The sequence below is a fragment of the Rossellomorea sp. FM04394 genome, assembly GCF_041889765.1.
Classification (GTDB): Bacteria; Bacillota; Bacilli; order Bacillales; family Bacillaceae_B; genus Rossellomorea; species Rossellomorea aquimaris_B.
Genome location: NZ_CP168654.1, coordinates 3,922,206 through 4,020,000 on the forward strand (window position 1 = coordinate 3,922,206; position 97,795 = coordinate 4,020,000).

The following is a 97,795-nucleotide window of genomic DNA, read 5'->3' on the forward strand; positions in this document are numbered from 1 at the left end:
TATTCGTCACTAGAATATGATCAAGAACCTGAGAGTTCCCTTGATAAATATACGTGTATCGTTCCTCTGCAGGGAGCTTTTCCATCAGATTGGTCAACACGTCCCCTTCCAGTGTATTGATCGGGGCAGAGAATTCGAAGTCGTTCAAGTCACCAAGGACCACAACATTTGCATCTTCGACCTTTTCGTTCACATCATTTACAAAATCATTCAGTACCTCGGCTTGTTTCAGTCGCTGTACCTCACTGCCAAGCACAACCGGATGATCTGCACCGAATAAAGCTCCGTCTCCACCTTTGGAGTTAAAGTGGTTTGCTACGACGATGACCTTTTCACCGTTAAACATAAATTCGGCTGCCAAGGCTTTACGCGAATCATCAAATGCTTCGTTTGTTGGATCGATGCGTCCCGGGTTATGAGTAAGTCCATCTTCATTTACACCCACGGAAGTCACCGCATCCCCGGCCTCTTTATCAGTCAGTTGGACACGCTCCGGATTGTAGATGAAACCAACACGGATGTTTCCACCAGGCTGCCCGCCATCAGTTTTATCGACAGGAGCGATATCGGTGAATTCATAAGTCGGTCCTCCGGCTTCTTCAATGGCCTTGATGATCGTTTCGTATGATGCACTTGCATCCGTCGTACCATCATCTGTTGGTCCATTATTATCCTGAACCTCGACCAGGCCAATGATATCCGGCGTTTTCATATTCGAAACAATTGAGTCAGCAATCTTCTCAACTTTACTTTCTTCGATTCCGGCATAGAAGTTTTCAATATTATAAGAAGCGATCGTTAGATCTTCTGCTTCCGGAGTGATCGACGTTACTTCCTGCGTTGTTCCTCCATCAACTACAGTAGGGAAAGTTCCTGTTGGACGGATCTTAAAGTTGCTATAATCATAGCTTACGTTTCCGGTGACGGAACCATCCAGCATATCACCTGTTTTCACATTGATATTCATTCCATCCACGTCGATCAGCATGCGCTCAGGATTATAATCTTCAGGAGAAATCAATACTCCCTCCGCTCTTGTGCGAAGCTGATCTTCGCTTGTATTCACAACTACAGGGAGTTCATCATATTTCACCGGACCTGTAATCGTGGCATCCGGGATCTCAATCAGCATTCCTTCAAGACTTTCATAAAAGTCCAGTCCGTCTGTTTCCGGATCAAATGATTTCATTTCATCATCTTCAATGATTTCTGTCGGCGGTACGCGGTCTACACCCATCACGATTGCTGCAGGTACTGTATTGTCTGATGATTCTACAGTAACGGCTGATGCCGTGATTTGAGTTGTGAGAAGATCTTTGGCATCTGAATATCCATCTTCTCTCCACTCTTTTACTTGTCCGGCCACGTTTACCTTGTCCCCGACTTTTACAGAATTGCCTTTCGCATAAACATAGATCCCTTCAGAAGTCGCCAGACTATCGTCCGGTGTCTCTTCCTGCATATAAAAGGCATTGGATCCGGCCTTCGCCGTCACAATTCCTTGAACGTTAGAGACAGTCATGTTTTCGTAAGGAGAGGCATGGGAATCCCCTTGAATATCATGAATGCTTAAACCATCAGCTGATTTAAGGATTTTATAAGAAAAAGTGGAAACTTCGCTTGTGCTGCCATCTTTTACAACAACTGCTTTAATCGTTGCATCTGCAGTAAGTTCGATCGGTGTTGTATATTCAGGACTGGAAGCTGTCGGGTCCGTCCCGTCCATTGTGTAATGAATCGCTCCATCTTCCGTTGCCGTTTGAAGTGTGACCTTCGTTCCTTCCACAACAGATCCTGAAGCCGGATCAGCCGTTACGGAGAAGGCCGTTTCAATGACATCTGACGTGTTACGCGGGACCAGTTTATATTCGTCAAAGTTATAGTCCACCACGCCGCGAAGGATTTCGTACGTTTTGCCAATTTCAAGCATCGTACTATCAGTTGGTTTGATGACGAACTCACCGGAGCTGTCTGTCGCCGTGAAGTTACCGTTGCTGTCTTTCGATTCCACGGTCACATCCGTAAATTCAACATACATCCCTTCGTGTTCTTCACCATATTCTGCTGAGAGATCTGTAGAAATTAGGGAGGCAGGTGAAGGAACCCCCTTGTCTTCTTCTGTAATTTCAACGTTTGGAGCAGTCGCTTCGATTTGCTGCATACCATAATAATCGCCAAGTTTTCCCTCAGCTACTACTTCATCACCCGGCTCGGCAGTAAGTCCGCTGGCACGGACGATGACACCTGCAGTACCATCCTGGATGAACAGGTTCGTTTGTCCGCCTGCTTCAAAGGATGCTGTCGCAATACCTTGTACTTTAACAACCGTGCCTTTAGGGGCTGTGCGTGCTTCAGCGATGGTGGATAGTTCAATAGGGGTTGGTTCAGGAGCCGGTTCATCTGATAGATGCGTACCGAGATTACTGAATACATCCTTGCCTAAATTCGTCCATTCTGCAGATGGATCGAAGGCATCGGTTACGTCTGTATCTCCTGTCGTCACGGAGTCATTGCGAGTAATTGAGACATCAGCTGCAAAACTGACCTTTACACCTGTCTGACCGATAGAATCAATAATGTTATCATTCTTTTTTAAGGTAATCGGATCGTCACCGTTAAAATTAATCACGTAACTATCCACAATATCAGCTTGGGCAAGAATTTCAGCATCTGCATCTTTATGGGCAATCACGAAAACTTCTCCTGCATCAAGTGTTCCGGATAACGGTAAAATCTTATCGGTGGTCACCGCACCATTGCTATGTAATTCTAAGGAGTAATTCGATAAATCAATTGCTTCACCTGTACCGTTATAAAGTTCAATTGCTTTATTGTAACTGGATCCTTCGATATATTCAGAAATGATTAAGTCCTGAAACGCCTCGTCTGCAGCGGATACGTGCTGAGATAGAGGAGGTGCAAACATGCTTAAGGCCATACTTGAGGCAACTGTTACACTTAACAATTGACGCTTCATTGTTTTCCCGTTCATTTTCTTCCCCCTGTTCGTAGTTTAGTAAAGTGGTAGATTCGCCACATCTACCAGTATACAACAGGATTTGTCATAATAGTGTAAAAATAGGGTAAATTAACTGAAATTTGTTACCGCTTACATTACTATTAAGTAAATTTGAACTATAAAAATTGACAAAGTCCGGTTCTGGAGCGGATGAACAGCTCTTGAACCGGACTTATGATTATTTATTAGTTAAATGGTGGTATTTCCGCTTTTTACAGGTACACTCCCACCCCTGGACCAAAAGGGATACCTAATAAAGCAAATGTCAGGAGTAATACAATCCAAACAGATAAGAAAGCAATCGTATAAGGGAGCATGAGTGATATCAAGGTTCCAAGACCCGCCTTTTTATCATATTCCTTCATAAAGGCAAGGATCACAATGATATACGGGTTCATCGGAGTGATGATGTTCGTCGATGAATCAGCAATCCGATAGGCAGCTTGTACGAACGCCGGGTTGTATCCAAGCGTCGCAAACATCGGGATAAAGATCGGTGCCTCCAATGCCCACTGAGCGGATCCACTGAAGATTAATAGATTCAATAATGCCGTCAACAGGACAAAACCGATGATGGCTGCGAGCCCTGTCATATTGATCGATTCCAGGAAGTTCGCTCCGCTGACCGCTACCCATGTCCCAAGATTCGTCCAATCAAAGTAAGCGATGAACTGTGCCGCCGCAAAAATCAGTACGATATAACCTCCCATGTCTTTCATGGCTTCTGTCATATATTTCGGTACGTCCCTGCTTGATTGAATTTTCTTCACGGTCACCCCGTAAGCAACCCCGATCACGATAAAGAAGAATAGCGTAATGGGAATGATACCGGATAAGAAGGTAGACGGAATCAGTCCACCATCTTCATTTCGCATCGGAGAGTTAGGCCATGCAATCGAAACGACTAACAGGACGATGAATGCTAATCCTGCGAGGGTTGCATTTCGAAGTCCCTTTCCTTCCAAAGGACTTTCTTCTTCTAATGTTTTGTCTACTTTCCCTTTGTATGTTCCTAAACGCGGTTCCACAATTTTTTCGGTTACGAGAGCTCCCACAACCGTAAGAAGAGCAACAGATGCAATCATGAAGTACCAGTTATCCACCGGTGTCACCGTCACTTCAAATGCTTTGGCAGCTTCTGTTGATATCCCTGCGAGTAGCGCATCGGTTCCGGTAATGATAAAGTTTGCCGTAAATCCTGCCCCTACTCCGGAGAATCCGGCAGCAAGTCCCGCCAGAGGATGTCTTCCCACCGTATAGAAAATCATGGCGGCAAGTGGAGGAATGATAACGAAGGCTGCGTCTGACGCCAGGTTCCCCATGATCCCTACCATAATGACAGCGTATGTAATCAATCCTTTTGGAGCGTTTAAAACTGTTTTCTTGATTGCCGTCTCTAGCAGTCCTACCTTTTCCGCAAGACCGATCCCGAGCATCATCGCCAGTACGAGGCCGAGTGGAGCGAAGCCGGTAAAGTTATCGAGCATGGAGGTCAGGATGTATTGAAGTCCCTCTCCAGAAACAAGGCTTTTGATCGCCAATTCTTCTCCATTTTTCGGGTGGATCACCGTCACACCCAGACTTGAAATGAACCAGGAAAACAAGATAATAAAGAAAGATAAGTACACAAACAACATGAATGGGTCAGGGAGTTTATTCCCTACCTTTTCAATCCCACCTAAAATTCGAAGGTATCCCTTCTCCTTTTGAGGTGTATTCGGCTCTAAATTAGGGTTTGTCATGAGGTCACTCCTTCAAGATATTGTTTTAAGGAATAATTCCTTTTTACTTCCGTTAATAAGTATTTCGATACTATTTGCATAAATCCTCTTTATTTTTTAATATTTATGAGAAAATTTTAAATTTACGGATTACTGCTTTAGACAAAAAAAATCCCCTGCTTGAACAGGGGATTTCATGTTCTCATTATTTAAGCTGGAAACGATACAACTTTCTCGGCCTGCCTCTCCCGCCGCTTTGTTCTTCCCCGCTGATTTCCACAATTCCGATCCGTTCCATTTCAGTAAGGATTCTGCGCCCGTTCCGTTCGGTGCTTTTTAACCAGCGGGACAGATCCTGGGACGTGATCTCCTCTTTGTCATAGTGACGGGATAGAGAAAGGATTTTTGAAACGATGGCCGAACTTACCGTAGCCTCTTTAAAGACTTCCTTCCATTCATTCCCCCAGTTGTTGAGAGAATAGGTAATGGACTCCGATGATGGAAGGATTTCGGTTACCGACTTATCTTCATTTACACTTACAACAATGGAGGATTCATGTTTCCTTGCATGCTGAAAAGCAAGACGCACATGGTGTTCAGCTTCCAGGACCGTGACCCCGAAACCGATCCCCACACGAATATCCAGCTCGGTATGGGCCTTTACTTCCAGAGTCAAGGTAGAAAAAATCGACTCCTTCTCATGAAGATCGAGCTCCCCTCTCGTAGTATAAACGAAGAATAATCCGTCCCCTAATTGCACCATGGAGCCATTGATCTTCTGGGCAATATCCAGGAGGTTCCGTTTTAAATCCAACTCTTGATGTTTCATTTTATAAGAGAAGTGTGACTCGTCCAGTGTCTGGGTGGAATAGATGACTTCGATTCCCACGATGGCAATCTGGGATTTCCGATATTTTCGGGATTGGGCCCTCTCTAACAAAAATTGCAAAATCATTCGAATGGATAAATTCGTCGGCACGACACGGTAACAAGGGATGCCTGCTTCCGCGAGACGTTTTTGGACACTTTGAATACACGTGATCGCCGTTTCAATTTCACCTTTTTTGTAAAGGGAACGGTGATAGTCCACAAGTTCATCGGGACTTCGATATCCTTCATATGGATAGCTTGAAATCATCAGCTGATCAAAGGAGTGGAATTGGACGGCTGTTTCAATTTCCTCCTTTGAAATCGTATCGATACTGATTTTATTCAATAGAGTCCGTTCTTTCATTTGTGCTTCCAGCAAGGCCCCGAAAAAGCTGGAGCCATGAAGGGGAGGAAAGCTTCCTTCCTTTTCCGTGATCCATCCTTTTTCAAGGGCGTAGTAGAAAGGGGATTGTCCTGAAAAGAACCATTGATCAACTAAGCCGCGGTTCTTATCAAGAATCCCTTCAATCTCGTCCACCCCATGATAGGGGAAATTTATGAGCTCGATATTGTCAAAATTAGCAGCCACATGATTGATCCGTTGTATCGAATCATCCGGGCCGATGACACCAATTTTTATCATCAACGATTATTCACCTGCTTCTTGCTGCAACACTTCAGCTAGAATCTCTACTCCTGCATGCAAGTCTTCTAGAGAGCTATACTCCTTCGGGTGATGGCTGATCCCTTTTTCACAAGGAATGAATACTAAAGCGGATGGCCATTTCACTGCCATGTTCATGACATCATGCCCTGCCCCGCTGTCCATTTCAAACGTTTTGTATCCCAGAGTTTCCCCCGCCCGCTTGACTCTGGCTGTCAGCTCTTCATCCAATAGAATAGAAGGATTATCTACAAGAGTTTCTATGTTGATTGTAACATTAAATTCATTCTCTAAGCTTCGGCACTTTTCAATTATTTTATCTGCCATGGTTCTCTTTAGGTCATCGTCGACGGAACGGATATCGATCCCTGCTTCTGCTTGGCCCGGAATGACGTTCATGACGTTCGGTCTTACGTTCATCGTGCTGACGGTTGCCACGAGTGGTTTTTGTGACTGATTTGAAAGCTTTTCCGCCTCTTGGGAAACGAACGTTATAAGGGGTGCAAGAGCCGCCAGAGCGTCCTTTCGTTTCCCCATTGGAGTCGTCCCCGTATGGCCCGCCATCCCTTCCACCTTCACCTTCAATCGGATGGGGCAGGCCACACCCCGGACGATCCCGAATTGAGCGCCGTGATCTTCAATCTGGGTCCCCTGTTCAATATGCAGTTCGATGAAAGAGAGAATTTCGTCCTTGGTGCGTTCAGCTTTTTCAATGGATGACCAGTCTAACCCCGTTGATTCCACTGCGTCTTTAATGCTGACCCCGTGGCGGTCCCTTACGTTTTCTATTGATTTATCAAGAATCCCTGCCACACTTTTGCTTCCCAGTGTAGAAACACCGAATCGGGCTGATTCTTCTGAAGCAAAGCACACTACTTCAATCGGGTTATGAGGTTTAAAACCACGTTCTTTTAAAGCTTTCACGGCTCCAAGGCTGCAGAGTACGCCCGCTGCCCCGTCGTATCCACCTCCATTTTCAACCGTATCGAGATGAGATCCAGTCATGACAACATGATCGGTCTTCCCTCCCCACCTGGCAAAAAGGTTTCCAGCCTGATCCCTGCGTACGGATAACCCCAACGTTTCTGCTACATCCCTAAACACACTCATGGAGGCAGTCTCTTCCTCGGAATATCCTAATCTCGTAAATCCATCGGGCTGTTCCATCGTTTCAACCAGATTTAAAGCTTCTAGAGTTGTACTCAACCATTCTTTCAACTCGTAACCTCCTCTTTTTGTCGGGATAATTTCAAAATAAGACGTGCGAAGGCATCCACCGCCACTTTTAATACTCCTTCATCAAAATCAAATTGTTGATGATGATGTCCGTTTTCCAATGAGGTTCCAAATACCATGAAGGTTGCGCTGCCACCCTGATTTTGGACTTCATTTATCATATAGGTCACATCCTCTGAAGCCTTTAACGGTATATCATCGAGAATTTCAGATATAAATGGACTTTCTTCTCCCACTTCCTTTAACCACTGAATCCATTCAGGGTTACATGCAGCTTCAACCGTCTTGCCAACCACATCGATACCGGTTTCCACACCATAAAGGTCTCCCGATGCTTGAAGGATCCGCAGGGCTTCTTTCAGCATGTACTGATTGATGGCAGTCGTTTCCCCCCTTGTTTCCATTTCGAGATGAGCTTCATCGGCTATGATGTTTCGGCCTCCACCCCCTTGAAGCTTCCCGACATTGACCCTGGTCGCCCCTTCAGAGTGTCGCGGGATATTATAGAGGTGAAGGCTTGCAGCGGCAGCAGCCAATAAGGCATTCTTCCCTTTTTCAGGCTCGAGACCCGCGTGTGCAGTCTTTCCTTTATAAGTGACGTTTATTTTGGAGGAAGCGAGAAATGAATGAGTCGTAGCGTACACTCGTCCAAGCTTCGTATCCCGGATTCCGATATGTCCGCTTGCAAAATAATCGACATGCTCAAGCCAGCCTTTTTTCACCATGGCCTTTGCTCCCCGCCCACCCTCTTCAGCAGGCTGGAAGAGGAGAGTGAACCTTCCGCTTAGCTTATCTTTGTAAGCTGACAGGAAATTGGCCACTCCCAATCCGATGGCAGCATGACCGTCATGACCGCAGGCATGCATGACGCCTTCATTTTGGGAACGAAAGCCTTCTCTCATTGGCAGGTGGTGATCAGGATCATTCGCTTCTTTTATGGGCAGGGCATCGATATCGAATCGGAACGCCATATGAGGACCGGGCTTTCCTGTATCGAAAGTGGCAGCCAATCCTGTATGACCTCCTTTCATTTTGTCGAGCCAGCTCTTTTCTACGCCTTCTTTTATGGCACGTTCTTCTTGTTTGGTTAAATAGTTGGGTGAGGGAACCCCCATTCGTTCCGTGGACTCCAGTGCATCTTTCCCAAGGTGAACGGTGAAGCCGAGGTTGATTAATTCTTTTCCTATCAGGTAGGTGGTGGCATATTCAGTGAATCCAAGTTCCGGATTCTGATGAAAGGTCCGTCTGAAGGCAGTAAGAGACGGTGATATTACATTGATAAAATGTTCAACACTTCTCATCTTTAAAGACTCCTTTTTTCAAGCTTTTTCAAGGCATCCAGTGCAAGCTGGGCCATCACTTCAACCCCTTTAGGCAATGCACTTTCATTTAATTTAAATCTCGGATCATGGAGTGGGAATTGCTGTTCTGTATCCTTCACAGATGTTCCCAGCCAGTAGAAGGCACCTGGATATTTCTTCAGAAAACGGGAGAAATCCTCTCCTCCAAGAGACGGTGAGACCACTGGTGCAGCTTCTTCCCCAAGTACTTTTTGGGCAGAGTTACGCACTTCATCCGCCCATTGAGGTGTGTTGACCGTCGCGGGATATCCATCTAAATAGTCGATCGTCATATGAGCCCCGAAGCTTTTTCCGACACCCTCAATGATGGAGTGGAAACGACCTTTCACCATTTCTTTCACTTCCGGCTTGAAGGTTCGAATGGTCCCCTCAAGCTTGACTTCATCGGCAATAACATTGTAACGGTAGCCTCCTTCGATTTTTCCGATGGTGAGGACGGCTGAATCAATGGGATCCGTATTTCGGCTCACGATCGTTTGAAGCTGGGTGATGAGGTTGTTGGCAATAATGATGGCGTCATTGGACTGATGAGGCATGCTCGCATGTCCGCCGGAACCTTTGACGGTAATCTTGAAGCGGTCTGAAGCTCCCATGATTTCATAAGGTCGCACACCGACTTCCCCGACAGGCAGATCCGGCCACACATGCTGTCCGAAAATGAGGTCCGGAGTATATTCATTGAATACTCCATCGTCCATCATTTGCTGAGAACCTCCTACAGGGGCATTCTCCTCCGCCGGTTGGAAGACAAGAAGGATCGTTCCTGCTATTTCCTCCTTCAGTTGATTCAGTACTTTTCCTGCACCAACAAGCATGGCAGTATGGGCATCGTGACCACAGGCATGCATGGTGTTTTGAATGGTGGATTTGTAGGCTAGATCATTTTCCTCCTGGATCGGCAGTGCATCGATATCGGCTCTCAGCGCAACCGTGCCCCCAGGTTTTTCTCCTTTAATGATGCCAAGCACTCCAGTTTTGGCATAGCCCGTTTTAAAAGGGATGCCTGCCTCGGACAATTTTTTCTGAATCGTTTTCGATGTTTCGAATTCCTCTCCGCTCACCTCAGGATGTCGGTGGAGGTGTCTGCGTAATTCAATGACTTCATTCTCTACTGATTGGACAAGCTGCTTTAACTTCATGAAAAATCTCCTTTTTCGGTCGATTGATTATTTAAGGAAAAGTTCCTTAATAATACCGTTAATAGATATATTCGATATAAAGTTGAAAAATCCTATGTGGATGAGGAAGTTTTTTATAAAGAATAGGGACGGACCTCCGCATTTTGCGAAAAGCCCGTCCCTATCGTATTTTTCTATTTTTGCTTTGAGTTGTAGGTCCGTCCCTCAACTTAGTCCTTCAACTAATTTACCAAATGTAGGTCTAAGGACCTGATTCCAAATATAACCATGAAATATCTTGCCATGATTCATTTATGTATGTAATATATATATTGCATATTGTAATATATATATTGCATTCAACTTAATAAGGGAGGTTCTATGAACAATAAGGTGAAAGTAGCAAGGATTGAGAAGAATATGACTCAAGAGGAGTTATCCAAACAAATTAAGGTTACAAGACAAACGATTGGACTCATTGAAAAGGGAAAATATAACCCCAGCCTTCAACTGTGCATATCAATCGCTAAAGCATTAGATAAAACATTGGATGAATTATTTTGGGAGGAGGAACAACATTAATGAAATCCTGGCTATCGATTTTCTTACCAAAGGATGAATATAAGGAGAAAAGAGTATTGTATTTCCTTGCCGAGTCCGCCGTCATTTTACTAGCAATATCATTCATTTTTTTAGCCGTAAAACGCTTCTATCCTATTAACCAAATAAGTGATGAGATCGTTGTGGCATCCCTGTCCGGCTTAGTGGTTATATATACCATTATCCGTTATATGGTTTCTGGCATTGAATATTCAAATGTATTTAACAAGACCGAATATAAAAAAGAAGTAAGAAGTATTGTTTTTCAATCATTAAAGTTTGCAATAATATTTTGCGTCATTTATTTACTCTTTACGGGAATCCCCGAAGCCAATGAAGGTTGGGTAGACCTATTAGGGTTATCTTTCCTTATCTGGACGTTTATGTTCTTATTAAATTATTTCTCTCTTAAACATTCATATAAAAAGAATTGTGAATTAGAGGAAGATAATAAATGGTAGTAATTGAGTTACACTCTCTAAGAGGTATAAAGTTTTAACACACCTCTTAGAGAGTAATGAACCAAGCTTATTTACACTTTATTCCATACCATGCCAGACTTGCGGCAAAACCGATGACTCCACCTTTGATGGCATTTTTCCCGACTACTTTTGCAAGTTCGATTGCCACTTGCTGCCAAGCTTTTCGTTCAATCAGCTTCCATAATCCACCACTGATGAAGCCTATACCCGTCGCATCAATAATCTTGTCTCCGACGCATTCTGACCAAGAACTTCTCTGTATAGTCATCTTTTTATCATTCTTAAATTCTGCAGGTGCAGGAACTCCAATTAAATCTGCTTCTGTTAACTCTTCTCCATTAACAAGTTTAACGAAGGCTGCAATCGAAGCCACATTCTCTTCTCCAAATTTTTCAGCAATTAAATGCTCGTCCATTATGTAGGTTCCATCTTGTAAACTAGTAGCTTCTTCAAAGAGATATTGCATATCATCTGCCAATCTATCAATATCCGCTTCTTGTTCTATAAAAGAATTCGTTGTAACTAATTTTGAAGATACCACTCCAGCTGCGGATGCACTTGTAAAAGTGGCTGAAATCCCCCCTGCTAATACAACCGTGGATAAAGCACCCATTAAATACTTTCTTGTTTTCATTTTTGTCCTCTCCCTTGTAATTATCTTTAACACAAGGAAGATATTAACATATCCTTCTTGCAAAAAGGTTCGTTTTACTGAAAACAGTAATTTTTGACTAATATTGTAATCTATCATTACTTTATTACTATTAACACATAGTTACTAATATTTTTGAGGGACGGACCTCTAAAATGATTAAAAGTACGATGTCATCACTTCCTTTTTTCAAGTTGACATCCTAGATGTCCGTCCCTCTTCCATTTTCCACTCCCACCCTTTACACTTAAAGAAAATATTATGATAAAGGATGGTTGGATGAGTGGTTTTGTTGAAAGGGTCGTACCTTATTTCTTGAGTGAAGATCCATTTGTTCAGAGATATGCGATAGAAATGCTGGAGGGGACTTATTTAGGTGATGGGAATACCGCCAAAACAATCATTGCAGATAATCTATGCCGCCATTTATCAACAATGGCCATCCCCAAGATAGAAGGTTTAATTGAAGCCGGGTATGAAGATGGGCTGCTTTGTTTAGAGGAATCACTATATGTCAATTGCGTCATGAATGGCATCCAACATCCTAAACTTCCAGAATGGAGACACTTTCTGGAGATAATGGAACTTGAAATGTTGAATGAGCCACCTGCTCTAATAACGCAACCCGTCATAAACGACGAAAAAGTAGGGCGCAATGACCCTTGCCCATGCGGCAGCGGAAAGAAATATAAAAAGTGCTGCCTATAAAATGAGGGACGGACCTCCGCATTCTGCGGAAGCCCGTCCCTTTCACATTCTTATACTAAATTTCCTGATTGGAGGACCGTCCCTCTAATCCAATTGGAGGTCCGTCCCCCTACTCCACTCTACTCCATCCACTCAGGCTTACCAAAGCCTTTGAATTCTTCGTCGATCACTTTTTCGAATCCGTCTGCTTCTACGACTGCTTTGATGTCTTTCGCCAATTGTGAATCAAGGTGCTTCGTATTTACAACCACTCGGTTACGATACTGATCAGGCATGTTCTCCAGCTGAAGTGCATCAAGTAAGTCCATCTTGGCAGCCAGGGCGTAGTTCCCTGGAACCGCTGATAAGTCTACACTTTCTACAGCCCGTGGAAGCTGAGCCGCTTCAATCGGTTTGAACTGCAAATTTTTCACGTTTTCCGCAATGTCTTTTTCTGATACAGTCAACGGATCCGTGTCAGGCTTTAAGGTAATCAATTTCGCATCTTCTAAAATCTGAAATGCGCGTGCTGCGTTCGTCGGGTCGTTTGGAATGGCAATGGCGCTGCCTTCTTTGATATCTTCAATCGAATCAAACTTATCCGAGTAGATTCCCATCGGAGCGGTAGGTACGACAATCACTTCGGATAATTCCATGTTATGCTGTTTCGCAAAGGTTTCCATGTAGATTTTATGCTGGAAAAGGTTCGCATCCAGATCTCCCTGGGCCAGTGCATTGTTCGGCTGGATGTAATCACTGAACTCCTTCACTTCAACCGTGTATCCTTTTTCTTCAAGACCGGGCTTGATCGCTTTTGTCACCATATCACTGTATGGTCCGGATGTCGCTCCGATGGTCACTTCTTTTTTATCTTCCGAGCTTGCCTCGTCCCCTCCGCAAGCTGCAAGAATGATCATCGTTACCGTTAATGCCACTAATAAAATCCACTTTTTCACTTGTTGTTCCCCCTAGAGTAGTTATCGTTTATCGACTAATCGTGCAAACACATCACCCGTATACTGGATGAGTTGAACCAAACAAATTAAAATGACGACGGTCGTGATCATCACGGTATTGTCATATCGGTAGTAACCAAAGCGAATCGCCAGGTCCCCGACTCCGCCTCCACCGACGATGCCGGCCATGGCTGAATAGGCAACTAAACTGATCGTTGTAATCGTGATCGCCTGAATCACCGCTGGACGGGCTTCCGGTAACAGCACGTCCTTGATGATCATCCAAGGGCTTGCCCCCACTGAAACCGAAGCTTCAATGACACCTTTATCAATTTCACGCAATGATGTTTCTACCATTCTCGCAAAAAACGGAATTCCCGCAACAGAGAGTGATACCGATGCTGCCGTCGGTCCAATCGTGGTACCGGTCAATAGTTTGGTTAATGGTAATAGTGCGACCAATAAAATGATGAACGGAACCGACCGCACCATATTGACGACAAACCCAACGACCTTTTTGATCAAACTATTTTGCAAAAATAAGCCTTTGTCTGTTACGAAAAGAAGGATCCCGAGGGGCAATCCCACTAAAATCGCAACTCCAAGTGAAATCCCCACCATATACACCGTTTCAAAAAAAGCTTTATTCAATTCTGGTAAAATCGCAGTCAATGAATCAGGCAGCATTCTCAAGCACCTCCAAGCTTTGCGTCTTCAGCGTGATGAACCGGATCGCGGCTTCGATTTCTTCATGGGACCCGATCAGTTCCATGATGAATATCCCCAGGGGAACTTCCTGGATATATTCGATCTTGCCGTGAAGGATGTTGCCTCTCACTTTGTATTTCTGGAACACTTCTGAAACGACGCTTTCCTCTGCGATCGACCCTTTGAATTGGATTTTGATCAGCTTACCTTTCCTTGATTCCACAAGGTGTGGCGGGAGTTCAAATTGAAGAATCGTTTCGATGAATTGCTTCGTTAAAGGCTGCTTAGGTTCTGCAAACAAGTCGTATACCGGACCTTCCTCCACGATTTTCCCATCCTGCATCACGGCCATCCGGTCGCAGATTTCCTTCACCACTTCCATTTCGTGGGTGATGAGCACGATCGTCAACCCTAGTTCTTTATTAATCTTTTTTAAGAGTTGCAAGATTGATTTGGTCGTATTCGGATCCAGTGCCGATGTCGCTTCGTCGCAAAGTAAAACCGATGGGTTGTTCGCCAGGGCCCTTGCAATCCCGACTCTTTGCTTTTGTCCTCCGCTGAGCTGGGCCGGATAAGCGTCCGCTTTGTCCGATAGACCGACCATCTCCAGGAGCTCAACGACTCTGGGTTTGATGTTCCCTTTCGGTACACGTGCCGCTTTCAAGGCAAAAGCCAGATTGTCAAACACCGTTTTTGATTTGATCAGGTGAAAATGTTGAAAGATCATGCTCGTTTTCTGGCGGGCTAACCTTAGTTGTTTGGAGGTGAGCTTCGTAAAATCCTGTCCATCAATGATGATTTCACCCGATGTCGGGGTTTCAAGTAGATTCAAGCAGCGAATGAGTGAGCTCTTACCCGCTCCGCTGTATCCGACGATCCCGAAGATTTCACCCTTTTCAATTGTTACTGAAACGTTATCGACACCGACCACGGTTTGCTTTTTTGTTTTGTAGGTTTTAACTAGATTTCGAATCTCGATCAATGTGCACACCCCTTTTTTTATCCAATAAAAAAATGCCTCTTTCAACTGAAAGAAGCATCGCCTGTTTATCTCGACTTATCTCTCAGAATGAAATCATTCTGCAGGAATTAGCACCGTTCCAATACTGGAGGTTGCCGGACGTCGTAGGGCCTGATCCCTCGGTCACTCTGGATAATTGAAAGTATGTAATTTTCTAATTTTTTAATCTTATAGAGGATAATACTGGGTATGTGAATGGAAGTCAATAGGGAATTTTGCAGTTGTTCTTATGTAAGCGTTATTTATATTGATGCACTGGGATAGGGATTTTTTTAGGGGGAGCGGATATGGGTTTAATCTGGGGGGTCATCCGTTTTTTTACAGTCGATAATAAAAGAGCGAAAGTCGATAATAAACCTTCTCTCATCCTAACAATCCATATATTTCACATGAAATTCAGATCAAATCCTTCCTAACACCATCTCAAAGACTCAAAAACCATATATACTATCCAAAAACCTTCCCTTCCACCCCTAAATCGGACAAATCTCCATTACCAATAGAAAAAGGCACTGCCTTCTAGAGCAGCACCCCGATCATTTGTCATAACAACTCGCACCAACTTGTAATCTCTCAATCAACCAAATTAAAACGTCCACTCCTTAATCCCCGTCAACACATCCAACTCCCTCAACCTCTGCTCACAATAAGACGAATTCCCTTTCAAGTATGTATCAACATACGCCGGATGACACATAATCTCAAGCGTCTCACCTTCCTCACTGCTGTCCAATATCCTCTTTAATCCTTCAACCGACACTCCGTCACCATAAAAGTCCATCGAGAAACGGTCGGTTAACACATTCATTCCATCAAATCCATCACAGGGCACATTCCGGACCGGAACCCCAAAGCGCTCCGACAACCTCTTCACCACAGGGATCAAAGGCCGAAAGCTATGAACATGGTGATGACTGTCAATATGGGAAAGGGGCAAGCCGAATGATAGAAATTTATCCACCTGAGCCTCCCACTCCATCTCAACCTCATCCACATTGATTTCTTTTTCTTCAAAAATCCTGCTGGTGTAACGGAAATAGCCCCTCTCATCCAGCAGAGATGATACTCCACCTGAAACCGGTCTTCCGCATGTCAGCGTTAAATGGATCCCAACCTGTAATTCCGGATAAAGACGTGCTAATTCCACCGCGTGCAAAGTCCCCGGCATATTGACCAGCATCGTTGTTGAGTTGACGATTCCAAACCGGTGACTATCAACGATTCCGTAGTTCACCCCCCGGCATAAACCAAAATCATCTGCGTTGACGATCACATTCCTCATAATCCCCCATCCCCTTTTCTCTAATAGGTTCTTTCTACAAGAAAGCTCGCTTTATCTCCCCTGAAAATCGCTTTGGAAAATTCGATCACCGATCCATCCTCTACATAAGCCGTCGTCTCAATCATAAAGCAAGGCGTCCCCTCTGGTACCTCAAGCTTTTCTGCCACTCGTTCATCTGCTAAAAATAATTCAATCGTTTCGACGGTCTTTTTAATTTTTATCTCAAACTGTGTTTCCAGGAGCTTGTAAAGTGATCTTTCACATTCGTCTTTATCCAGCCCGGGCGTCTTGTACCAGGGCAGATAGGCCACCTCATATTGCAGGGGCAGCCCGTCTGAATAACGAATTCTCTCTAACCGATTGACGGGATCTCCGTTCTTCAACTCCAGCGCTTTTTCCACTGTTGATTCTGCCGGGATGACATTCATGCTCAGTACCTTGATCTTAGGTTTTTTACCTTGTAATCGCAGTTGCTCTGTGTAATTGTCGATCGTCGATGACAGGATCTGACTGACTTTCTGTTCTGCGACAAAGGTTCCTCTTCCTTGCTCGCGATACACGTATCCTTCAAGTGTCAGCTGTTGGAGCGCCGTCCGGATCGTCGTACGGCTGACGTTGAACTTTTCGCAAAACTCCGCCTCTGTCGGCAGTTTAGTATTCGGTGCGTATTCTTTATTTTTAATCATGTGGATGATTTCTTCTTTTACATGCGAATGCAGGGCCTTTGCTTCTTGTGTCTCTTTCATTTTGTTTCTCCCTTCCACTTTCTTCCTATATTTGTTATAACACATCCACGTTCAATTCTCTATTCCTATTCATTTTATCATAAAAATAATTTGTTATTACAATTAAATAAAAAACAGTCATATAATTTATATTTGTCATTACAATATATAGACGAGCGAAAATTTGTATGATACATTATAAAAAACAGAAATCGCTTTCAAAATGAAGGGAGATCGACAGAATGTCATTAAAGGTGGTCATAATCGGAGGCGGATCAAGCTATACACCAGAAATTATCGAGGGATTCATCCATCGGTACGAATCTTTTCCTATCACGAACATCACGCTTGTAGATATCGAAGCAGGAAAGGAGAAGCTTGAAATCATCGGGCAGCTTGCTCGTCGAATGATCCAAAAAGCAGGTGTGCCGATTGAATTGGAATGGACTCTTAACCGGCGCACTGCCTTGATCGGCGCTGACTTTGTGACAACACAAATCAGGGTGGGCGGCCTCTTAGCCAGGGAAAAAGATGAACGTATTCCGTTAAGTCATGGCGTCATCGGTCAGGAAACCAATGGAGCAGGCGGTATATTCAAGGCCTTGCGTACCATTCCGGTCCTGATGGAAATTTGTCATGACATCCAGCAGATTTGTCCCCATGCATGGCTCATTAATTTCACCAACCCTGCAGGCATTGTAACAGAAGCCCTGCTTAAATACAGCCCTCACAAAAAAGTCATCGGGGTATGTAACATCCCTATCAATATGAAAAACAGTGTGGCTGAGATGATGAATTGTACTGCAAATGAAGTACAAATTGAGTTTGTAGGGATGAATCATTTTGTATTTGGAAAAAGGGTTTGGGTCAACGCTCAGGATGTCACAGATCAGGTTCTGCAAAAACTGATCCATCAAGAAGTGGATTACTCACCGGCCAACATCGTCTCCCTCGGATGGTCGAAGGAATTTATACAGGCCATCGGCATGCTTCCCAATCCTTATCATCAATACTACTTCCGACGGGACTCTGTGTTGGAAAAGGACCTTCAAGCTTATAGAGAAAACGGTACACGGGCAGAGGTTGTTCGAAAAGTTGAAAAAGAGCTTTTCTTACAATATATGAAAGAAGAGTTGAACGAAAAACCAAAAGAATTGGAAAATCGAGGAGGTGCCTACTACAGTGATGCTGCCTGCAGCCTCATGACGAGCATTTACAACAACTCAGGGGACATCCAAACCGTCAACACACTGAACAATGGATCCATACCTGACCTGCCAAACGACGCTGTCATCGAAATAAACGCCGTCATTACGAGGGACGGACCTCGGCCAATCGCCATCGGACCGCTTCCACCCTCAGTCAAAGGGATCATCCAACAGATGAAAGCGTTCGAAGAGCTCGTCATTCAGGCAGCAATGTCAGGTGAGTACAATCATGTCTTTCAGGCCATGGTGATGAATCCGCTAGTAGAGAACGAAGGGGTAGCAAGACAACTAGTCGATGAATTATTGGAAGCTCACAAAGAGTTTTTACCGCAATTCAATTAATCTAGTAAATGGGGGAAAGAGAAATGAGTAAAGTAATGGGGTTTATGGAAAGCAAGTTTATGCCGATTGCAGGACGAATCGGGTCACAACGGCATCTCGTCGCCATCCGTGATGGATTCGTTTCGATCATGCCACTGATCATCGTCGGATCTTTGGCTGTCTTATTAAATAATCTGCCGATCGATGCCTTTCAAAATTTTATGGCCTCTGTGTTCGGCGAAAGCTGGAAATCCGTCGGGGGCAATATGTGGAATGGATCATTTGCCATCCTCGGACTGCTGGTCGCTGCATCCATCAGTTATCATTTAGCCAAGTCTTATCATATCGATGGGTTATCTGCAGCATTGGTATCGATCGCTTCACTCATCATCCTCACGCCGGTAACAGAAGACTGGGGGATTTCCTACGCGTGGACCGGAGCACAAGGGATATTCGTCGCCGTCATCACGTCCCTCCTTGTCACAGAATTATTCAAAGTGTTGATTCGTTCTAAGTTTACGATCAGTATGCCGGACGGTGTACCTGAAGGGGTCGTGAAATCATTTAAAGCCCTGATCCCGGCTACGATCATCTTGATTCTTGTTGGTCTTATTCAAGCTCTCTTAACTTCCTTTGCAGAAAAAAGCATCTTTGAAATCGTGTTCACTGTGGTTCAGGAACCACTGCAAGCTGTATCCAACTCACTGCCATCAGCCATAGTTGTAGCCTTCTTAAATCATTTCCTTTGGTTCTTCGGCTTACACGGCACAAACATTTTAGGTCCGATCATCGAACCGATCTATCTACCGTTAATTGAGAAAAATCAGCAGCTCTTTGCAGACGGGATGAGTGCCTTCGACGTTCCTTACATTGTGACTAAACCATTCTTCGATGCGTACGTGTACATGGGTGGATCCGGTACGACGATCGCCTTGATCATCGCCATCTTCCTTGTAGTGAAAACGAAGCATTATCGCACAGTAGGAAAATTATCTGCAGCGCCTGGGGTTTTCAATATCAATGAGCCGGTCATCTTTGGGTTGCCGATTGTGTTGAACCCGCTTATGTTTATCCCGTTTTTACTGGTACCTGTCGTATTGACGGTCACATCTTACCTGGCACTGAGCTTAGGAATCGTACCTAAAACCGTCGCGATTGTTCCTTGGACGACACCACCGATCATCAGTGGCTACCTGGTAACGGGGGGATCCTGGAGTGGAATCGTGCTTCAACTCGTGAACCTGACGATCGCCACACTCATGTACATTCCATTCCTGCTCGCATCTGAACGTGCCCAATTAAAGAAAACAACTGAAACGAGTGATAAAATCGCATGAATGCAAATCTGACTTTAGAAGAGATATCTTTTCATATCATATTACATGCTGGAAACGCACGGTCTTCCGCCATGGAAGCCCTCCAAGCCGCCAAGAAGAAACAATTCGAAACAGCAGAGAAAAAAATGGCTGAAGCAGAGAAAGAAGTACATCAAGCTCACCACTATCAAACGCAGTTACTTCAAAAAGAAGCAAGTGGTGAAAACCAGAATCCTACGATTCTATTGATTCACGCCCAGGATCATCTCATGAATGCCATCACCGTGAAAGAACTGGCACAGGAAATCATCGAAATCCATCAAAACAAGTAAGGAGTGCTTCATATGAATATCATGCTGGTATGCTCGGCAGGCATGTCAACGAGTATGTTAGTCCAAAAAATGAGGAAGGCCGCTGAAGAAAAAGGCCTTGAAGCCACGATTAATGCTACATCCGAAGCTGACTTAAGCAATCATTTAGATAAACTGGACGTCATCCTGATCGGACCTCAAGTCCGCTATCTATCTTCTAAAATCATTGAAAAGGCAGAGCCTTATCAGATTAAGGTGGATGTCATCGATGGGATGCACTATGGGATGATGAATGGTGCGAAGGTATTGGAGCAGGCTGAAGGGCTGTTGGGGTAATAATCGTTTCATGATTGAGAGTGACCTGTAACAGGTTACTCTTTTTCATATTGAGGAACATGAAGAAAGTGCCCTCCTTTACAGGAGGACACTTCCAATCGATTACATCACTTCATAATCCGTCACATTACGCTCTACCACCCGGGCTCCCTCAACACTCACGAATGCCCCGTTTGAACTTCCGAATACATTGGTTGCGATCAGGTTATCCATCGCTGCTTTCACCGCCACAGTATCGATCGGCTCGATGGGATCATTGATGGATAGTTTAGCTGGCTTCCCCGTTTCAGTTTGGAATTCCAATTCTAATACTTTTGCCATCCTGTCTCCTCCTTTCTATTAAGTTATTGTTCATCATTATTCGTTAATATCAAAGCTTTGTACCTTCTCGATGTTATACAATCCTTTTGAAGAAAGACTAGCCAGCGATAAAGCCGCACTGTTCATCTCATCCGCTGTTGCCAGTGCATTGATGTAGCTGTACGATTTGTACACAAACTTAGGATTCCCTTTCTCGTCCAAGCCATCATTGTAAGCAAGTCTTATCCTCGTCGATTTCAAATCCGCAGTTGCCATGTGCCTCACCTCCCTTCACCCTTTATATAGGGGATAGGGAAAGGAAGGGACACCCCGTGTGTAAAAAAAGAGGGACGGACCTCCATTCCTAGTACCAGCTCCTAGGAATAGAGGTCCGTCCCTCGTTCTTAATAAAGTTTTCCTTGCCTGTATAGAACCGTGCATAGTTTCATGACGGAGTGGATGTAGCAGTTTTGGCGTAATGGGAATGGGTCGCCGAAGAATAGGGGCAGGACGGTGTCCAGGGTTGATTTCATTTTGTCGTAGAGGAGGTTGAATACTTCTTCCTCAGTATAGAATTGGGTTTCCCGTCCTTGCAGCCATTCGAAGTAGGAGACGATGACCCCGCCGGCATTCGCGAGGATATCGGGGATGATGATGACGCCCTGATCACTTAAATACGTATCCGCTTCTGTCGTAATCGGGGCATTGGCTCCTTCCACGATGATTCTTGCTTTCACTTTTTCCACATTGTCCTTGCGAACCTGATCCTCTAATGCCGCTAACACCAGAACGTCTACGTCTAAAAACAGAACCTCATCACGGTCACGGATTTCAGCATTCACACCGATTTCCTTCAACTGTTCTTTCCCGGTCGGCAGATCTCCTCTATTCTTCATCGTAAACTCGACCAGAGCCGGGATATCCAGCCCATCCGAGTTGAACAGCGTGACATTCCGGTCACTCACCGCCACCACTTTATTCTGTAAATGGGTGGATTGATGGGCTTCAAGCGCCGCCACCGAGCCGACATTCCCGAACCCTTGCACAGCAATCGTCAACGCACGATCTTCAAAATCAAGGGCCGTTTTCGCAAAGACATTATCCGTCTTCGTCAATAGACTCTTCTGATCCCTCACAAAATCATGAACAAGATAACGGAATGTAAAGTAAACGCCTTTTCCAGTCGCCTCTCTCCGTCCCAACGATCCGCCGTTCACAACACTCTTCCCCGTAAAGCTCCCTCTATAAGGCATTCCCGGCCGGATGCTCTTATACTCCGCCATCATCCAGTCCATTTCACGTTCCCCCGATCCCATATCAGGGGCAGGGATATCTTTATCGGGCCCGAGGACATCGCTGAAATATTGGACATACTTTCTCGAAATCAGATGAAGCTCCTTCTCGGAATACTCCCGGGGATTCAGGATGATCCCGCCCTTTCCCCCACCGAATGGCACATCATGAAGGGCATTCTTCAACGTCATCAAAGAAGCCAGATTCACGACTTCTTCCTCATTCACCGTCTCGTGAAAACGGATCCCTCCCTTATACGGCCCCAGGGCATTATTATGCTGAACGCGGAATGCAGGGATACGGACCACCTTTTCGTCTTCAAGGGGAATCCTCAAGTACGACTTATGTACATGATTGGGCGTCGATAGAATCGAAGTCAGAGACGTAAACGCTTTCTTCCTCGTCTCACCTTTTACTTCCGGTAAAAAAGATCCGTCCTCTAATAGTGCATCCAATGACTTTTGAACAATATCTCTCGTTTGGCTGATCAAATCGGGTCCCTCCTATAAATGTAAGAAAATAGTGGCATCTACTATATTGTTACCCTTCCATTCCTGGTTAAAAACGACTATTCATAAACTCCCATATCGAATCTCTCCCGACATCAAAAAGACCGCACCCTATCCAAAAGGTGCGGTCTTCAACAGATGGTATTCAATAACTGCTTTTTCTGATCACAAGATCGGATGAAACAAACACTTGATGCGTCACCTTCTGCTTTTGCTCCAATCTTTTCATCATGAAGTCAACAGCCGTTTCCCCCATGATTTCGGTTTGGACTTTGACAGAACTAAGTGGCGGATATACATACTTGGCGACGCTGATATCATTGACGCCGATGATATTCACCCGGTCGGGTACATTGATCCCCTCTTCATGAAGGGCACGCAGGGCACCGATGGCAAGGGAATCATTGCCGCAGAAGAAGGCCGTCGGCAGATTTACACCGTGTTCCGCGATGGCCTTTTTCATTAAATCGAAGCCGTCGTCAACGGTAAAGGAACCGACATACATGGCGGATTCTGACAGCATCCCTTTTTCACCGAGATAAGTCTTGAAGGTAGCCTCCCTGGAATCTGGAATGTATGCTCCTCCATTTTCTTTAAACGTCTCCCGGCCCCCGATATAGCCAATTTCGGAGTGTCCTTTTTCGATAAAATAATTCAACACTTTTTTCGTGGCAATGGAGAAATCAGTGAGTACAGAATCAAAATCCTCACCCTCTGGACTGAAGTCGACGAATACGATGTTCTCCGTTATACTGTGGAGCTCCTGTACCTGTTTCGGACTGAACTTCCCGATCGCTACCACGCCATCGTATTCTTCTTTCTTCATTTCCTCGAAATCATTTTGAAAGTACTTCACCAGATTCAGCCCGTATTGCTGACAGCGCTGCTCGGCACCAAGGCGGATCGACATATAATACAGATCGTCCAATTCCTCTTTTTCCGTGTACCAGTTAAAAATCGCGATGCTGGATTCCACTGATTTCCGCGGTGATTTCTTTTTCTTATATTCCAATTCCTCGGCAATTTCAAAGATCTTTTGTTTTGTCTTATCTGGTACAGATAAACTTTTGTCGTAATTCAGTACCCTTGAAACCGTCGAGATCGAGACACCCGCCTTTAACGCAATATCTTTAATCGTTGCCATTTTTAAATCTACCCCTGTTCGTTTAATACATGAAAACTATACGTCGTGGAAGCTTTGTATACTTCCCCTTTTTTGACCATGACAGATGGGAAATGAGGGTGGTTCACGGCATCCGGGTACCCTTGCGTTTCAAGGCAAAGTCCGAGATGCTCGCGCCCCTTAACACCGCCTGTCAAGAGATCGCCAGTCAAATGATTCCCCGTATATAGGACGACCGCTTCCTGATCCGTTTCCACCGTCATCGCTCTGCCGCTTTCTTCGTGGGAGAGGACGATTGGGTCATTCTTTTTATTTAAAACAAAGGCATGGTCATACCCTTCTTTCGGTCCGGACTTCATTCCTTCCCCAATCGTTTGGCCTTCACTGAAATCAAAGCCTGTCCCCTCTGTAGGAATCAACTTTCCTGTCGGCACTTTATCCCCGGAAAGCTCGAGGATCCGATCTGCCTCCATTTCCAATCTGTGAGACAGAATATCTTCTTTGTAAGCACCGCTCAAGTTGAAGTAACTGTGGCTCGTCATGTTGATGGGAGTGTCACCATCCGGTTCTGCCTCATACTGAATGAGAAGTTCATTGCCGTTCGTCAGAGTATAGGTTACATCCACCTTGACGTTTCCTGGATACCCCTCTTCTCCGTCACGACTCAAATAGGATAGGCGGACACTGACTTCTTCCTTTTCAACGGACACTTCCTCGACCGCCCATATCACTCTGTTAAACCCTATTTTACCACCATGCAAGTGGTTGCCGCTATCATTAGGGGTCAGTTCAACTTTTTTTCCCTCGGAGGAGTAGCCTGCCTGCCCGATCCTGCCGGCCACCCTTCCTATCAGAGCACCGTAATAATGCACGTGCTGAACGTATTGCTCTAACGTATCAAATCCAAGGACGACATTCTCAAGTACCCCATTCTTGTCCGGGGTCAGGATTTTCGTAATGGCCCCTCCGAACGTCATAAACGTCATTTCCATTCCGGCATCATTTCTTAACGTGTAGGAGTCAACCGCTTCTCCGTCTATTTCGCCAAAGGGCTTTTTGATTACATCCATATTCATCCTCAATCCTTTTCTCCGTTCATGATCTCCGCTACAACTCGTTTATCACGCAGTCATAAGGCTGTAAAACCACTTCACCAAACGCTTCCTCATACCCATTGTGGTTAATGATTATCTGATACGTTTTAGCATCGACTGTTCTCGTGACAACCTCGACACCTGGATTTGTTTCCAGCGTTTCAATGCCTGTGTCATCTGTAATTTTTCTTGCAAGCACGTCCATGATTTCTTTTTCGATTCCCGCACCGATATAGTACGCTTTCCCTGTGCCGAATTCATTTTCGGTGACACAGGCATACTCATTGTAAAATGTGTCATCGTAGCGATAAAGGGATTTGGCCGTAATCGGATTCACCAAATCGCGCCAGTATTCAGCTATCGTCGTACGACCTGACTCCGTTGATACGACAGGAACAGCTTGCCCTTCATGAAGCGATTCGGATTCTTCCACTTCAATGCCAAGCAACGGGGACAGTCCCCCAGGAATTATTTGTCCGAATACCAGATTATTATCTTTATCCTTCACACCGGCACGGTACGACACGATGACCGTCCCTCCATTCCTGGTGAACGCTTCAAGTCTCTCCGTCAATTCGGCATCCATCAGCTGCGGAACCGGTACAAGCACCACCTTGTATTGTGAGAAATCCTGATCGTATTTCAACACATCGATCATCGTGTTTTGTTTATGGAAAGGTTCATACAAACGAAGAACTTCTTCCGTAAAATCGATACTCGGATTCTGCTGCTGGATCCGCCATGACCATACATTATCGAAATCGTATAGAAGAGCGACATCCGCCTTCACAGGTGAATCAAAGAGTGTCTGATATTCCTTGACTTCACTGAAAAATTGCTTCACTTCATTGAATTTACGCGTCGTCCGGTTATTGGCATCAAGGATTCCAAGACAATACTGCTCGGCTCCGCGATTCATTCCACGCCAGCGGAAGAACAACATATTGGAACATCCGTGTGCAAAGGCGTGCCATGCCCATGCCTTCGCCTGATTCGGTCTCGGTAAATAACCGATTACGTCATGGCCCTGGGCTCCCATTAATTCTTCAACGATCCAGAAATTTTGTTTCTTTAATCCTCTTACAAAATCGAGTGTCATGGAAAGATGGGCCGGAGAAATCGGTTCCTTCAATCCTCCCCACACCGGATAATTGTCGTAGGAAACAAAATCGAGATCTCTCGAAAATTCATTATGATCAAACCATTTCCCGAAGAAACCGCCTGGCAGGTTCGTGGTCACGGTTTGGTGAGCGCCTTTCAAGCGTCTTGCAAGCTCCACATGTCTAAGGGCAAAGCCGCCTAAAGAAGCTGAACGAAAACGGGACCAATCCAGCATCATGGCCGGGTTATGAACCGTGATCGTTTGTTTGGGTACGGGGATCTCTGAAAAATCATTATACGTCTGCCCCCAGAAAATCGTCCCCCAGCGCTCGTTCAATTCATCGATTGACGCATATTTCTCCTGAAGGAACGCCTGAAAACCACGCTCACAGCTGGAGCAGTAACACATATCACTATCTTCATGGCCAAATTCATTGTCGATTTGCCATGACACGATGGCTTCTTCGTCACGGTAATGAGTGATGAGTTTTTCAGCGATTCGCAGGGAATATGTTTGGTACGTTTCAGAGTTATAGCAATACTGCCTTCTGCCCCCGAACGACTTTTTCACTCCATTGATATCTTCAATGAAAATATCGGGATGTTTGGCAGCAAGCCACGCAGGAAACGTCGCTGTCGGTGTTCCGAACATCACCTTCATATCGTACGCCTTCACCTTTTCAATAACATGATCAAAAAAGGAAAAGTCAAAACTGCCTTCTTCTTTCTCCATCAAGTGCCAGGCGAACTCGCCGATCCTGACCATATTGACGCCCATGTCTTTCATCCTTGAAAGGTCTTCATCTATTAAATCGATATCCCAATGTTCCGGGTAGTAATCTACGCCTAAATACATATCTATCACCTGTTTTGTTTAGTATAGAGAAAATAAGAAACCGGGTCGTTCAATGGTTTCTTATTTCACTTGGAGATTTATTTCTTTTTCATCGTATTTATTTGATAGGTCTGATGGTACTTATCCAATAGTATCTGATAATTTTCGGAAAATTGATCATGAAATAGCAAGAGTGGGGCATATATTTGATTTCGCTGGTATAATTGTGATTTCGCTGATAAAATCAAGATTTCGCCGTTATATCCGAGATTTCGCCGTTAAAATCAAAATTCCGCTGATATATCTCAGATTTCGCCGTTAAAATCAAATTTTCGCCGATATATCTGAAATACCGGACCGATATGTTCAATTTCCGCCTCAAAAAGTGTTCAAACCGGATCATAAGTCTCGAAACAGAATCTTAATACCATAGAATGGATGCTTTTTTACAACTTCCACCTCAACACTTCTCATTTTAGCGCGCAAAAAGTCATTTCAATCCCAAATTTCCACAACTTCAACCCTGTTCATCATGAAAAGCAGCCATATCCGATCAAACCAGCGCTAATCCACCACAAAGTTTTTAACAAAAACCGTCCACAAATCTAACAAACGCCTTCTGTCCATTTTCATCCCTCTTAAATACACCCGCATCTTCAAGCACACGGGAAAATTTCTTCCCTAATTCTTCTCTGACGATGCCACGAACATTGTCATGTGTCACTTTCCCATGATAACGGTCCTTCAGTTCTTCCACCCAAGGTTTATGGTAGTCTGCCACCTGATGGGCTTCACCCAGCAGGGACTTTTCCACTTCTTGAAGCTCATCTTTCAAGCGGGCAGGCAGTACGGCCAGACCCATCACTTCGATCAAGCCGATGTTTTCTTTCTTGATATGGTGGACATCTTCATGAGGATGGAATATGCCCATTGGTTGTTCATCATTCGTTCGATTGTTCCTTAGAACGAGATCCATTTCATACTTCCCGTCACGCATCCGGGCGATGGGTGTAATCGTATTATGAGGTGTGTCCCCGGTAAAGGCCAGGATCTCCGCTTCAGGGTCGCTGTACCCTCTCCATCCTGATAAAATATCCTCCGCTGCATCCAGCAGAGCTTCCATGCTTCCGCTATTCAAGCGGATCACCGACATCGGCCACTTCACGATCGCCGCTTCCACTTCTGGATGACGGCTCATTGAAAAGGTATATTCTTTTTCCGCTTTCGCCATGGCAAAGTCATACCGTCCACCCTGATAGTGATCGTGAGAAAGGATCGATCCACCGACAATCGGAAGGTCTGCATTCGAGCCGGCAAAATAATGAGGGAACTGATCGACAAAATGAAGCAGTCGTTCGAATCCGCCACGATTGATTTCCATCGGACGATGGGTTTCCGACAATACGATGCAGTGTTCGTTGTAATAGACATAAGGTGAATACTGAAGCATCCAGTCTTCATCCGCAAGGTTCAGGCGGATCACCCGGTGATTTGCCCGGGCAGGATGACCGATTCTCCCCTCATATCCTTCATTCTCGACACATAGTAAACACTGTGGATACGTCTGATCCTTTTTCGGCATGGACTTTTCCAGGGCGATTTGCTTTGGATCTTTTTCCGGCTTGGATAGATTGATCGTAATATCGAGTTCACCGTATTCAGTATCCACTTTGTAGCTGATGTTTTGATTGATCCGTTTTGTCTGGATGTAATTGCTGTCCTGACTGAGCTGGTAAAAGTAATCGGTTGCCTGTTTGGGATCTTCTTTATAATGTTGGGTAAACGTTTGATTGATGACAGATGGACGTGCCACCAAACAGTCCATCACACTGGCCGTGAACATTTCTTTATGATCAAACAGATCTTCGATGATTCCATTTTCCACTGCATAAACCGTCAATGTTTCAAGCAGGTCGGGAATGGTGATACCGTCAAGTGATTCTGTTTCTTCAGCTTTATACTCTTCCTTTTTTAAAAGGGCAAGGATCCGGTTCCGGGCATAGATTTCATCCTCTTTTCCGATCAGTTCAGCCTCTAACGCTTTTTGTATAATCGCATCAATGGTCAAGAAAATGCTCATCCTCGTTCACTCTCCCTTTCTGTCGTTGTATCCATACGGATGGGTTTCGTGCCACTCCCAGGCATCCCCGATCATTCTCGTTATCGAGGTACGGGATGGGCTCCAGCCCAGCAGATCTTTCGCTTTTTCAGAAGAAGCGATCAGTTTGCTCGGGTCACCAGCCCTTCTTTTTCCGATTCTCTCGGGGATCGGATGGCCGGTCACTTCCCTTGCAGCGTGAATCATTTCTTTCACCGAAAACCCCTGGCTGCTTCCCAGGTTGAAGATATTACTTTGCCCGGTGCGCTTCAGGTAATCAAGAGCAAGGATATGGGCTTCGATCAAATCATCGACATGAATGTAATCACGGATACATGTTCCATCAGGAGTGTCATAGTCATCTCCAAAAATCGTGATGAATTCACGTTGTTCCAGGGCCACCTGTAGGATGATAGGAATCAAATGAGTCTCGGGAGTATGATCCTCACCGATTTCCCCGCGGGCACCCGCCACATTGAAATAACGGAGGGAAACAAATTTGATTCCATAGGCTTCATCGCACCATCTCATCATTTTTTCCATGGCAAGCTTCGTTTCGCCGTACGCGTTTGTCGGTAACGTCGGCATCTTCTCGGTGATCGGCACCTGTTCCGGCTCTCCGTACGTGGCAGCCGTTGATGAAAATACGATATGCTTCACACCGAATTCGTTCATCACCTCAAGGGTCACCTGAGTACCATATACATTGTTATCAAAGTACTTTAATGGATTCTCCATCGACTCGCCGACAAGAGAATTTGCGGCAAAATGGATCACCCCATCTATTTTTTCCTTTTCAAACACAGATCGCAGAAAGTCTTTATCCCTGATGTCTCCATTGTAGAAGACCGCGTCCTCATGAACCGCTCCTCTGTGACCTGTTTCCAAATTATCCACAACGATGGTTCTGTATCCTCGCTCCACAAGCTGAAATACCGCATGAGAACCAACATAACCTGCACCGCCCAGCACTAACACGTTCATACGATCACCTCTTTGTCTAATTCTGTTGCACCATTACCGATACTTGCTACATAGAAGGTTGCTGCATACCCTATGTCATCCTTATATTTCTCGCCTACTCCGTCAATGAAACTCTCCACATAATCCTTTTCCACAATCGCAATTGCGCAGCCGCCGAAGCCTGCTCCGGTCATCCTCGCCCCGACTACGCCCTCTTCATTCCATGCTGCTTCCACAAGGGCATCCAGCTCTTTTCCCGTCACCTCATAATCGTCACGGAGCGAAACATGGGATTCATTCATCAACTTCCCGAATTCACGAAGCTGTCCGTTTTGTAAAAATTGAAGAGCTTTAAGCGTACGTCGATTTTCATATACAGCATGCTTGGCTCTTTTTTGTTCGACTTCATTCGGGATCACATGCTTATGAAGCTCGAATCCTTCTTCCGTCAGCTCACCCAACGAACCGATATCCGTCACCGATTGCAGGCTTTCCAGGGCAGATTCACATTCCGTTCTTCGCTCATTGTATTTTGAACCGGCGAGCTCCCGGCGTTTATTGGAATTCATGATGATGATATTGTGATGCTCAAGATCGATCGGCGCGTATTGAAAGTGAAGGGTGTTGGTATCCAGTAAAATACCGGCTCCCTCTTTACCCATTCCTATCGCAAACTGATCCATGATCCCGCTGTTCACACCGATAAACTCGTTTTCCACCTTTTGTCCCGTCTTGACAAGAGCAATCCGGTCCACATCCAGTTCAAACAGTCCCTGGAGCATGACACCTGTCGCCAATTCAATGGAAGCCGATGAAGATAAACCGGCACCGTTTGGAATATTTCCGTAAAAAAGAACTTCCATCCCCATGTTGATACGGTTTGTATCCATTAAATAACGGATCATTCCTTTCGGGTAATTCGCCCACTCATGATCTTGATCATAGTCCAGGCTGTCGAGATCAAATTCTATGACGCCCGTATGGTCAAAGTTCAAGGAATAAAGGCGTACCAGACGGTCTTCACGCTTTCTTGCCACTGCATAGGTGCCGAACGTAATCGCACAAGGAAACACATGCCCACCGTTATAATCCGTGTGTTCCCCGATTAAATTGATTCGCCCAGGGGCAAAAAACACACGCTTTGCTTCACTGCCGAAAATCTCCTGAAAACTCCTGAAAAGTTGCTGAACATCCATTCTGATTCCTCCTACCATTTATACCGATCTTTCACTAGCTATCGTTCATGTCGCGAGAGTCCTGTAAAGAATTTCGCGGATATAGTTTAAAATTACAGAAACCGCTTTCAACCCCATGATAAAACAAGGAAGGAAAAAGGTCAATAAAATTTTAGTAAAAGTTTTACTAAGTTTTATTTATGGTTAATTCCTTATCTTTGAATAAGGTGTAAAAAAACACCAGACCTCAATCAATCACAGCCTGATGTTTTTAAAATGTTTTCAATCCACCTCAGATAGAATAAAGATCTCAGAAGTAAAGTCACCCGACTCTTCGATACCGCCCAGTTGTGTGCCTGAATAGCCGCTATCCAGCTGAATCCCCACATGCATCAGCTCATCTCCGAAATAGGCACCATCCCGACCGTTGATGCGGTATTCCTTATCCGGATCGAGCCCCTTCAGTAAGAGCCGTTCATATCCTTGATTCGGTTTAGAGAGCACTTGATAATATCCTGCAATCGCTTCTTTTCGATCAGCAGACACCGTCATCCAGGAAGTCACGTTTCCATCCCCTTCAAATGGACTGATCAGGCGATGAAAATCACCGTACTGAAGGGTATTGCGGTGCTTTTTATAAAAATCGATCTGGGCTTTCACCTGTTCCTTCTCGTGAGCAGTCATTTTCGTCACATCAAGCTCGTATCCGAAAACACCAAAAAAGGCCGTATTTCCTCTTGTATGCAAGGATGTGACACGTCTCACCTGATGGTTCGGAACCTCCGATACGTGGGCCCCCATGGAACTGAGGGGATAGACTAACGATGTCCCGTATTGGATCTTCAACCGTTCCACTGCATCCGTATCGTCACTGGTCCACCCTTGAGGAGCGTAGTACAGCATACCCGGATCAAACCGTGCCCCGCCGCTCGCACAGGATTCGAATAGGATATGAGGGAATGAGGAAGTCAATCTTTCATACAAATCATAGACACCGAGAATATATCGGTGAGGGACTTCCCGCTGACGCTCTGACGAAAGTACCGCTGAACCGATTTCAGTCATATAGCGGTTCATATCCCATTTCACATACGAAATAGGGGCTTTTTCCAATACATCCACCATCATGCCATAGATATGATCCACCACTTCTTTCCTTGAAAAATCGAGTACATATTGATGACGTCCGTGCGAAGGGGATCTGCCCGGGACGTGGATGATCCAGTCCGGATGCTTTTCATAAAGTTCACTGGCCTTCGACACCATCTCAGGCTCGAACCATAACCCGAAATCCATGCCCAATTGCTTGATTTTCTCCGCAAGGGACGGGATGCCTGCCGGTAGCTTATCCTTGTCGACAAACCAGTCCCCCAGTGAAGTGGTATCGTCATTCCGTTTCCCGAACCAGCCGTCATCCAGGACGAATAACTCCACCCCCAATTCTTTGGCCGTGCGGGCGATCGTTACAATCTTCTCTTCATCAAAATCAAAATAGGTGGCTTCCCAGTTGTTGATCAGAACCGGACGTTCTTTATCCCGCCACATGCCGCGGGCAAGCCTGTTTCTGTATAGTTCGTGATATTCCCTGCTGAGACCATTCAATCCGGCAGCTGAATATGCCATGACCACTTCCGGGGTCTGGAAGCTCTCGCCACTCTCCAGAAGCCAGCTGAAATCAAACGGGTTGATCCCCATAGAAACCCGGGTGACATCATACTGATCCACTTCAGCCTGGGCCAGGAAGTTCCCGCTGTACACCAGACTGAAACCGTAGACTTCCCCTTGGTGTTCCGTTGTTTGGGGACGTTTAAGGGCAAGGAATGGATTTTGCTGACTGCTGCTCGTTCCGCGCGTACTTGAAATACTTTGGATCCCCGGTTGTAACTTTCTCGATCTCACATGACGTTCCCTTGACCAGCCACCGGATAACTGAACAAGGTCAAAAGTAGAATCAGGCAAATCAACCGAACAGCTTAATGAACGATCCAGTTGCAGCTTTTGATTCCCGTCATTAACGAATTTCGCCGAACGAACGATCACGTCACGGTCACAGTAACAGGAATATAAAAGAATGATCCTTGCATCGAGAAGCTCGTCCCTTAATGTAATTTCAAGGGTCTCTGCTTCAGAGTCGTCTTCTGTATAGGTGGCAGGAAGACCCTCAAGCCCCGGCTTTCCATGGATGATCCGATAGCCTTCATACCGAAAATCCGTGATTCGGCTCCCGTTTTCCTGAAGAATCTGAAAGGCAGGCTCACGGTAATCCGTTGTCCCGTAGCTCGGGAATTCCTGACGGAGGAAGTCGAGTGAAAAAGATAAATCCCCTTCGAACACACATGAAGAAGTCGCTCGGTGCTCCTCTTTATACAGGTGGGAAAAATCGTCACGATGACGGACCCTCTTCCCATAATGAAGCTGACCAAGCTGCCCATTTCGCAGCACAGTGAAAATATAGCTTATGTTTTTCCCTTGCAGGTGAAATTCCTTGTTGGATTCGTTAACGTTAATGAGTGTATTCTTTTTCAATTGAGTGACCTCCCATTTGGTTTAATAACGCTCTTTTCTCAAAGAACGTTGTTTTTATTGATTTCTATAAAGGATACATGCTTAGAAAGTTGATTGGAGCGGAAGGATGCTCGACTCCTGCGGGAATAGCGGGAAAGTTGAGACCCCACAGGGCGGAAGCCCGAGGAGGCTCAACTCACGCCCCGCGGAAAGCGAGCATCCTGCAGCGGAAATCAACTACCACTTTCTACCTTAAGACAGCCACAAACTTTTGGGTAAAATATCCAATATACAACAAAACAGCCAGGCAATCACCTGACTGTTTTGTTGTAACTATTGTTCTACGCTCCAATCCCCACCGGAGAGAAGACCATATAGATGATGATCATGGCAATCGTACAAGCAATCCCGATCGGATAGACGATTTTCCATGGTGTCATATCGACCTTATGAGATTCCTGCAGCGTATACTCCGTGTCTCTCGGTTTGAACTTCCCGATAATCAGCATCAGTGCTGAACATAGCACGAAAAGTATTCCTAAAATATGCAGGAAGTGAAGGCCCGTATCCCAGAATAACTGTGTAATCGCATACAACGTAATGAACACAAATAGCGAAATTTTCGCTGCAATCGCCGGTACCCTTTTCGTCATGTAACCGACAATGATGATCGTGAAGATCGGCACATTATAGAAACCGTTTACAATCTGGAGATACTGGAAGAATCCTTGTGGCGCCTTTTCAATGAGTGGTGCCAGAACCATGGCGAAGACGGCGAGTAATACTCCAAAATACTTCCCGTTTTTGACAAGCTGCTTATCAGAAGCACCCGGTTTCACGTATGGCTTATAAATATTTAGCGTAAATAGTGTGACAGAAGAGTTCAGCGCCGAGTTGAATGACGATAAGATCGCCCCGAACAACACAGCTGCAAAGAACCCTACCAGAGGCGTCGGCAGGATCTCATTCACCAGTCGTGGATAAGCATCCGTCGGCTCAAGATTTTCTCCAAACATGTTATACGCGATGATTCCAGGCAGAATCAAGAAGAATGGTCCGACCAACTTCAATGCTGCTGCAATCAGAACCCCTTTTTGACCTTCTTTCAGATTCTTCGCGGCAAGGGCACGCTGCATAATATGCTGAGCCGTCCCCCAGTAGAAAAGGTTCACTAAGAGCATTCCCGTAAACATCGTACTGAAAGGAACGGGATCTTCCGGCTTACCGATCGCATTCAGTTTCTTGGGTGTATTTTCCATGATGGTGCCAAACCCTTTAAAGAGGGAACCATCCCCCAGAACAACCAGACCGATGACTGGAATCATCAATCCACCAATCAAAAGCCCGACTCCGTTGATCGTATCGGAAACGGCAACCGCTTTCAATCCACCGAAAATGGCATACAGGGAACCGATTATCCCAATCGACCACACCGTGATCCAAAGTGCCGTTGTACGGTCCACTCCCAACATTTCAGGAACGTTGAAGATCCCACTCAGTGCCACTGCCCCTGAATAAAGGATGGGAGGCAATAAGTTAAACACATACCCGAACAAGAATAAAATCGTGACAATCTGCTTCGTACCAGAGTCAAATCGTTCTTCAAGAAAATCAGGTATCGTCGTGATTCCCCCTTTTAAATAGCGGGGAAGTAAGTAAAATGCTACAAGCACAAGCGCAATCGCAGACCCGACTTCCCAGCCCATCACCGACATATTATCGGTGTAACCCTGGGCGTTCAGTCCGATGAGCTGCTCTGTGGATAAATTCGTAAGCATAAGTGATCCCCCGATCACCCATCCGGTCAAACTGCGGCCTGCAAGAAAATACCCTTCCTGTGTCCCCAGATCCTCGTCCCTTGTTTTCCAATACGAAATCAACGCAACAAGAAGCGTGAAAAACAAGAAGGAAACAATTGTGAATACCATAGTTGAAACTCCTCTCTATCAATCTCTCTTTTTAGCTGTTTTATAAAGCTGAATGAAGACTTTTCTAAATCTTTAAAAACAGTATAACGTGAAAGCGCTATTATAGTAAACATTTTAGTAAATAAAATTATTAAATTTTACTATTATTTTTTACCAGAGAGGAAATACGCTTCTATCCGTGAAAAGGAAAAAGGCTTAAAAAGGCAACCGTACAGGTACTTTTCAAGGAGGTTGGACCCTGGGAGAATGGATGATCCTTTCCATGTGAAGATTGTATGTACCGGATATCATGATCAAAGATTTGTACCTGGAACCTGAAAAAGAAATCAAAAAAAGACACCCCATAAACGATAGGATGTCTTTCCTGGCTTTTCACTCAATCAATTGATTAAAGCTGGCATACGTTTCTCTACCATCCATGATAAACCAACACTCCATTTTTCACCTCGAGTAATTCCCCTGAGTTTCCTTCTTCCACTTTATACGGCTCACCGGTCTGTATAACCGTGTCTACAATGGAAGCGAATTGGTCCCTTGTATATTTCTTGGATCGAAGCGACATCAAATCGATAAAGAGCTCTTTATATTCCACATCAGCCGCAGACACGAGAGAAACGGTGGCTATGATTTTTCTGCCTATAATGACGTGTGACATATCCGAGTTTGGTGTATAGTAGAAACGTCCTCCGTACCTCTTTGCAATTTCATCATAATCCTTACCGAATTTATAGATATCGAAATCACGACTTAGCTTAAACGTACGTCCATTAGAATCAGTCATAGTGAATTCCATCGGGTATAGTTCGTCTTCGGGACTGTCTTGGTTCGTCTCTTCATTTTCTTTCTCATCTGCAGAGGCACTTCTTACCTCGCCGCTGCTTACCTTTTCTTTTTCAAGCTTTGCTTCTTCTTCAAGTCGCGTTTTCTCTTCCTCCTCTTCTTTCACCTGATAGAACGCATCTTTTGCAGACTCTATTCCTTCTTTCATTTCAGAAGTCGCCTGATTATCCGGCAAAAGGGTAACCTGTTTCATCACTCTTTCTGCTTCTTTTTCGAAATCTTCTTCGTTTAAAGATTGGTCCTCTGCCATCTCTTTAAGGTTTTCGATTTCTTCTTGAGCTTCCCTGTATTGATTAAACGTTTGATCAATACGATTCACCTGTGTCGAATACTGACTGGTAAAAAACGCTCTGAGGGACGGGCTTTCAAGTTTGTCGAATGTGTTTGATTTTTCCGCCAGTTCGCTTTTTATTGACGCTACCTTTTCAGCCACTCTTTCCTCTAAAGGGCTTTTCTCGAGGAGGCTGCTCACATCATTAATGTTCTGTTGAAGTTCATTGGCCACTGGGACGGTCTGATTATAATCCTCTATTTCATTCATCATCGGGAGTAATTGTTGACGGAGTCCCCTTTCCATTTCTTCTGCACTTTCCAATTCCTTCTCAGCCTTGCTTAGTGATACTTGAGCCGATTTCAATTCGGAAGGTTCGATCGTTTTCAGCAATCCACCTTCTTCCGTATCCTTCAGGTTCGATTCCATTTCTTCATAAACGGATTGAATGTTCGCCTCCGCATCAGCGAATAGCTGATTGGCTTTCTCTTTCTCTGTTTCAGAAATGATATATACCGTCAGGATAGAAAAAACGAGTAACCCTACAGCTGCAGCGACAAGGTTGCCAAGCCCGCCCTCTTTCCAGGCTTTCTTCTTTGAAGACGGAGAAGGTTCATGACGGAGTATGGCTGAATGGATCCGTTCTTTCGCCTCTTCATTTAATTGAAGCGGGGGAAGCTTTTTTGATAGATTGCTTTCATTATGATTCTTCATTTTCATATCCTCCTGTTATGGATTGAAGCTTTTTACACGCACGATGATAGGTGATTCGAACTTTATTCTCCGTCCAATTAAGAATGGCGGCCGTTTCCTTTACGTCAAAGCCATGTATCCCTTTTAAAACCAGCACATCCCGATAATTGGATTTAAGTTTTTGAATCGTGATGAGAAGTTCGCGGCTCTCTTCATTCAGAAAATAAAGTGATTCAGGTGTTTCCAATGAAGCGGCTTCATGATATCTTGGGGAAAAAGATGTCAAGGACCATTTATTCCGCTTCTTCTTTCTCAGTTCATCAAGGGCAAGATTCCTGGCAATGGAGTATAACCATGTTTTCGGATTCGCTTTCCCCTCAAACGAATCCACGGAATTCAATGCCCGAATGAATACTTCCTGAACAAGATCTTCCACATCAGCGGACCCCATCCGATATACCAAGAATGTATATATAGGATCACTGTAGAGCCGAAACCAATCTGCGACCAATCTATTGTTGGACATCCCATTCCCCCGCTTTTTTCTTTTATATATTAGACGATATAGAAGTTGAAATCATTTCACTTTTTAGATTTTATTTCCATTTTTTATAATAACTCTTCCTGCTTTATAAATGGTTACATTCGGTACCAGACACTCCCCCCCTCTTTGTGCCTGGCACCCGTTTAAGAACCGGCTTGTCCAACCTTCACAAAAATAAGGAAACCTTGACAACCATCCCCAATATACTATAATTGTTATTATTTATATTCCGACTAAACTAATAAGATTTATAAGATAAGGGTGATTATATGTTTATACAAATCAACCATCTCAATAAGCAATACCTTGATAAGGCAGGAAAACCCACCGATGTCTTGAAAGATATTAATCTCGAAATTAAAAAGGGTGAGTTTGTTTCTATCCTTGGACCTTCGGGATGTGGAAAGTCCACCCTCCTCTCTATCGTTGCAGGCCTGACCGGCTCAACTTCGGGAGAAATACTTGTAGAAGGAAATCCGATCAAGAAACCCGGAAAGGACCGGGGGATGGTTTTCCAGCAGGCGGCCTTATTCCCATGGCTTAATGTACGGGACAACGTGACGTTCCCTCTCAAAAAAGAAATGTCTAAGAAAGATGCAAGGAAACAGGCAGCGAAATACTTACATATGGTCCAGCTGGGAAACTATCAGGATCATTACCCTCATGAGCTGTCAGGGGGCATGCAGCAACGGGTGGCCATTGCCCGGGCTCTCTCCATGAACCCGGAAATCCTTCTCATGGATGAACCATTCGGCGCACTGGATGAACAGACCCGCTCCCGTCTTCACCATCAGCTGGAAACGATTTGGATGGAAACGAAGAAAACGGTCCTTTTCGTCACTCACAGCATCTCGGAATCTATTAAGCTCTCAGACCGTATCATCGTCATGGGTACCAGACCCGGTACGATATTGGCGGATATCAAAGTGGACCTTCCCCGTCCACGGGATGCTCATAAAGAAGAAATGGTAAAGATCGAAGAACATATCATGAGCTATCTAAAGAAGGAAATCGACAAAGTGATAAGCGAGGAATTGGCCTATGAACACAGCTCTTAAACGCATCATCTTTTTTGCCCTCATCATCGGCCTCTGGGAATCGGGGTCACGATTCGGGCTATGGACAGAAGTTGTCCTCCCTTCTCCCACTTCCGTTTTTCAGGCCCTTTTTACAGGAATTGCAGATCAAACCTTGATCATTGACCTTATTGCAAGTTTCAAACGCCTCTTCATCGGTCTCGGGATCTCCTTAGTCATCGGCACCAGCATCGGTGTTCTACTGGCTAAATCAAAAACAGCCGACGATACACTCGGATCCTTACTCCTGGCTTTCCAAAGTGTACCAAGCATTGTCTGGCTGCCACTTGCGATCATGTGGTTCGGCCTTAATGAAAAAGCCGTCATTTTCGTCGTCATCCTTGGCGGGACATTCGTCATGGCCCTCAACATTCGAATGGGTATAAAAAACGTCTCCCCCCTCTTTCTGAAAGCAGCACAAACCATGGGGTCGAGAGGTTTGGACTTATTCATTCGAGTCATCTTCCCGGCATCGATCCCCTATGTGGTTACAGGTGCACGCCTTGCATGGGCATTTGCCTGGAGAGCGTTGATGGCCGGGGAACTGCTGAGTACCGGGCCCGGCCTTGGTTACACTCTCCGATATGCATCCGATTTTGGTGACATGAGCCTCGTCATCGCCGTGATGATCATCATCGGTATCATCGGTGCCATCGTAGATCAGCTGATCTTCCAACGTGTCGAGCAATCGGTGATTAAGCGTTGGGGATTGGAGTCATAGCATTGCCTTAGAAAATACGGCAGGTACTTATCGCCTGCTTATTAATAAAAAACAGGAGGTAACAAAATGAAAAAAGCATTTCTACTCATAACGATTTTCTTTACATTCCTAGGTGTTTTGGCAGGATGCGGAACAGAAAAGAGTTCCGGTGGTGACGTAAGCGAGAAGGTCGTCATCGGTTACTTCCCAAATATTAACCACGTTCCCGCTATGGTAGCGAAGGACAAAGGTTTTTATGAAAAGCAGCTGGGTGACGGTACCAAGATTGAATACAAAACCTTCCCTGATGGCTCATCATTCATGACCGCCTTGAAAACTGGCGAAATTGATGCCGGTCTTGTCGGTCCTGGTCCAGCCATGAACAATTACATGACCGGTGCTGATGTAAAAATCATTGGTGGTGGATCTACTGGTGGAACGGTCGTCCTTGCAAGTAAAGAAAGCGGCGTGAAATCAGTCGCCGATTTCGCAGGCAAATCCTTCATCACCCCAGCGGTCGGGTGCACACACGATGTCCAGGTCGAAACATTCCTTCAAGAACATGGCATTGAATCCCAACGTATCGGCGGGACCATGAAACACGTTACAGGAAACCCGGCTCAATATGCGAACATGCTGAAATCGGGTAAAGTCGACATTGCCGTTGCCCCGGAACCATGGGCAGCCGTGATCCAGCAGGAAACAGGTGCGAATGTAATCATCGATCACGATGAAATTTCTTTCGGTGAAACCCTACCTGCTTCAGTACTTGTAGCGTCTGGAAAGTCCGTGACAGAAAACCCTGACACCATCCAAAAAATCGTGGACGCTCATAAAGAAGCAACTTCTTTCATTGCAGAAAATCCTGAAGAAGCAAAAGAAATCACCATTAAAGACGTAAAAGACGTAACCGGTCAAGAACTGAGCAAAGAAGCCGTCGACCAGGCATGGGAACGCATCGGTTTCACTTACAAAGTGGACTCCGAGGCCGTTCAAGCCTTCGCCGACTCATCCTATGAACTGAAATTCCTAAAAGAAAAACCGGAATTCACAGACCTCATTGACAAACAATTCATAGACTAACCAGACAAGGTCCGTCCCTCTTCTGAATGAGGGACGGACCTCTGTTTCAGAATGGAGGAAGTAAAATGAAAGGAAAGTCTATTATTGCTGCGGCTGCCCTATCCCTTTTCTTGCTTGCTGGCTGCCAGAGTGAAAATGTCGAGGAATCTTTTCCCATGAAAGTGGAGGTCGGTGACTTGAACGCTGTGGATCAGAATGGGGAAAGCACGTCCTTAAGTGAGCTCAATAAGGGTAAGATTGTGATTGCCGATTTCATCTTTACAAATTGCGATACCGTCTGTCTTCCGATGACGGCGAATATGGCGAAGCTTCAAAAGAAGGTAACAGATGCGGGGTTGGAGGATGAACTTCAGCTGGTTTCAATTAGTGTGGATCCCGAACATGATACTCCTGAGGTGTTGAAAGAATATAGCAGTCGATATGAAATGGATGATGAGAATTGGAGCTTCCTGACGGGATACTCCCGTGATGAGATTGAATCCTTCGCCAATGTTTCTTTTAAAACTCCTGCAGCCCAGGTGGAAGGATCGAATCAGTTCGTTCATGGAACGTCTTTTTATTTAGTGAGTGAAAATGGAGTTCTGTTGAAGCAGTATGAAGGGGTGTCCAATCCTCCTTATGAAGAGATGATTGAGGACATTGAGAAGTTGAAATGACCTTTTCGAGTGAATCGAAGAGGTTTTTTTGTGTAGATTACCTCTGAAGTATGTATGGAACTCTTTTTTAGCTGGTTTCTTTAGTTTTTCGGCATCTTTCTCGTGAAAATTTGTGTGGAATAGTAGGATTATTTCACTTAGCCTTTATAATTGATCCACTTTCACGGTATATTAATCCCGATCTGAATTTTTCAATCCCCATTACAAATAATTGATCTCGAAGTGGGAATAATCGATCCTGCTTGTCGAAAAATCTTTATGCTAAAATTCTTCCCAACTCTCCAGCCACCTTCCCTCGATTACCAAACCAAATTCCTCCAAAACCCCATGTCTATCCACTCATTTAACTTTCACCACCACTTTCAAAGCAGGAAAAACCCCTCACCCTAACAAATACTACTCATAAAGGGATATTGATAAGGAGGGGGTTACCCATGCATACAGGGGAAATCATTCGATTTTATAGGGAAAAAGCGGGTCTCACCCAGTCGCAATTGGGTGAAGGGATATGTACAACGACGCATGTCAGTAAGATCGAGAGGGGTAAAACGGCTTATTCAGACGATATCATTTCACTTTTTTCAGAACGACTGGGAATCGACATCCATCACGAGATCAACTCATGTAATCAAGTCGAAAAGCAGCTGCAACTTTGGCATAATAGCATCATCATGAGGAGAATGAACCTTGTGGAACAGATGAAATCCGAACTTGAAAAGTCTCCGTTTCTCGAATCCTCGAAATATGGTGTCTATTACCACTTACTTAGGGCGAGGTACTACATCCTGCATAATAAAGATGACCTCTCTTCCAACATACTGGATTCCATCCAAAGGGGTTCAAGTCCTCTTACAGCTTTTGAGACCAATCTGTTTTATCACGTTCAAGGGCTTATTTATATTAGAGACACTACGGAAGAAAACCAGCAAAAAGCCGTACAAATCTTAAAGAAAATAAATATGGATGAATACAAAAACGAAGAATGCCATTATCATATATCGATTGCTTATCACTGTTTAGGAAACAAAGTAATGTCCTACTTGCACGCCGGTAAAGCCCTCAGTTACTTTAAAAAAACGAATAATTACCCCGGTGCGATCAAGGCTGAGTCCTTAATGCTCCTGCAGCTGAGCAGTGAGATGTATCTGGATTTTGAAGATTTGGTCGAAAGGTATCAGAACCTGATCCAGGACAGTGATTCACTTGGGTACTTAGATCAAAAAGGGACTCTGTTAAATAACTTAGGATATGAGTATTACAATCGTAAAGAATATGCCCTGGCCAAAAAATGCTTTAAAGAAGCGTTGGATTTGGCGAAAAAAGGTTCGATGTTTTATTTGCGGAGATTATGTAATTATACGGATGCCTGCATTGAAGGAAATCTCATACATTCCAAACAGATAAAGAAACACATACAACACGGCCTAAAAGAGAGCAAAAGCGCAAACAATACTCTATTCATTACATTATTCGAACTTTTTTCTCTCCGTATAGACAACCAAAGCGATGACTACTTCTCATATCTCGAAAACAAAGCACTGCCTTACTTTTTTGAAACGAAGAATGTGCTGTTGATTGAAAGGTTTGGGAAAGTGCTCTATGAGCATTACGTAGAGTCCGAGGAGTTTAAAAAGGCGGTTCATTTATCCAGTCAATTAATGACATAGTGGACGAGAATCGCGGTGCCTGGCACGAAACTTGGCAATGGTGCCAGGCACACATGTCATAACAAGTGTGCCTGGTACATCATCCGGGGTTTGTACCTGGTACAAAAACCTCGATTTGTACCAGGTACACTTTCAATCCTCACTCAATAAAAACGTTCACCAGCTTCACCCATCCAAAAAATGATATCCAAAGGGGGATACTGAAAATCATTCCCCAAAATAATCCGATAAACAAGTTACCCTCTTCATCTCTCATTTCTATATTCTCCTGACTGATTCATGTATTTTAATAGTCAGTTTTTACATCGATAGGAAAAGGTATACTACATGAAAAAGTGACAGGAACAATGTTAACAACTTGTTCCTGTCACTTTTTTTATATACAGATCCAAAACATTCCCTTCTTCATCGTTGAGCAAGCTTTTCAAACGACTAAGAACTTATTTGTCAGTAGTTCACAGTTTTGGTGATATCCCCCCACTTAATAGATACATCATCGGTTGTATATCCACTCCCGCATACTTCCTTGAATTCATTGATATCTAATCTTTTAATATTTTCGGTATTTGGTCCTTTGGATTTACCCTCGGTATATATCCCCGTATAATATACATTGCCTATAGCGTTATTTTTTTTATCAATCTCTACATTTCCTTTTACGCAGACTTTAGAATCACGATTTATGTCTAATTTCCCATTCAAATCAAGATTCCCCAAAACGTACAAGGTCGAAGTCCCCTTCAAGCTTAAATGCTTATCGATGGTCAGGGGTCCCTTTAAAAAAATACTTGAGTCGGTCACATCCAAGTGGTCATCAAACTCCAGCTCTCCATTTACTTCCATGGTAAGGTTGTTTATATGTTTCATATTTTTATTGAATCTTAATATACCATCTACATGTATACTCATTCTCTCAGAATGATTCATGACCTCGTCAATCGTTAACACTACGCCTGAGTCAGCATAAATAAGCTTTAAATTTTTAACCCCTTTTGAGTACTTCATATCCTTGGTCAATAAAAGTTCCTGACAGTTTTCAGGAATAGAGTCTGGATCAATACAAACACCAGGTCCATTTTCTGGTCTATCAATTTGATTGAATGCAGGTTCCAGTTCTCCATCACCTGAAATTCCCTCGATAGGAATGATTATTTCTCCATATAACTGTGAAGTTTTTCCTTCATCAGCCCCTTTACTTGTATAGGGGATTTTCAGGTCACCATTACCCGGAAAGGATGGCTTCCTTGTTATTTCGAAAAAGATTTCCGGACGATTGTCATCCATCTGGATCAACTTTGAGTTGGCGATTTCTTGATCTATCACTCTCTTCAATTCAATCAAGGCTTTTTTCCTGTAGTATTCTGGAAGCTTATTAAATCCCTCACTTTTATCTTTTTCTATTTCATCTTGGACAACATTCACTATCCTCGATTTATTCTCCTCCAAAACATTCCTGACTTCCCCCTCTAAATACTCCACACCCATTTCAGCCAACGCAACTGATTGATAGTCGGACTCCACCGCTTTGTTTTGTTTGATACTAGAATAGGATTGTCCCATAAAAGAAAGGGAAATCACCATGAACACAACAATCATCAATAATACCGTCACTAAGGCATATCCCTGCTCATTTGTAGATTTATTCGTCATCTTAATTTCCTTCCAATCGATATAGCACTGTATCAAGGACGATTTCGTTTTTAGAATGGACTTTATCCGAAACGGTAAGGCTTATGTGCTTGCTCGTATCCTCATCTGTTGAATTCTTCACGACCAACGAAAAACACATTTGATCACTACGAAACTTCTCTTTAGGTTTATCTTCATATATCACTTCAATTTCACAATCAGAACTTTCTAATTCATACTCATTAACGGTCTGATGAATCCTCGTCAACTTCATCGTTAGAATATTCGCTTCCTGCTGAATACTATTTTGCGAGACTGCCTTTTTCGTATAATGGATCCCTTGAAAGAAAACATTCCATACAACTGCACCTATAATCGACAAAATGGTTAAAGTAGCAAGGACTTCAACAAGCGTCAGGCCACGTTCGTTATGTATCAATGTAGAAGCCCCCTTAGTCATTTACCATCACGTATCCGTAGGTTTCACTTACTATTTTTTGATCTTCAAGCACTTGGATAAGCAATCGATGAGCTTTTGCTGGAGATGGGGATTCTGTTGCATCCAAATCAGAGTGTTTATTGATCGTTACATTCACCTTAAATCCATCGATTGTGGAAGTGAAATACTGATGGTGCGGGTCTGTCCCTTCATTTTTTATGTAATGTGGAGGCGGTTTATCAAGGCTGCCCCGTTCCTTCCACGCAGCAAGCTCTCCCCTGGCCACGTTCACAGCCTTCATTTTCTCGCCATTATATGTGTTCATCCTGCCCATCTGGGGAAAGAAATTCACAATCGTCAAGAGAACGATCGATAAGATCACCATCGACAAAAGCACTTCAAGTAACGTAATCCCTTTTTCATTTTGCGTCATGATCTCATCCACCTTCCCCTTCAAATGATTATATTTTCCTATATCGATTATATCATTTCCATTCTACCAATCACTCAATCATTTGCTAAAATCAACCAAAAAAACGATGCCAATCTGTCGGTGCCAGGCACCAAAATCATGTTTGGTGCCTGGCACCGATAGATGGCACCGATAGACCGTTATTCTTTTAGATAACCAGATTGGATTCAACAGGAATACCGATCGTAAACGTCGTCCACTCATCGTTTGATTGACAACGAATTTCACCGCCATGCTTCTCGATCAGCTTTTTACAGATATATAGACCGATTCCGGTTCCAAGATCTTTCGTCGTATAGAAAGGTTCAAAGATGGCTTCGATGGTCTCCTCTTTAATCCGTGGCCCATTGTTGGAGATTTCCAGTTTTGTCTTGCCTGCTTCTTCTTCGCAGCAAACGGTGATCTGACGGTGCCCTTCCACTTCTTGCAGGGCGTCAATCGAGTTCATGATGAGGTTAAGAAAAACCTGTCTAAGCTCATCCCTGTTCCCCAATACCCTGATGGCTGTATCACACTTAAAGTCAATGGATACATCACCATCCAGAAGACTCGGATACAAGAATTCAATGGTTTCTTCCAGGTGATTCGAAAGGATGATCTCTTCTCTTGCACTCTCGATTAAATCTTTTCTGGACACATGGAGGAATTGAGAGATACGGTAATTCAATTGCTCAAGCTCATGCTGCATAATATCGAGATACGGTAAGTCGGGATAACCGTTCTGCAAGAGTTTGGTGAAACCGATGATGGAAGTGAGTGGATTTCTGAATTCATGGACAAAGCTCGAGCTCATCTGGCCCAGGATCGTCAGCCTTTCTTTATGGGTCTGATCAATATACAACTCTTTTTCCTGGAGCTGCTGCTCTTTAATTTCCGTATATTTTCTGACGGCCAAGTAGGAAAAACGGTCGAATAACGCATTGATCTCTTCAAAAATGGGCTGTAATTCCCGGAGCTCGATCCCTGAGTTGCTGACCCATTTTATAATGATGCTTTTTCCTATATTCACGTTGTACACAAACTCACTGATATTGACGTTTGCGTTGACCCGTTCCAGTGCGGTTTTGTGTGCAAGATAAGTGATTTCTTCTTCAGTGAGGGGCTTCTCGATCGCACGTTTGACTAATTCAAACATTTTTACCCCATTTTTCAACACTTCTTCTTTATATAAATCGTTTTCTGAAATAACGATGTCTTTTAGCCAATTATGTAAAAATTCCTCTGAGTGATCTTCCAGGAATTGTATCAGCATGGTTGAAGCACTAGTCATTGAATGGCAGTCCCTTCATTCCGTTTATTGTCAAAATATTCGTTGATATCATCATAACAGAAAAAGAGGGATAGGATGATAGTCATTTGGTATTTTATTAGTTGGGGAATAATTGAAACAGATGAAAACAAAATAAGACCAATGTCCGCCCCAGGCGTGATCATTGGTCTTTCTATCATGTTGATAACCTAGAGGCCGCTGAGCTCTTCTACGACTTTTTGAGAAACGGCACCTTCTCCCCCTAGTACAGTATAGTACCACGTTCCATTTTCTGAAATATACTTCCGTACAGGGTCGGGAACCTTATTTTTTTCTACCAGGATGATAGGTTCATAGTATTTGGCGGCGAGTACAGAACCAGTCAGTGCATCGGCGAAGTTTTGACCGGTGGCAACGGTGATGATATCTCCCGGCATTTCAAGCTGTGTGGCGATGTTGACCGATGTTTCGTATCTGTTGGCACCTGAAATCCGTACAGGATTCTTTTTAGCAAGTTGCTTTTGGACTCCCTCCGAAATGGCTGATTTTCCCCCTACGATGATTGTGTCCGTGACATTTTTCAAAGCTTCCTTCGTTTCATCTGCTAATTCATTGGTAGGACTTAACAGGATCGGTATCCCACTTGAGGCAGCAAATGGTGCTATGGATAAGGCATCAGGGAAATTGCCTCCGTAGGCAATGATTGCCTGATCGTAATACCCTAATTCTTTTGCAATATTGGCCGCCGTCTCATATCGTGTTTTCCCGCCGATTCGACGGACATCCAAGCCGTTATTCTTTAGGTCCCTTGCAACATCAGCTGATATTGCACCCTCTCCTCCTAAAATCACAACTTCCTTGGCCCCTAATTCTTTTATTCGTTCTTTTACCTTACCATTTAAACGATCCTTAGGATTTAATAGGATCGGCGCATCTTTTTGGAAAGCGAATGGGGCACCTGCCAATGCATCAGGGAATGTGGTGTCCCTTGCTAAAACAACTGTTTCGGCCCCGTCTGGCCATCCTACTTTTGAGATTTCAATCGCAGTTTCGTGCCGGTCGTTTCCATAAATCCGATACACATTATCCACGGTTTCTTCTCCAGTGAATGCAGTCAACCCATATACTCCATCCCCGCCAAACATATTCAGGTCAGTGGCTGCAAGATAATACGAGCCAGGAGGTAGTGAATAATAAATCTGGAGATTATCGCTTCCATCTTCCAGCCATTCATCAGGATAAACAGGCTCGCCTTCCGGGGTGAAAAGCAAATACCCAAGATCATTGAGAGTCGTCAATGTCGAGCCGTAAATATACGTATCCTGCGTTTCATCAATATTTAAGCTATAAAAATCCAGGTCCTCTGCCCACCAAAAGGTGCCGAGTACGATGTCGTCGAGGCGAATGAAGTCAGCCTGGTAAGGATAATCATTGGGTTCCTGCTCATAAACTTCACCCATCAACCTCATTTCATCGGATTTCTTTAATCCTTTCATCCTTTCTTTCAGCCTGGTGAAGGTTGAGTCATCAAGTGTCGTAGATGATTGTTTCTTAGAGAGAGTGTGAATTTCTTTCTTAATGGATGGGTGCTCAAACGGTCCTTCGGCAAGCGACGGTGAAACACTAAAACAGAAGATTAATAGAAAGGCAAATAAACCGGTACTGATTTTTTTCATGATCCCAGCCCCTTCGAATTGAAAAATTATGTAACACCCAACAATAAGTTGGTTTACAAACTTATATTATTTGAGAAAGGTGAATTCTAGACGTGAAAATTTGGTTCTATTGTCTTACTGGTTGGTGATAATGTGGAAGGTATATCATGATTTAGATGAATGGTGAGGTAGATGGTAGAAAAGAAAACAATTAAGAGTGAATTGGATGGCGACTACTATAGATGTAAAACTAACCAATAAAAAAGAATCAAAACAGATGCGTACACGGTAACTGGCTGGCATCGTCTCCCGGACTGAAGCCCCTATAGCTTTGCGTCACCATTTTTCAATGGGTTTGCCTTTATCGTACGCGTTGTAGAAGTATTTAAAATACTAGTTTTAGAATAAGCGTTTCCTTGGCTTTTGGAAGACCTTCATAAAGATGCTATTCTCTTCTGATTTGAAAAACTTGATTCCTATTATCTTTAACGGCGTCCATACTTCCTTCATATAATATCCAGGCATTCGCAATCCCCCCTTGCAAACAATCAAATTTATTAATTAACAGTTATTACTTATATTCCCATTATAATAGAAAAGTCAGAATAATCTAGCATTTAGGCATAAATACTTATCGACAACTTTCTTATAGAGGGACGGACCTCCTATAGGAGGTCCGTCCCTCAGGTTACATTAGTCCTTCTGTCAGGATTTTGACAATGAGAGGTCCTAAAGACACGATGAAGATGGATGGAAAGATGAAGAAAACCATGGGAAAAAGCATTTTGACGGGAGCTTTCATGGCTTGTTCCCGGGCCGATTCCCTTCTTTGTTCCCTTATCCGGACGGTTAGGTTCCGGATGACCTTTGACATCCCCACACCAAGATAGTCAGCTTGGATCATGGTGGTCAAAGTGCTTTGCAGGGAATCCGATGGTACCGTCATCCGTAGTTCATAGAAGGCTTCCCTTCTTGATTTCCCTCGTTTCATATCTTCCAGGACGAATAAGAACTCCTCGGAAAGAGGTCCCTTTTTCTTTTGACAGACGGTTAAAATGGCGGCATCCAACCCGAGGCCGGCCTCTATCAATAAATTCACTGTATCAAAGAAATCCGGCATATCCCGATTGATCCGGGCGATTCGACGGGTCTTTTTTTTGCTTAAGTAGAACGTGCAGTATTGAAAGCCAAGAAAGAAAACGCCAAAGGCCAGAAGCAGCGTCATCACCATACTGTCTGCCATGGGAGCAAAAAGGAAGAAAACGGCCGTTCCCCCTCCTATGCTAATAAGCAGTTGAATCAATCGGAATTCAAGTGCTGTCAGCCTGCCTGAATAACCTGCATCCCGGATGAGATGATCGAGCTTCTTTTGTTTCGCTTTGCTCGTTTTTCTACTAATCAGCTGCAGTCCACGATTCCATAATCGCGAGAAAGGGCGAAAGGACTTCTTTTTGCCTTTTATCTTTTCCATAGATTCTACCTGATGTATATCGTTGAAATAATGTTTGATGCGATGGTCCATGGCAATCCTTTTCCTACTAAGGGTTAAGAGGATGGCTGCCGATAGGCACGTGAATGAACAGATAGCCATTAAAAAAAAGAAAATACTCATGTTTTACACCTCAATCCGCAGGATCTTCTGGATTGAAAACCAGCCAATCAATACCAGTAAACCAGCAAGGACAAGCATGGCTACCCCCATCGGATGGTGAATGAGGGGACCGAAATATTCAGGATCCACCGCATATAAATAGAATCCCAGCCCGATTGGTAGCAAGGTGATGACCAAAGAAGATAGCTTACCTTGAGAAGTCAACGTATTCAACTCGCCCATTATTCTCACTCTCCCCCTGATGGTATCCTCCATCGTTTCCAGTAATTCAGCTAAATTCCCCCCGCTCCTCCGTTGAGCAATGATGGCTTCGAGGGCTACCTCTAACTCTTTATTGGGCAAGCGGTAAATCATTTCTTCAAACACTTGTTCAAGTGGCACCCCCAGTCCTGCTTCACGGACCGCCCGTTGGAATTCTGGTCCGATGGGCGAAGGCATTTCCTTTCCTACAAGCTGCATCACCTGCATAAAGCTGAAGCCTGCCCTCATGGAATTCGCCATCATTCCCAGAGCATCAATCAGCTGTAACGGCAAGGCTTGTAATCTTTTTTTCCTTCTCTTCGACATGACCAGCCCAGGAAGGAGGAAACCAATCGTCAAGCCCGTCACAGTCAGCACCCAATGTACCTGAAGGATCAGGAGCAGCAAAGAGAAGGAGATGGCGCTCATCAATCGATAAGCAAAAAATTGTTCCGGTGACATGGAACTGCCGGCTTGTAATAAAAGGGCTTTTGTTTTCTGACTGAACCGTACACCTTCGAATGCCTTGGCAAGCTTCATACTGATCTTCTCAAGTGGCGGGTTATGTTTCACTGCACCTTCCTCGCTTTGTCGGGAGGAAGGTGCGCCAAAATATCGATCCACACGCTTTTGAACATGTCTTTTTTTCATCATCACTGAAAATAGTAAATAGAAGAAACAGGTTGTCAGAGTGAATATACTTAAAATCCAAACACCATTTTCCACATTACCACTCCCCCTTGAACCAGGAAGAGGATACGGTTAAGCCATTTCCTTCAAGTTGCTCAATGAAAGTTGGCCGGATACCCGTCGACACAAATCTTCCCTGCACTTTCCCATCATGGGACCATCCTGTTTCCTTATAATGAAAAAGGTCTTGAAGGACAATGGTTTCCCCTTCCATCCCCTGTACTTCTGTAATATGGGTGATTTTTCTGGAGCCGTCTTTTAAACGGACCTGTTGGACAATGACATCCAGGGCATTGGCAATCTGTTCCCGGATAGCACGGACCGGCAGATCAAACCCGGCCATCATGACCATGGTTTCCAAGCGTGCCAGCATATCCCGTGGCGAATTCGCATGCCCGGTGCTCAAACTTCCGTCATGTCCCGTGTTCATCGCTTGAAGCATATCCAGTGCTTCTGCGCCCCTCACCTCACCTACCACAATCCGGTCCGGACGCATCCTCAATGCATTTCGGACCAGATCCCGGATCGTGATTTCCCCTTTCCCCTCAATATTCGTCGGTCTCGATTCAAGGGAAATGATGTGGTCTTGAGAGAGCTGCAGTTCTGCTGCATCTTCAATGGTCACGATTCGTTCATCATGAGGAATGAACGACGAAAGAACATTAAGGGTCGAGGTTTTACCCGAACCCGTCCCACCGCTTATAAAGATATTCAGCCGCCCCAGTACACAGACTTCAAGGAATTCTGCCATATCTTGATTCAATGTCCCGAATTGAGTCAAATCTTCGACTGAAAAAGGCGTATCGGAAAATTTCCTTATCGTAACGATCGGTCCTATTAACGAAAGGGGAGGGATGATGGCATTGACGCGTGAACCATTGGGAAGCCTGGCATCTACCATGGGAGAGCTCTCATCCACCCGGCGGCCGATGGGTGAAACGATTTTTTCGATGATCCTCTGAACGTGCTGATCATCCCTGAAGGTGACTGAGCTTCGAATCAGCTTTCCATGTTGCTCGTAGTAGATTTGGTGTGGCCCGTTGACCATAACCTCTGAAATAGATGGATCTTCCAAAAGAGGAGTGATCGGACCATAGCCAAGAAGCTCATCTTCCACTGATTCAACGAGCTGATTTTTTTCTTCAAAGGTTAAACGTCCCCCCTCTTCACTTATAAATTCCTCGCTCAATTCTTTAATTTTACTTTTTTCCTGCTCCTCACTCTGACCGGGATACTTCTTCAATTCTTCTATTATATAGTGATGAAGTCGGGATCCCATCTCCCAGAACTCCTTTGTTTTAGGAGCTCTCATCTTAGCCTCTCTATCATGCTTACCTTTTTGATTCTTATCTTGAGCACCCCTGCTGAAGACGGCCATCTTATACCCTTCCTTTCAAAGGGACTAATTGTTTGACACCCTTTTTCTTTTTTGGTGATACTTCCTGTTCGGATTGTACAGGCGGCTGGGTAAGCTGTTTTGCTATAGATAGAAAACTCTTCCCGATCGGTTTCCTTGGATGGGTAAGAACAACGGGTACCCCAAGATTAACCGATTGAGTAATCACCGGTTCATGAAATGGCAGCGTAGCGAAGATGGCTGTTTCAAGTATTCTTTCCATCTGACTTACATCAACCTGCTTATTCTTCTTATTGCGAATATGAATGATTTTTATCTTTTCCCTGAATTGAAATGAATCCAGTGCTTCAATGTAAAGCTTGCTTCGCTTTAAAACCGGCAGGTCATTCGTCACCAGTAAAAGGCATTCTTCCGAGCGCTCCAAACACTTCAAATGAACTTCTGATAAATAGGAAGGTATATCGATGATCAAAATGTCAAACCTCATTTTCATTTCTTCGATTACTTTCTCTATATGGGTCTCCGTGATCATTTCAAAGAATTCCGGTCTGAGGGGCGCTGGAAGGATAGAGACACCGCTGTCATGTTGAACCAAGTATTTATCGATGGAAAAGCTATGTTGTTCATATTCTTCCTTCACCCATTCGTAAAGGGTTCCATTCGGTCTGATATCAAAGTGCATGTTCATATCGCCAAATTGAAGGTTGGCATCCAATACCCCCACCCTTTTCCCCATTTGAGCATAAGTCACTGCCAGGTTGACAGCGGTAGTGGTCCGACCGATACCACCTTTGGGACTGCAGACGGATACTACTTTACAATTTTTCGAAAGATGAAAGTTCACGCCGCTTTCCCGGAGCTTCAAGTATTTAACGGCTTGATCGATGACATCTCTTTTTTCTTCTTGTTCCGCAGATTGTCTGAGAATATTGGAAGCCCCCACATTCATGGCTTTTCTTGCATTTTCCATATGATCCGGCAAAATCAAGATGATATATAGATGAGGGAACAGGATCGATATTTCCTGACACAGCTCGAATCCATCATAGATGGCATTCGCTTTAAGGAATAGAATGGAATGATCGGTTTCTTTTATTCGATATATCAGGTCCTCCCACTGTGGGAAATGGTGCAGCTCATAGGATCGACGCTGAAGGAGTATTTCAATATCTCCAGGAGCTGTATTCGTATCTGAATAATAAAACCAGTTAATCATTATTCCTCACTCTCCCCTTCTTTAAAGACTTCCCTAGAAAATGAAATGGGATCTTTCTCAATGTTCGCATCATCTTTTCCACGCAGCATAAAGTAGAATCCGTCCTTATCCCTTGAAGCCAAACTGAGTTCAACCCCTTGCTCTGGGGTAACCTCTACCGTCACCGTTTCATATCGAAGGGCTTCGTCAGTGCCATCAGCGGATTTACCGGAAGCGAGTACTTTGATATTCTGAAGAATGAGCTTAGCTGTCCGCATCTCCTTATTGGTTTTTTCATCTTTGCTCGATTCATAGGCAATGATATCAATATGTGAATTTGGCTCAATATACCCTGAAACCCCTTGTTCTAGGGCCATTACCTTAAGGGAGACTGCCCGCATACCCTCCGCGACGGAAATCATTTCATTACTCATTTCCCGACTTGGCACTTCAGGTTCTTCTTCGTCCTGCTTCTCCTTCGCATCGTCCTTCACTGCCGTAGTCGTGGAGGCCGGGACCGGTGCAGGTGCCGGAAAGACGACCACATAAGCGACAAGTGCCGCAATGATTCCAAAAACAAATGACCACATCCAAATACGCTTCGTTTTCATAACATCCTCCCGCTACTAGTAATAAAGAGTTTATTCAACCAATTTCACACCATATAAGCCATAATCAGGGGCAGATTCATCGATATCCCCTTGAGTGACCATTTTGAGGAACTTACCGGTCACCCGCTTCTTTTCCGGCATGCCTTCAAGCCAGTAAGCGGCCAAACCAACAGCGTTTAATGTATCCCGTCCATTTACCCCTTCCCAGGTGTCAATGACGACGATATTGATGACACGGGCACACTTATTGTCGGCCGTAGCAGCACGTTGACAATGGGGCTTGCCGGCATCCAGGCTGATCAACGTCTGGAAAGCATCTTCAACGGGCCCCCATTTCTGTCCGGGCTCGGTTTCAACCGTCCCAAGTTCTCCAACCGAAACTTCCACCCCGTTTATGATGTTGTCTTTAAGATTGCTTGCCCCCCTGCCATCGAAGGCAAGATAACCGCAGTTCCCATGATTCTTACTCGTGTTCTCACATTTCAATTCTGTATTATGGGGAAGGGAATCCTTTTCCACTGCAATCGGGGTGATCTTAAAGCCTTTTTGCAGGGGAGCCGCAATCGCTTTGGCCGAAGCTGAAACCGTCGCTTCGTTAAAACCAAGAAACCTGGCAAATGTGAGTGGGACCTTCACTTCCTGACTGGCTTTTATCGATCTGCTGGTAGTGGAGAATGTACCTCCATCCAAGGAATGGGAATTTTTAGCTCCCAGGTTCTTTGCCACTGTGATGGCTTCTGCTTCGCCTTTGCTGGCAATGACCTGTACTCCTCCCAGAACCGCTGCGTCGAGGGCTTTTTGAAGGGAGCTCTTCTCGGCATAAATCCTCCCCCCATCCAAGGCAAGTCCCACCACCCCTAACAAAACAACCATGAAAAGGGCAGTCATCACTAGGATATTTCCATGTTCATTCTTTATCAATGATCTTAATCGGTTCATCATCATTCAATCCTCATAACCGTGGTATCTTCCACTTGCAGGGTTCCAACAAGGGACCCTATCACAGGCGTAATAAATGTAAGCGGGTAGACGATGCGGACGGTAGCCTCCTCTGTGGATTTCGAAAACTGTACGTGACCGGCCGTTAAGCTGATGCTCGATCCGTTCCTCACAGCCACGGCCACCACATCACTCTTCCCGACACTGGCAGCCCTTGCCGCTTCCCGGCCGGCATGGTCCACCGTTAAGGCAGCGTGAAAATACCGTCCAAAATCCACGATCCCAAAGATAAGCAATAATAAGAGAGGCAGCACAAACGCATATTCCACAAGAGACTGGCCTTTTTCGCTTTTCACGAGACAACACCCCATACTACTGTCAATAACGTTCCGATCACGATTGGAACCCCGTAAGGAAAGGCAATGGACGATTTCGTGTCAGGCTTCAAGTGAATCATCCCTTTTGTTCCTGATAATAAAGCCGGGAAGATATATAAACTTCTTAGAGAATGCATGAGACCATTTTTCGTAACAATCAGGATCAACGAAATCAAACCACCTATAAGGGCCACGACGACAAATGCTTTCAGGGTGAACGCTGATCCCATCAGTGCCCCTATCGCTCCCATCAGCTTTACATCCCCTGCACCCATCCCGCCGAGTAAGAAAGGAATCAGCAAAGTCCCGATCCCAACGAGAAATCCTGCGCTGCTAAAAAAAAATCCATCCCATCCTTGTGTAATGGAATAGAATATGATGGCGAATAGTATAGTAGGAAAGGTGACGATATTTAATATTTTTCTAGTTTTGATGTCTGTTATTAGGGAGATTCCTAATGCCAGACTGAGAGTGATGTAGATTATGACCAATGGAATCGACCTCAATTCTTTATCTCAAGCCTTATTTGGCAATAAGGCTTGAGAAATAGTAGAAACTAAGTTTATTATGGTAGGAGATTTGTAAAGAGATCTGAAATTTCTTTTTGTAATATAATAACTACTGCTGCAACTATTGTTACAACACCAGCCAAAACCAGCCCATACTCCGACAACCCCTGACCTTCCTCTTCCATCACTAACTGCTTCATTTTGTTTACCATTTGTATTTCCTCCTTAAGTATATTCGTTATAATTTACCGGATGTTCTTTTTTAAGAACTACCTTATACTCCCATGATAGTTCATTATAATGAACATGTAAATAGTCTTACTGAATAAAAAATTCGACATTATTCGCTATTGAGAATCATCCAATATCTGTTATATAGTAGGTCTATATCTACATTTTTTATAAGGAGAGATGAGATGGACTCCTTGGAGAAAAATACTTTATGTCGAACAATACCCTATCCATTAAAGAAGGCTGTTCACTTTTCAGCACGATTAAAAGGATTGATGTTCAGGAAGCGCCCCCTGGAAGAAGAAGGGCTTTGGATCATTCCCTGCAATTCCATCCATATGTTCTTTATGAACTTCCCAATTGACGCCGTGTTCCTTGATCAAGAACAAAAAGTAATTAAACTGGTTCCTGACCTGCAGCCTTGGAAAATGACATTCCCCGTTAAGCACGCTCATTCTGTTATCGAGCTTCCTGCAGGCAGTATCAAACGACTCCGAATTAAGGAAGAAGAAATAATAGAAAACACAGGAAAGGATCCGGTCTTATGAGACTGGATCCTTTCCTGTGTTATAAAGGGTAAGATATTTTTGCTACTTTCACATAAAATTAACTTGATATTTCTTTACCCCTTTATTTTTTTTTGTTACAATTGTTCTCAATATAGAACAACATCGTTCTCCATCTTTCTTCACAAGTTGTTCTTAATGAAGGAACAATATCCTTATTCTCTTAAAAGGAGGGAGCACGATTCGCTTATTAGCAGGGATATTAGTAACGATGCTCACAGTCTCAGGATGCTCTAATCAAGATGATTTTCTTTCTACCGTAAAGAAAAAGTTCGAAGACTCGGAGGGGGTAACACCGAAAAGCGAAGGGATAAAAAGAGAAGTAGAACTTCCGCCAAAGGCGTTATCCGCTGAACTAAAAGAGGATGGTCCCTGGTCATTAGTATGGAACGATGAATTTGATGGCCATGATTTAAAAAACCGGTGGAACTTACAGGATTGGGCTTCAGATAAGAATGAAGAGTTACAGTACTACTCTCCTGACAATCTAACCATCCGGGATGGACATCTGGTCATTCAGTCTAAAAAAGAACGATTCAAAGGCAGAAACTACACATCCGGGGCGATCACGACAGAAGACCTCTATGAATTCACGTATGGGAAAGTGGAGATACGCGCCAAGATTCCCGAAGGAAAAGGAATATTCCCTGCCTTGTGGCTCGTGAATTCCAACAACAGGAATTGGCTCCCTGAAATCGATATTATGGAGAACATCGGACAAAATCCTAATGAAATCTATTTCGTTGTCCACTGGGAAGACTCCAACGGAAAGAAACAACGAGATTACTCAACACACACAAGCGACACCAAGTTTTCTGATGACTTTCACACATATGGACTTATTTGGGAAAAGGATAAGATCACATGGACACTGGATGATCAAGTTGTATTTGAAACAACGAAGTATTCTCCGGACTCCCCTTTATTTCTTTATATCAATACAGCCATAGGGGGAACGTGGCCCGGTTCACCGGATCCAAAGGATAGTTCGACAAAAGAATTTCTCATCGATTATGTAAGAGTCTATGAAGCAAACAGTAAGGAGAGATAAGTGCTATGTTTTTTCTCTATCTCACATTCGCTATTTTTATCGCTTTTGTGTTGTTCCAGACCGTATACATCATCGTCCCCATTTTTAAAAATGAAAAAAAGAAGAAAAAGGTCGTGTTTAAGAATCACAGCTTTTCCGTCATTGTTCCCGCCTACAATGAAGATAAGGTGATTGAAAATTGTATACAAGGCTTTCTCCATCAGGATCATCATCCAGCAGAACTCGTAATCGTCAATGATGGTTCCAAAGACGGGACCCTCGAGGTATTAAGACAAAAGCTTGATCTGAAGGCGTATTATCGACCTACGGATAGCAGACTGAAACATAAGGAAATACTCAATGTCTATCGTTCTACTAAATATCCCGGCATCTTCGTCCTCGATAAGGTGAATGGCGGGAAAGCAGATGCACTCAACGCCGGTATCAACTTCAGCAAAAATGAGATTGTCATCACTCTTGATGCCGACAGTATTTTAGAAACGAATGCCTTATCAGAAATGAACGATGTTTTCCAGGAAAGGGAAGTCATAGCTTCCGGTGGAAACGTGATGATCGCTCAAGCATTTGAAGGTGAGTTGCATCAATTAAGGCCAACCTTTCGGGTAAGCGGCATTATCCGATACCAGTTTCTTCAATATTTAACGGCATTCTTCCTTCATAAACGTGCCCAGGCTTCTGTGGGTGCCATCACCGTGATCGCAGGGGCTTTCGGAGCATTCAGAAGGGGTACCCTCTTTAAGATTAAAGGATTCAGGAGCACGATCGGGGAGGATATGGATATTACCCTGAAGCTCCATAAATGGATCGAAGAGAATGGGAGAAAAGAAAAAATCGCCTTTGCTCCTGGTGCCATCTGTTACACCGAATGCCCGAGTACGTTCAGGGATATGTTCAAGCAGAGGGTTCGATGGCAGAAGGCCTTTATTGATTGTCTAGTCCACTATCGCAGATGTTATTTCCACAAGTTTTCAAAACGATTTTCTGTCTTTTTTCTCCTGGATCAGTTTCTGATTGGTACCCTGAACGCTTTCCCTGTGATCATTACCCCCTTTGTGCTCTTTATGAACAGAGGAAACTTTATTTTATTGATCCTGCTGGGTTTGACGGCCGTTTTCCTTTTCATGTACCAAAGCATCACAACGATTTATATTTGTCATTTGCATAACATTAAGTTTTCAAAAAAGGATATCGGACGCATCCTGCTCTTCCTTCCTTCTGAAATCTTCATCTATCGAATGATCAACCTGGCCTTTGTTGTTTATGGAACTTTGTCTTATTTCTATAAGCCCCAGGCGTGGGATAAACTTGAGCGTTCAGGAGCTGTAGGCTGGAAGGGAGAAAAACGGGCATGAAGCAGATCATGATAAAGGTGACAGTTGCCTTTGGGTTTCTCTCTCTTGTCAGCTTGATATTTGTCGGATTCAGTTTCTATATCACTAAATATGATCTTCTCGCAAAAGAGTACGAAGGGGCTTACCCCGAAGATAAAGACCTTAATATCGAGGCCTGTATAAAGGGATCCCAAAAAGAGATACGATCTTTTTCCATCAAGGGAGAGCCCGCGAAAAGCATCCCGGTTCTGACCTATCACAGAATAACTCATGAAGAAGACCTTACGAAACGTCACTACATTAAAGGAAAGATCAACCCCATGATCGTGACCACCGAAAACTTCAAAAGACAGATGGATTACTTAAAAGAAAATGGATTCGTGACACTTACAATGAGTGAACTTTATGCGTTTTTAACCAATGATCTGGACGTCCCCGAAAAGAGCGTCGTGTTGACGTTTGACGATGGGTATAAAGATAACTACATCGAAGCCTATCCGATCTTAAAAGAGCATGGCTTTAAGGCTGCGAATTTTTTAATAACCGGGGCGATTTCGAATCGAATCCAAACCTATACTCCTAAGTATGTTCAATATTTCAGCACGAAAGAATTATCAAAGGCCTGTGACGTATTCGATTACGAAAGCCACACCTACAATCTTCATAAACGCGAGAAAAAAGACAAAAATGGAAGATTGGCTTATTTACTATCAAAATCGGATCAGGAGGTGAAGAAGGATTTAGAAACCAGTATCTTTCACTTGGAAGGTGAGAATCTTGCCTTTGCCTACCCTTATGGAGAATATTCTCCAAGGACGATTGATACCTTGAGGGATTTGGGGTTCAAGATGGCCTTTACCACTGAAGAAGACATTGCTACACCAGCATCTCACCTTTATGAAATACCGAGGTTTCAAATCTTTTATTCTGTTTCCATGAAAAAATTCAAAAGCTATGTCAATCAATGAAAGAAAGATCCTGTATCAATACCTGCAGGATCTTTTTTCATCTCACTTCTCCCCCGCCAAAATACCCATGATATCCCATGTTTCTTACACTTCAATTATAGTAGAATCAAACAATACTTCTCCTTTATTCGACACGAACTAGTCCCTTCTCATTATTTCGAATCCCGAAATGAATAAAAAGGATAATTTCTCTGATTACTATTACTCACTCAAGGTCTACAATACTACCATTAAATACCTATTTATTCAGACTATTAAGATAATTAATATGAATCATGTAATTATTTTCCTCCCTCTCTATACTTGTACTAAAGTTACTAAAGGAGGAAATAATTTGAAGAAAATACTAATCGCACCAATTATCCTTTCTACTACTCTCTTTTCTGCCGCCCTTCCGTCCAGTGATGCCCTTGCCGTCCAACCCCAGGAACACGCAGTAAATGCAGCCTCTAAAGAATGGAATGACAATGCCAATGTCCCTCTTTTTGTAAAAGAAAAGCAGGCCGTCAAACGTCTTGCCGCCAATTCCAATGATGCTCTTAACTATCTGGATCAGCATAAAAGTAAAATTCAAATGAAGAATCCCAAAGCCAGTTTGAAAGTGAAGGAATCAAAAAAAGATGAGCTGGGGATGACCCACGTCCGCTTCCATCAAACAAAGAATGGACTACCTGTTGAAGGATCTGAGATCATTGTTCACTATAACCAAAACAATGAAATTACAGCCGTGAATGGTTCTTACAATGAACAGGTGGAAACGAGTGAATTGAATACGTCTACACTCGTTACCAGTGAAAAAGCGATAGAAGTTGCGAAATCCTCTGTTCATGCTCCTGAAAAAACAGAATACTCTCCTACATCGGAACTCGTGATCTACCCGTTTGAAGGGAAGAATCATGTCGCCTACAAAGTGAATGTGAACTTTTTAGGAGAAGAGCCTGGAAACTGGTATGTGTTCGTTGATGCGAAAAGCGGAAAAGTGGTTGATCAATATAATGGGATCATGCATTCAGAAGAGATCAAAACTCAAACAGGAACCGGGACCGGTGTATTAGGGGAACATCGCCTTTTACATATTTCACAAGTAAAGGAACCGCATTCAGGCACCGAATTCCAGATGGCGGATTATAGTCATGAGGATTTGGAGGGGATTTTAACATACGACTATCCTTCAAGAGAGGTTTTCTCCAATAAAGATGCTTCATTTAAATCGGATTACGATCGTCCTGCCGTGGACGCCCATTATAACTCAGAGAAGGTGTATGAATATTATCTGAACGAACATGACAGAAATTCCCTTGATGATGAAGGAATGGCGATTGTTTCTTATGTTCATTTTGGTACAAATTATAACAACGCCTTCTGGAACGGACGACAAATGACCTATGGTGACGGAGATGGAGAATTCATGGTCCCATTATCTGCCGGTCTTGACGTGGCCGCACATGAAATGACTCATGGGGTCATTTCCAACTCGGCAAATCTTCTTTACCGGTTTCAATCAGGTGCGTTGAATGAAGCTTACGCAGACATTTTCGGTGCATTGATCGATGACGAAAACTGGGAGCTCGGTGAAGACATCATGGCACCTGCTGCCAAAGCAGATGGCAGAGAATCTCTTCGCAGCTTAAGTGACCCGAGCAAGTACCCGGTAGGAGCAAAATATGTAGAGTACGGAAATGGTGAAGGCAAATATCCATCGCATATGGATGAGTTTTATGATCTTCCCCGTTCCCTCGACAACGGGGGGGTTCATATTAACTCCTCCATCATTAATCATGCCGCCTACCTGACGGCTCAGGATATCGGACGCGAGAAGCTTGGGAAAATTTATTACCGTGCATTGACGGTTTATTTGACGCCTACGTCTGATTTCAGTGCTGCCCGTCAAGCGATCATTCAATCGGCGGTCGACTTGTATGGTGAAGGCAGTCAAGAGGCTGAAGCCGCGGCCGGTGGATTTGATTCTGTCGGAATTTTGGAATAAATAAATCTGAGGTTAGCGAAGCATGAAGATCTACTCTTCATGCTTCTTTTGGATTTTTCAAGTTCCCCCAGTGGTCACCGTTTAAAATCAAACCGCTCTTCAAAATCAAATGGGATCTGGAATTGATCCCGTACCCCCGTCAAATACGCCACATCAAAATACGTTTTCTGCGGCCTCGGCAGTTTATCCACCCATGGGGAGTAGGTCTTAAACGAGATCGTCCCGTCTGCTTCATCGAATTCCGCAAACCTCATCCAGCCATTGCCCCCGTGATAACTTGACTGGTAGTCGACAAGCACTTGTAAAACGGGATTACCTGCAGCATTCTGTTTCACTCTGTGAGTGGAGCCATGATGATGTCCATTGACCGTCATGAATACCTGGTTAAAAGGATGGACCAGTTGATCCCAGGCAAGTGTCCCCCTTTCTGTCTCAATGGGAGTGACTCCCTCTATGTTGAGGATTTGATGAGAAAGAAGGATGGTTGGCGTTTTGGGATGTGCTTTTAAAACCTTTTTTGCCCAAGGAATGTCCTCCTTCATATGTTCCATGTCAAGGGATAGGAATAAGTAATGATAGCTTCCCGCTTTAATGATGGAATACGAACTATATCCAGTAGGGGAAGCCCCTTTAAAATACGATTTGTCCTTAAAACGACCTGACCCATAATATTTAAGATAGGGATCTCCTTTACCGTAGTCATGATTCCCGGCAATCGTCACATACGGTGCCTTTCCCTGATCGAGGAGACCGACGCTTGTAGACGAGTGGACCCATTCCTCCAACGAATCGCTTTGATCGACCATGTCTCCTAAGAAAGCGGTCATGGCTATATTCAACTTTTCATACCTCTTAGAAATCCATCTCATTTGTTCTTTGAAAATTTCTGGTTTAGAGCGTACCGTTTTTTGAGGATCAGGGACAAAAAGAAAGGAATAATTTTTCTTTTTCGTTCGCAAGGATTGATAATTGTTGGACCCGTTTTTGACGTGGTCACCAGCCTTTAGTTGGATAAGCCATTCTTCTTGTGGAAGTGGTCGATCGGCGATACGTATTTCCTGTAAATTCCCCGCAAACAAGGCTTCTGCTTTGTTGTCTTTTTCTGATGCCCCGATATTCCATCCCTTCCCTTTTGCAACATCAATCCCGATTATTTCAGCATCAGTGGAGTGCCTGAAATCTGCTACTCCATTTATATAGATACTTGAATGTTTCCCATCATTGACGACCGCTACATGGTACCAGTCTTCTTCACTATCAAGGGCTGGGGACCAATCTGTCTCGTTGCGTTGAAGATTTAATGGATGACTGGCCCACTGGACTTGTTTAAAATCGGATACAGTTAAGGTGGAGCGCCCGCCCCCCCTTGACATAATGCCCATTCCACCGTGATCTTTAGGTGAGAACTGTTTCGGCAGTTTGAATAATACCTCGATGGTATATCCATTTTTAAAGCGATTATGATTCAAAGGGGCATCCTTGTCGGTTTGAAAATATTGACCTCCAGCATCACTTTTTTTGTGATGAAACTGCAGGGTCTCCACCTCATCCTTTTGATCGTAATCTTCTTCAGACCAGCGGATGGAAGGAATCTTTTGATTGGAGTCATCCAGGTTGATTAACCGGAGATGATTCGCGTTCCCACTTACATCCCTCATCACCAGATCCTTCCCGGTGATGGTTCCGGATTGAATGTAATCCTTCGAGAAGATCCAATGGGCGGCGATGGCTGAAGAAGGACCTCTCTCTTCCATGTCCCGTCCGGAAATGACAGGAGGGAACAACACCCAAAGCAGAACCATCAAACCAGCCAGTCCCGATATGAATAGCAGGTGTTTCTTGTCTAATCTCAATGTCGTCCCTCCTTTACAAGCGTTTTCTAGTTAGTATGAACCGTGTCGGATAGAAGATGTATCATACTGAAACAAAAAAAAATCTCCTAATGAATCATCATTAGAAGATTTTTTTCGAGCACTTCATTCACTGAGGTCCGTCCCTCTCATCAACCGGATCTTTTGACCAGGATCCATTAATTCCAATAGATCAAGGTCTTCATCACGTATAATCCCGATCACGTTCACGGCAGGGTTTTTCTCCAGGTCATTTCGGGCGATCTGCATTTCGCCTTTATAGCGTCCGTACAGATCGTTGTCCTGGGTGATGGCCCCCCGCGGTCTTTTTACAGTATTTGAAGGGGGAACATCCTGACTCTTCCGTGTATCCAGGAGCCGATACACGTCTCTTCCCGGATCTGGTCTGAGCTGATATTCGCCCTCGAATTCACCGCCGCCCTCATATACAAGCTCCAATACATTTTCTTGGTCAACATCCAATAGCTTGCGAAGAAGTTCCTGTGAACATCCGGGATCGCCAATGAATACACCCTGGACACCCCACTGCCTCAATTCTATTGCACTCACATATGGGTTTTGATCACGATGGTCTTCCAACGTCGGGAGACCCTTGTATAACGGTCCTCTTTTTTCATCGTCACCCGGTACAAAGGCATAAACCGGAATATCCAAAGCTTTAAACAGTCTTTGCTGTTTCATGAAGTATGCCTGTTCCAATCCCGTTTCAGGCTTAGGGTAGAAATTATGCCACGCAATCATGCTTCCTGTTTCCAGTCCGCTGTCGATCCAATTTTTCAATTCCCTTTCCCCGACGGTACTGGCATTGATGGCAATTTGGAAGTGATGGGACAACGCCACCATCTCTTCTGCCGTAAACCCGTCATCCAGACGCAGTGCCGTAACACCCAAACCTTTTAACTCTTCAAAGCTGTCTAACCCTAAAAAGGAAGGCGTGTTTTTTGAAACATCAGCAAACACTTCGAATCCTTCTATTTGAAAAGTGGATAACAGGTGACGGACATGCTCCCTGCTATACGCCGACTCTTCAGGAATGTGAAGAGAGGTGAACGCAAGCTTGATACCCAGCGAAGAAGCGCGAAGAATGCTATCTTCGGCTCCTTCGTCAGATAAATATACGGAGATTCCAATCATTCGAACTCACTCGCCATTTCGTCTTTAAAGCCAACCAGATACGTGATGGCAAATCCGGCTGCATAGGCAATTAAAAGCCCGATCGTGTAGTAAAGGATCTCTCCTGCATTCACAAGGAAAATCAGCGGCAATCCAGATACCCCGATCGCAAACGTCGCGACATCAAAGTACGCTTGGAATGCTCCGCCGAATCCGGCACCTATACAAGCTGTCAGGAAAGGTCTGCCAAGTGGTAACGTCACACCGAAGATAAGCGGTTCACCAATTCCAAGCATCCCTGCTGGAAGAGCTCCACCAATCGCTCTCTTCAACTTCTTCTTCTTCGTTTTCATGAAGATCGCGAAAGCTGCTCCAACCTGTCCTGCTCCACCCATTGCAAGGATCGGGAGAAGCGGGTCGTCCCCGATCGTATTGATCAGTTCCAGGTGAACCGGTGTCAGTCCTTGATGCAATCCTGTTACGACTAGCGGCAGGAAGGTGGCACCGAGCACGAATCCAGCGACCAATCCACCCATTTCAATCAATGAAAGGAGTCCGTTCGTAATTAAATCTGAAATAAATCCACCTACCGGCATGAATACCGTGTATGTTAATAATCCCGTGACAAGTAACGCAATGGTCGGTGTCACGATAATGTCCACAGCCTGCGGAATCACTTTGCGTACATTTTTCTCAACGAACGCCATGAAAATCGCTGCAATCAATACTCCGATCAGTCCGCCACGGCCTGGAAGCAGATTTTCACCAAATAACGTCACATCACCAATGGCCGGGTTGATAATCAGAATACCCGCCAAACCACCAAGTGCTGCAGATCCACCGAACTCCTTCGCCGCATTCATCCCGACAAGGATACCAAGATAGCCGAATAACCCACTTCCGATGATGGATAGCATCATCACAAGCTGTGACTCACCATTCAGCCAGCCGGCTTGAACGAAAAACTTCGTAAACCCAGTGATAAGTCCTGACGCAATCAACGCAGGAATCAGAGGGATGAAGATATTCGCAACTCGTCTCAGCAGTAATTTAAATGGTGTGCTGTTCTTCTTTTTCAAATCAGCCTTTTGCTCAGCAGCACGGGCTTTCAGATCAAGATCACCTGATCCGGATGCAACCAGCTTCCCGAATTCTTCTGTTACTTTATTGACCTTACCCGGCCCTAAAATGACCTGGTATGTTTCGTCTTCTACAAAGCCCAGTACTCCTTCGATCTTCTTGATGTTGGCTTTTTGCACGAGATCTTCGTTATACACTTTCACTCTCAGTCTGGTCATACAATTTTCATAGCTTGCTATATTGTCAGCACCGCCAAACTGCTCTAAAATGATGCCAGCCAATTCTTTATTCGTCATTGTTCACCTTCCCCTTTCAAGTTTGCTTTGTATTCCTTTTCCCTTCTATTTCTATGAAGGGTCCTGGACAGGTACCCCTGTACAAAAAGCCTATTTTTCAATGGCTAATCGAACATAACCATTGGCATCTTCCAGTCGGCTCTTCGCTTCTTCATATCCACAACCGAGAGTGATCATCACGATGGATGGTTTCACTTCGTTGTTTGCTTTCTTCAATGTGGATGCTGCCGTTTCTCTATCAGCACCTGTGATACTCTCAATGATTCCGATCGCCCGCTGCTCCAGTTTATAGTTACTGATATTCACATCGACCATCAGATTCCCATACGCCTTTCCAAGCTTGATCATGGCCGCTGTCGAAATCATGTTGAGGACCATTTTCTGTGCAGTTCCGGCTTTTAATCGAGTGGATCCGGTCAAGGCTTCGGGTCCGGCATCCACTTCAATCGCATGCTTTGCTTCAGCAGAAATTTTCGAGCCAGTATTACAAGACAGGGCAACGGTTGTCGCACCAAGTTCCCTTGCATATCTTAGACCACCGATGACATACGGCGTACGTCCGCTCGCAGCAATCCCTACGACTGTGTCCGCCTTGGTCAGCCCGATTTCTTTCAGATCGGATACACCCAGCTCCTCATCGTCCTCTGCTCCTTCGACCGCTTTGACGAATGCTTTCTCCCCGCCTGCAATCAATCCGACTACGACGTCACTGCTCACACTGAAAGTCGGCGGACATTCCACCGCGTCCAGCACACCCAGCCTGCCGCTTGTACCTGCACCGATATAGATCAATCTCCCACCTTGAGAGATGGATTTCACAACATCATCCACTACTTTTTCAACTTGAGGAATCACTTCTTGAACGACAAAAGCGACCTTCTGATCTTCCTCATTCATCATGCGGAGAATCTCACCCGTACTTGCTGTATCGATCCCCAGCGTATTCTGGTTCACCTTCTCTGTTGATAACTCAAAAAATTTATCTTCTTTCATAAGTCATTCCTCCTAGAAAATCTGTATGCGTTTTCATTACTTATATTAATATCACTTTTAAAATAATATTTCAATTGTATTTTTAAATATATGAAATTTTATTTTAAAATAGACCATTGTTTTTTGTGGAAAGGGAGGATAAGTTTTCTAGAATGGGTGTAAACTCATAAAAAATAAAAAACGACAAATAGGAGTTGGAACAAGCTTCCTACTCCTGTTTTTTCTTTATTTCATGTTTATCTTACTCTACACTCAGAGGTCCGTCCCTCAAAAATCAATTTGCGGATCATTTGGGATGTCTGCTGTATCCAGCATGCCGGGATGAAATCCTGGAAGGTATAGTTCGCTTTCGATCCTTCTGAAGGCTCTCTGGGATGGGAAGCTGGCAAAGTGGTTCATGGTGGCAGCGGCCCGTTCCCGTTGTTTGGTGATGACTTTTTCGGAACAGTTGATTTCCAACCGCTCTCCATTCGTAAACTGGATGTATGTTTTTCCTTGAGAAGTGGATGATGACTCGATATGCTGGCAGAATAACCAGATGCAATCATAGTGTGTAGGGGCCATGGTAGGTATACAATAGATGAACTCATGCGGGCAGATCATGAGAGGTGTTTTTCGTAAATACTTGGTGGCATGGCGAACGGCTTTGATCCTGCCGTCATATGTAGAGCGGTAAGCCATACAGGATTCGTCTAAAATTTCCATGACGGATTTTTTGCTGAACATCTTTCTCCCCGAATAGTCATAAATGATCGACCGATGGATTCCATCATAAGCAGGACAAATAGCTACCGTCCTTCGAGTAACCAGCACTTCTAAACCTTTCAATCTAAACACCTTCCTTTTCCTTTTTAATAAAGCCTCTATTATCAGAATCTTCTTATATATGAGACTTTATTACTATTATATACTAATACCATAATATTTCCATTTATATTTGTATATTTTTTGAGAAAAATCTCATAATTTGAGGAAATGGATTATTTCCTGGGAGATAGTGTCGAAACCCGTCCCTTTAAATATAAAAAAACTGATCGGCTTGTTCATTCATTTCCGTCGTTTTGTCATGAACTCTAAATGCATTACCTAAAAAAACAAAAAAAGGCTGGGACAAAACTAAAAAACCACGATAGTAAGACGAACAATAGAAGTGTAAGTTCTTAATACCGCTAATGATTTCCGTGCAAGACTACGCTTTCCGCGGGTAGCCCGTGAGCCTCCTCGGCAAGCCTGCGGGAAGAAAAGCGGAGGCGCTTTGTTCAGAGGCGGTTGGCATAAGGCGAAGCGGCCACGAAGGCGTTCTTTGCCTTCTTGGACGGTTTGACTTATGACATGTGCCTCTAAGCCCCGGAGCTGGACGGGTCTCACATAAGCTACTTTTCCCGCAGGAGTCTTCGTCTTGCACTCCAATCAACCGCTGGAAATAGCTAAAATCAAATGTACCGACAACAAATAATAAGCACGAACAAACCTGCCTAAAAGCAAGCAGGTTTGTTCGTGCTTTACTTAGACTAAAACACTTTTGTCCCAGCCTCTTAACAAATAAACATCAGCCATGAGTTTTACACATTCTTATACTGCTCTCTTCGTGTTCTTTAAACCGCATAACTTCCTTGATCACTTCCTCCACAAAAATAGGAGTCTTTACAAACGCGCTTTCCACATGCAAACGTTCTGTACGTTTGTGGGCGTCTTTTCCGAATGGACCTACGTTGAGTACAGGACCCTCTAACTTATTCATCTCTTTAAATGGAATGCTATAAGTGGTGTTCCAAACAGGGGTATTTTCTTCAAATACAGCCCAGCCTTTGTTATTGTCCTGATAGTTCACATAGCTGAGATCAGATATTCCATTAAAATAATGTGCTTGTTCGACAGGCAAATTAAATTGCTCCTTAGCCGCTTCCGTTACTTTTTCTATACATTTTAATACTAGAGGATTCTCAGACGTATTGACAGCGGGATAATAAGGTGGCGTAAACATCAGTACAATGGCTGGAGTCAGCTCCTGACAATTAATGAGGAGAGTATCAGCAATTCGAAAGGATTTCTCACGATCGTCCCCTTGGTTTATCCCTATGTCATGTTTCAGGGCCTCGATATAATCTTTCCCCAGCTTCTTTTCAGCATATTCAAGCAGCTCAGAATAACGAAGGACTGAAACCTTTCCTACAGAAGGAATCCTCTCTCGTTCACATAACTGATGATACCATTCATTGCATTCCTCCGCTGCAGACACTGCAACCTGCTCAAATAAGTTCATGATATCCGCTGCTGTTCGTTTCATTGTAAAGACATTGTATAAAGCGACAGTTCCATATGGAGTTTGTGCAGAATAATTCAACCTTAGATCTTCTTGCTGAAGTGTAATGGGAAGAGGAGCATTCTCTCCGTATTCTGTTTCTCTGAATAGTGGATTCCATTCCATTTTCCGAGTAAGAAATGACGCAATAAAAGAAGAAGTCATCCCACTTAAAGGTTCACCAACATGAGTCTCTCTTCCATAAAAAAGTGCGGATGGCATAATTTTACCGATTGATCCTGAATAAACGTGATATGCCGTATCAGTAGGTTTCTGGGAAAATACGGGTTCTCCATTCAGAAAGAGAGTATAGTCAAGGTCATATTCTTCTTTCAATTCATTTAATACAACGACCGCTGAACGCATTCCAGATGAATTGACCTCCTCATCCGGTACTGTCAATAAGACAAGATTGATCGGCCACTCTTCATGGGCTGCCTTTTCAATGATTGCCATATGAATGGCCAATCCAGCTTTCATATCCATGATCCCCCGTCCCCATAAGTAGTCTCCGGAACGTAAATCATTTTGGGCTTCGGGATGCAATTCATCAATATACTGTTTCAGTTCCTTGGTTAAGCTCTCGGGATTGAAAGCGAGTGCTTCCAGCTCTCCGTATTCTTCTGCACTAACCGTATCGAAGTGACTGATTAACACAATCGTTTTATCCGCCTTTTCATGCCTATATAAAGCGGTTAAAAACTGGCGGCCAAGATCTGCGGCTCCCAGTTTTAGCAACTCGGGATTAGAATGGAAATAAGGGATGTTTTTCATTTTTTCAAACAGCCTGACTGGGAAATCCAACTCTCCCTCTGTTAACGTTCGACTATGCCAGCCCACCAGTTCACACAATAATGCCCGTAAAGACTCAGGCGTCCCCCACCGTCTCATGATATAACCTCCTTTATTTGCTGCTGATTCAGCCAGTGCTCTAAACGAATCAGACCTTTTTCCAATACTTCCATGCTATAGGCAAAAGAAATGCGAATGTACCCTTCGCCATATTGTGTGAAGGTGCTCCCGGGTACAACAGCTACCCCACCTTCCTTCAATAGGCGAGTAGCAAACTCTAGTGAAGAAAGATTGTATTGTTTGATGGATGGGAAGATATAGAAGGCCCCCTTGGGAAGTATCACTTCAAATCCCATTTCCACCAAACGTTTGTAGACAAAATCACGTCTCATTTTGTAAGCCACATTCATTTCAGCAGGCACATGGCGGTTATTCGATAGTGCTTCGATGGCAGCAAATTGGCCTGGCACCGATGCACAAACGACATTGTAGATATGAACCTTCACAACATGCTCCATAACAGTTTTGGGGCCCAGCACAAATCCAATCCGCCAGCCTGTCATCGAATGAGATTTCGACAACCCATGGATAAGAAATAATCGATCTTTCAAGTTTGTATAAGATGCGAAGGAGTGATGCTCTCCTTCAAAAGCATTCTCGCTATAGATTTCATCCGAAATAATGAACACATCATGCTGCTCTATCACTTTTACCAGCTCATCCATTTCTTCCTTACCCAAGGTGACACCGGTTGGATTGGATGGATAGTTAAACAAGATGGCCTTCGTTTTATCCGTGATCAAAGCTTCCAGTTTTGCTGGAGAAGGCCTGAATTGAGTAACAGATGTATCTAAATAAACGACTTTTGCTCCGCACATCGTAATAATTGGTTCGTACCCAGAGTATAGGGGAGCTGGTAAGATTACCTCGTCCCCTTCTTCAAGAATCGTTCTGAAAACAGAATCAATGGCTTCACTTGCCCCATTTGTTACAATCACTTCCGTTTCAGGATCATAGTCCAAGCCATATTGATCAGCGAAAAAGTCTCTGATGGCGGTCCGCAATTCAAGTAATCCTGCATTATGGGAATAACCTGTTTGATCCGAGAGAATGGCTCTGACTCCTGCGTTTTTCACCGCTTCAGGCGTAGGAAAATCAGGTTGTCCAACGGTAAGATTGATGGCATCAGGGTAAAATACCAACTGATTAGAAAACTGGCGAATCCCTGGTATAACCAACCTTTCAGCTCGCGCATTTATAGTGATTGACATATACTTCTACACCTTTCTCTATTCCACACTACTTCGTAAACCCTGGTAACCAGAGAGATAGCGGCGGGAAAAATGTAATAACGAGTAAACAAATCATCATCGAAACAAGAAATGGTACAATCGCCCAGGCAATTTTTTCGAATCGCACCCCTCCTACACTAGAAGCTACGAATAGATTCACACCCAAAGGTGGTGTGATAAACCCGATCGCTAAATTCGCTACCAAGATGACTCCAAAGTGTACTGGGTCTACGCCTACTGCTGTAACGATTGGCAGTAGTATTGGCGTAAGGACTACTAAAGCAGAAATCGTATCAATGAACATCCCGACAATTAAGAGAAGGATATTGATTGCAATGAGTATAATGAATGGGTTCGTAGAAAGATCAGTTAAGAATGCAGAAATATCATTTGGAATTTGTTCTAATGTCATAAAGTACGCAAACGAAACAGATAAACCAATAATGATCATAGTAGTGGCGTTAATCACGACTGCTTCACGGAAGCTCTCGAATACTGACTTCCACGTTAATTCTTTGTAGACAAATAGACCAATGATTAATGAGTACACGACAGCAACCACGGCAGCTTCAGTCGGAGAGAACACCCCACCATATATACCACCTAAGATAATGACAGGAATGAGCAGGGCCCATTTCGCATCATTAGTTGCTTTCACCACATCTTTAAACCGGAAAGATATTTGTTCTTCAGGCGCATATCCCCTTTTCTTCGCAATCACATAGGCAGTAAGCATCAGTCCAAGACCGATGAGAAATCCAGGAAGGATTCCAGCTAGAAACATACTTCCAACAGAAACTCCGCCGATGACCCCGTACAATACAAAAGGAATACTTGGAGGTATGATGACTCCTATAGATCCTGCTGCAGCTGCCACGGCTGAGGCAAATCCCCCTCCGTAATTACGTGCTCTCATAGCTGGAATCATGAATCCCCCTATGGCAGCAACAGTAGCTGGTCCAGATCCTGAAATGGCTGCGAAGAACATACAGGCTACGATGGTGACCATGGAGAGCCCTCCAACCATCCACCCAACCATGGCAGTAGCAAGGTTTAAAAGCCGTTGTGAAACTCCTCCTTTTCCCATTAAAATGCCTGCAAGCATAAAGAACGGAATCGCCAATAAAGGGAAGGAATCCAGGGATGTAAATGCTTTCTGAGTAATGATGGCAAGAGGCAATGTTGAGCCGAAGTAAATGGCTACAAGAGCTGAAACCCCAAGTGAGATGGCAATCGGAACACCAATGAGTAAACAAAGCGCAAGGGATCCAAAGAGTAAAGCAATGGTCATACTTGTACCTCCTCAGAAGGCACATCATCATTCGTGCGCCAAATCATGATGAACTGTTGAACAAGACGCAGAGCCATTCCAGCCCCGCCTATAGGAATCGCCAGAAATGGCAGCCACATCGGGATTTGCATGGCCGGGGTGATTTGTCCGTTTTGAAAGCTGGCAAGTACGAGTTGCGTTCCAAAGAAAGCAAGGAATACGGCTAGTCCAAACCAAATGATCAACGCGAATGTTTCAAGTATTTTTCTTGATGTTCCTCTAAATAAATCAATAAATGCCTCGATTCGGATATGCTGTCTTTTTTTCACGGCATAGCTGGCACCTATCCAAACTTGGAAAATATGAATATATCGAGCCATTTCTTCAGTCCAGCTTGGAGCTGAAGAAAATACGTATCGTCCGACTACTTGAGCAAAAATAAGGGCGACCATAATGGCTAAAGTGAGGACTAGAATCATTTCTTCGATGTACTCGAATTTCTTTTTCATGTGTACTGCTCCTTTCAAAAAAACGAAGAATCAAGGAGGTGAACCTTGATTCTTATTTTCGTTATTAGTTGTTTGCCTCTAACGCCTTGTCGACTAAATCCTCACCGATTTTCGGTACGTATTGGTCATAAACAGACGATGCCGCTTCACGGAAAGCATCTCTTTGTTCATCCGTTAAGTCATTCACCTCCATACCGTTTTCCTTCAGCTTACCTAAGAATTCCACATCTTGTTCCTGAGCTAACCCACGTTGCTCATCGCGGTATTCTTCAGATGCTTCTGTTACTAATTTTTGCAAATCTTCAGGTAATTCATTGTAGAAATCATTATTCATTAGCAAGGCAGTTGCCGCATACACATGTCCCGTCAGCGATAGATAGTCCTGAACTTCATAAAACTTATTCGTGTAATAAAGGGAAACCGGGCATTCCATAGCATCATATGTCCCCTGCTGCAGTGCAGTATATAATTCACCAAATGCGAACGGTGATGCGTTAGCTCCGAATGCTTTAAACGTATCTGTGTGAAGAGGATTTTCCAGAGTCCTGAACTTCAATCCTTTCAGTTGGTCGGGATTCTCAATCGGCCCATTATTATTTGACATGTGGCGGAAACCATTTTCTCCAAATACCAGGCCTTTAAGGTCATTCTTTTCTAAATCGGCCATCAGTTCTTGACCCAGTTCACCATCAAGAGCTTTATAAGCTGCTTCATTACTATTGAAGAGGAAAGGTAAGTCGAACACTAAGAACTTTTCATTAAATGAGGCAAGGGGGGCAACGGCGGGAATCGTCATTTCAATGTTCCCTAATTGAACAGCTTCAATTGCTTCGCGATCTGATCCATAAAGCTGACCATTAGGGTAAAGCTCTACTTTAATACGACCATCTGATTCTTTCTCCAGTTTTTCTTTAAATGTTTCCGCTGCAACATGTGAAGACTGTTCCTCTGGTACTAAGTGAGCAATCCGAATTGTGTACGTGTCTTCATTACCTTCACTGGAAGAACCACTGGGACGTCCGCATGCTGATATAATCAGAATGGCAATCAATAATAATGGAATGAATTTTTTCAATTTGCTTCCTCCTCTTGATAATATCCTTGAATTCTGCGTTCAATGTTTTTCATATGAGCCGACATCTCTTTTTTGGCTGCTTCGACATGTTTTGATTGGAGTGCCGTGAAGATGCGAATATGTTCTTCATAAGCCTCTTTCGCACTTAACCGGAGAGTATTTGAAAGAACAAGAAATGCACGGTTCACTCCGGTATTTGAAGTATGTATCATATCTCTAAGCTTGGGGTTTGGATTTTCTTTTGCTAACAGAAGATGAAACTTACGATCAAGCTCAATGAACTCTTCGTAACAATCTTCTGTAATCGCTTTCCATTGTGATTTCAAGTTTTCCTTTAATTCATCAAGTAAACGATCTTGAAATGTATTTACAATGATTTCAAGATTATATACTTCTAATAATTCACGGATTTCAAGGAACTGTAACGCGTCTTCTTCAGTAAATGAAGCGACCGTCGCCATCTTAGCATCTGAAATCATGATGAGCCCTTCAGCAGCGAGTCTCTTCAGCGCTTCCCGAATCGGGGTTCGACTGATTCCTAACTCCTCAGCAAGCTTCTTCTCCGGAAGTTCTTCATCGGGTGCCAACTTACCAGAAATAATGTCTTTCTTGATTAAATTGAAGGCTTGCTCAGCTAACGTTTCCTTCTTAATGATTCTCTGCAAGTCACTCCCTCCTATCCTTTTATTTTTATTTTCTATTCATGATGACTAGGTGATTTGGTGGTATACCGCATACTTAATGAAGAGGTATACCGTATACAAGTATGATAATTTATGCTAGTCTATTTGTAAATATAAATTTTAGAATATTTTAAATATTAGGAAGGTGAATTGGATTGACCATAGATTGGTTGACAGAATTAACCGCTATTCTTACGAAAGAAAAAATAAGCACAAGTGCAGGTGACCGATATCGGCATAGTAAAGATGAATCATTTCATCCTCCTTCTGAACCGGAAGTTGTGGTGTTTCCCGAAACGAGGGACGATATTACCGCTGTCTTGCAGGTAGCTAATCGATATGATATCCCGGTAACTCCCTATGGGGCCGGCTCAGGATTAGATGGTCAATCTATACCTGTAAAACGTGGAATTTCAATGAACTTTGAACGAATGAAAAGAATAACTTCCTTTAACCCCGAAGACTTAACGGTTACGGTGCAACCCGGAATCACCCGTTTGGAGCTCAATAAAGAAATAAATCGGCATGGACTATATTTTCCAATCGATCCCGGTGCTGATGCGAGCATAGGCGGAATGACTGCAACGAATGCCAGTGGTACAACTGCCGTCCGGTATGGCTCGATGAGGGATCAGGTGTTGAACTTGGAAGTGATCTTATCAGACGGCAGAATCATAAAAACAGGTAGTGAAGCAAAAAAATCTTCAAGCGGTTATCATTTGAACAGCCTATTTGTAGGGTCAGAGGGAACATTGGGGATCATTTCAGAGATCACCTTAAAACTGCATGGCATCCCGGAACACACCATCGCTGCCCGCTGCACCTTTCCTTCACCTAAAGCATGTGCGGAGGCTGCTCATGCAGTTTTAATGAGCGGCATCCCTATAGTAAGAATGGAGCTTGTGGATGCCAGCAGCATCAAGCAAGTAAATGCCTATGGAGACTATCGATTCCCCGAAGCCCATTCCCTGTTTTTCGAATTCTCAGGTACCCTGGTTTCAGCAGAGGAAGAAGCTTCCTTTGTACAAGAATTAATGGAGGAATCGGGATGCGGGAACTGGGCTCGTGCCAGCGGGTCAAAAGAACGCACTGAATTGTGGCGTGCGCGGCATGAGCTGGCCTATGCCTATCGTCATATTAAAGGAATGGCCGTAGCGGGGTCAGACGTATGTGTTCCCATTTCTAAACTCGCAGACTTAGTCGTCTTTGCCCGTGAACATATAGAAGAAAGCGGCCTTGCCGGAGGGGTTTTCGGACATGTGGGAGATGGGAACTTCCATACAATCATCGTATATAACCCGGATGATCCCGGTGAAGTGAAACAGTCAGAAACGATTAATGAGAAACTGGTTTTGAAAGCAATAGAAGTTGGCGGTACCTGTACGGGCGAACATGGTGTTGGCCTCGGGAAGATGAAGTATCAGGAAATGGAACATGGAAGGGCTGTCGAAGTGATGAAATCATTTAAAACACTCCTGGATCCCAGAAATAGATTGAACCCAGGTAAGATATTCTATTAAACTCAGAACTATAAAAACCTCCATTCGATACACGAATGCATCAAATGGAGGTTTCTTATTATTCATTATTGTGCTAATAGAGATTCAACCACCGAATCAGATACGGCTCCTTCTCCACCGAGAATATAATACATATCTGTTACCGGAGCAAACGTAGAAAGGGTATCCATCGTTGTAAACTGTGCCTCTCTCGGGTGAGTCAGTACTACGGGATTGCCTTCTGCAGCTGCCAGTGCAGAACCAGCCAGTGCATCCGGGTAGTTCTTGCCTGTTGCGATGAATGGTGTGGACATGTTCAATTCCCCAGCGAAGTAGTGGATGATGCTGCTATTCGTTTCATAACGGTCACTTCCACTTAAACGCTCATAGTTCATGAACTCCTCAGCCACCATTTCCGGGATGGCGGATTCACCGCCGATTACGTAGAACTGCTCAAACATGCTTTCTTCCATATAGCTGCGAACAGATTCCGGTGTTCCGCTTTTCTTTGTTAATAATATCGGCATTTCCAGGGAAGCAGCTATCGGCGCAATGGAAAGGGCGTCCGCGAAGCTTTGCCCCGTTGCCACGACTGCTCGATCAGTGAAACCTAACTCTTCAGCGATCTTCACGGATGTTTCATAACGATCAACTCCTGAGATGCGTGAAATCGTCTTGATTCCTAAATCTTTGACTTCTTTCTCCACATTGGCCGAAATGACCGATTTCCCTCCGACGAGAACCACCTTTTTCACTTTCAGGCGTTTTAGTTCGTCCTTCACCGACTGAGGAAGGGCTGTCGTATTGGTTAACAATAACGGTGCATTGTGGTGATAAGCAAGAGGTGTGGCGCTTAGTGCATCCGGGTAATTATGCCCTGTTGCAATGACCGCTACATCCGATTGCTCCCATCCTTTACTTGAAATCTTCACTGCCGTCTCATAACGATCGGTTCCAAAGATTCGTTCCGTTCCAATATTCGCTTGATCGATCCCTGTAACGGCACTTAAGGCATCCAATCTTCCCCAGCCGGAAACAGTATCATATCCTGGAAGAACCAGTTCTGCCGGGTACGGATACTCATCTTCATAATAATAGCCGTTACCCGGATTATCCTCTTCGGCGAAGGTAATATCGACAGCTGTCCTTGTTAACACTCTTTCAACTTGAGCAGGTGTTAACGCGGCATCATGGGAAAGCAGCAAACCAGCAACTGCCGCCACGTGAGGAGTGGCCATGGACGTTCCACTCATATAGCTTACGTTTCCATCCGGAACAAGGCTCGGGATATTCGTTCCCGGTGCAACCAGGTCGATCCCGCTTCCAAAGTTTGAGTAGTCAGATACAAGGTCCATATTATTCGTCGCTCCAACAGAAACCACATACTTTGATGAACCAGGGTAAGAAATTTCTTCCATCCCATCATTACCTGTAGCAGCTACAACGGTCACCCCGTGGTCATAAGCATATTTGAGAGCATACTCAATCACACGGCTATATGATCCGCCAAGACTTAAGTTAATGACCTGGGCTCCGTGATCGACTGCATATTTGATCCCGTAAGCGATTTGTTCTGTATCACCGCTTCCGGATGCATCAAGTACTTTAACAGGAAGGATCTTCGTGTGAGGATTGATTCCTGCCATCGAATAGTGATTATTCGCTTCTGCTGCGATGATTCCGGATACATGGGTCCCATGACCGTGATCATCCATTGCATCCGAATTGCGGCCAACAAAATTATAGCCATCATTAGTCAATACAGTACTGCTCAGATCTGCAAGCGTGTGGTCTACGCCCGTATCCACTACAGCAATGACCGTATCTTCAAGATCTTTTTCTTTCAGAAGCTCCTGAAGCTGTTCGTACTGAATATCAGCATCCGGGGTACCACCGTTGTCACCATTATTCTTAAGTGACCACTGGTAAGGATATTGAGCATCGGAAGACAGAGTTTTATATTGTTGGATTGGTTCAACAAACTCGACTTCAGGCAGTTCCGCAATCTCTTTTGAAGCAGTTTTTACCGAAGCCGTGGACACTTTTCCAGCGTCTCCACCGACTTCTACCACATACATATTAGAGAAGAAAGAATCCTTCGCCTTTAACGGGGAAATGGATTCAACACCCATTGATTTTGTTTTCCTCTGGATACTGGCTGCATCTTTTTTATCCTTTAATTTCACGATTAAACGGGTTTCATCACCGGCAGCCTTAATAGGGGAAAGCCCCGCTTTAGCCAAGATGGAAGAAGCCGTTTTATTCGTCAGATTCGAAATTCCGACACTTTTACCTGTGTTTTCGATATTCTCCTGAATAAATGCAGGAGTCGATTCCAGTGCATGGTTGTACAGAGAATTGATCGCATTCTGGTCTTCTTTCGTGATTTTGTAGGAGCTTGCACTGCCATTCGCTGCTACATCGGCAAACAGGTCCTTTAATTGAACAAGATCACGGTAAACACTGTCACGCAGCGTTTTGCTGAACACCATTTTCGAACTGATGAATGGAGCCGCTTTGTAGTAAAGAGCCGATAGATCCTGGCCTTTTTCCGTTTTCGCCAAGACCGTTTCACGAACGGTACGTAAATCTCTTAAGATACTTTTTCCATTTTCTCTTTCTTTCGTGCTTAACTCCGCAGGACACTCCTCAGCAATGGCCTCGTCAGATGGAGGCAGCGTAACGCCATCATAGCTGATCGTGTAAGGAGTCACCATATCTTCAAACTCTTCTTCGAACTCTGGATATTCTTCTTCCATACCATAAGACTCGATCTTGATATAATAAGGGCCTATCCAGGAAATAGGGAAGTCGATGATCGCTGGTTCATCTTGATAGGAATAGCTCATATAACGCTCAAAAGCGCGATTATCGATGGCATTTTCCAGACTGGAATAAACCGTCACATTGATTTCTGATTCTGATTGAAGCTTCACTCGTAAATGAGTATAGTCGGTGATTTCCCTTTCCGAAGGATCGACCTTATACCAATGAACATTTTCAGAGACATCGAATTCCCCGTCGACCGGTGTCCCGATCGTCAACGTTCCTTCCTCATTCGGTACACCAGACTCTTCCGCCCCCGCTTCCATCATGGAAAACTGGCTGAAGATCAACGAAAAAACGAAAACCAAAGCTACGAAACTACGAATCTTCTTTTTCATTAGAACCTCCACTATGTTATAAAATGAACTACAGAATCTATTAAACCATAGAATGCATAAATTGGAAATATATTATATTTATAGGAAAAATATAGGATACTAATAGTGGTATACCTGATCAAGAAACAAATAAAGAGCCAGCCTCTGTTCACGATGAACAGGGGCTGGCTCTATCAAAAATGGAGGTCCGTCCCTCCTTATAATTGGGTCAGGAACATGGACAGGGCCGGGAAGTAGGTGATGAGTAATAGGTCAAATATCATGACGACGATGAATGGTGTGACGGCCCGGATCAGTTTATCGTAGGAGACATCTGCGATTCCTTTTACGATAAAGAGGTCCAGTCCCACTGGAGGCGTGATCAATCCGATGGAAAGATTCACAACCATGACGACTCCGAAGAATACAGGGTCGATCCCCACTCCCATGGCTATTGGCAGGAGCAGCGGCGTCAAGATCGTAATCGCGGCGGAAGCATTCAAGAAGCATCCTGCGATGAAGAAAATGACATTGAACATGAGTAAGATGAGTAACTTATTATCCGAGATGCTTGTCACAAGCTGGGTCAGTTGCTGCGGAATCTGTTCTGCCGTCAATAACCAACCGAATAAGTTGGCCGCTGCGATGATGAATACGACCATCGCTGTCATCTTACCAGCTCGAAGGAATGATTCCGGTATGTCCTTCCAATCCATATCTTTGTACACGAATTTATTAATAATGAACGCATACGCTGCAGCTGCAGCACCCGCTTCGGTCGGGGTGAAGATCCCTCCGCGGATTCCGAAAATAATGATCAGCGGCAGGACGAGGGCAAGTGCCCCTTCGAATAAGGTACGTCTAAACGTAGTGAATTCAAACTTTCCAGCTTCTTCGGAATAATTGTTCTTTCTGGTAATCCAATAATTTACCATCATGATGGAAAGACCGATGATGATTCCCGGTACAATCCCTGCCGTAAATAAATCCCCGATTGATACCCCCGCAGTGACGCCATATACGATCATGGGAATGGAAGGGGGAATGACCACTGCAATCGTCCCTGCACTTGCTACCGTGGCAGCAGCGAAACCTTTGTCATATCCTTTCTGCTCCATCATGGGAATCATCATTTTCCCGACTGCAGCCGTATCAGCTGCCCCTGAACCTGAAATCCCTGCAAAAAACATACTCGTCAGCGTAGATACCTGTGCCAGGCCTGCACGTATCCAGCCGACCGTAGCAAAGGCAAAGGCCGCAATCCTCCTCCCCATGCTTCCCGACATCATGAACTCTCCTGTCAGCATAAAGAACGGGATGGCGAGTAGCGGAAATGAATCCGTCGATGTGATCAACCTCTGAGGAATGACTTCCAGCGGTACATAATAAATACTTGCCAGGAATCCGGCTACGGAAGCCCAGATGAGAGAAATGGCAATTGGGACTCCTATCAGCATTAAAAGAAACAGAATACCAAGAGCTACTATGGCAACGGTCATACGATCTCCCCCTTTTCTTTAACTTATATTTGTTTGCTGCTGAACTTCTTCTACCTTCATCGCATCTTGGACGTCGACTTTTCCCTGTCTCACCTCATAGATATTGTTTACGGAGTGAATAAGACAGAAGATGGAGCTGATCAGTACTGTTACATAAATGAACGTCATGTTGATCCCCATCGCCGGGGAGATTTGCAGATTCGTATATTGGAGGATCCTGCCGCCAAAAACGATGAGGAAAAGAAACAGGGCTGAGTTTACCGCTTCCATAAAATAATGAAGATACTTTTTTGGTTTTTCAGATAAGTAATGATGCAAGATTTCTACTTGGGCATGACCTTTTGCTTTATATACAATCCCTATCCCCAAAAATACAATCCATACAAATAAATAACGAATGAGTTCTTCCGCCCATGTCAGGTTGAAGACGGAAAAGTCAACCATAGGCAAAGCTTCATTTAAGAATGTGCTTTGAAGAACAAACCGGGAAAAAACCTGATAAACCGTGGTGACAAAAGCAATCATAAAGAACCCTATCATAATCCACCGACTGATCCGATCCACCCTATTACTCAAATGAGAGATGAACTGTTTCAATGTGTAGCCCCCTTTTATTCCCGTAGACTTTCGATCTTTTCAAATAACTCTTTTCCAATGGATGCTTCAAACTCCTTGTAAACAGGTTCGACCGCTTTTCTGAATGACTCTCTGTCAGGGTTTTCCTCGATTTGGATGTCTGTCTTCTTTAAATCCTCGAGAAGTTTCTCTTCGTCTTCAAGGGCTACCTGGCGTTCATATTGGACGGCTTCTTTTGCAGCTTCATCGACCACTTCTTGTAGATTTTCAGGGAGGGTGTCAAAGGTTGTTTTACTCATGATGAATACGGCTGCATCGTAGTTGTGGGCGGTCAGGGATAAGTGTTGTTGGACTTCATTGAATTTATTAAGGTAAATCTGGGCCAGTGGATTTTCTTGGCCGTCAACCACATGCTGCTCTAAAGCTGTATACAATTCCCCGAACGGGATGGGGACAGGAGTGGAATCAAGTGCTTTGATGAAAGAAATATACGGTGGTGATTCTTGGACACGGAGCTTCAAATTCGCTGCATCAGCACTGGTTTTAATCGGCTTCTTGTTATTCGTCATATGCCTCCAGCCGTTTTCCATATATCCGAGATTAATGAGTCCCCTATTCTCCAGGTCGGAAGCGATATCGTCCCCGATCTCGCCATCCAGCACTTTGAAAGCATGTTCCCTACTTTCAAATAGGTATGGAAGATTGAGAAGATTGAACTTCGGCGCAAAGTTGGTGACAGGAGCAACAGAACCGATGTGGAAATGTATGGACCCGATCTGGGCACCTTCTATTTGATCTCGGCCGTTCCCTAACTGACTGCTCGGGAAAATATCGATTTGAATCTTCCCATTCGATCTTTCTTCCACGAGCTCTTTAAATTTTAACGCCCCTTTGTGATAAGGATGCGTTTCCGTCTGTAAATGCCCGAGCCTCAGGACATATTCTGCAGATCGTTCATTTCCTTTTGCCATGTTGGAACATCCACTCACCAGGATCATCATGATGATGGTCAGAAATGCCATGTACTTTTTCATGTAACACCCTCCTACTAACAAAATGTAAGCCCTTACAATTTTTTCTGTAGATGAATTGATTACATTCTAGATGAAAAATTTCAGTAAAAGCCATGACATGGCCATCATCATGACTTCTTCAACTCCAAGGGGTGACAACGTTTAACCTACTAAAGGAATTCCATGCTATGTATTCTTGACTCTCCATGCCAAGTCCTTCCCGTTTAAAAGAAATGGGACTTAGGGAACACAGCAGCATTGTCTGCATTTAGGTACAGTCACCCAACCACTACCACTTATTTTATTTTCAATTTTCAAAAAAATCAATACTTTTTCATGATTTACAGAAAAATAATCATTGAATGAAGACATTAATAGTGGTTTAATTAAATTATATTGGTTGGGTCACTGTACCATTCATGTAAATTTCATATGAATTAAAGGGGGTTTTGAAGTGAGTCCAATTGGAGCCGCAAAGACGAAAGAATCGTCCATTTCCTTGGAATCCAGAAAGATGCGTAAATCACTACAATTGAAAAAGGGTTGGATGAAAGGGGTCATCTTGACATTAGTACTTGCTTTACTTGCTGGGATTGTAGCCGAATATCCCGTTTTCTCCGTCATGGGTGTGATGATCATTTCCATTCTTCTCGGGATGAGCTGGAAAGGATTGATGGAGGTCCCTGCAGACGCAGCGCCAGGAATCACCTTCAGCAGCAAAATTCTACTGAGGGCAGGAATCATTCTGATGGGATTGAGATTAAACTTTGAACAAATCCTTTCGGCAGGTTTCTCGATTGTGATCATCGATGTGTTGGTCATCGTGTTCACATTGGTTTTCATGATGTATCTCGGAAAGCTCCTGTCCATTGATCGTCACCTCTCTACTTTGATTGCAGTCGGAACGGCCGTATGCGGAGCTGCAGCCATCGTCGCCGTTGCGCCGCTTATCGGGGCAAAAAAGGAACTCACTGCTATTTCAGTGGCCTTCATTGCCATCATGGGGACGATCGTTACGATATTCTATACGTTTCTTTACCCAGTACTCGGTTTCACTCCATATGAATACGGGGTGTTGACAGGTTCAACCCTGCACGAGCTTGCCCACGTGATCGCAGCCGCTGCCCCGGGTGGCGACGTCAGCAGCGATACAGCCATACTTGTTAAGCTTGGGAGAGTTGCCCTTCTTATACCTGTTGCAATTATATTGGGGTCCATGTTTTCCAAAAAAAGAGGGAATGCCTCTGCACAGAAGCGGACATTCAAAGACCTGCCCGTCCCTTGGTTCATTTTCGGATTCCTGTTCATGTGCTTAATCAATACTGTGGGAATCCTTCCTGACACATTTACACAAATGCTCATTGCATTGAGTATTTTACTATTATCCATGGCCATGGCGGGTCTTGGCCTTAGCGTCAACTTCGCGGAATTCAAAAAACTAAGTTCTAAGGTGCTCGTGACTGGTGTCGCAGGATCTTTTGCATTGATCCTATTGGGTATTCTCCTTACTAAGTTGTAAGCGCTGCCAAATATTTCACTAGAGGTTGAGCCACTCGACATGGTACACTGAATATACAGAATAATACCTGTCATGACATGTATCTATTCATATGAGAATCAGAAAAATGATAAGTCTAAGAAGGTTGAGCAAACCTGATGACAGCTACCATTTCACAGATGGATAGGGGCGATTGTATGCAATTAAATCGAAAAGGCATATCTGAACAAGTGGCAGATAGCATAAAAAAGAAAATACAAGATGGAGAATTCAAAGTCGGAGACAAAATTCCCGGGGAACGGGAAATGGGAATCGAGCTTTCCGTCAGCCGGAATACGGTGAGGGAAGCATATAAGATCCTGGAAGCTTACGGCTATATCACAGCAAAACACGGAACAGGTGTATTCGTTGCCACACCTGAACATCAGATACAAAAAATGACAGAAGCCTTCTTTGTATCTTCTGATCAGATTAATGATTTCTTCTCCGTACGTAAGATTCTCGAAGAATGGACGGTCAAATGGTCCATTGAAAACTCCAACGAAGAGCAATTCCGTGAATTGGAACACATCCTGGAAGAAGCCAATGAGATTCTCGGCGCCGGCGAAGTGAATCATGAGAGGCTGGCAGAGCTTGACCATAAATTCCATTTAACTTTAGCGAACAATTCTAATAACATTGTTCTCATCCGAATCATGAATTTCCTTATTGACCTTCTATCGGAATCACGTACCAAGTCGATCCAAATTCCCGGCAGAGCCATACAGTCTGTCCAGGAGCATGCCAAGATACTGGAAGCCATGAAACAAAACAATATTAATCTGGCCCAGAAATATATGAAAGAACATATAGAGAGCGTAGAACATTCCATCAAGGAAAATATAGATTCCCTATAACCTTATATTGAAAGAGCCGGCTTCCTCACCCTGGAAGCCGGCTCTTTTGTGTTAGTTTTTGATAGGTTGTTGAGAAGACAGTGGGGAAGGGAATTCAACTCCAAATTGGCTGCCTAATGATTGCAACTCATCCGATACACTTTGGGATAATTGTACTCCTTCCAGCTGACGTTTATCCCGCTCCCTTTTCCTTCTTTCCCCTGGATAGCGGATTTCATCGTTCCCAGGTGCTTTCGGGACAGCTTTCATCTCCACTAATAAGCTTTTAATAGACTCAAAGAATACATTCAGGTTCATGAATTTTTCTATGTCCATCAGAATGAAAAAGTGACCCACATTTGCGTTTTCCTTTTCCCCATCCTCATAAATACTCTTCACATGAGGCCCGAATGCCGCCCCCGTCAAGAGGCCTGTAAGGATTTCGACGGCCAGTGCCAGGGCTGATCCCTTTGCTCCTCCTAAAGGCAGGACAGAACCGTTCAAAGCCGCTTTGGGATCATTGGTCGGTTCCCCTTTTTCATCGATCGCCCATCCATCCGGTATCGTCTGTCCCTGTTTCTCCGCTAAAATGATTTTTCCCCTTGCTACAATGCTTGTCGATAAATCGATAATGACAGGTTGATCATCCCCCGTAGGAAAACCAAATGCCATGGGGTTCGTGCCAAAGAAAGCTTCCTTCCCTCCCCAAGGAGCTATACCCGGGGGCGAGTTTGTGAAACCGATACAAGCAAGATTCTGTTCACAAGCCAGTTGACAAAAATAAGAGGCTGTCCCGAAGTGATTACTATTTTTAATTGCGATGGCTGTTACACCGCTCTGTTTTGCCATCTCGATTCCTTTATTTATCGCCTTATAGCTGATGACATGACCAAGCCCATTATCACCGTTCACTACGAGAACAGAAGGACTTCTTTGCTCCATCTGGATGGATGGATTCAGGTTGATCCTTTGATCGCTGAAGCGCTTAGCATAGATGGGAAGCCTGCTGATACCATGACTATCCACCCCTTCTAAATTAGCCCTTAAAAGGGATTCAGAGACGACTGCAGCATGATCCTCCATCATCCCCATTTCCTCCAACAGTGTCTTGCAAAATTGTCGTAAATCAGATTCAGCATACGTAGTCATTTTCTGCTCCTTCTCATTCATAATGTTTTCCCCGTAAACATGGACTCCCCACACATAAAATGTGCAGGGAGTAAGAAATCAGGCACTGCGATATAATTTCGTCATGACGAATTCTTTATGACCTAATGCTTCTGCACAAGTGAGTCGACCATTCACCGTACGGCAGATCATTTCCATTAACTGATCTCCCGCTTGCTCCAAGGAAATCTGACGAGAGAGGAGTCCTTGCACATCCACATCGATATGTTCACTCATCGTACCCGCCGTAATCGGGTTCGCCGTAATTTTCACAACCGGCTCGATCGGGTTACCGATGATATTCCCCTGACCTGTAGGGAAAAGGTGCAGAACCGCTCCACCAGCTGCCATCAGGGTGATACATTCTGCCGCTGCAGAGGACGTATCCATGAAATACAGACCGTTGCCATTGGCAGGTGCTTCTGCAGGATCCAAGACCCCGATGACCTCTTTCGTTCCGGTCTTGGCAATGTTCCCTAGTGCCTTCTCTTCAATGGTGGAGAGTCCACCGGCAATATTACCTTGAGTAGGCTGGGATCCCAATAAATCGACTCCCTTTGAATCAATTTCACCTACATAGTCATTGTAAACCGCCATGAATTTCTCGTGTAACTCAGGCGTCGCCATCCGGTCGCGGATGAGATGTTCCCCGCCTGTCAATTCCGATGTTTCCCCGAAGAAAACAGTAGCGCCGGCTTCAACCAAACGGTCAACCGCCTGGGACACAGTAGGGCATGATCCAAGACCTGTCGTCGTATCAGACTCACCGCACTTGATACTGACAGTTAAGTCCTTCAGTTCAACCGGTTCTTTCTGAAGCTCCGAAGCCCACTGGACATACTCCTTCGCTTTCCATGAAGCAGCACGGATCGTTTCTAAATCCCCGTTTCCTTCAATGGAGAAGTACGTAACAGGCTTTCCGGTCTCAGCAATCCCGTCAGCAATTTTCTTCGACCAGTTTTCTTCTATTCCAATGACCACGACAGCCGCTACGTTAGGATTGGATCCCGTTCCGATCATTGTCCTGAAATGCAAATCAAGATCAGGTCCGTACTGTAGTCTTCCATATGCGTGAGGCAAAGCCATTGTACCTTGGACTTGTCTTGCCACTGCTTCGCAAGCAGCGTTTGAAATATCATCTACAGGTAAAATAATGACATGATTACGAATTCCAACTTTCCCATTTTCTCTGCGATAACCATATAATGTTTGTTCCATCCTTACCACCTCGCCGTTTTAATATTATGAGTGTGGACGTAGTCGCCTACTTCCCATTTTTCTGTTGTAATACCGATTTGAACCCCATATTTCAGCACTGGTTCATCTTTGTTTAAAGTAACCAATGAGATTTTGTGGCCTAATGGAACATCCCCTTTTGAGGTAACTTCCACTTCTGAATTGTCATCCATGAAGATCCCCACAACCTTTTCCCCTGCTGCAATCGGTGATGTGGCAACTCCTACGTGATCACCATTGTGATGGATAAGAAACTTATGAGTGCTCACCGCTTTTGAATCTGGAGCATTTCTTTCCGTAACCGTACCTGCCTGACTATTGTGACTCATTATGGTGCCTCCTTTTAAATTGGTTGAGTGACCCAACCACTTAATCTATCTTTATTAAACCACCTATCAATCTGTTAGTCAATGAGATTATTTAAATTTTCAGAATTTATTTTCGACAAATTACACAGTGCAGAGGGAACGCTCGCCTTTTAGCACTTTCCCGATTTCCTTGGCCACCAGAAAGGACGTACGGACTTGAGATTCTTCAGTCAATCCTGCGATATGAGGAGTAATGGTAACGCTTTCACAAAGAAGCAGGGGATGTGAGTCCAGTATCGGTTCCTGCTCCAACACATCGAGGTAAGCTCCTGCAATTTGTTGGTTCTGTAAGGCTGTAGCCAGTGCTTGTTCATCAATGATGCCCCCTCTGGAAGTATTAATGACATAAGAAGAAGGCTTCATCCTATTTAACTCGGATGTTGAAAGGAGATGCTCGGTTGATGGAGTAAGAGGGACATGGAGGGAAATGAAATCGGATTCCATCAACAGTTCCTGAAGGGTTTCTTTTACATGTACACCCGTTTCTGACACCACATGATCATACTCTGTAATGAACGGGTCATACCCGATGATGTTCATGCCAAATGCGTTGGCGCGCTTTGCCACACGGTGGGAAATTTCCCCAAGTCCGATCAATCCAAGTGTTTTCTGATAAAGCTCCCCACCTGTGTATTTCTTTCTGTTCCACTGTCCGTTTCGAACATCCGCATCTGCCAAATGAAGGGGTCTTGATGAGCTTAGAATCGCAGCGAGTACATATTCCGCTACAGAAGTTGCGTTTGCATGACGGGCAAACACCACCGGAATATCCTTCTCTTTCGCCCGTTTAACATCAATATTATCCAACCCGACCCCGAGCCTTCCGATCGCCTTAAGGCGGCTGCCTGCTTCCATTAATTCTTCGTCGACGATCGTCTGGTTTCTTACAATCACCGCATCATATTGAGGAAGGATCTCAAGTAACCTCTCTCTGTCGGTCCAAAGGGTTTCATCATAGTCGACCTCAAATCCTTGTTCCTTCAGTTCATCAATGCCTTCTTTCCAGATTAACTCTGTGATCAATGCTTTCATTTAAATTCCTCCCTTTTAAAAGCCACTTCTTTTTGGTTCAGTCACCCAACCAATTACTACTTATTATTTAATCATTTCTGGTTTACCCGGTCAATATTTTTTGAATATTCTTTATGTTCCGTTCTACTATTAGGTTCTACATAGTCGTTAAAACCCCTTCAAGAAGAATAGCCGCTTTGCAATTTCTGCCCTTAATATTTAAACAAACGTTTGATTAAGCAAATCAGGCCCTATTACAGCCATAATAGAATCTGTTAAACGAACGTTTAACACATAAAGAAAGTCCTGGACTACTTGAAAATAGTCCAGGACCCTTTTGATCGCTTTAATCCACTCTACTCCACTAACTTCTCAACAACACCACTCTCAACAGCACCTTCTCCACCTAATACCATAAAGTGCTTCAAACCATTTTCCATCACCAAACCTTTTGTCTGCTGAGGCAAGTCATCCTTCTTCACCAGCAATAACGGAACCTCATTTATGGCAGCAAACACAGATCCCGTAAGTGCATCAGCGAAGTCCTGGCCGGTTGCAACTACGGCATGGCTTGTTGGACCTTGGAACTTGTTATAGATGGCGGCAGCTGTATCGTAACGCGTGTCACCAGCCAAACGCTCTCCATTTTTAAACGTTAAATCTTCACCGATGACCCCGGCTCCCCCAATTACGTAGGTGTTCTCTATATCTTGAAGGGCAAAGCCGGTCGGTTCCGGAATGGAATCTGTTTTCGTTAACAGGATTGGATATCCATGCTGGGCTGCGTATGGAGCAACGGCAAGAGCATCAGGGAAGTCATATCCATAGGCAACCACTGCCGTTTCTGAATGACCCAATTCATTCGCGACGTACGCGGCTGTTTCAAAACGGTCGTTTCCTCCGATTCGATCCACGCTTAATCCCAATTCATCCAATTCCGCCTCAATCTTCTTAGGGACGGCTCCTTCCCCACCGAGAATCAACGCATGCTCCGCTCCGAGACGGTCGATTTCTTCTACAGTCTCCTTGGATAACGTGGCGCCATTCGTCAACAAGATCGGCGCTTCCAACTGATAAGCAAGGGGTGTTCCGACTAGTGCATCGGGATACTCGTTTCCTCTTGCTATGATGACGGTATCAACAGACTCCCAGCTTTCTTCCGAGATTTCAGCCGCTGTTCCGTAACGATCCTGTCCATATAAACGGGCCGTTGATTTTCCAACTGTATCGGTGACCGGCTCCATGACTTTCCAGAACTCGTCAGCCATCGCTTCATATCCCGCTTCACTAGGATGTACATTTTGCGGGTTCGGAAGTTTCACCTGGAAGTTATCGGCCATCGCTTCTTCAACCGGGACAAACACGCCTCCCCCCTGCACGCTAGCTGCTTGAATGGCTTGGTTCAATCCATCTAAAGCAGGTTTTAACTGTGCCTGGGTCTCTTGTGGCAAATAAGGGAATGCATTGTAATAACCCATCACATACACCGAAACGTCAGGGTTTAATTGACGGATGATGCCTAAAGAGGTACCGATATTCACACCCACTTCCTGAAGGGCTGCCTGTACTTTTACTGGATCGATTGAAATCCTGCCATCCTTCTGTTCAATCAATTGCAGTAAGTCATTGGCACCAGCGTCCAATGTAATGGTATCAGCCTCCATGATTTCTTTCTGCAAACCCTTTGCAGGATCTTGTATGTCCGCCAATACCTGTTTAGACGTATAACCCGGTACGGCAAAGCTCTTGTTAAAATCTACATGAAAGCCATCTTCCTTAAATTCGTCTGCAAGGAAATCAGGGTAGCCCTTACCTAGCGAGTTGTCATACAGCACCCCTGCCGCCAACGAATCTCCTAAAGCAAGATAATCTACATACGTCTGCTCTTCTTTCATTTCAGCAAAAGCCATCGTCGGTGTCATCATTAATGCCACTGTCATTGCTCCGGTCAACACTTTCAAAGAATGTTTCAGGTCTTTTTTCAAGGTAGTTCTCCTCTCTAATTTGGCAATCCAATTATAAGTATTTGCCAAGAAATTAGGATATTCCTCCTATTTTCAATCGACAAAACCCGCAATTTGATCCTTTAGGAGCAGTTATGTGAGCTCTGACAATCACACCTGCAAATTATGTAATAAAAATAAATAACAATCCCTATATATTCGAGGTGATTTATAGTGGAAAATAAAATAAGCAAATAAAAGGAGTGAAGATCGCAATGAAGATGATCCATAGGTTTCTCGCCACTTACTATTACACCCTGATACAAGATTGTCTTGACGAAAAAATGAAAGAACAATTACTCCGGAAATTACACTACCATGAGTCAAAATTAAGTATGTAGATCGATCCCGCTGTGCCCGTCCTCTTTCTTATAATGGCCATTTTCATTAAAAAAGCCTTCAACCCGCGATGGATTGAAGACTTCGATAAGTTATCCCCTTATAAAATACTTCATTAAATAATCGAGCCAGACCTTATTTCCATTTTCGTTAGGTATATTTTCCTCTGTTAAATAGTCCTTAATTTCTTTATTATTGTAATCCGGCCATGCATCCCAATGGTTAAGATACACATATTTTTTCTCCCGCGTATACTTCTCTAGATCAGCTTCTTCCTGCGGGTAGTAATAAGCACCCGGAATTGGATTGGCCGGTTGGATGATAAAGGTGACTTCAGGATTCTGTTTCTTGAAATCCCCAAGGATCGTCTCAAGATTTTTAATGCGGCTCGACATCCTGATTTCCCCGTTGTCATACAAAAGAAATGGTTCCAATAAGAGTATATCCGGCTTCATTTCAGCCAGTGGTTTATGTAATTCCTCCTTCACAACCTGTTCTGACGTTTTTCCGGCGATTTCTTTCAACGTCACCTTTATCAAATCATGACCGTACGTGTCGAGAAGCGCCTTTTCTAGTTCTTTGGGCCACGCCCCTTCCTTCCCAGGAGTAGAAGAAGAGCCAAGAATCACCAAATGAACGGGTTCATTACCTTCAATCTTTTTCTTAAACGCTTCTTTTAATTCTGGAGGAAGATAATTTAGCTTATCCAGTTTTATCAGCCTCTTCTTTTCTTCTTCAGCCGCTGCTTTTTCTTTCTCGTTTTCTTTACGCTCTTCTTCACTCACCGCCTGAACGCCGGCTACTTTTTCTGTATGGACGTTAACCTGGACGGCCTCGACCCTTTGATCCCAATGATACTTTCCACCTGCAAGCGTTGATAATGTAATCACGCCAAGACCGACTAACAAAAACTTCTTCATCCTCATCCCCCATAACGTAAAGTCTATGAATCATATGATAGAGGAGATAGAGTTCAGAATTTGTATATACGTGTAGATGGAGGTTCGAAAAGTTACGACAAAATAACTGGTTTTATTTGGATGAAATCCATCCGTTAGACGTTTAATAAAAAAGCCTATCTTAAAAAGATAGACTTCCACACACCCTAACGCACCGGCACAAGTTCAAACCTATCATTCTCGTGTTTTACCCGGTACACCCCTTCAGAAATTTCATTTTCAGTATACTCGGATAACCCTTCTCGTATATATAAGTCGAGATCCAGCACCATCAGAAAATCAGATTTCCTCAAAACTTCCTTTAAATACGAGAGCTGATCTTCTGTCTTGGCACCCTTGATGAAAGAATAATTCATTGACAGGTGTTCGTACCTGATCAAATAGCTGAAATAACCTCCGTCATCCGCACTGCCTGGACTATAATACGTAATCATAGGTTCCGTTACCCCTGATGTTTTAATCACAGAAGAATACTCCTTCACATCGCCCCGACGCTCAACATGTGCTTCCGGCCGGGTCACCAATACTTCCAGGTGTCCGATGTACGGGATTAAGAAGCAGGCCGCCATCAGGATGCCCGTCACCCTTTTAAAGGATTTCACATAGTTGGACCATACATAAGCAACCACCGTCATGAGCATGCCGCCTGCATATACGGTGATGGTCGACTGGTAGCGGTTAAACCCTGCAAGCCTTGACGCTTCATTCTCAGGCATCAGATACACATACATATAATAAAGCGAACACATGTACAGCACATAAAAGAGATTAAACAATACAAATGAAGCCACCAGTTCATTAGGCGTTTTGCGCTTCATTTTGACGATTAGTAAAAGGGCAATCAGATTGACGGCCAGTAACGCCATCACATGAGGAGACGACAAAGGATTAAACGCTGCGTCCAGCATCATTCCATCAAAGCCTGCTAAAAACTCCTCCGATTTCCGGATATCCTGCAGTTTATCCTCTGTAATCGCAAACTTATTGTCTCCGTAACTCTCACTATAGGCTTGTAACGTATACGTGTGCCAAAGTAGATTCACCACTAAAGGAAGAATCAACAACAGAACCAAAGAAGCATAAGGCATGACCTTATCGATTCTCTTTTCAATTCCTTCCCGATGAGAAGTAATGAGTATCCCCAGTATGGCAATCCCGTTAAAAAGCAGGAAGACCTTCCCACTATCCTTTAATAGAATCAAGACTATCACTATCGGAAGATTCACGAGCAGCAGTCTTTTCCAATCCTTACGATAGTAATAGGCGATTAAAGGAATCGCCAACGCCACCGACCCCAGAATAATATCCACCAGTAAACTGTAAAAGATTTTTGCATTCACTAATAGAAGGGTAAAGGAGATGACCCAAGGCAGGATGACCGTCCATGGCTTTTTCCAGGAACTCCATGTGAATAGAGCTGTGAATCCAGCCATAGTCAAGAATCCCTGTGCCATCAAAGCCAAACTTTCATAGAATCCTAAAAGCTTAAGAAAATAGTAAATAAACACGGCACTCCCAGGTGGATAGTTCTGAAAAGTAACCAAAGTACTGGCATCCGGCAGACCATCAAGCCTCACAATCTCCTTCACCACCAATCCCCAGTGGCTGAAATCATCATAGTTTAAAAAGAGAGTCCCCCTCATATAGAGCATGACAAACAGAACAGATATGGAAAAGAACACAAGCGAGGGATGCAACAAAGGCTGAAACGGGATTTTTTTAAGAATGAATAATATGAGATAAATCAAACATAAAAACAAACCGGAATAATAGATGCTATTCGTGGCGAATGGCATTCGATGAAGCAACCCGGCTCCAAATAGCACCGTCGTGACACTGGAAAATAGAAATAAAGGAATAAATGCAGGATGAACCTTTACCTTATATAGAAAAAACATCCCCCACCCGGCAAGGGAAAGAAATAACAAGAATAGTAATAGTATTGACGTAAGCATGAGTCCTCCTGATACGTGAAAAAACAAGTAGTTGAAAAACCATTATATCATTCTTCCTTGGAACAAAATCGCACATTGAATAAAAAGAACTCCTTTACCATGAACCTGATAAAGGAGTTCTTTCATTATGACTCAATGACTCTTGCTACTTTTCCCCCACATGTCTTGCAGCTTCCCTTAAGGACAATATTATGATTATCAGAATCCACACTGTAATCAACAATCGTCGTGACACCGCAAGCCCGACAATATACATTTCCTTCAAATTTCTCTCGGATATGTGCAGGTTTTGTCATCCATCTTTTATGTGCTAAATCATCCTTCACTTTTTTGGCACCTCACTTAAAATGATTTTAACAATCCTTCGAAAACGTTCGTCTGATTGCATTTTCATATTCTGTTTCAGGCACGTGTGACTTCGCATACCTCTTCGTTACATTGATATCCCTATGCCCCGCCAACTTAGATACAATTTCAATACTGACACCCTGATCGATAAGATGCTGGCAAAATGTATGGCGCAGCTTTTGGGCATTTATATGAAACTTCTTAAGCATATACTGGACCGATCTCTCCGTTAAGCGCTCATTCGATTTGGAAACGAAAAGCGCTTCCTTTGGTTTGATAGCATCCATATAGTCAGAAAGAGAATGCACAACTTCATCCGAAAGAGGAATGATCCGTTGATCCCCATGAGTATCCGAAACCCTTACTTGCTTTGTTTCAAGGTCTATATCCGCTGTATTCAGGGCACAAAGCTCTGACACCCGTATGCCGGTATGAAGCAGCATATACACAATCGCTATATTTCTTTCATTTTCACTTTCTCTTACTTCTGATAAAAGTGCTTCACATTCTTCTTTAGAAAGCGTTTCGATTTCATCCTTTTTGCTTCCTTGTTTGATCTTTATATCAAACGTAATGTCAGGCCGTTTTAAATATTTTGCAAAAGTACGTATCACTCCCAAGATTTTATCCGTCGTGATCGGACTCTTACCCTTTTCTTCTAAAAATAGAATATAATCCTGAACGTCACGCTGAGTAATGTCCATTAACTCTCTGTGATTCTGTTGAAGCCACTTCTCATATTTTTTAAGCTCCTGATGGTAAGTCGAGATGGTATTTGATGATTTTCCTTCATGTTCAAGCCATGTTAAAAACTGATCAATCGTAGTACTGGATCCTTGCAAGAGTACCACCCTTTCGAATCAAACCTCTATTTACTATTATCGTAGAACTTATAGATGAAGAAGTCAACTTCTCCGAATGTAAGGAGAAAGAATTGATTCGATTTTCCAAATTAGACTTTTAACCAAACGAAAAAAGAGTAACTCCTAAGAGCTACTCTTTCTTCATATTTGCCTGGCGACGTCCTACTCTCACAGGGGGAGATCCCCCAACTACCATCGGCGCTGAAGAGCTTAACTTCCGTGTTCGGCATGGGAACGGGTGTGACCTCTTCGCCATTATCACCAGACGAATATTCAATTGAAGGGTTGTTCCTTCAAAACTAGATAAAGAATTGATGTCAAGAAAGCCGAATACCGACCAATGTTGTTCATTTAAAAATGACTCTTTGTGGTTAAGTCCTCGATCGATTAGTATCAGTCAACTCCACATGTCGCCATGCTTCCATCTCTGACCTATCTACCTAGTCATCTTCTAGGGATCTTACTCACTTACGTGATGGGAAATCTCATCTCGAGGGGGGCTTCATGCTTAGATGCTTTCAGCACTTATCCCTTCCGCACATAGCTACCCAGCGATGCCTTTGGCAAGACAACTGGTACACCAGCGGTGCGTCCATCCCGGTCCTCTCGTACTAAGGACAGCTCCTCTCAAATTTCCTGCGCCCACGACGGATAGGGACCGAACTGTCTCACGACGTTCTGAACCCAGCTCGCGTACCGCTTTAATGGGCGAACAGCCCAACCCTTGGGACCGACTACAGCCCCAGGATGCGATGAGCCGACATCGAGGTGCCAAACCTCCCCGTCGATGTGGACTCTTGGGGGAGATAAGCCTGTTATCCCCGGGGTAGCTTTTATCCGTTGAGCGATGGCCCTTCCATGCGGAACCACCGGATCACTAAGCCCGACTTTCGTCCCTGCTCGACTTGTAGGTCTCGCAGTCAAGCTCCCTTGTGCCTTTACACTCTGCGAATGATTTCCAACCATTCTGAGGGAACCTTTGGGCGCCTCCGTTACTCTTTAGGAGGCGACCGCCCCAGTCAAACTGCCCACCTGACACTGTCTCCCACCCCGATAAGGGGCGCGGGTTAGAATTTCAATACAGCCAGGGTAGTATCCCACCGATGCCTCCACCGAAGCTGGCGCTCCGGCTTCCAAGGCTCCTACCTATCCTGTACAAGCTGTACCAAAATTCAATATCAGGCTACAGTAAAGCTCCACGGGGTCTTTCCGTCCTGTCGCGGGTAACCTGCATCTTCACAGGTACTATAATTTCACCGAGTCTCTCGTTGAGACAGTGCCCAGATCGTTACGCCTTTCGTGCGGGTCGGAACTTACCCGACAAGGAATTTCGCTACCTTAGGACCGTTATAGTTACGGCCGCCGTTTACTGGGGCTTCGATTCGCACCTTCGCTTGCGCTAAGCACTCCTCTTAACCTTCCAGCACCGGGCAGGCGTCAGCCCCTATACTTCGCCTTACGGCTTCGCAGAGACCTGTGTTTTTGCTAAACAGTCGCCTGGGCCTATTCACTGCGGCTCTCTCGGGCTTGCACCCTACCAGAGCACCCCTTCTCCCGAAGTTACGGGGTCATTTTGCCGAGTTCCTTAACGAGAGTTCTCTCGCTCACCTTAGGATTCTCTCCTCGCCTACCTGTGTCGGTTTGCGGTACGGGCACCTTTTTCCTCGCTAGAGGCTTTTCTTGGCAGTGTGGAATCAGGAACTTCGCTACTATAATTCGCTCGCTATCACAGCTCAGCCTTCACGATGATGGGATTTGCCTCATCATCAGCCTAACTGCTTAGACGCACATATCCAGCAGTGCGCTTACCCTATCCTCCTGCGTCCCCCCATTGCTCAAACGGAAAAGAGGTGGTACAGGAATATCAACCTGTTGTCCATCGTCTACGCCTATCGGCCTCGACTTAGGTCCCGACTAACCCTGAGCGGACGAGCCTTCCTCAGGAAACCTTAGGCATTCGGTGGATGGGATTCTCACCCATCTTTCGCTACTCATACCGGCATTCTCACTT

At 44.2% G+C, this 97,795-nt stretch carries 84 protein-coding genes, 2 rRNA genes and 2 riboswitches (2 of these 88 only partly in view); of the genes, 20 read left to right on the forward strand and 66 right to left on the reverse strand.

Translation table 11 applies throughout. From position 1 onward, the window contains the following. The 6 genes from ACCB35_RS19745 to ACCB35_RS19770 form a co-directional block, all read right to left on the reverse strand. On the reverse strand, nucleotides 1–2,992 hold the 5' portion of the coding sequence (locus ACCB35_RS19745) for a cell wall-binding repeat-containing protein (RefSeq protein ID WP_374054979.1). It extends 980 nt beyond the left edge of the window; the window shows 2,992 of its 3,972 coding nt (coding positions 1–2,992); the start codon lies at nucleotides 2,990–2,992; its stop codon lies beyond the left edge, outside the window. Nucleotides 2,993–3,231: 239 nt separating this feature from the next. Further along, nucleotides 3,232–4,761, reverse strand: a complete 1,530-nt coding sequence (locus tag ACCB35_RS19750) for an AbgT family transporter (protein ID WP_374054980.1) — start codon at nucleotides 4,759–4,761, stop codon at nucleotides 3,232–3,234. Between the two features lie 184 nt (nucleotides 4,762–4,945). Beyond that, entirely contained in the window at nucleotides 4,946–6,253 is a 1,308-nt protein-coding gene (locus ACCB35_RS19755; protein ID WP_374057081.1) for a hypothetical protein, read from the reverse strand. Between the two features lie 6 nt (nucleotides 6,254–6,259). Further along, entirely contained in the window at nucleotides 6,260–7,492 is a 1,233-nt protein-coding gene (locus ACCB35_RS19760; protein WP_374054981.1) for a M20 family metallo-hydrolase, read from the reverse strand. Continuing rightward, nucleotides 7,489–8,811, reverse strand: a complete 1,323-nt coding sequence (locus tag ACCB35_RS19765; protein WP_374054982.1) for an amidohydrolase — start codon at nucleotides 8,809–8,811, stop codon at nucleotides 7,489–7,491. Before ACCB35_RS19765 ends, ACCB35_RS19760 begins: the two co-directional genes overlap by 4 nt. Before the next feature lie 2 nt (nucleotides 8,812–8,813). Next, a complete protein-coding gene (locus ACCB35_RS19770; protein ID WP_374054983.1) occupies nucleotides 8,814–10,010 on the reverse strand; it encodes a M20 family metallopeptidase in 1,197 nt (398 codons plus the stop codon). Nucleotides 10,011–10,370: 360 nt separating this feature from the next. Between ACCB35_RS19770 and ACCB35_RS19775 the strand changes: the two genes are divergently transcribed. Both ACCB35_RS19775 and ACCB35_RS19780 read left to right on the forward strand, forming a co-directional pair. Beyond that, nucleotides 10,371–10,571, forward strand: coding sequence for a helix-turn-helix transcriptional regulator (locus ACCB35_RS19775; RefSeq protein WP_374054984.1), 201 nt, complete (start codon nucleotides 10,371–10,373; stop codon nucleotides 10,569–10,571). Beyond that, nucleotides 10,571–11,050 (forward strand): DUF3278 domain-containing protein, encoded by a 480-nt coding sequence (locus tag ACCB35_RS19780; RefSeq protein ID WP_374054985.1) that lies wholly within the window; start codon nucleotides 10,571–10,573, stop codon nucleotides 11,048–11,050. The genes ACCB35_RS19775 and ACCB35_RS19780 overlap by 1 nt, the downstream gene beginning before the upstream one ends. A 67-nt stretch (nucleotides 11,051–11,117) precedes the next feature. Here ACCB35_RS19780 and ACCB35_RS19785 read toward each other — a convergent pair whose 3' ends face one another. Further along, on the reverse strand, nucleotides 11,118–11,705 hold the full coding sequence (locus ACCB35_RS19785; protein ID WP_374054986.1) for a hypothetical protein: 588 nt from the start codon (nucleotides 11,703–11,705) through the stop codon (nucleotides 11,118–11,120). Between the two features lie 297 nt (nucleotides 11,706–12,002). Here ACCB35_RS19785 and ACCB35_RS19790 point away from each other — a divergent pair, with 297 nt between their 5' ends. Then, nucleotides 12,003–12,431 (forward strand): SEC-C metal-binding domain-containing protein, encoded by a 429-nt coding sequence (locus ACCB35_RS19790; RefSeq protein WP_374054987.1) that lies wholly within the window; start codon nucleotides 12,003–12,005, stop codon nucleotides 12,429–12,431. A gap of 119 nt (nucleotides 12,432–12,550) precedes the next feature. Here ACCB35_RS19790 and ACCB35_RS19795 read toward each other — a convergent pair whose 3' ends face one another. The 5 genes from ACCB35_RS19795 to ACCB35_RS19815 form a co-directional block, all read right to left on the reverse strand. Continuing rightward, on the reverse strand, nucleotides 12,551–13,327 hold the full coding sequence (locus tag ACCB35_RS19795; RefSeq protein ID WP_374057082.1) for a MetQ/NlpA family ABC transporter substrate-binding protein: 777 nt from the start codon (nucleotides 13,325–13,327) through the stop codon (nucleotides 12,551–12,553). Nucleotides 13,328–13,387: 60 nt separating this feature from the next. Further along, entirely contained in the window at nucleotides 13,388–14,053 is a 666-nt protein-coding gene (locus tag ACCB35_RS19800) for a methionine ABC transporter permease (protein WP_044338425.1), read from the reverse strand. Next, nucleotides 14,043–15,056, reverse strand: coding sequence for a methionine ABC transporter ATP-binding protein (locus ACCB35_RS19805; RefSeq protein WP_374054988.1), 1,014 nt, complete (start codon nucleotides 15,054–15,056; stop codon nucleotides 14,043–14,045). The genes ACCB35_RS19800 and ACCB35_RS19805 overlap by 11 nt, the downstream gene beginning before the upstream one ends. 72 nt (nucleotides 15,057–15,128) lie before the next feature. Continuing rightward, nucleotides 15,129–15,234: riboswitch (SAM riboswitch) on the reverse strand. A 447-nt stretch (nucleotides 15,235–15,681) separates the two neighbouring features. Further along, the gene (gene chbG, locus ACCB35_RS19810) at nucleotides 15,682–16,377 is read right to left on the reverse strand and encodes a chitin disaccharide deacetylase (RefSeq protein ID WP_374054989.1); all 696 of its coding nucleotides are present in this window, start codon (nucleotides 16,375–16,377) and stop codon (nucleotides 15,682–15,684) included. Nucleotides 16,378–16,397: 20 nt separating this feature from the next. After that, nucleotides 16,398–17,123, reverse strand: a complete 726-nt coding sequence (locus ACCB35_RS19815) for a GntR family transcriptional regulator (RefSeq protein ID WP_374054990.1) — start codon at nucleotides 17,121–17,123, stop codon at nucleotides 16,398–16,400. Nucleotides 17,124–17,344: 221 nt separating this feature from the next. On the opposite strand from ACCB35_RS19815, the gene ACCB35_RS19820 reads away from it, so the two are divergent. Genes ACCB35_RS19820 through ACCB35_RS19835 form a run of 4 tightly spaced genes read left to right on the forward strand, consistent with a single transcriptional unit; the run spans nucleotide 17,345 to nucleotide 20,594 of the window. Then, the gene (locus tag ACCB35_RS19820; RefSeq protein WP_374054991.1) at nucleotides 17,345–18,652 is read left to right on the forward strand and encodes a 6-phospho-beta-glucosidase; all 1,308 of its coding nucleotides are present in this window, start codon (nucleotides 17,345–17,347) and stop codon (nucleotides 18,650–18,652) included. 23 nt (nucleotides 18,653–18,675) lie between these two features. Next, nucleotides 18,676–19,968 carry a PTS cellobiose transporter subunit IIC gene (celB, locus tag ACCB35_RS19825; protein WP_374054992.1) on the forward strand — a complete coding sequence of 431 codons (1,293 nt, stop codon included), beginning with the start codon at nucleotides 18,676–18,678 and terminating at the stop codon, nucleotides 19,966–19,968. Continuing rightward, nucleotides 19,965–20,279, forward strand: coding sequence for a PTS lactose/cellobiose transporter subunit IIA (locus ACCB35_RS19830; RefSeq protein ID WP_374054993.1), 315 nt, complete (start codon nucleotides 19,965–19,967; stop codon nucleotides 20,277–20,279). Before celB ends, ACCB35_RS19830 begins: the two co-directional genes overlap by 4 nt. A 12-nt stretch (nucleotides 20,280–20,291) precedes the next feature. Beyond that, a complete protein-coding gene (locus ACCB35_RS19835) occupies nucleotides 20,292–20,594 on the forward strand; it encodes a PTS sugar transporter subunit IIB (RefSeq protein ID WP_044338431.1) in 303 nt (100 codons plus the stop codon). A 102-nt stretch (nucleotides 20,595–20,696) separates the two neighbouring features. Here the strand turns inward: ACCB35_RS19835 and ACCB35_RS19840 are convergent, their stop codons facing one another. The 13 genes from ACCB35_RS19840 to ACCB35_RS19900 all read right to left on the reverse strand — a co-directional run bounded on the left by ACCB35_RS19840 (nucleotide 20,697) and on the right by ACCB35_RS19900 (nucleotide 37,848). After that, on the reverse strand, nucleotides 20,697–20,915 hold the full coding sequence (locus ACCB35_RS19840; RefSeq protein WP_374054994.1) for a DUF2922 domain-containing protein: 219 nt from the start codon (nucleotides 20,913–20,915) through the stop codon (nucleotides 20,697–20,699). A 36-nt stretch (nucleotides 20,916–20,951) separates the two neighbouring features. Then, nucleotides 20,952–21,170, reverse strand: a complete 219-nt coding sequence (locus ACCB35_RS19845; RefSeq protein ID WP_044338433.1) for a DUF1659 domain-containing protein — start codon at nucleotides 21,168–21,170, stop codon at nucleotides 20,952–20,954. Between the two features lie 128 nt (nucleotides 21,171–21,298). Next, nucleotides 21,299–22,678: a Glu/Leu/Phe/Val dehydrogenase gene (locus ACCB35_RS19850; protein ID WP_374054995.1), complete on the reverse strand. Its 1,380-nt coding sequence runs from the start codon at nucleotides 22,676–22,678 to the stop codon at nucleotides 21,299–21,301. Nucleotides 22,679–22,841: 163 nt separating this feature from the next. Continuing rightward, nucleotides 22,842–23,840, reverse strand: coding sequence for a LacI family DNA-binding transcriptional regulator (locus ACCB35_RS19855; protein ID WP_374054996.1), 999 nt, complete (start codon nucleotides 23,838–23,840; stop codon nucleotides 22,842–22,844). Nucleotides 23,841–23,848: 8 nt separating this feature from the next. After that, nucleotides 23,849–24,889: an aldose epimerase family protein gene (locus tag ACCB35_RS19860; RefSeq protein WP_374054997.1), complete on the reverse strand. Its 1,041-nt coding sequence runs from the start codon at nucleotides 24,887–24,889 to the stop codon at nucleotides 23,849–23,851. Nucleotides 24,890–24,926: 37 nt separating this feature from the next. Continuing rightward, nucleotides 24,927–26,870 (reverse strand): beta-galactosidase, encoded by a 1,944-nt coding sequence (locus tag ACCB35_RS19865; RefSeq protein ID WP_374054998.1) that lies wholly within the window; start codon nucleotides 26,868–26,870, stop codon nucleotides 24,927–24,929. Nucleotides 26,871–27,432: 562 nt separating this feature from the next. Further along, nucleotides 27,433–28,929 carry a UDP-glucose--hexose-1-phosphate uridylyltransferase gene (gene galT, locus ACCB35_RS19870; protein ID WP_374054999.1) on the reverse strand — a complete coding sequence of 499 codons (1,497 nt, stop codon included), beginning with the start codon at nucleotides 28,927–28,929 and terminating at the stop codon, nucleotides 27,433–27,435. A gap of 6 nt (nucleotides 28,930–28,935) precedes the next feature. After that, nucleotides 28,936–29,931 carry a UDP-glucose 4-epimerase GalE gene (gene galE / locus ACCB35_RS19875; RefSeq protein WP_374055000.1) on the reverse strand — a complete coding sequence of 332 codons (996 nt, stop codon included), beginning with the start codon at nucleotides 29,929–29,931 and terminating at the stop codon, nucleotides 28,936–28,938. Next, nucleotides 29,928–31,106: a galactokinase gene (locus ACCB35_RS19880; protein ID WP_374055001.1), complete on the reverse strand. Its 1,179-nt coding sequence runs from the start codon at nucleotides 31,104–31,106 to the stop codon at nucleotides 29,928–29,930. Before ACCB35_RS19880 ends, galE begins: the two co-directional genes overlap by 4 nt. 261 nt (nucleotides 31,107–31,367) lie before the next feature. Then, entirely contained in the window at nucleotides 31,368–33,611 is a 2,244-nt protein-coding gene (locus ACCB35_RS19885) for an alpha-galactosidase (protein WP_374055002.1), read from the reverse strand. Nucleotides 33,612–33,931: 320 nt separating this feature from the next. Next, a complete protein-coding gene (locus ACCB35_RS19890; RefSeq protein ID WP_374055003.1) occupies nucleotides 33,932–35,518 on the reverse strand; it encodes a solute:sodium symporter family transporter in 1,587 nt (528 codons plus the stop codon). 409 nt (nucleotides 35,519–35,927) lie between these two features. Next, on the reverse strand, nucleotides 35,928–37,343 hold the full coding sequence (locus ACCB35_RS19895; RefSeq protein ID WP_374055004.1) for a hypothetical protein: 1,416 nt from the start codon (nucleotides 37,341–37,343) through the stop codon (nucleotides 35,928–35,930). Then, entirely contained in the window at nucleotides 37,330–37,848 is a 519-nt protein-coding gene (locus ACCB35_RS19900; protein WP_374055005.1) for an RNA polymerase sigma factor, read from the reverse strand. Before ACCB35_RS19900 ends, ACCB35_RS19895 begins: the two co-directional genes overlap by 14 nt. Before the next feature lie 287 nt (nucleotides 37,849–38,135). Here ACCB35_RS19900 and ACCB35_RS19905 point away from each other — a divergent pair, with 287 nt between their 5' ends. From ACCB35_RS19905 to ACCB35_RS19925, 5 genes are all read left to right on the forward strand, one after another. Further along, entirely contained in the window at nucleotides 38,136–38,924 is a 789-nt protein-coding gene (locus ACCB35_RS19905) for an ABC transporter ATP-binding protein (protein WP_374055006.1), read from the forward strand. Next, nucleotides 38,908–39,663, forward strand: coding sequence for an ABC transporter permease (locus ACCB35_RS19910; protein ID WP_044338444.1), 756 nt, complete (start codon nucleotides 38,908–38,910; stop codon nucleotides 39,661–39,663). Before ACCB35_RS19905 ends, ACCB35_RS19910 begins: the two co-directional genes overlap by 17 nt. Before the next feature lie 66 nt (nucleotides 39,664–39,729). Beyond that, nucleotides 39,730–40,725, forward strand: a complete 996-nt coding sequence (locus ACCB35_RS19915) for an aliphatic sulfonate ABC transporter substrate-binding protein (protein ID WP_374055007.1) — start codon at nucleotides 39,730–39,732, stop codon at nucleotides 40,723–40,725. Nucleotides 40,726–40,790: 65 nt separating this feature from the next. Beyond that, complete coding sequence (locus tag ACCB35_RS19920) at nucleotides 40,791–41,381, forward strand: SCO family protein (RefSeq protein ID WP_374055008.1); 591 nt, start codon at nucleotides 40,791–40,793, stop codon at nucleotides 41,379–41,381. Between the two features lie 434 nt (nucleotides 41,382–41,815). Continuing rightward, nucleotides 41,816–43,048, forward strand: coding sequence for a helix-turn-helix domain-containing protein (locus tag ACCB35_RS19925; RefSeq protein WP_374055009.1), 1,233 nt, complete (start codon nucleotides 41,816–41,818; stop codon nucleotides 43,046–43,048). A gap of 447 nt (nucleotides 43,049–43,495) precedes the next feature. Here ACCB35_RS19925 and ACCB35_RS19930 read toward each other — a convergent pair whose 3' ends face one another. The 15 genes from ACCB35_RS19930 to ACCB35_RS20000 all read right to left on the reverse strand — a co-directional run bounded on the left by ACCB35_RS19930 (nucleotide 43,496) and on the right by ACCB35_RS20000 (nucleotide 56,234). Next, nucleotides 43,496–44,542, reverse strand: coding sequence for a hypothetical protein (locus tag ACCB35_RS19930; protein ID WP_374055010.1), 1,047 nt, complete (start codon nucleotides 44,540–44,542; stop codon nucleotides 43,496–43,498). A 157-nt stretch (nucleotides 44,543–44,699) separates the two neighbouring features. Further along, nucleotides 44,700–45,116: a type II secretion system protein gene (locus tag ACCB35_RS19935; RefSeq protein ID WP_374055011.1), complete on the reverse strand. Its 417-nt coding sequence runs from the start codon at nucleotides 45,114–45,116 to the stop codon at nucleotides 44,700–44,702. Between the two features lie 13 nt (nucleotides 45,117–45,129). Beyond that, complete coding sequence (locus ACCB35_RS19940; RefSeq protein ID WP_374055012.1) at nucleotides 45,130–45,549, reverse strand: prepilin-type N-terminal cleavage/methylation domain-containing protein; 420 nt, start codon at nucleotides 45,547–45,549, stop codon at nucleotides 45,130–45,132. Nucleotides 45,550–45,736: 187 nt separating this feature from the next. Then, nucleotides 45,737–46,840: a histidine kinase N-terminal domain-containing protein gene (locus ACCB35_RS19945; protein WP_374055013.1), complete on the reverse strand. Its 1,104-nt coding sequence runs from the start codon at nucleotides 46,838–46,840 to the stop codon at nucleotides 45,737–45,739. Between the two features lie 206 nt (nucleotides 46,841–47,046). Then, a complete protein-coding gene (locus ACCB35_RS19950; protein ID WP_374055014.1) occupies nucleotides 47,047–48,513 on the reverse strand; it encodes a cell wall-binding repeat-containing protein in 1,467 nt (488 codons plus the stop codon). Between the two features lie 263 nt (nucleotides 48,514–48,776). Beyond that, nucleotides 48,777–48,862: riboswitch (cyclic di-GMP riboswitch) on the reverse strand. A gap of 29 nt (nucleotides 48,863–48,891) precedes the next feature. After that, nucleotides 48,892–49,017: a hypothetical protein gene (locus ACCB35_RS19955; protein ID WP_374055015.1), complete on the reverse strand. Its 126-nt coding sequence runs from the start codon at nucleotides 49,015–49,017 to the stop codon at nucleotides 48,892–48,894. 163 nt (nucleotides 49,018–49,180) lie between these two features. Beyond that, nucleotides 49,181–50,104, reverse strand: coding sequence for a type II secretion system F family protein (locus tag ACCB35_RS19960; protein ID WP_374055016.1), 924 nt, complete (start codon nucleotides 50,102–50,104; stop codon nucleotides 49,181–49,183). A gap of 3 nt (nucleotides 50,105–50,107) precedes the next feature. Beyond that, nucleotides 50,108–51,070 (reverse strand): type II secretion system F family protein, encoded by a 963-nt coding sequence (locus tag ACCB35_RS19965; protein WP_374055017.1) that lies wholly within the window; start codon nucleotides 51,068–51,070, stop codon nucleotides 50,108–50,110. Between the two features lies 1 nt (nucleotide 51,071). After that, nucleotides 51,072–52,412 carry a CpaF family protein gene (locus tag ACCB35_RS19970; RefSeq protein ID WP_374055018.1) on the reverse strand — a complete coding sequence of 447 codons (1,341 nt, stop codon included), beginning with the start codon at nucleotides 52,410–52,412 and terminating at the stop codon, nucleotides 51,072–51,074. Nucleotide 52,413: 1 nt separating this feature from the next. Beyond that, nucleotides 52,414–53,607, reverse strand: a complete 1,194-nt coding sequence (locus ACCB35_RS19975; protein WP_374055019.1) for an AAA family ATPase — start codon at nucleotides 53,605–53,607, stop codon at nucleotides 52,414–52,416. After that, complete coding sequence (gene cpaB / locus ACCB35_RS19980; RefSeq protein WP_374055020.1) at nucleotides 53,607–54,197, reverse strand: Flp pilus assembly protein CpaB; 591 nt, start codon at nucleotides 54,195–54,197, stop codon at nucleotides 53,607–53,609. Before cpaB ends, ACCB35_RS19975 begins: the two co-directional genes overlap by 1 nt. Before the next feature lie 30 nt (nucleotides 54,198–54,227). Then, nucleotides 54,228–55,118, reverse strand: coding sequence for a pilus assembly protein TadG-related protein (locus ACCB35_RS19985; protein ID WP_374055021.1), 891 nt, complete (start codon nucleotides 55,116–55,118; stop codon nucleotides 54,228–54,230). Nucleotides 55,119–55,138: 20 nt separating this feature from the next. Beyond that, complete coding sequence (locus ACCB35_RS19990) at nucleotides 55,139–55,492, reverse strand: TadE family protein (RefSeq protein ID WP_374055022.1); 354 nt, start codon at nucleotides 55,490–55,492, stop codon at nucleotides 55,139–55,141. Continuing rightward, complete coding sequence (locus ACCB35_RS19995; protein ID WP_374055023.1) at nucleotides 55,489–56,004, reverse strand: prepilin peptidase; 516 nt, start codon at nucleotides 56,002–56,004, stop codon at nucleotides 55,489–55,491. The genes ACCB35_RS19990 and ACCB35_RS19995 overlap by 4 nt, the downstream gene beginning before the upstream one ends. A 74-nt stretch (nucleotides 56,005–56,078) precedes the next feature. Then, entirely contained in the window at nucleotides 56,079–56,234 is a 156-nt protein-coding gene (locus ACCB35_RS20000) for a Flp family type IVb pilin (protein ID WP_374055024.1), read from the reverse strand. A gap of 204 nt (nucleotides 56,235–56,438) precedes the next feature. Between ACCB35_RS20000 and ACCB35_RS20005 the strand changes: the two genes are divergently transcribed. The 5 genes from ACCB35_RS20005 to ACCB35_RS20025 all read left to right on the forward strand — a co-directional run bounded on the left by ACCB35_RS20005 (nucleotide 56,439) and on the right by ACCB35_RS20025 (nucleotide 62,156). After that, nucleotides 56,439–56,801, forward strand: a complete 363-nt coding sequence (locus ACCB35_RS20005; protein WP_374055025.1) for a DUF192 domain-containing protein — start codon at nucleotides 56,439–56,441, stop codon at nucleotides 56,799–56,801. Nucleotides 56,802–57,030: 229 nt separating this feature from the next. Further along, nucleotides 57,031–57,870, forward strand: coding sequence for a family 16 glycosylhydrolase (locus tag ACCB35_RS20010; RefSeq protein ID WP_374055026.1), 840 nt, complete (start codon nucleotides 57,031–57,033; stop codon nucleotides 57,868–57,870). Between the two features lie 5 nt (nucleotides 57,871–57,875). Then, a complete protein-coding gene (locus ACCB35_RS20015) occupies nucleotides 57,876–59,222 on the forward strand; it encodes a glycosyltransferase (protein ID WP_374055027.1) in 1,347 nt (448 codons plus the stop codon). Beyond that, nucleotides 59,219–60,169: a polysaccharide deacetylase family protein gene (locus ACCB35_RS20020; protein ID WP_374055028.1), complete on the forward strand. Its 951-nt coding sequence runs from the start codon at nucleotides 59,219–59,221 to the stop codon at nucleotides 60,167–60,169. The genes ACCB35_RS20015 and ACCB35_RS20020 overlap by 4 nt, the downstream gene beginning before the upstream one ends. A gap of 334 nt (nucleotides 60,170–60,503) precedes the next feature. Further along, nucleotides 60,504–62,156, forward strand: coding sequence for a M4 family metallopeptidase (locus ACCB35_RS20025; RefSeq protein ID WP_374055029.1), 1,653 nt, complete (start codon nucleotides 60,504–60,506; stop codon nucleotides 62,154–62,156). Between the two features lie 74 nt (nucleotides 62,157–62,230). On the opposite strand, the gene ACCB35_RS20030 is transcribed toward ACCB35_RS20025, so the two are convergent. The 11 genes from ACCB35_RS20030 to ACCB35_RS20080 form a co-directional block, all read right to left on the reverse strand. Continuing rightward, on the reverse strand, nucleotides 62,231–64,009 hold the full coding sequence (locus tag ACCB35_RS20030) for a LamG-like jellyroll fold domain-containing protein (RefSeq protein ID WP_374055030.1): 1,779 nt from the start codon (nucleotides 64,007–64,009) through the stop codon (nucleotides 62,231–62,233). A gap of 123 nt (nucleotides 64,010–64,132) precedes the next feature. Beyond that, entirely contained in the window at nucleotides 64,133–65,161 is a 1,029-nt protein-coding gene (locus ACCB35_RS20035; RefSeq protein WP_374055031.1) for a MupG family TIM beta-alpha barrel fold protein, read from the reverse strand. Continuing rightward, nucleotides 65,158–66,516, reverse strand: a complete 1,359-nt coding sequence (locus ACCB35_RS20040; protein ID WP_299742749.1) for a PTS transporter subunit EIIC — start codon at nucleotides 66,514–66,516, stop codon at nucleotides 65,158–65,160. Before ACCB35_RS20040 ends, ACCB35_RS20035 begins: the two co-directional genes overlap by 4 nt. Nucleotides 66,517–66,606: 90 nt before the next feature. Then, nucleotides 66,607–67,509: an N-acetylmuramic acid 6-phosphate etherase gene (gene murQ, locus ACCB35_RS20045; RefSeq protein ID WP_374055032.1), complete on the reverse strand. Its 903-nt coding sequence runs from the start codon at nucleotides 67,507–67,509 to the stop codon at nucleotides 66,607–66,609. 267 nt (nucleotides 67,510–67,776) lie between these two features. Then, nucleotides 67,777–68,337, reverse strand: a complete 561-nt coding sequence (locus ACCB35_RS20050; RefSeq protein ID WP_374055033.1) for a competence protein ComK — start codon at nucleotides 68,335–68,337, stop codon at nucleotides 67,777–67,779. 721 nt (nucleotides 68,338–69,058) lie between these two features. Further along, nucleotides 69,059–70,702: a M20/M25/M40 family metallo-hydrolase gene (locus ACCB35_RS20055; protein WP_374055034.1), complete on the reverse strand. Its 1,644-nt coding sequence runs from the start codon at nucleotides 70,700–70,702 to the stop codon at nucleotides 69,059–69,061. Beyond that, nucleotides 70,699–71,874 carry an aminotransferase class I/II-fold pyridoxal phosphate-dependent enzyme gene (locus ACCB35_RS20060; protein ID WP_374055035.1) on the reverse strand — a complete coding sequence of 392 codons (1,176 nt, stop codon included), beginning with the start codon at nucleotides 71,872–71,874 and terminating at the stop codon, nucleotides 70,699–70,701. The genes ACCB35_RS20055 and ACCB35_RS20060 overlap by 4 nt, the downstream gene beginning before the upstream one ends. 28 nt (nucleotides 71,875–71,902) lie before the next feature. Beyond that, complete coding sequence (locus ACCB35_RS20065) at nucleotides 71,903–73,186, reverse strand: TRAP transporter large permease (RefSeq protein WP_374055036.1); 1,284 nt, start codon at nucleotides 73,184–73,186, stop codon at nucleotides 71,903–71,905. Continuing rightward, complete coding sequence (locus ACCB35_RS20070; protein WP_374055037.1) at nucleotides 73,183–73,674, reverse strand: TRAP transporter small permease; 492 nt, start codon at nucleotides 73,672–73,674, stop codon at nucleotides 73,183–73,185. The genes ACCB35_RS20065 and ACCB35_RS20070 overlap by 4 nt, the downstream gene beginning before the upstream one ends. A 64-nt stretch (nucleotides 73,675–73,738) precedes the next feature. Then, complete coding sequence (locus ACCB35_RS20075) at nucleotides 73,739–74,749, reverse strand: DctP family TRAP transporter solute-binding subunit (protein WP_374055038.1); 1,011 nt, start codon at nucleotides 74,747–74,749, stop codon at nucleotides 73,739–73,741. Next, nucleotides 74,746–75,414: a GntR family transcriptional regulator gene (locus ACCB35_RS20080; protein WP_374055039.1), complete on the reverse strand. Its 669-nt coding sequence runs from the start codon at nucleotides 75,412–75,414 to the stop codon at nucleotides 74,746–74,748. The genes ACCB35_RS20075 and ACCB35_RS20080 overlap by 4 nt, the downstream gene beginning before the upstream one ends. Before the next feature lie 173 nt (nucleotides 75,415–75,587). Between ACCB35_RS20080 and ACCB35_RS20085 the strand changes: the two genes are divergently transcribed. Then, entirely contained in the window at nucleotides 75,588–76,952 is a 1,365-nt protein-coding gene (locus ACCB35_RS20085; RefSeq protein WP_374055040.1) for an FAD-binding oxidoreductase, read from the forward strand. A 65-nt stretch (nucleotides 76,953–77,017) separates the two neighbouring features. On the opposite strand, the gene ACCB35_RS20090 is transcribed toward ACCB35_RS20085, so the two are convergent. The 4 genes from ACCB35_RS20090 to ACCB35_RS20105 form a co-directional block, all read right to left on the reverse strand. Beyond that, the gene (locus tag ACCB35_RS20090) at nucleotides 77,018–80,095 is read right to left on the reverse strand and encodes a cell wall-binding repeat-containing protein (protein ID WP_374055041.1); all 3,078 of its coding nucleotides are present in this window, start codon (nucleotides 80,093–80,095) and stop codon (nucleotides 77,018–77,020) included. Nucleotides 80,096–80,292: 197 nt separating this feature from the next. Continuing rightward, the gene (locus ACCB35_RS20095; protein WP_374055042.1) at nucleotides 80,293–81,573 is read right to left on the reverse strand and encodes a TRAP transporter large permease; all 1,281 of its coding nucleotides are present in this window, start codon (nucleotides 81,571–81,573) and stop codon (nucleotides 80,293–80,295) included. 18 nt (nucleotides 81,574–81,591) lie between these two features. After that, on the reverse strand, nucleotides 81,592–82,170 hold the full coding sequence (locus ACCB35_RS20100) for a TRAP transporter small permease (protein WP_044338459.1): 579 nt from the start codon (nucleotides 82,168–82,170) through the stop codon (nucleotides 81,592–81,594). 14 nt (nucleotides 82,171–82,184) lie between these two features. After that, nucleotides 82,185–83,183 carry a DctP family TRAP transporter solute-binding subunit gene (locus ACCB35_RS20105; protein ID WP_374055043.1) on the reverse strand — a complete coding sequence of 333 codons (999 nt, stop codon included), beginning with the start codon at nucleotides 83,181–83,183 and terminating at the stop codon, nucleotides 82,185–82,187. A 433-nt stretch (nucleotides 83,184–83,616) separates the two neighbouring features. Between ACCB35_RS20105 and ACCB35_RS20110 the strand changes: the two genes are divergently transcribed. Further along, nucleotides 83,617–84,681, forward strand: coding sequence for a YeiH family protein (locus tag ACCB35_RS20110; RefSeq protein WP_374055044.1), 1,065 nt, complete (start codon nucleotides 83,617–83,619; stop codon nucleotides 84,679–84,681). Between the two features lie 176 nt (nucleotides 84,682–84,857). Continuing rightward, nucleotides 84,858–85,556 (forward strand): FadR/GntR family transcriptional regulator, encoded by a 699-nt coding sequence (locus ACCB35_RS20115; protein ID WP_374055045.1) that lies wholly within the window; start codon nucleotides 84,858–84,860, stop codon nucleotides 85,554–85,556. 51 nt (nucleotides 85,557–85,607) lie between these two features. Here the strand turns inward: ACCB35_RS20115 and ACCB35_RS20120 are convergent, their stop codons facing one another. From ACCB35_RS20120 to ACCB35_RS20170, 11 genes are all read right to left on the reverse strand, one after another. Then, nucleotides 85,608–86,705, reverse strand: coding sequence for an Ldh family oxidoreductase (locus tag ACCB35_RS20120; RefSeq protein WP_374055046.1), 1,098 nt, complete (start codon nucleotides 86,703–86,705; stop codon nucleotides 85,608–85,610). Nucleotides 86,706–86,762: 57 nt separating this feature from the next. Next, complete coding sequence (locus ACCB35_RS20125) at nucleotides 86,763–87,920, reverse strand: UxaA family hydrolase (RefSeq protein ID WP_374055047.1); 1,158 nt, start codon at nucleotides 87,918–87,920, stop codon at nucleotides 86,763–86,765. Between the two features lie 2 nt (nucleotides 87,921–87,922). Next, entirely contained in the window at nucleotides 87,923–88,267 is a 345-nt protein-coding gene (locus ACCB35_RS20130; protein WP_374055048.1) for a UxaA family hydrolase, read from the reverse strand. 120 nt (nucleotides 88,268–88,387) lie between these two features. Then, nucleotides 88,388–89,338 carry a hydroxyacid dehydrogenase gene (locus ACCB35_RS20135; RefSeq protein ID WP_374055049.1) on the reverse strand — a complete coding sequence of 317 codons (951 nt, stop codon included), beginning with the start codon at nucleotides 89,336–89,338 and terminating at the stop codon, nucleotides 88,388–88,390. 335 nt (nucleotides 89,339–89,673) lie between these two features. Further along, a complete protein-coding gene (locus tag ACCB35_RS20140; protein WP_374055050.1) occupies nucleotides 89,674–91,302 on the reverse strand; it encodes a cell wall-binding repeat-containing protein in 1,629 nt (542 codons plus the stop codon). A gap of 449 nt (nucleotides 91,303–91,751) precedes the next feature. Continuing rightward, nucleotides 91,752–92,579: an SGNH/GDSL hydrolase family protein gene (locus ACCB35_RS20145; RefSeq protein WP_374055051.1), complete on the reverse strand. Its 828-nt coding sequence runs from the start codon at nucleotides 92,577–92,579 to the stop codon at nucleotides 91,752–91,754. A 185-nt stretch (nucleotides 92,580–92,764) separates the two neighbouring features. Beyond that, a complete protein-coding gene (locus ACCB35_RS20150) occupies nucleotides 92,765–94,573 on the reverse strand; it encodes a hypothetical protein (RefSeq protein ID WP_374055052.1) in 1,809 nt (602 codons plus the stop codon). A 125-nt stretch (nucleotides 94,574–94,698) separates the two neighbouring features. After that, nucleotides 94,699–94,899 carry a hypothetical protein gene (locus ACCB35_RS20155; RefSeq protein WP_374055053.1) on the reverse strand — a complete coding sequence of 67 codons (201 nt, stop codon included), beginning with the start codon at nucleotides 94,897–94,899 and terminating at the stop codon, nucleotides 94,699–94,701. A gap of 27 nt (nucleotides 94,900–94,926) precedes the next feature. Next, a complete protein-coding gene (locus ACCB35_RS20160; protein WP_374055054.1) occupies nucleotides 94,927–95,763 on the reverse strand; it encodes a tyrosine-type recombinase/integrase in 837 nt (278 codons plus the stop codon). A gap of 170 nt (nucleotides 95,764–95,933) precedes the next feature. Further along, a 5S ribosomal RNA gene (gene rrf, locus ACCB35_RS20165) occupies nucleotides 95,934–96,050 on the reverse strand. A gap of 101 nt (nucleotides 96,051–96,151) precedes the next feature. Continuing rightward, nucleotides 96,152–97,795, reverse strand: a 23S ribosomal RNA gene (locus ACCB35_RS20170); it runs 1,291 nt beyond the window's last position.

Bases quoted from the DNA above. Each gene is read 5' to 3' on its own strand.
- ACCB35_RS20055 (WP_374055034.1), bottom strand. From the start codon at position 70,702: ATGAGACGGTGGGGGACGCCTGAGTCTTTACGGGCATTATTGTGTGAA.
- ACCB35_RS19755 (WP_374057081.1), bottom strand. From the start codon at position 6,253: ATGATAAAAATTGGTGTCATCGGCCCGGATGATTCGATACAACGGATC.
- ACCB35_RS20000 (WP_374055024.1), bottom strand. From the start codon at position 56,234: ATGGTAAACAAAATGAAGCAGTTAGTGATGGAAGAGGAAGGTCAGGGG.
- ACCB35_RS19840 (WP_374054994.1), bottom strand. From the start codon at position 20,915: ATGGCAAAAGTATTAGAATTGGAATTCCAAACTGAAACGGGGAAGCCA.
- ACCB35_RS20095 (WP_374055042.1), bottom strand. From the start codon at position 81,573: ATGACCGTTGCCATAGTAGCTCTTGGTATTCTGTTTCTTTTAATGCTG.
- galT (WP_374054999.1), bottom strand. From the start codon at position 28,929: ATGAGCATTTTCTTGACCATTGATGCGATTATACAAAAAGCGTTAGAG.
- ACCB35_RS19915 (WP_374055007.1), top strand. From the start codon at position 39,730: ATGAAAAAAGCATTTCTACTCATAACGATTTTCTTTACATTCCTAGGT.
- ACCB35_RS19890 (WP_374055003.1), bottom strand. From the start codon at position 35,518: ATGGTATTCACAATTGTTTCCTTCTTGTTTTTCACGCTTCTTGTTGCG.
- ACCB35_RS19785 (WP_374054986.1), bottom strand. From the start codon at position 11,705: ATGAAAACAAGAAAGTATTTAATGGGTGCTTTATCCACGGTTGTATTA.
- ACCB35_RS19865 (WP_374054998.1), bottom strand. From the start codon at position 26,870: ATGTATTTAGGCGTAGATTACTACCCGGAACATTGGGATATCGATTTA.
- ACCB35_RS19945 (WP_374055013.1), bottom strand. From the start codon at position 46,840: ATGCTGATACAATTCCTGGAAGATCACTCAGAGGAATTTTTACATAAT.
- ACCB35_RS19830 (WP_374054993.1), top strand. From the start codon at position 19,965: ATGAATGCAAATCTGACTTTAGAAGAGATATCTTTTCATATCATATTA.
- ACCB35_RS19765 (WP_374054982.1), bottom strand. From the start codon at position 8,811: ATGAGAAGTGTTGAACATTTTATCAATGTAATATCACCGTCTCTTACT.
- ACCB35_RS20090 (WP_374055041.1), bottom strand. From the start codon at position 80,095: ATGAAAAAGAAGATTCGTAGTTTCGTAGCTTTGGTTTTCGTTTTTTCG.
- galE (WP_374055000.1), bottom strand. From the start codon at position 29,931: ATGAACGTGTTAGTGCTGGGCGGTGCAGGTTATGTTGGTTCTCATGCG.
- ACCB35_RS20125 (WP_374055047.1), bottom strand. From the start codon at position 87,920: ATGGAACAAACATTATATGGTTATCGCAGAGAAAATGGGAAAGTTGGA.
- ACCB35_RS19900 (WP_374055005.1), bottom strand. From the start codon at position 37,848: ATGTCCAACAATAGATTGGTCGCAGATTGGTTTCGGCTCTACAGTGAT.
- ACCB35_RS19910 (WP_044338444.1), top strand. From the start codon at position 38,908: ATGAACACAGCTCTTAAACGCATCATCTTTTTTGCCCTCATCATCGGC.
- ACCB35_RS20020 (WP_374055028.1), top strand. From the start codon at position 59,219: ATGAAGCAGATCATGATAAAGGTGACAGTTGCCTTTGGGTTTCTCTCT.
- ACCB35_RS20010 (WP_374055026.1), top strand. From the start codon at position 57,031: ATGCTCACAGTCTCAGGATGCTCTAATCAAGATGATTTTCTTTCTACC.
- ACCB35_RS20105 (WP_374055043.1), bottom strand. From the start codon at position 83,183: ATGAAAAAGTACATGGCATTTCTGACCATCATCATGATGATCCTGGTG.
- ACCB35_RS20145 (WP_374055051.1), bottom strand. From the start codon at position 92,579: ATGAAGAAGTTTTTGTTAGTCGGTCTTGGCGTGATTACATTATCAACG.
- ACCB35_RS20035 (WP_374055031.1), bottom strand. From the start codon at position 65,161: ATGATTGGAATCTCCGTATATTTATCTGACGAAGGAGCCGAAGATAGC.
- ACCB35_RS19970 (WP_374055018.1), bottom strand. From the start codon at position 52,412: ATGGCCGTCTTCAGCAGGGGTGCTCAAGATAAGAATCAAAAAGGTAAG.
- ACCB35_RS20005 (WP_374055025.1), top strand. From the start codon at position 56,439: ATGGACTCCTTGGAGAAAAATACTTTATGTCGAACAATACCCTATCCA.
- ACCB35_RS19880 (WP_374055001.1), bottom strand. From the start codon at position 31,106: ATGGATGTTCAGCAACTTTTCAGGAGTTTTCAGGAGATTTTCGGCAGT.
- ACCB35_RS20130 (WP_374055048.1), bottom strand. From the start codon at position 88,267: ATGAGTCACAATAGTCAGGCAGGTACGGTTACGGAAAGAAATGCTCCA.
- ACCB35_RS19855 (WP_374054996.1), bottom strand. From the start codon at position 23,840: ATGGCAACGATTAAAGATATTGCGTTAAAGGCGGGTGTCTCGATCTCG.
- ACCB35_RS19925 (WP_374055009.1), top strand. From the start codon at position 41,816: ATGCATACAGGGGAAATCATTCGATTTTATAGGGAAAAAGCGGGTCTC.
- murQ (WP_374055032.1), bottom strand. From the start codon at position 67,509: ATGAAAGAAGATAAATTTTTTGAGTTATCAACAGAGAAGGTGAACCAG.
- ACCB35_RS19920 (WP_374055008.1), top strand. From the start codon at position 40,791: ATGAAAGGAAAGTCTATTATTGCTGCGGCTGCCCTATCCCTTTTCTTG.
- ACCB35_RS19940 (WP_374055012.1), bottom strand. From the start codon at position 45,549: ATGACGCAAAATGAAAAAGGGATTACGTTACTTGAAGTGCTTTTGTCG.
- cpaB (WP_374055020.1), bottom strand. From the start codon at position 54,197: ATGAAAACGAAGCGTATTTGGATGTGGTCATTTGTTTTTGGAATCATT.
- ACCB35_RS20135 (WP_374055049.1), bottom strand. From the start codon at position 89,338: ATGAAAGCATTGATCACAGAGTTAATCTGGAAAGAAGGCATTGATGAA.
- ACCB35_RS20120 (WP_374055046.1), bottom strand. From the start codon at position 86,705: ATGAATGAGAAGGAGCAGAAAATGACTACGTATGCTGAATCTGATTTA.
- ACCB35_RS19905 (WP_374055006.1), top strand. From the start codon at position 38,136: ATGTTTATACAAATCAACCATCTCAATAAGCAATACCTTGATAAGGCA.
- ACCB35_RS19815 (WP_374054990.1), bottom strand. From the start codon at position 17,123: ATGAAAGAGACACAAGAAGCAAAGGCCCTGCATTCGCATGTAAAAGAA.
- ACCB35_RS19835 (WP_044338431.1), top strand. From the start codon at position 20,292: ATGAATATCATGCTGGTATGCTCGGCAGGCATGTCAACGAGTATGTTA.
- ACCB35_RS19770 (WP_374054983.1), bottom strand. From the start codon at position 10,010: ATGAAGTTAAAGCAGCTTGTCCAATCAGTAGAGAATGAAGTCATTGAA.
- ACCB35_RS20065 (WP_374055036.1), bottom strand. From the start codon at position 73,186: ATGACCATTGCTTTACTCTTTGGATCCCTTGCGCTTTGTTTACTCATT.
- ACCB35_RS19800 (WP_044338425.1), bottom strand. From the start codon at position 14,053: ATGCTGCCTGATTCATTGACTGCGATTTTACCAGAATTGAATAAAGCT.
- ACCB35_RS19795 (WP_374057082.1), bottom strand. From the start codon at position 13,327: ATGATCATTCTTGCAGCTTGCGGAGGGGACGAGGCAAGCTCGGAAGAT.
- ACCB35_RS19975 (WP_374055019.1), bottom strand. From the start codon at position 53,607: ATGATTAACTGGTTTTATTATTCAGATACGAATACAGCTCCTGGAGAT.
- ACCB35_RS19775 (WP_374054984.1), top strand. From the start codon at position 10,371: ATGAACAATAAGGTGAAAGTAGCAAGGATTGAGAAGAATATGACTCAA.
- ACCB35_RS19955 (WP_374055015.1), bottom strand. From the start codon at position 49,017: ATGCCTGGATATTATATGAAGGAAGTATGGACGCCGTTAAAGATAATA.
- celB (WP_374054992.1), top strand. From the start codon at position 18,676: ATGAGTAAAGTAATGGGGTTTATGGAAAGCAAGTTTATGCCGATTGCA.
- ACCB35_RS19895 (WP_374055004.1), bottom strand. From the start codon at position 37,343: ATGAAGAATCATAATGAAAGCAATCTATCAAAAAAGCTTCCCCCGCTT.
- ACCB35_RS19780 (WP_374054985.1), top strand. From the start codon at position 10,571: ATGAAATCCTGGCTATCGATTTTCTTACCAAAGGATGAATATAAGGAG.
- ACCB35_RS20150 (WP_374055052.1), bottom strand. From the start codon at position 94,573: ATGCTTACGTCAATACTATTACTATTCTTGTTATTTCTTTCCCTTGCC.
- ACCB35_RS20015 (WP_374055027.1), top strand. From the start codon at position 57,876: ATGTTTTTTCTCTATCTCACATTCGCTATTTTTATCGCTTTTGTGTTG.
- ACCB35_RS19820 (WP_374054991.1), top strand. From the start codon at position 17,345: ATGTCATTAAAGGTGGTCATAATCGGAGGCGGATCAAGCTATACACCA.
- ACCB35_RS20040 (WP_299742749.1), bottom strand. From the start codon at position 66,516: ATGACGAATAAAGAATTGGCTGGCATCATTTTAGAGCAGTTTGGCGGT.
- ACCB35_RS19960 (WP_374055016.1), bottom strand. From the start codon at position 50,104: ATGAGTATTTTCTTTTTTTTAATGGCTATCTGTTCATTCACGTGCCTA.
- ACCB35_RS19790 (WP_374054987.1), top strand. From the start codon at position 12,003: ATGAGTGGTTTTGTTGAAAGGGTCGTACCTTATTTCTTGAGTGAAGAT.
- ACCB35_RS19860 (WP_374054997.1), bottom strand. From the start codon at position 24,889: ATGGATGTAATCAAAAAGCCCTTTGGCGAAATAGACGGAGAAGCGGTT.
- ACCB35_RS20060 (WP_374055035.1), bottom strand. From the start codon at position 71,874: ATGTCAATCACTATAAATGCGCGAGCTGAAAGGTTGGTTATACCAGGG.
- ACCB35_RS19750 (WP_374054980.1), bottom strand. From the start codon at position 4,761: ATGACAAACCCTAATTTAGAGCCGAATACACCTCAAAAGGAGAAGGGA.
- chbG (WP_374054989.1), bottom strand. From the start codon at position 16,377: ATGAGGAATGTGATCGTCAACGCAGATGATTTTGGTTTATGCCGGGGG.
- ACCB35_RS19845 (WP_044338433.1), bottom strand. From the start codon at position 21,170: ATGGCAACTGCGGATTTGAAATCGACGAGGATAAGACTTGCTTACAAT.
- ACCB35_RS20070 (WP_374055037.1), bottom strand. From the start codon at position 73,674: ATGAAAAAGAAATTCGAGTACATCGAAGAAATGATTCTAGTCCTCACT.
- ACCB35_RS20115 (WP_374055045.1), top strand. From the start codon at position 84,858: ATGCAATTAAATCGAAAAGGCATATCTGAACAAGTGGCAGATAGCATA.
- ACCB35_RS19950 (WP_374055014.1), bottom strand. From the start codon at position 48,513: ATGAAAAAAATCAGTACCGGTTTATTTGCCTTTCTATTAATCTTCTGT.